The 92,214-nt window shown below is 71.1% G+C and carries 84 protein-coding genes, 1 tRNA gene and 1 pseudogene; 31 read left to right on the forward strand and 55 right to left on the reverse strand.

The annotated features are described in order from the left end of the window. Positions 1-837 (reverse strand): dihydropteroate synthase (gene folP / locus K3N28_RS21980; RefSeq protein WP_228094903.1); only part of this gene is annotated, 837 nt, incomplete at its 3' end. 176 nt (positions 838-1,013) lie between these two features. Between folP and K3N28_RS21985 the strand changes: the two genes are divergently transcribed. The 9 genes from K3N28_RS21985 (at position 1,014) to K3N28_RS22025 (ending at position 9,488) form a co-directional block, all read left to right on the forward strand. Next, positions 1,014-2,273 (forward strand): M18 family aminopeptidase, encoded by a 1,260-nt coding sequence (locus tag K3N28_RS21985; RefSeq protein ID WP_228094904.1) that lies wholly within the window; start codon positions 1,014-1,016, stop codon positions 2,271-2,273. 149 nt (positions 2,274-2,422) lie between these two features. Then, positions 2,423-4,954: an FtsK/SpoIIIE domain-containing protein gene (locus K3N28_RS21990; RefSeq protein ID WP_228094905.1), complete on the forward strand. Its 2,532-nt coding sequence runs from the start codon at positions 2,423-2,425 to the stop codon at positions 4,952-4,954. Continuing rightward, a complete protein-coding gene (locus K3N28_RS21995; RefSeq protein ID WP_228094906.1) occupies positions 4,951-5,595 on the forward strand; it encodes a hypothetical protein in 645 nt (214 codons plus the stop codon). Before K3N28_RS21990 ends, K3N28_RS21995 begins: the two co-directional genes overlap by 4 nt. Positions 5,596-5,617: 22 nt before the next feature. Continuing rightward, positions 5,618-6,112 (forward strand): DivIVA domain-containing protein, encoded by a 495-nt coding sequence (locus K3N28_RS22000; RefSeq protein WP_228094907.1) that lies wholly within the window; start codon positions 5,618-5,620, stop codon positions 6,110-6,112. Between the two features lie 12 nt (positions 6,113-6,124). Beyond that, entirely contained in the window at positions 6,125-6,652 is a 528-nt protein-coding gene (locus K3N28_RS22005; protein ID WP_228094908.1) for a hypothetical protein, read from the forward strand. A 184-nt stretch (positions 6,653-6,836) separates the two neighbouring features. Then, entirely contained in the window at positions 6,837-7,004 is a 168-nt protein-coding gene (locus K3N28_RS22010; protein ID WP_228094909.1) for a DUF3117 domain-containing protein, read from the forward strand. Between the two features lie 188 nt (positions 7,005-7,192). After that, complete coding sequence (locus tag K3N28_RS22015; RefSeq protein ID WP_228094910.1) at positions 7,193-8,527, forward strand: S1C family serine protease; 1,335 nt, start codon at positions 7,193-7,195, stop codon at positions 8,525-8,527. Between the two features lie 69 nt (positions 8,528-8,596). Continuing rightward, positions 8,597-9,091 carry a twin-arginine translocase TatA/TatE family subunit gene (locus tag K3N28_RS22020; protein WP_228094911.1) on the forward strand — a complete coding sequence of 165 codons (495 nt, stop codon included), beginning with the start codon at positions 8,597-8,599 and terminating at the stop codon, positions 9,089-9,091. A gap of 40 nt (positions 9,092-9,131) precedes the next feature. Beyond that, on the forward strand, positions 9,132-9,488 hold the full coding sequence (locus K3N28_RS22025; RefSeq protein ID WP_228094912.1) for a VOC family protein: 357 nt from the start codon (positions 9,132-9,134) through the stop codon (positions 9,486-9,488). Between the two features lie 57 nt (positions 9,489-9,545). On the opposite strand, the gene K3N28_RS22030 is transcribed toward K3N28_RS22025, so the two are convergent. The 4 genes from K3N28_RS22030 to K3N28_RS22045 all read right to left on the reverse strand — a co-directional run bounded on the left by K3N28_RS22030 (position 9,546) and on the right by K3N28_RS22045 (position 14,472). Then, complete coding sequence (locus K3N28_RS22030) at positions 9,546-10,076, reverse strand: DUF4190 domain-containing protein (protein WP_228094913.1); 531 nt, start codon at positions 10,074-10,076, stop codon at positions 9,546-9,548. A 107-nt stretch (positions 10,077-10,183) separates the two neighbouring features. After that, on the reverse strand, positions 10,184-11,284 hold the full coding sequence (locus K3N28_RS22035) for an amidohydrolase family protein (RefSeq protein WP_228094914.1): 1,101 nt from the start codon (positions 11,282-11,284) through the stop codon (positions 10,184-10,186). 118 nt (positions 11,285-11,402) lie between these two features. Next, on the reverse strand, positions 11,403-12,935 hold the full coding sequence (gene ffh / locus K3N28_RS22040; protein ID WP_228094915.1) for a signal recognition particle protein: 1,533 nt from the start codon (positions 12,933-12,935) through the stop codon (positions 11,403-11,405). 241 nt (positions 12,936-13,176) lie between these two features. Beyond that, entirely contained in the window at positions 13,177-14,472 is a 1,296-nt protein-coding gene (locus K3N28_RS22045; RefSeq protein ID WP_228094916.1) for an ammonium transporter, read from the reverse strand. 520 nt (positions 14,473-14,992) lie between these two features. Here K3N28_RS22045 and K3N28_RS22050 point away from each other — a divergent pair. Both K3N28_RS22050 and K3N28_RS22055 read left to right on the forward strand, forming a co-directional pair. Continuing rightward, on the forward strand, positions 14,993-16,039 hold the full coding sequence (locus K3N28_RS22050) for a LacI family DNA-binding transcriptional regulator (RefSeq protein WP_228094917.1): 1,047 nt from the start codon (positions 14,993-14,995) through the stop codon (positions 16,037-16,039). 18 nt (positions 16,040-16,057) lie between these two features. Beyond that, positions 16,058-18,430, forward strand: coding sequence for a hypothetical protein (locus tag K3N28_RS22055; protein ID WP_228094918.1), 2,373 nt, complete (start codon positions 16,058-16,060; stop codon positions 18,428-18,430). Positions 18,431-18,477: 47 nt separating this feature from the next. Here the strand turns inward: K3N28_RS22055 and K3N28_RS22060 are convergent, their stop codons facing one another. After that, positions 18,478-19,317 (reverse strand): aldo/keto reductase, encoded by an 840-nt coding sequence (locus K3N28_RS22060; RefSeq protein WP_228094919.1) that lies wholly within the window; start codon positions 19,315-19,317, stop codon positions 18,478-18,480. Positions 19,318-19,502: 185 nt separating this feature from the next. Here K3N28_RS22060 and mscL point away from each other — a divergent pair, with 185 nt between their 5' ends. The 3 genes from mscL to K3N28_RS22075 all read left to right on the forward strand — a co-directional run bounded on the left by mscL (position 19,503) and on the right by K3N28_RS22075 (position 21,860). Then, positions 19,503-19,901, forward strand: a complete 399-nt coding sequence (gene mscL / locus K3N28_RS22065) for a large conductance mechanosensitive channel protein MscL (protein ID WP_228094920.1) — start codon at positions 19,503-19,505, stop codon at positions 19,899-19,901. 206 nt (positions 19,902-20,107) lie between these two features. Beyond that, complete coding sequence (locus K3N28_RS22070) at positions 20,108-20,941, forward strand: VOC family protein (protein WP_228094921.1); 834 nt, start codon at positions 20,108-20,110, stop codon at positions 20,939-20,941. Between the two features lie 112 nt (positions 20,942-21,053). Then, positions 21,054-21,860, forward strand: coding sequence for a VOC family protein (locus tag K3N28_RS22075; protein WP_228094922.1), 807 nt, complete (start codon positions 21,054-21,056; stop codon positions 21,858-21,860). A 346-nt stretch (positions 21,861-22,206) separates the two neighbouring features. Here K3N28_RS22075 and K3N28_RS22080 read toward each other — a convergent pair whose 3' ends face one another. Then, a complete protein-coding gene (locus K3N28_RS22080) occupies positions 22,207-23,916 on the reverse strand; it encodes an ABC transporter permease subunit (RefSeq protein ID WP_228094923.1) in 1,710 nt (569 codons plus the stop codon). 3 nt (positions 23,917-23,919) lie between these two features. Further along, a complete protein-coding gene (locus K3N28_RS22085; protein ID WP_228094924.1) occupies positions 23,920-25,437 on the reverse strand; it encodes an ABC transporter substrate-binding protein in 1,518 nt (505 codons plus the stop codon). Between the two features lie 161 nt (positions 25,438-25,598). Between K3N28_RS22085 and K3N28_RS22090 the strand changes: the two genes are divergently transcribed. Next, complete coding sequence (locus K3N28_RS22090; RefSeq protein WP_228094925.1) at positions 25,599-26,093, forward strand: GNAT family N-acetyltransferase; 495 nt, start codon at positions 25,599-25,601, stop codon at positions 26,091-26,093. Between the two features lie 96 nt (positions 26,094-26,189). Here K3N28_RS22090 and K3N28_RS22095 read toward each other — a convergent pair whose 3' ends face one another. From K3N28_RS22095 to K3N28_RS22125, 7 genes are all read right to left on the reverse strand, one after another. Then, entirely contained in the window at positions 26,190-26,525 is a 336-nt protein-coding gene (locus K3N28_RS22095) for a glyoxalase superfamily protein (protein WP_228094926.1), read from the reverse strand. Between the two features lie 301 nt (positions 26,526-26,826). Beyond that, positions 26,827-27,879: a glycerophosphodiester phosphodiesterase family protein gene (locus K3N28_RS22100; protein WP_228094927.1), complete on the reverse strand. Its 1,053-nt coding sequence runs from the start codon at positions 27,877-27,879 to the stop codon at positions 26,827-26,829. Between the two features lie 303 nt (positions 27,880-28,182). Then, positions 28,183-29,955: an ABC transporter ATP-binding protein gene (locus K3N28_RS22105; protein ID WP_228094928.1), complete on the reverse strand. Its 1,773-nt coding sequence runs from the start codon at positions 29,953-29,955 to the stop codon at positions 28,183-28,185. A gap of 167 nt (positions 29,956-30,122) precedes the next feature. Further along, a complete protein-coding gene (locus K3N28_RS22110) occupies positions 30,123-31,997 on the reverse strand; it encodes an NAD-binding protein (RefSeq protein WP_228094929.1) in 1,875 nt (624 codons plus the stop codon). Between the two features lie 417 nt (positions 31,998-32,414). Further along, positions 32,415-33,638 (reverse strand): methyltransferase, FxLD system, encoded by a 1,224-nt coding sequence (fxlM, locus tag K3N28_RS22115; protein WP_228094930.1) that lies wholly within the window; start codon positions 33,636-33,638, stop codon positions 32,415-32,417. 571 nt (positions 33,639-34,209) lie between these two features. After that, positions 34,210-34,830, reverse strand: a complete 621-nt coding sequence (locus K3N28_RS22120) for a LysE family translocator (protein WP_228094931.1) — start codon at positions 34,828-34,830, stop codon at positions 34,210-34,212. 267 nt (positions 34,831-35,097) lie between these two features. Beyond that, complete coding sequence (locus tag K3N28_RS22125; protein ID WP_228094932.1) at positions 35,098-35,802, reverse strand: hypothetical protein; 705 nt, start codon at positions 35,800-35,802, stop codon at positions 35,098-35,100. Positions 35,803-36,181: 379 nt separating this feature from the next. Between K3N28_RS22125 and K3N28_RS22130 the strand changes: the two genes are divergently transcribed. After that, positions 36,182-36,724 (forward strand): hypothetical protein, encoded by a 543-nt coding sequence (locus K3N28_RS22130; RefSeq protein ID WP_228094933.1) that lies wholly within the window; start codon positions 36,182-36,184, stop codon positions 36,722-36,724. Positions 36,725-36,904: 180 nt separating this feature from the next. On the opposite strand, the gene K3N28_RS23295 is transcribed toward K3N28_RS22130, so the two are convergent. Further along, positions 36,905-37,039, reverse strand: a complete 135-nt coding sequence (locus K3N28_RS23295; protein ID WP_255640307.1) for a hypothetical protein — start codon at positions 37,037-37,039, stop codon at positions 36,905-36,907. Positions 37,040-37,406: 367 nt separating this feature from the next. On the opposite strand from K3N28_RS23295, the gene K3N28_RS22135 reads away from it, so the two are divergent. Then, complete coding sequence (locus K3N28_RS22135; protein WP_228094934.1) at positions 37,407-38,165, forward strand: VOC family protein; 759 nt, start codon at positions 37,407-37,409, stop codon at positions 38,163-38,165. Here K3N28_RS22135 and K3N28_RS22140 read toward each other — a convergent pair. After that, positions 38,162-38,602 (reverse strand): DUF6069 family protein, encoded by a 441-nt coding sequence (locus K3N28_RS22140; protein ID WP_228094935.1) that lies wholly within the window; start codon positions 38,600-38,602, stop codon positions 38,162-38,164. The genes K3N28_RS22135 and K3N28_RS22140 overlap by 4 nt on opposite strands. A gap of 134 nt (positions 38,603-38,736) precedes the next feature. Between K3N28_RS22140 and K3N28_RS22145 the strand changes: the two genes are divergently transcribed. Further along, positions 38,737-39,711: an AraC family transcriptional regulator gene (locus K3N28_RS22145; protein WP_228094936.1), complete on the forward strand. Its 975-nt coding sequence runs from the start codon at positions 38,737-38,739 to the stop codon at positions 39,709-39,711. Here the strand turns inward: K3N28_RS22145 and K3N28_RS22150 are convergent. Next, complete coding sequence (locus K3N28_RS22150) at positions 39,708-40,922, reverse strand: MFS transporter (protein ID WP_228094937.1); 1,215 nt, start codon at positions 40,920-40,922, stop codon at positions 39,708-39,710. The genes K3N28_RS22145 and K3N28_RS22150 overlap by 4 nt on opposite strands. Before the next feature lie 391 nt (positions 40,923-41,313). Here K3N28_RS22150 and K3N28_RS22155 point away from each other — a divergent pair, with 391 nt between their 5' ends. Continuing rightward, the gene (locus tag K3N28_RS22155; RefSeq protein ID WP_228094938.1) at positions 41,314-42,231 is read left to right on the forward strand and encodes a cation diffusion facilitator family transporter; all 918 of its coding nucleotides are present in this window, start codon (positions 41,314-41,316) and stop codon (positions 42,229-42,231) included. 9 nt (positions 42,232-42,240) lie between these two features. Then, positions 42,241-42,516 (forward strand): Smr/MutS family protein, encoded by a 276-nt coding sequence (locus tag K3N28_RS22160; protein ID WP_228094939.1) that lies wholly within the window; start codon positions 42,241-42,243, stop codon positions 42,514-42,516. Positions 42,517-42,567: 51 nt separating this feature from the next. Here the strand turns inward: K3N28_RS22160 and K3N28_RS22165 are convergent, their stop codons facing one another. Continuing rightward, a complete protein-coding gene (locus K3N28_RS22165; RefSeq protein WP_228094940.1) occupies positions 42,568-42,843 on the reverse strand; it encodes a helix-turn-helix domain-containing protein in 276 nt (91 codons plus the stop codon). A gap of 262 nt (positions 42,844-43,105) precedes the next feature. Between K3N28_RS22165 and K3N28_RS22170 the strand changes: the two genes are divergently transcribed. The 4 genes from K3N28_RS22170 to K3N28_RS22185 all read left to right on the forward strand — a co-directional run bounded on the left by K3N28_RS22170 (position 43,106) and on the right by K3N28_RS22185 (position 48,391). Further along, positions 43,106-43,930, forward strand: a complete 825-nt coding sequence (locus K3N28_RS22170; protein WP_304608754.1) for an ABC transporter ATP-binding protein — start codon at positions 43,106-43,108, stop codon at positions 43,928-43,930. Between the two features lie 13 nt (positions 43,931-43,943). After that, positions 43,944-44,936, forward strand: coding sequence for an iron-siderophore ABC transporter substrate-binding protein (locus K3N28_RS22175; protein WP_228094941.1), 993 nt, complete (start codon positions 43,944-43,946; stop codon positions 44,934-44,936). A gap of 5 nt (positions 44,937-44,941) precedes the next feature. Further along, on the forward strand, positions 44,942-47,026 hold the full coding sequence (locus K3N28_RS22180; RefSeq protein WP_374209859.1) for an iron ABC transporter permease: 2,085 nt from the start codon (positions 44,942-44,944) through the stop codon (positions 47,024-47,026). Between the two features lie 93 nt (positions 47,027-47,119). Then, positions 47,120-48,391 carry a phytase gene (locus K3N28_RS22185; RefSeq protein WP_228094943.1) on the forward strand — a complete coding sequence of 424 codons (1,272 nt, stop codon included), beginning with the start codon at positions 47,120-47,122 and terminating at the stop codon, positions 48,389-48,391. Between the two features lie 90 nt (positions 48,392-48,481). Here K3N28_RS22185 and K3N28_RS22190 read toward each other — a convergent pair whose 3' ends face one another. The 10 genes from K3N28_RS22190 to iolC all read right to left on the reverse strand — a co-directional run bounded on the left by K3N28_RS22190 (position 48,482) and on the right by iolC (position 60,959). Then, positions 48,482-49,519 (reverse strand): TRM11 family methyltransferase, encoded by a 1,038-nt coding sequence (locus K3N28_RS22190; protein WP_228094944.1) that lies wholly within the window; start codon positions 49,517-49,519, stop codon positions 48,482-48,484. Between the two features lie 116 nt (positions 49,520-49,635). After that, positions 49,636-51,084 carry a family 43 glycosylhydrolase gene (locus K3N28_RS22195; protein WP_228094945.1) on the reverse strand — a complete coding sequence of 483 codons (1,449 nt, stop codon included), beginning with the start codon at positions 51,082-51,084 and terminating at the stop codon, positions 49,636-49,638. 104 nt (positions 51,085-51,188) lie between these two features. Beyond that, positions 51,189-52,685, reverse strand: a complete 1,497-nt coding sequence (locus K3N28_RS22200) for a family 43 glycosylhydrolase (RefSeq protein ID WP_228094946.1) — start codon at positions 52,683-52,685, stop codon at positions 51,189-51,191. A 132-nt stretch (positions 52,686-52,817) separates the two neighbouring features. Continuing rightward, positions 52,818-53,825, reverse strand: a complete 1,008-nt coding sequence (locus K3N28_RS22205; protein ID WP_228094947.1) for a Gfo/Idh/MocA family protein — start codon at positions 53,823-53,825, stop codon at positions 52,818-52,820. A 39-nt stretch (positions 53,826-53,864) separates the two neighbouring features. Next, the gene (locus K3N28_RS22210) at positions 53,865-54,818 is read right to left on the reverse strand and encodes a TIM barrel protein (RefSeq protein WP_228094948.1); all 954 of its coding nucleotides are present in this window, start codon (positions 54,816-54,818) and stop codon (positions 53,865-53,867) included. 24 nt (positions 54,819-54,842) lie between these two features. Further along, positions 54,843-56,339 carry a CoA-acylating methylmalonate-semialdehyde dehydrogenase gene (locus K3N28_RS22215; protein ID WP_228094949.1) on the reverse strand — a complete coding sequence of 499 codons (1,497 nt, stop codon included), beginning with the start codon at positions 56,337-56,339 and terminating at the stop codon, positions 54,843-54,845. A gap of 11 nt (positions 56,340-56,350) precedes the next feature. Continuing rightward, entirely contained in the window at positions 56,351-58,243 is a 1,893-nt protein-coding gene (gene iolD / locus K3N28_RS22220) for a 3D-(3,5/4)-trihydroxycyclohexane-1,2-dione acylhydrolase (decyclizing) (RefSeq protein WP_228094950.1), read from the reverse strand. Then, positions 58,233-59,123 carry a 5-deoxy-glucuronate isomerase gene (gene iolB, locus K3N28_RS22225; RefSeq protein WP_228094951.1) on the reverse strand — a complete coding sequence of 297 codons (891 nt, stop codon included), beginning with the start codon at positions 59,121-59,123 and terminating at the stop codon, positions 58,233-58,235. The genes iolD and iolB overlap by 11 nt, the downstream gene beginning before the upstream one ends. Next, the gene (locus K3N28_RS22230; protein ID WP_228094952.1) at positions 59,120-59,992 is read right to left on the reverse strand and encodes an aldolase; all 873 of its coding nucleotides are present in this window, start codon (positions 59,990-59,992) and stop codon (positions 59,120-59,122) included. Before K3N28_RS22230 ends, iolB begins: the two co-directional genes overlap by 4 nt. After that, positions 59,982-60,959, reverse strand: coding sequence for a 5-dehydro-2-deoxygluconokinase (iolC, locus tag K3N28_RS22235; protein WP_228094953.1), 978 nt, complete (start codon positions 60,957-60,959; stop codon positions 59,982-59,984). The genes K3N28_RS22230 and iolC overlap by 11 nt, the downstream gene beginning before the upstream one ends. A gap of 236 nt (positions 60,960-61,195) precedes the next feature. On the opposite strand from iolC, the gene K3N28_RS22240 reads away from it, so the two are divergent. Next, the gene (locus K3N28_RS22240) at positions 61,196-62,173 is read left to right on the forward strand and encodes a LacI family DNA-binding transcriptional regulator (RefSeq protein WP_374209860.1); all 978 of its coding nucleotides are present in this window, start codon (positions 61,196-61,198) and stop codon (positions 62,171-62,173) included. 38 nt (positions 62,174-62,211) lie between these two features. Here K3N28_RS22240 and K3N28_RS22245 read toward each other — a convergent pair whose 3' ends face one another. From K3N28_RS22245 to K3N28_RS22315, 15 genes are all read right to left on the reverse strand, one after another. After that, a complete protein-coding gene (locus K3N28_RS22245) occupies positions 62,212-62,382 on the reverse strand; it encodes a hypothetical protein (RefSeq protein WP_228094955.1) in 171 nt (56 codons plus the stop codon). A 173-nt stretch (positions 62,383-62,555) separates the two neighbouring features. Beyond that, positions 62,556-62,632: transfer RNA gene (locus K3N28_RS22250), tRNA-Met, on the reverse strand. 169 nt (positions 62,633-62,801) lie between these two features. Next, entirely contained in the window at positions 62,802-63,701 is a 900-nt protein-coding gene (gene era, locus K3N28_RS22255; protein WP_228094956.1) for a GTPase Era, read from the reverse strand. Beyond that, complete coding sequence (locus K3N28_RS22260; protein ID WP_228094957.1) at positions 63,694-64,047, reverse strand: cytidine deaminase; 354 nt, start codon at positions 64,045-64,047, stop codon at positions 63,694-63,696. Before K3N28_RS22260 ends, era begins: the two co-directional genes overlap by 8 nt. Further along, positions 64,040-65,344, reverse strand: coding sequence for a hemolysin family protein (locus tag K3N28_RS22265; protein WP_228094958.1), 1,305 nt, complete (start codon positions 65,342-65,344; stop codon positions 64,040-64,042). The genes K3N28_RS22260 and K3N28_RS22265 overlap by 8 nt, the downstream gene beginning before the upstream one ends. A gap of 6 nt (positions 65,345-65,350) precedes the next feature. After that, the gene (gene ybeY, locus K3N28_RS22270; RefSeq protein ID WP_228094959.1) at positions 65,351-65,824 is read right to left on the reverse strand and encodes an rRNA maturation RNase YbeY; all 474 of its coding nucleotides are present in this window, start codon (positions 65,822-65,824) and stop codon (positions 65,351-65,353) included. Further along, on the reverse strand, positions 65,802-66,848 hold the full coding sequence (locus tag K3N28_RS22275) for a PhoH family protein (RefSeq protein WP_374209861.1): 1,047 nt from the start codon (positions 66,846-66,848) through the stop codon (positions 65,802-65,804). The genes ybeY and K3N28_RS22275 overlap by 23 nt, the downstream gene beginning before the upstream one ends. Positions 66,849-67,031: 183 nt before the next feature. Then, the gene (locus K3N28_RS22280; RefSeq protein ID WP_228094961.1) at positions 67,032-67,385 is read right to left on the reverse strand and encodes a histidine triad nucleotide-binding protein; all 354 of its coding nucleotides are present in this window, start codon (positions 67,383-67,385) and stop codon (positions 67,032-67,034) included. Positions 67,386-67,399: 14 nt separating this feature from the next. After that, a complete protein-coding gene (locus K3N28_RS22285; RefSeq protein ID WP_228094962.1) occupies positions 67,400-68,125 on the reverse strand; it encodes a 16S rRNA (uracil(1498)-N(3))-methyltransferase in 726 nt (241 codons plus the stop codon). Positions 68,126-68,174: 49 nt separating this feature from the next. Beyond that, the gene (locus K3N28_RS22290; RefSeq protein ID WP_228094963.1) at positions 68,175-68,657 is read right to left on the reverse strand and encodes a hypothetical protein; all 483 of its coding nucleotides are present in this window, start codon (positions 68,655-68,657) and stop codon (positions 68,175-68,177) included. 71 nt (positions 68,658-68,728) lie between these two features. Continuing rightward, positions 68,729-69,862, reverse strand: a complete 1,134-nt coding sequence (dnaJ, locus tag K3N28_RS22295) for a molecular chaperone DnaJ (RefSeq protein ID WP_228094964.1) — start codon at positions 69,860-69,862, stop codon at positions 68,729-68,731. Positions 69,863-69,877: 15 nt separating this feature from the next. Next, on the reverse strand, positions 69,878-70,891 hold the full coding sequence (gene hrcA / locus K3N28_RS22300; protein WP_228094965.1) for a heat-inducible transcriptional repressor HrcA: 1,014 nt from the start codon (positions 70,889-70,891) through the stop codon (positions 69,878-69,880). A 154-nt stretch (positions 70,892-71,045) separates the two neighbouring features. After that, the gene (locus tag K3N28_RS22305) at positions 71,046-72,194 is read right to left on the reverse strand and encodes a CapA family protein (RefSeq protein ID WP_228094966.1); all 1,149 of its coding nucleotides are present in this window, start codon (positions 72,192-72,194) and stop codon (positions 71,046-71,048) included. Positions 72,195-72,336: 142 nt separating this feature from the next. After that, positions 72,337-73,518: a radical SAM family heme chaperone HemW gene (gene hemW / locus K3N28_RS22310; protein ID WP_374209862.1), complete on the reverse strand. Its 1,182-nt coding sequence runs from the start codon at positions 73,516-73,518 to the stop codon at positions 72,337-72,339. A gap of 89 nt (positions 73,519-73,607) precedes the next feature. Then, positions 73,608-74,774: a transposase gene (locus K3N28_RS22315; protein WP_228094968.1), complete on the reverse strand. Its 1,167-nt coding sequence runs from the start codon at positions 74,772-74,774 to the stop codon at positions 73,608-73,610. A 138-nt stretch (positions 74,775-74,912) separates the two neighbouring features. Here K3N28_RS22315 and K3N28_RS22320 point away from each other — a divergent pair, with 138 nt between their 5' ends. The 4 genes from K3N28_RS22320 (at position 74,913) to K3N28_RS22335 (ending at position 79,281) form a co-directional block, all read left to right on the forward strand. Beyond that, positions 74,913-75,683, forward strand: coding sequence for an enoyl-CoA hydratase-related protein (locus K3N28_RS22320; RefSeq protein ID WP_228094969.1), 771 nt, complete (start codon positions 74,913-74,915; stop codon positions 75,681-75,683). A gap of 30 nt (positions 75,684-75,713) precedes the next feature. After that, positions 75,714-76,562 (forward strand): hypothetical protein, encoded by an 849-nt coding sequence (locus tag K3N28_RS22325; RefSeq protein ID WP_228094970.1) that lies wholly within the window; start codon positions 75,714-75,716, stop codon positions 76,560-76,562. A gap of 142 nt (positions 76,563-76,704) precedes the next feature. After that, a complete protein-coding gene (locus tag K3N28_RS22330; protein ID WP_228094971.1) occupies positions 76,705-78,363 on the forward strand; it encodes an alkaline phosphatase in 1,659 nt (552 codons plus the stop codon). Positions 78,364-78,579: 216 nt separating this feature from the next. After that, positions 78,580-79,281, forward strand: coding sequence for a hypothetical protein (locus K3N28_RS22335; RefSeq protein ID WP_228094972.1), 702 nt, complete (start codon positions 78,580-78,582; stop codon positions 79,279-79,281). A 61-nt stretch (positions 79,282-79,342) separates the two neighbouring features. On the opposite strand, the gene lepA is transcribed toward K3N28_RS22335, so the two are convergent. Both lepA and K3N28_RS22345 read right to left on the reverse strand, forming a co-directional pair. Further along, positions 79,343-81,205 (reverse strand): translation elongation factor 4, encoded by a 1,863-nt coding sequence (gene lepA / locus K3N28_RS22340; protein WP_374209857.1) that lies wholly within the window; start codon positions 81,203-81,205, stop codon positions 79,343-79,345. A 201-nt stretch (positions 81,206-81,406) separates the two neighbouring features. Then, positions 81,407-82,429, reverse strand: coding sequence for a hypothetical protein (locus tag K3N28_RS22345; RefSeq protein ID WP_228094974.1), 1,023 nt, complete (start codon positions 82,427-82,429; stop codon positions 81,407-81,409). Positions 82,430-82,519: 90 nt separating this feature from the next. Here K3N28_RS22345 and K3N28_RS22350 point away from each other — a divergent pair, with 90 nt between their 5' ends. Continuing rightward, positions 82,520-83,116, forward strand: coding sequence for a TetR/AcrR family transcriptional regulator (locus tag K3N28_RS22350; RefSeq protein WP_228094975.1), 597 nt, complete (start codon positions 82,520-82,522; stop codon positions 83,114-83,116). A gap of 202 nt (positions 83,117-83,318) precedes the next feature. Continuing rightward, positions 83,319-83,591 (forward strand): 30S ribosomal protein S20, encoded by a 273-nt coding sequence (rpsT, locus tag K3N28_RS22355; RefSeq protein WP_228094976.1) that lies wholly within the window; start codon positions 83,319-83,321, stop codon positions 83,589-83,591. A gap of 156 nt (positions 83,592-83,747) precedes the next feature. Here the strand turns inward: rpsT and K3N28_RS22360 are convergent. The 9 genes and pseudogenes from K3N28_RS22360 to nadD all read right to left on the reverse strand — a co-directional run. After that, positions 83,748-83,990, reverse strand: a pseudogene (locus tag K3N28_RS22360) (hypothetical protein); the annotation flags it as partial. Continuing rightward, complete coding sequence (holA, locus tag K3N28_RS22365) at positions 83,983-85,032, reverse strand: DNA polymerase III subunit delta (RefSeq protein ID WP_374209858.1); 1,050 nt, start codon at positions 85,030-85,032, stop codon at positions 83,983-83,985. The gene holA and the pseudogene K3N28_RS22360, both read right to left, overlap by 8 nt. A gap of 259 nt (positions 85,033-85,291) precedes the next feature. Next, a complete protein-coding gene (locus tag K3N28_RS22370; protein WP_228094981.1) occupies positions 85,292-87,607 on the reverse strand; it encodes a ComEC/Rec2 family competence protein in 2,316 nt (771 codons plus the stop codon). A gap of 222 nt (positions 87,608-87,829) precedes the next feature. Next, complete coding sequence (locus K3N28_RS22375) at positions 87,830-88,603, reverse strand: helix-hairpin-helix domain-containing protein (RefSeq protein WP_228094982.1); 774 nt, start codon at positions 88,601-88,603, stop codon at positions 87,830-87,832. A gap of 254 nt (positions 88,604-88,857) precedes the next feature. Continuing rightward, positions 88,858-89,706, reverse strand: a complete 849-nt coding sequence (locus K3N28_RS22380; RefSeq protein ID WP_228094983.1) for a DegV family protein — start codon at positions 89,704-89,706, stop codon at positions 88,858-88,860. 13 nt (positions 89,707-89,719) lie between these two features. Continuing rightward, positions 89,720-90,202, reverse strand: a complete 483-nt coding sequence (locus K3N28_RS22385; protein ID WP_228094985.1) for a hypothetical protein — start codon at positions 90,200-90,202, stop codon at positions 89,720-89,722. A 96-nt stretch (positions 90,203-90,298) separates the two neighbouring features. Further along, entirely contained in the window at positions 90,299-90,955 is a 657-nt protein-coding gene (locus K3N28_RS22390) for a histidine phosphatase family protein (RefSeq protein ID WP_228094986.1), read from the reverse strand. After that, the gene (rsfS, locus tag K3N28_RS22395; RefSeq protein ID WP_228094987.1) at positions 90,952-91,374 is read right to left on the reverse strand and encodes a ribosome silencing factor; all 423 of its coding nucleotides are present in this window, start codon (positions 91,372-91,374) and stop codon (positions 90,952-90,954) included. The genes K3N28_RS22390 and rsfS overlap by 4 nt, the downstream gene beginning before the upstream one ends. 119 nt (positions 91,375-91,493) lie before the next feature. Then, positions 91,494-92,087, reverse strand: a complete 594-nt coding sequence (gene nadD / locus K3N28_RS22400) for a nicotinate-nucleotide adenylyltransferase (protein WP_374209863.1) — start codon at positions 92,085-92,087, stop codon at positions 91,494-91,496. Between the last annotated feature and the right edge of the window lie 127 nt (positions 92,088-92,214).

Genomic DNA, 92,214 nt, shown 5'->3' on the forward strand with positions numbered 1-92,214 from the left:
GGGCCGGTCGCCTTTCACGGCGGCGACCATGTCCAGGACCTCCCGCGTGGCCGCCACGTCGTGGGCGCGGAAGACCCGCGCCCCGTTCCACGCCGAGATCGCGGTCGCGGCGAGGGTGCCGTTCAGGCGGCGGTCCACCGGCAGGTCGAGGGTCTCCCCCACGAAGTCCTTGCGGGACAGGGCGACCAGCACCGGCCAGCCGGTGCCCGTGAGTTCGTCGAGGCGGCGGGTCAGTTCGAGCGAATGGTAGGTGTTCTTGCCGAAGTCGTGGGTCGGGTCGATGAGGATCCCGTCGGCGCGCACGCCCGCGGCCACGGCGGCCTCGGCGCGTTCGAGCAGTTCCGCGCGGACCTCCGCGACGACGTCGCCGTAGACGGCCTTGGCCGCCACCGTGCGCGGTTCGAGCCCGCCGGTGTGGGAGACGACCAGGCCCGCGCCGGTGTCGGCGGCGACCTCGATCACCGCCGGGTCCCAGCCGGCCCACGTGTCGTTGATGAGCTCGGCGCCGGCCGCGACGGCCGCGCGGGCGACCTCGCCGCGCCACGTGTCCACCGAGATCACCAGGTCCGGGTGCTTGTCGTGGACGGCGGCGATGAACGGCGCCACCCGGTCGATCTCCTCCGCGACGGTCACCTCGGGGCCGTCGCCGGCCTTCACACCGCCGACGTCGACGATGTCCGCGCCGTGCGCGACCGCGTTGTCCACGGCCGCGACCGCCGCCTCGAACGCGAAGGTCGCCCCCGAGTCGAAGAAGGAGTCGGGCGTGCGGTTGACGATCGCCATCACCGCGTAGTCGCACCGCTCGAACACCCGTCGGCCCAGTTTCAACGCTCGCATCCGTCTATGGTCGGCCACTCGGCGCGGAATGTGCAAACCCGCTGCTCCGGCGGCAGGCGCATGCGGCGATGAGCACGGTGCGATCGACATGCGCCGCGTCACTCGGTCACCGGGAGCGCCGCCCTGTACCGGCCAGTAAGCTCGCTGCAGCCACCCGCCAGTGATAAGGAGCATCGATGCCTCGCTTCGACCGGTCGCACACCGACGACCTCGCCGCGTTCATCAAGGCCGCCCCCACGCCGTACCACGCGTGCGCGGAGGCGGGCCGGAGACTGGAGGCGGCCGGGTTCCGGCGGCTGGCGGAGACCGACGCGTGGCCGGTCGACCTCGGCGGGTACTACGTCGTGCGGGACGGCTCGATCGTCGCCTGGCGGGTCAACGGCGAGGACTGCGACGCCTTCCGGATCTTCGGCGCCCACACGGACACCCCGACGTTCAAGGTCAAGCCGCGGCCCGACACCGGTTCCGCGGGCTGGAAGCAGATCGCCGTCGAGGTCTACGGCGGCGTGCCGCACCAGACCTGGCTCGACCGGGACCTCTCCGTCGCCGGGCGCCTGGTCATGCGCGACGGCGGCGAAGTGCTCGTCCACGTCGACCGGCCGCTGCTGCGCATCCCGCGCCTGGCGATCCACCTCGACCGCGGCGCCAACGAGGGCCAGAAGCTCAACGCCCAGTCGCAGCTGACGCCGATCTGGGGCCTGGGGCAGGCCCGCGACGGCGAGTTCCTCGAGTTCATCGCCGCCGAAGCGGGCGTGGACGCCGGCGACGTGCTCGGACACGACCTGTTCACCGTCGCCCTCGACGAGCCCGCCTACCTCGGCAAGGACAACGAGCTGTTCGCGGCCTGGCGGCTCGACAACCTCACCAGCACCCACGCGGGCCTCCAAGCCCTCATCGCCGCCGAGGACACCGGCCCCCGCATCCCGATGCTCGCCTCGTTCAACTACGAGGAGGTCGGATCGATGACCTACTCCGGCGCGCAGAGCCCCTTCCTGGAGTCGGTGCTGCACCGGCTCGTGGGCGACGATTTCGAGACGTACGCGCGGGCGATCGCCGCCTCCGGGATGATGTCCGCCGACACCGGGAACGCGATCCACCCGAACTACGTCGAGAAGCACGAGCCCGGCCACCGGCCGATCCCCGGCGCGGGCCCGATGATCAAGGTCAGCGCGAACCAGCGGTACGCGAGCGGCGCCGAGGAGCAGGCGCTGTTCCGCCGCTCGGCCGACGCCGCGGGCATCCCGTGGCAGATGTACGTGAACCGCAACGACATCCCCGGCGGCACCACCATCGGGCCGATCTCGGGCACGCAGCTGGGCCTGCTCACCGTGGACGTGGGCCTGCCGATCCTCTCGATGCACTCCGCGCGCGAGCTGTGCGGATCCGACGACCCCGCGTACCTCGCCGACCTCGCACTCGGCCTCTTCACGCACTGACCCCGATACGGAAGCGCCGCACGGTTCCCGTGTGGCGCTTTCATATTCGCGTCCCGCTCGGGTCTCGTCGCACACCGTGCGCTGCCGGTATGGTGAACTCGTTCGAAGCCCGCGAGCCGGGCATCGGTTCAGACCCCTCGGAGGCGGCATTGACTTGGCGAACCGAACTGGAACGGGTTGCCGCGCGGCTGCGCGAGGCCGCCGGGGCCGCCGACCGCGCCGAACGCCTGCTCACCGACGACGCCTCCCGCCTGGCCGCCACGGGGATCGAGCAGCGCCGCAGCGATCTCGCCGAACGCCTCCGGGCCGCCGCGGCGGCGACCGCGACCGGCTGGCTCGGCGACGACCTCGCCGCCGTCGGCCCCGATACGCCCATGTGGACGGAGGGAGCCGCCGCGGCGGCCGTCCGGATCGGCACCGCCGAGATCGACGACGCCCCGGCGTTCCCCGCGCTCGTGGGGCTCCTCGGCAAGGGCCACCTGGTGTGCGACGGCGACGCGGCCGACCCGCGCGTGGCCGGGATGCTCCAGTCGCTCCTGCTGCGGATCACCGCCGCCCACCCGAACCTCGAACTGAGCCTCGTCGACGGCGTGACGCTCGGGCAGGTCTTCGCGCCCGCCACGGCCCTCGTGGACGCCGGCATCGCCGGTCCCGTCGCCACCGACCACCTCGCCCTCGGCCGAGTCCTCACCGCCGCCGAGAAGCGGCTCACCGAACTGCGCGACATCGCCGCCCGCGGCCAGTCCATCGCCGACCGGCCCCACCACCTCATCGTCATCGCCGGGCTCCCGCCCGAAGTCGGCAAGTCGACCCGCGAACGCCTCGCCGCCCTCGCCCACGCCGGGCCCTCCGCCCGCTGCCACCTGGTCCTGTGCGGGTGGCGCAACGCCCCGCACCGCGAACCGCTCCCCGCCGTCGAGCACGCGACGTACCTGACCTGCACCGCGAACGAGGTCCGCCTCGGCAGCCTGCCGCTGCCCGTCAGGCTCGACGCGGCCCCCTCGCCGAGCCTCACCCGCGCCGTCTTCGGCTCGCGCGCGCAGCAGCGCCGCGAAGCCGGGGAGCTGTCCGTCGCCGACCTCGTGCCCGAGACGCTGTGGACCGAGTCGAGCCGCAGCGGCCTCACCACCGTCATCGGCCGCGACCAGGCCGGCCGGTCCACCGGCGGCGACGTCGAGGTCTCCTTCGACGACGCCACCCCGCACTGGCTCATCGGCGGACGCACCGGCGGCGGCAAGACCGTGTTCCTCCTCGACGTCCTCTACGGACTCGCGACCCGCTACTCCCCCGACGAACTCGAGCTGTACCTCCTCGACTTCAAGGAGGGCGTCTCGTTCACCGAGTTCACGCCCTCCCCGCTCGACCCGTCCTGGATCCCGCACGTCAAAGCCGTCGGCGTCGAATCCGACCGCGAATACGGCGTGGCCGTCCTCGGGGCGCTCCGGGCCGAACTCTCCCGCCGCGCCGGGCTCATGAAACGGGCCGGGGCCACCCGGCTCGCCCGCCTGCGGGAACTGCGGCCCGACGTGCGCCTGCCGCGCATCGTCGCCGTCGTCGACGAGTTCCACGTGCTCTTCGCCGGGAACGACCGCCTCGCCGGGGAGGCCGTCGCCCACCTCGAGGAACTCGCCCGCAAGGGCCGCTCCTACGGCGTGCACCTCGTCCTGGCCAGCCAGACCATCTCCGGCATCGAGGCCCTCTACTCCAAGAAGGACTCGATCTTCGGGCAGTTCCCGCTGCGCGTCGCGCTGCCGGGCGCGAAGCACCTGCTCGACGAGGGCAACGACGCCGCCGACGGCATCAGCGTCGGCCAGGCCGTCGTCAACGACGCCGGCGGCATCAGGGGCCGCAACCGCACCTGCCGCTTCCCCGACGCCTCCAGCGCCGAGGAGCTCCTCGGCGAGCTGCGCCACCAGTTGTGGGAGCGGCGCGGCTCCGACGAGGAGCCCGTGGTCTTCCGCGGCTTCGACGAGCAGCACCTCGAAGACGACCCCACGTTCGCGGCGCTCGCCCCCACGCACGCGCCCCGGGCGCTCCTGGGCCGCGCCGTCGACGTCCACATGTCCACTGTGGGCTACCAGTTCGACCGCAGCCCCGGACGGCACCTCGCGGTCCTCGGGACCTCGGTGGTCGCCGCCGACGTCCTCGCCGGCGCGGCCGAATCCCTCGGACGCCAGCACGAGCCCGGCAGCGTCGAATTCCACGTCGCGGCCACCGCCGTCGGCGTCGAGGACACCGCGGCGGCCGTCCTCGAGAGCCTCAAGGCCCGCGGCCACGACTGCCGCGAACTCGCGCCCGGCTCGATCCTGGCCGAACCGCGCGAGAAGCCGACCTACCTGGTGTGGTTCGGCGCCGACGGGGCGGACGGCCAGCCCGCGACCCTGCGGGAACTGCTGCTGCACGGCCCCGCGTCGGGCGTGCACCTGCTCGGGTGGTGGCGCGGGGCGCGGCGCTTCCTCGACGACATCGGCGGCTCGGCCGGACGCGAGCACTGCGCCGGGATCGTGGCGCTCAACATCGCCGCGAACGACCTCGCCGCGATCACCGGCGGCTACGAACGGTCCTGGGAGGCCCGCTCCAACCGCTGCCTGATCGTCGACCGGCACGCGGGCACCGAGCGGCTCGCGGTCCCCTACGTGCGGCCCGGCCGCCTGGACGAGATGGTGGAGGCGACCCGATGACCCTGAGCGCGTACGAGGACCTCGTGCACGAGCTGACCCGGCTCGACGCCGACACGACGGCGAACACCGCGCAGGCCGCGAAGCGGCTCGAACGCCGCCGCACCGACCTGCGCGAGATCAGGGCGGGGATCGACGAGCAGACCATGCGGCTCGCGGAGCTGTGCGCCCGGTTGCGGGCCACCACGCCCGACCTCCATCCCGAACCGGACGACGAGGCCGCGGCGAACGAGGACGCCGACGCGGCGCTCGCGCGGGCGCGCACGGCGCTGCGCGAGGCCGAGGCCGCGCAGGTCGCGACCGTGCGCGTCGCCCAGCGGCCCACGCTGCTGCCCAAGGCCCACCACGTGCTGCGGGAACTGCTCGTCTACGGCTCGTGCATGATCGCCTGCCTCGGCGTCCAGCTGTCCTATCTGGCCGTCACCGGCGGCGGCGAGGCCACGTGGTGGGTCGCGTTCCTGCTCCCCGTCATGGCCGCACTGGTGGGATACGTGCTGGTCGGCGCCGCCAACAAGCCGCGTCTGCCCCTGCTCGACCGCGGCGGGAAACCCGTCAAGCCGGTCGTCCCCCACAACCCGCGTCTGGGAGTGACCCTCGCAGTCTGCACAATGGCGCTGTTCGCCTATTTCGCATTCTTCCGCTGAGAACCGCTTGGAGGAACCACCCGTGGGTTTCGTGCTGCCGCTCATCGTCGCCGTCATCGGCGTGTGGATCGCCTTCGCGATCGTCGTGTGGGCCACCGGCCGCGACACGCTCCTGGACCTCAGTCCGGCCGGGGCGCCGCCGGGTCTCGGCGACGGCGAGCCGGTCGACGAGGCGGCCGTCGCCTCCGTCAAGTTCGACACCGGCCTGCGCGGCTACCGCACCGAGCAGGTCGACGCCGCCCTGTACCGCCTGGCCTGGGAGATCGGCCGCAGGGACGAGCAGCTCGCCGTGCTGCGCGCGAAGCTCGACGGCGCCTATGCGGAGCCCCCGGCCGACGCGGAGGCGTTCCAGGAGCCCGCGCCCGACGAGGCGGTCGTGATCGAGGAGCCGGCCATGGACGAGGAGGCTCTGGACGAGGAGGCCTCCGTCGCGGACCGCGGCGCCGAGGGCGCGGCGCCCGAACGTGAGGCAGGGCGCGAGGATCCAGGTGAGGCGACGCCGCGCCGCGACGCGTGATGGGATAGGCCCATGCGTTATTGGCTCCTGGCGTTGGACGACGACGAATACACCGAGCAGCAGGCCTACGAGGTCGAAGCGGTCGAGCCGGCGCGGGCCCTCCCCGAGGGCGCCGCGGACGGCGACGAGGTCGCGCTGGCCGGCCCGGAGGGCGTGTTCGCGCTCGGCGAGGTCGACGGCCCCGCCGTCGCCTACCGCCGCCGCCTGGAGGAGCCGGTGAAGACGAGCGAGACGGCGCGCGTCTACGGGCCCGCGACCAACGGCGAGGCCGGCCCCGGGGCCTGGACCGAGCTCGACCCGGACGCGTGGGAGGCGCTCGTGCGGGCCCTTCCGAGCCCCGAGCGCCGCAGCGACTGGCTCGTGACCCTCTCGATGCCCATCGAAGCCGTCGACAAGGCCGAGGCCGTGCGCCGGTTCTGGTCGTACATCCGCTCGCTCGGACCGAAGGAACTGCCCACGTTCGTCGCCCCGTACGGAAGAGAACTTGAGGGCACTTCGTTCCTTTTGGGCGTCGAGCACGAGCAGGACCCCGAGGAGTGAGTGACCGGGGTCATGCTCCGTTCGGGGAAATCACGCAAGTCGCAAAAGCCGTTTTTCAGGCGATTGCTGCGTAACGTTGTCACATAGCCGGTGGGGCGAGTTGGCCTTCCGCCTGCTCATCAGGGAAACTTGATCTAGCAACGTCGAGTCGCAACCTGCGGCATTGGATCGAGGGGAGACCAAAATGGCGGCCATGAAGCCGCGGACCGGTGACGGCCCGCTTGAAGTCGCGCAAGAGGGCCGAGGCATCATCCTGCGGATGCCGCTCGAAGGCGGCGGTCGGCTGGTCGTGGAGATGAGCCCCGAGGAAGCTGAAACTCTGTACAAAGAGCTCCAGGGCGCCCTCGAGTAGGAACGACTTTCCGCACCACCACCCCACTCGGCGGTCACCCCGCTGCCGGACCGACCTGAGGACCCGCTCTGCGCGCGCGGAGCGGGTCCTTCATCGCGCCCGCGAACCGGCCGCGACCGGACCAGACGGCACCGTCCGGATTCGCAGGGCCCGTGAAGGACGGGCGAATGCGGCATAGACTTTCAGTCATGAACTCCGGCACCCAGCCACCCCAGGCAGATCCGGGCGCGCCGCACCACTCCGAGCCGACATGGCGAGCGCCGTCCGCCGAGGCGCCGCAGCCGCATGGGCCGGCCGGCCTCCACACGGGCAACCAGCCGCCCACGGCCGGGCCCGGCCAGTCGGCCTGGTGGCACCCGGCCGCCGCCACCGACCCGTGGCGGGACCCCGCGAGCCACGCCGTCATCGAGACCCGGCCCGTCCCCCACGCGCCCGCACCCGAACCGCTCCCCGCCCGCCCCGCCGAGCGCGCCAGGCCCGCGCTCGGACTCGTCATCGTCGTCTCGGCCGTCACCGCGCTCATCGCCGGGACCCTCGGCGCGGCCATCGGCATCTGGGCCACCCGCACGGGCGCCGGCGGCGGCTTCATCACCGGCGCGGAGCCGCGGACCGAGCGCGACGTCGACTCGGTCGCCGCCGTGGTCGAGGAGATCATGCCCTCGGTGGTCACCGTCCTCACCGCCGACGGCGGGAACGGCTCGGGCTTCATCGTCTCCGACGACGGCTACATCATGACCAACCACCACGTCGTCGTCGGCGGCGGCGCCGAAGTCGCCGAGAGCCTCCAGGTGCTGTTCAGCGACGGCAGCGTGACCAGCGCCGAAGTCGTCGGCTCCGACCCCGACTCCGACGTGGCCGTCCTCAAGATCGAGGGCGACGAGCATCCCCCGATGGTGCTGGCCGATTCCGACCTGGTGGCGGTCGGCGACCCCGTGCTCGCCGTCGGGGCGCCGCTGGGCCTGTCCTCCACGGTCACCGAGGGCATCGTCTCGGCCGTCGACCGGCCGGTCCTGACCCAGAACAACAACGGCGAGGTCGAATCGGTCATGGCCGCGATCCAGACCGACGCCGCCATCAACCCCGGCAACTCGGGCGGGCCGCTCACCGACATCGCCGGACAGGTCATCGGCATCAACACCGCGATCGCGTCCACCGCGGCCGAAGGCGAGGCCGGGAACATCGGCATCGGCTTCGCCATCCCCATCAACCAGGCCAAACGCATCGCCGACGAGATCGTCGCGACGGGATCGGCCACGCACACCGTGCTCGGAGCGGAGCTCGGCGCCTCCGAACTGGGCGTCGGAGTGACCCTCGAACGGATCGTCCCCGACTCCCCCGCCGACGACGCCGGGCTGCGGGACGGGGACGTCCTGACCGCCTTCGACGGCACCACCGTCACGGAGAACACGCAGCTCATCGCTCTCATCCGCAAACTCGCTCCGGGGACCGAGGTCACCGTGGTGTACGAGCGCGATGGCCGGGAGCACAGCGCGCAGGTCACGCTGGAAGCCGCCGCCGACTGAGGTGCGGGTAGGCTAGGCGGAGGTTTTTCAGGTATCGGCAGTCACTAGCGGGACTTTAGGAGGGTCAGCGTGTTCGGAGGCTTGGGTGGAACCGAGTTCCTGGTCATCATCCTGATCGCTATCTTCCTGTGGGGTCCGGACAAGCTGCCGAAGGCGCTCGCCAATCTCCGCCGGTTCATCTCGAAGGCCCGCACCATGGCCTCGAACGCCGCCGCGGACCTCAGCCGCGAGATCGGCACCGACATCCGCCCCGAGGACCTCAACCCCAAGACCTTCGTCCGCAAGCACATCCTGACCGAAGAGGACCAGGAGATGCTGACGAGCCCGCTCAAGTCGACGATGCGCGACCTCCAGGAGGGCACCAAGCCGCTCCAGGAGGGCCTGCGGGACACCACCCGCGAGGTGGAGAACACCCGCCGCAGTGTCAACCGCGGCAGCATCACGAAGAGCGCGAACGGTTCCAGCGCGGCCGGCGCCGGCGCGAACGGCGCGGAGGCCGCCGCGGCCGAGCCGGCCGCCGAGCGCACGCGCGGCCGCGCCGCGACTTTCGACGACGTGACCTGATCCCGGTTTAGCCGTCGCCCTCGGCTGGAACACTGGGCGCATGATCGGAACTTGGCACGGACTCATCATCGACTGCCCCGACCCCAAGGCGCTCGCGGGGTTCTACCGCGAGCTCCTCGGCATGGTCGAAGTGCAGGACGACGGCGACTGGGTGGTCATCGGCGACGCGCCCGACCGCCCCGGACTGGCCTTCCAGCGGGCCGACGTCTACACGGCCTCGACCTGGCCCGACCCGGCCGTCCCGCAGCAGATGCACCTCGACGTCAAGGTCGACGACCTCGACGAGGGCGAACGGCGGATCCTGGAGCTCGGCGCGCGCCGGCTCGACGGCGGCGGCGACAGCTTCCGCGTCTACGCCGACCCGGCAGGGCACCCGTTCTGCCTCGTCCTCATGTGAGCCGCGGAGGCACGCGAAAGCGGCGCGGGCCCGGCCCGCGCCGCTGCGGCCGTGCGCCTAGACGGTGGTGCCCGCGTTGAACGCGCTCATGCCCGCGACGCCCCACCAGACCCAGAGCAGGATGTCGAGGCCGAGGGCGATGCAGCCGAGCACCACGCCGGTGATCGCCATGCCCTTGTTGGTGGCCTCGCCACGGTTGGCCCGGGCGATGCCGAGGCCGCCGAAGATGATGCCGAGGATCGCCAGCACGATGCCGACGATGCCGCACCAGGCCAGCACGAGGCCGATGATGCCGGTGACCATGCCGGTCACGCCGAAGCCGTTCTTGGGCTGGGCGCCCACCGGCATGCCGTAAGGCGGCGGGTAGCCCGGCGCCGGGGGCGGCAGCTGCGGGGCCGCGCCGTATCCGGGGGCGACCGGGGGCACGGGCTGGCCGTAGCCGGGCTGCTGCGGCTGCGACGGCTGGCCGTAGCCCGGCTGCTGGGGGGCGGCGCCAGGGTGCGGGGGCTGGGAACCGGGCTGGCTGCCGTACGGGTCGTACTGGAAGCCGCCCTGTCCGGACTGGTCCGGAGTCGGAGGATAGGTCATCGCTGATTACTCTCTGCTCGGGCGGAAACGGCGCGGAGGTTCACGATAGCCGACCGCTGCAACGAGATCGTGACGAGGCCGGTTCGCAAATACGGCGAAAGGGCCGGTCAACGCCCGGATATGAGCCGTCCGCGGAGGATGATGAGCGCGGGTTCACGGGCCGCGTCCAGGTCCGCTCGCGGGTCGCGGTCGTAGACGACCACGTCGCCGAGGTCCGGGGGGATGCCGAGCCATGCGCGGGCGCGCCACGAGGCGGCCGCGACGACGTCGGCGGCGGGGATGCCGGCGCGCTCGTGGAGCAGGCGCATCTCCTCGGCGGCGAGACCGTGGTCGATGCCGCCGCCCGCGTCGGTGCCGAGGTAGACCGGCACGCCCGCTTCCCAGGCGGCGCGCACGACCTCGGGAAAGCCCTGCTTCAGGCGTCGCATGTGGTCGGCGTAGCGGGGGAACTTGGCGTCGGCGCCGGCGGCGATGTCGTCGAAGGTCTCGATGTTGATCATGGTCGGCACCAGGGCGATGCCGCGGGAGGCCATCCGGTCGAGCAGGTCGGGGGCGAGTCCGGTGCCGTGCTCGACCGAGTCGACTCCGGCTTCGACGACGCAGGCGACGGCCTCTTCGGAGAAGGTGTGCACGGCGACCTTCGCGCCCTCGGCCTGGGCGGCGTGGATCGCGGCGGTGAGGACCTCGGGCTCGAACGAGGGGGCGAGGTCGCCTTTGGAGCGGTCGATCCAGTCGCCGACGAGCTTGACCCAGCCGTCGCCGAGCTTCGCCTGGCGGGCCAGCGCGCCGACCACTTCGTCGGGCTCGCATTCGAGGCCGATGCCGCGCAGGTAGCGGCGGGAGGCGGCGACGTGGTGGCCGGCGCGGACGAGCCGCGGCATGCCGTCTTCGCCGACGAGTTCGGGGTAGGGGTAGGGCGATCCGGCGTCGCGGATGGCGAGGACGCCGGCGTCCCGGTCGGCGCGGGCGAGCGTGCGGGCCTCGTCGAGGCTCTCGATCGGGGAGGCGCCGCGGCGGATGCCGATGTGGCAGTGGGCGTCCACGAGCCCGGGGAGGGCGTATCCGGCGGTGGCGACGGTGCGCGCTCCAGGGACGGGGTCGAAGCCGATCCGGTCGCCGTCGACGTAGACGTCGCGGACGGTGTCGTCGGGAAGCCAGACGACACGGAGGTGGAGCGGCGGCGCGGGCGAGGCTTGGCGTTCAGTCATCGCCCAGCAGTATCGCCCGTGCGGGCCTCCGTGTCCAGGGCGGGCGCGCGGGCGACACGCCGACCCGCGAAACGGGCGACGGCCGCGACCGGCGACGGTCGCGGCCGTCTCGCTCCGGCTACTGGTCCTTCTTCTGGTCCTTGAAGAACTGCTCCAGGTCGATGTCCGGGAGGTCGGCGGCGTTGAGCTGCGACAGGTCGGGCATCTGGCCCTGCAGGCCCGGCGGGAGCTGGGGCATCCCCTTGGCGGCGGGGCCGCCGCGGCGCGCCACGGGCTTCTTCTTGCCCTTCTTGCCCTTGCGCTTGTTGTACGGCGACTTGGTCGCCTTGGTGCCCTTGGGCAGGCCCATCGCGCCGGTCATCTGGCGCATCATCTTCTGGGCGTCCTTGAACCGGGTCAGCAGCTGGTTCACCTCGGAGACGGTCACGCCCGAGCCGTTGGCGATGCGCAGGCGGCGCGAGCCGTTGATGAGGCTCGAGTCGCGGCGCTCGGCGGGCGTCATGGAGCGGATGATCGCGGAGGTCCGGTCGATCTGCTTGTCGTCGATGGCGTCGATCTGCTGCTTCATCTGGCCCATGCCCGGCATCATCTTGAGGACGTTGCCGATCGGGCCCATCTTGCGGATGGCCTGCATCTGCTCCAGGAAGTCCTCGAGCGTGAAGTCCTCGCCCTGGAGGAGCTTCTGGGTCATCTCCTCCTTCTGCTCGTCCTCGAACACGGCCTCGGCCTGCTCGATGAGGGTGAGCATGTCGCCCATGCCGAGGATGCGCGAGGCCATCCGGTCGGGGTGGAAGACGTCGAAGTCCTCGAGCTTCTCACCGGTGGAGGCGAAGAGAATCGGCTGGCCGGTCACGTGCCGCACCGAGAGCGCGGCGCCGCCGCGGGCGTCGCCGTCGAGCTTGGAGAGGACGACGCCGGAGATGCCGACGCCGTCGCGGAAGGCCTCGGCGGTGTTGACCGCGTCCTGGCCGATCATGGCGTCGATGACGAAGAGGACCTCGTCGGGGTTCACGGCGGCCCGGATGTCGCGGGCCTGCTGCATCATCTCCTCGTCGATGCCGAGGCGTCCGGCGGTGTCGACGATGACGACGTCGTGGCCCTTCTGGCGGGCCTCGGCGATGGAGTCGGTGGCGACGGCCACCGGGTCGCCGACGCCCGAGCCGGGCTGGGGCGCGTAGACGGCGACCCCGGCGCGCTCGGCGAGGACCTGGAGCTGGCCGACCGCGTTGGGGCGCTGGAGGTCGGCGGCGACCAGGAGCGGGGAGTGCCCGTCGCCCTTGAGCCACTTGGCGAGCTTGCCCGCGAGCGTGGTCTTGCCCGCGCCCTGGAGGCCGGCGAGCATGATGACGGTGGGGGGCTGCTTGGCGTAGTTGATGCGCCGGGTCTCGCCGCCGAGGATGCCGACGAGCTCCTCGTTGACGATCTTGATGATCTGCTGGGCGGGGTTGAGGGCCTTGGAGACCTCGGCGCCCTTGCATCGGTCCTTGATCTGGGCGATGAAGGTCTTGACCACCGGGAGGGCGACGTCGGCTTCGAGCAGGGCGAGGCGGATCTCGCGGGCGGTGGCGTCGATGTCGGCTTCGGTCAGGCGGCCTTTGCCGCGGATCGACTCGAAGATTCCCGACAGTCGATCTGACAGAGCGTCGAACACGGGTGAACCTCTCGATGGTGCGATGCGAATTTTCGGCTGCCAGGCGGGCGCCGTGGGGCGCGGTGGACTCATACGAGCTTAACGGGGCGACCGCGCGGCCGCCGCGCGGTGACGGCCGCTGGGCTCGCCGCCATAGGCCGGGAGCCGCCGGGGCGGGGTACCCGAGGATCCGGGGCGGGAACGCGGAACGGCCGCCCCGCGAGAGGGCGGCCGTTCCCGGTGGTGAGGTGCGGTGGGTCGGTCAGACGGTGACCTTCTCGGGCTCGCCGGCGGCCTCGGGCAGGCCGGTGCCGGTGTTGCCGTTGACGGGCAGGTCGTAGCCGGCCTCGCCGTGCTGGGCGGCGTCGATGCCGGCCAGTTCCTCTTCTTCGCTGATCCGGACGCCGACGGTGACCTTGAGGATCAGGGCGATGACGAGGGCCACGACGAAGGAGTAGGCGACCACGGCGAGGACCGCGAGGGTCTGCCAGCCGAGGAAGGCGAAGTCGCCGCCGTAGAAGACGCCGTTCGTGCCGCCGGTGACGTCGCCGAAGGCGAACAGGCCGACCGCGATGGAGCCCCAGATGCCGGCGACCATGTGCAGGCCGACCACGTCGAGCGAGTCGTCGTAGCCGAGCTTGTGCTTGAGGCCGATGGCGAAGGGGCAGAGGACGCCGGCGACCGCGCCGACGGCGATGGCGCCGAGCGGGGTGACCAGGCCGGCGGCCGGGGTGATGGCGACCAGGCCGGCGATGACGCCGGAGCAGGCCCCGAGCACCGAGGGCTTGATGCCCCGGATGCGGTCGACGAGCAGCCAGGCGAGGATCGCGGCGGCGGTGGCGACCTGTGTGTTGAGCAGGGCCAGGCCGGCGACCGCGTCGGAGACGAAGGCCGAGCCGGCGTTGAAGCCGAACCAGCCGAACCACAGCAGGCCGGTGCCGATCACGACGAGCGGCAGGTTGTGCGGGGCGAAGTTGCCGTCCTTCCAGCCGATGCGGCGGCCGACGACGAGGGCCAGGCCGAGCGCCGCGGCGCCGGCGTTGGCGTGGACCGCGGTGCCGCCGGCGAAGTCGAGGACGCCTTGCTCCTCGATCCAGCCGCCGCCCCAGACCCAGTAGGCGACGGGGGCGTAGACGAGGACGACCCACGCGGTGGAGAACACGACCCAGGCGGTGAACTTCATGCGGTCGGCGACGGCGCCGGCGATGAGGGCCACGGTGATGATCGCGAACATCATGCCGAAGGCGGACATCGCGCCGGCGGAGACGCCGCCGTCGACCATGCCGAGGTCGGTGACGTAGCGCAGGCCGAAGGCCGAGCTGACGTCCATGCTGAAGAACGGGTTGCCGTCGCCGTCGCCGACGGCGATGGACTCGCCCACCAGGACCCAGACGATCGAGACGAGGCCGATGGCGACCAGGCACTTCATCATCATGTTGATGACGCTGGAAGCTCGGCTGAGACCGCCGTAGAACAGGGCGAGGCCGGGCGTCATGAGCAGAACAAGGGCGGCTGAGATCAGGATCCACGCGTTGTTGCCGGTATCGAGCTCGGGCATGGCCGCCTCCTCTCTCCAGAGATGGGTACGTGCTGCGGGCGTTCAGTCGGGTCCGGCGTTGAGGGGAGCGACGGTGCTCGGGGCAGGTGTCACGCGCCGGCCGCCGGACCCGAGGGCCCGCCACCGTGACCGGTGGGATGCGACCGGCGCGTGATTCTCCTACCTACCGGAGTGATGCCAGCTTCACGAAGACGTGTTACGCGGCCCGGGCCTCCGTGTTAAGAAGCTGTCGCGAAAGATTTCGAGTGTGTGAACTCACTCTCACAACGGCCCTCCGGGGCGCGACCGTCGGCGCGCGCGGTGCGGATGCGCCGTTCGGGCTGTTTGAGCATGCGGTAGGAACCATTGCCTCGGCGTGACTCCCCCGTTACAGAACTGTGCTCTAATATTCTTGACCCATAACCAAAGTGATCGTTAACATCACTCGGCGTATCGTCGTATGGGACTGCGGCCGCAAGATGCCCCGGGACGGCCCGTTCCCCGGACGGCATGCGACGAACATAGAAAGAGACCTACAGCGATGGCGCAACCGAAGAAGGCAGCCAGTATCTGGGACGTGGCGCGGCTGGCCGGAGTCTCCCACCAGACCGTCTCCCGAGTCGTCAACGGCTCGCCGCGCGTCGCCGCGGCCACCCGGGACAAGGTCCTGGAGGCCATCGCCGAACTGGGCTACCGGCCCAACCGGCTGGCCCGGAGCCTCGCGGGCGGCGCGGTCGAGTCGGTCACCGTGCTCACCGCCGACACCTCCCTCTACGGGCCCGAGGCGGCCCTGCGCGGCATCGAGAAGGCCGCCCGGTCGCTCGACTGGAGCGTCCAGATCTCCGTGCTCGACCCGGCCGACACGCATTCGGACGCCGACATCATCGCCCGCCTGCCCCGCGCCGGCGAGCCGACGATCATCATGGCCCACGACGAACCCGGCATGCGCGCCAAGCAGGTCCTGCTCGACACCCAGCCGCAGGCGATGGTCGCCATAGGGCCCTACACCGCCGAGGAGCTCGCCGCCTCGCCGTGGCTGGTGGGCATGGACGACGGCAAGGCCGCGGCCGAGGCCACCCGGTACCTGCTGGAACTGGGCCACGACACCGTGCACCACCTGGCGATCCCGACCTCCACCGGCACGTTCGGCGGCGGCAAGGCCCACCGCGCCGACGGCTGGGCGCGCGTCCTGCGCGAAGCCGGACGCGAGGTACCGGACCCGGTGCCGTCCGGGTGGACCATCGCCGAGGCGTTCAAGGCGGTGCAGCCGCTCGTCTCCGACCCCGCGGTGACCGCGATCCTCTGCGGCAACGACCACCTCGCCCTCGCGACGCTGCGCGCCGCGCACCTGGCCGGACGGAAGGTCCCCGGGGACCTCTCGATCGTCGGCTTCGACAACACCCCGTTCTCGGCGTACACCACGCCCGCGCTGACCACGGTGAACCAGGACTTCGAGAGCGTGGGCCGCGGCGCGTTCGAGCTGCTGCGCCACCGCGTCGACGCCTCGATCCCGCGCCCGAAGCCCAGCTGGCCCGAGCCCGAACTCATCATCCGCGAGACCTCGGGCCCGCCCTTCGCCCGATCCTGACCCCGAAAGGCACCGGCCATGCCACCGATCCCCCTCCCACAGGGGCCGGCCCGCCTCACCGCGGACTTCGACGCGCCCACCGGCCCCCTCGTCCACGGCGCGACCGGGTCGCTCTACGGCGTCTCGGAGGACGGCGTGCCCGCCGACGAGCTGCTGGACGCCATCGACCTCACGTCGCTCGCGGCGAAGCCCGACGGCGGAGCGCAGCACCCGGGCGGCGACGCCTCGGAGGCCGTGGCCGTCATGCGGCGCAACGAACGGGTCCACAAAGGCCAGGGACTCGTGTTCGTCTACCTCCAGGACCTCTTCGCCGAGTGGCCCTACGAGGACGCGGGGATCGACGTCTACCACGAGCGGCTGTGCGCGGTCGTCCCGCCGATGCTCACGCAGGCGAACACCGGGCGGCTGGTGTGGGTGCCGTTCAACGAGCCCGACTGGATCTGGTACTCGCTCAAGGAGAACGACCAGGCGAAGTTCGACCGGTTCCTCGCCGACTGGATCACCACCGTGCAGCTGCTGCGCAGCCTCGCCCCCGGCGTGCCGATCGCCGGGCCGAACGAGGCGTACTACCACCCGGAGTTCCTCCCCCACTTCCTCAGGCGCGCCCGCGACACCGGGACGCTCCCGGAGTGGACGACCTGGCACGAGCTGTCGCCGCGGTCGCTGGCGGAGTTCCGCGGGCACTACGCGGCCTACCGCGGGCTCGAACGCCGACTCGGCATCGCCCCGCGGCGCGTCAACATCGACGAGTACGGCAACAACCGCGACCTCTCCGTGCCCGGCCAGCTCGTGCAGTGGACCGCGATGTTCGAGGAGACGAAGGTCCACGCCGACATGGCGTTCTGGACGGCCGCCGGAGGCTACTCGGGCGCGGCCCCGCAGCCGTGCGTCCCCAACGGCGCGTGGTGGTTCCTCAAGGCGTACTCGGGGATGACCGGCGAGACCGTGCGCGTCACCCCGCCGCATCCGAACACGGTGGACACCCTGCAGGGGGTGGCGAGCTTCGACCCCGACCGCGGCAGCGCCCAGATCCTCGCCGGCGGCACCGACGCGCCCTTCACGATCGTCGCCGAGGGCCTGGATCCGGCGTACTGGGGCGAGCGGGCGACCGCGACGGTCTACCGCATCGACTGGACCGGTTATGAGGGGGCCGCGGGCCCGCCGGTGGCCCTCGACCAGGTCACGAGCGCGCCCGGGGAGCTGGAAGTGCATGTGCCCGAGCCGGACCGGATGGCCGCGTACTGGGTGCGCATCGTCCCCGGCCAGGCCGCCCCGGTCGAGCCGCCGCCGTGGCGGGGTCGCTGGGAGGCCGAGCACGCGAAGGTGAGCTCGGGCCAGGTGAACCGCCTGGGCTGCGCCGAGGACGGCAACGGCTTCGCGGCCTCGGGCGCGCACGACGTGAGCGGCCTGCACTTGAACGACTCGGCCGTGTCCTTCAGCGTCGACGTCCCCGCCGACGGGGACTACGACCTCGCGATCTTCTACTCCCACATGTACGGGCGCGGAGCCGAGGCCACCGAGCCGCAGCCCGCGGAGCAGGTCCTCAGCGTCAACGGCGCGGAGCGGATCGTGGCGTACCCGACCACGATGAACTGGCAGCACCGCTCGATCGAGGTCGCCGCGGTGACGCTGCGGGCGGGCGGGAACGCGATCGAACTGTCGAAATCGGGGGCGATCGGCACCGCCCGCGGCGAGGTCGCGCTCGACAAGATCGAGCTCCACGAGCGCCGCCCCGAACGCCACGTGTACGAGGGCGCGTTCGCCCGGCGCGACGGCGACGGCCTCGTCTTCGACCTCTACGCGGGTGATGCCGGGTACCGCCGGATCGACGGCGCCGCGAGGGCGGTCCTGGCCGGTCCGCAGAACCAGTGGGTCCCGGTGGATCTCGCCCGGCCGGTGTTCCTGCACCAGGGGATCAACCGGCTCCTCGCGGATCAGGAGACCGAGCGCCTCACCGTCACGGCCGCGGCGGGCCCGGACGTGGTCGAGGTCCGCGCGCAGGACGTCGTGCGCGCCGGCGGGTCGCTGCTGGTGGTGAACGACTTCGCGGTCGGCGGGCACGTGGTCGGCTGGAACGGCAAGGGCGCCACCGCTTCGATCGAGGTCGAGACCGGGGCCGGGCCGCACGCGCTGCTGATCGGCTACGCGAACGACGAGCGCAGCGGGGGCCACGAGTACAATGTGGACATCGTCTCGCGGTACTGCGAGATCGCGGTGAACGGCGCGTCCATCGGCCGGTTTCCGATGCGCGGCACCTGGACCTGGAATGACTTCTGGACCTATCCGGTGATCGTCGAGCTGCGCGAGGGCCGCAACACGATCGCCTTCGGCAACCCGGACGGCCCCACCGCCGAGTTCGAACGCTTCCGCATCGCCCCGCTCAATCCCTGAACGCCGCAGCGCCCGCGCCGTCTCGGCGCGGGCGCTGCGGTCGTGCGCTAGGCGAGGTCGTCCAGGGCCTCGTAGTGGGCGTCGCTCAAGGCGATGTCGCGGGCGGCCCAGTTCTCTTCCAGGTGGGCGATCGAGCTGGTGCCCGGGATCGGGACGATGTTGTCGGACCGGCGCAGGAGCCAGGCCAGCGCGGTCTGGGCGGGGGTCGCGCCCGCCTCGGCGGCGATCTTGGCGACCGGTCCGTCGGGGCCGGCGTGCTTCCCGGCGGCGATGGGGAACCACGGGATGAACGCGATGCCCTGTTCGGCGGTGTAGTCGAGGACGTCCTCGCTCTGGCGGGTGACCAGGTTGTAGAGGTTCTGGACGCTCGCGATGGGGGCGACCTCCTGGGCCTGCTTCAGCTGCTCCACGGTGACCTCGGAGAGTCCGATGTGGCGGATCTTGCCCTCCTGCTGGAGCGCGGCGACCGTCTCGATCTGGTCGGCCACCGGCAGGTTCGGGTCGAGGCGGTGGATCTGGTAGAGGTCGATGCGGTCGGTCTTGAGGCGGCGCAGGCTCAGTTCGGCCTGCTGGCGGATGTAGGCGGGATGGCCGACGGCGACCCACTCGTCCGCGGACGGGCGCGTGTTGCCGCCCTTGGTGGCGATGACGAGGCCGTCGCGGTACGGGTGCAGGGCTTCGGCGATGAGCGTCTCGTTGTCGCCGAGCGCGTAGGCGTCGGCGGTGTCGATGAAGTTCACGCCGAGTTCGACGGCGCGGCGCAGCACCGCGACGGCGCTCGCGCGGTCCTTCGGCGGAGTGAAGATGCCCGGGTCGCCGGACAGGCGCATCGCGCCGTATCCGAGCCGGTCGACGCGGAGGTCGCCGCCGATGACGATGTCGCTCATGGGTTGGCCCTTCGTTCAATGCTCGATGGTGCTGCTCGGCGCGGTCCGGGGCGTCGGTCCGGCCGCTTCCGGTAGCAACCGCGTGCCCGGCCGGATTGTTCCCCGGAGGGTGATGTCGCCTCGGGCGCGGCGACACTCGGCTCTCTGCGGAGACGCCGCGACGGGTGAATGCGAGACTCTTCGTCATGATCAAAGGGTTCAAAGAGTTCGTGATGCGCGGCAACGTGGTCGAGCTGGCCGTCGCCGTGGTGATGGGCGCGGCGATGACCGCGCTGGTGGGGTCGTTCGGGGACGCGTTCCTCAATCCGCTGATCACGCTGGTCACCGGCGGCGCGGAGGTCGGCGGCAGCTTCACGGTGAACGGCGTCGAGTTCCCGTACGGGGTGTTCCTCAACGGGGTGCTGGTGTTCTTCCTGACCTCGGTGGCGGTGTACTTCGTGATCGTGCTGCCGATGAACAAGCTGCGCGAGCGGTTCACGCCGCCGGCACAGGTGGCCGCGGAGGCCGCGGAGGAGCACGCGGTGGCGGAGATCGAAGTGCTGCAGGAGATCCGGGATCTGCTGCGCGAGCAGAACCGGCGCTAGGGACTGGACGGCCCGCCGCCGCACTGGTGCGGGGCGGGCCGTCGCGCGTCCGGGTTTTCGGGCGGGAGCGGGAGGGTATTCGGCACGTCCCCGATGCCGCGGCCGACGCCGACGGCCCTGCCGGGGTCGGCGGGGGCCTTGCCCGTGTCGCACCCGCGTGGGACGGTGGGGTGGCGTTGCCGACCCGACCCGTGAAGGAATTGACCATGCCGACCTCCATTCCGCTCGGCGCCCCGATCTGGGCCGATGCGAACACCCCCGATATGGCCGTGGACCTGGCCTTCTACATGCGGCTGTTCAATTGGTCCAGTTTCGACACCGGAGAGCAGTTCGGGCATTACACCGAGCTGTGCCTGGGGACGACGATCTCGATGGCGCGGGCCGTGGGCGGGCTGGCCCCGAATCCGCCTGCGGACACGAGCCGGCTCTCGACGTGGGGGGTGGCGTTCCATGTGGACGACTGCGTGCAGGCGACGGCGAACGCCGAGAAGCTGGGCGCGACGATCGTGAGCCATCCGATCCGGGTGGGCGACGACCTGGTGTACGCGGCGATGAAGGACCCTGACGGGGGCTCGTTCGGCCTGTTCGAGCCGATGAGCGACCACGTCGGGTTCACCGCGTTCCGCGAGCCGGGCGCGATCGTGTGGTTCGAGTACGTGTACGACGGAGCACCGGTGGAGGCGATGCAGTTCTATGCGGAGCTGCTGAACTGGTCGCTGAAGGTGCCCGGGCATGACGAGCCGCCGCACGACGCGCCGTACGTGGGCCTGTGGACCCACGACGAGGGCGTGGTGCAGGAGGACTCGGCCGAGTTCGGCGGCGCGCGGATGGCGCTGGGCCCGGAGGTGGAGATGAAGCCGCATTGGCTGGTGTGCTTCGGGACCGATTCGGTGGACTTGACGGCGGCGAAGGCGGTCGACCTCGGCGGCCGGGTGGCGGTCGCGCCGGTGGACGACCCGGGCGGGCGCATGGCGGTGCTGGTGTCGCCGACGGGCGCGCACTTCACGATCATGTCGACGGCGGTCCCGGGCCGGGAGTGAGCGGCCGGGTCGCGATTGAACGGCCGGGTCGCGATGAAACCGGTGCGGGCGCCTGAGGCCCGTGCGACGGTGGTGGAGTCAGCGGTCATCACTCGCGAAGGAGCCGTGCGCCATGACCTCGATACCGGTGGGCGCTCCGATCTGGGCCGATTCCCTCACGACCGACCTCGAAGCCGACACGCGGTTCTATATGCGGCTGTTCGGCTGGACCTCGGTCGACACGGGCGAGGACTTCGGCCATTACACGACGTTCGGGCTCCCGGACGGGTCCTCGGGCCCGGGTCGGGCGGTCACGGGGATCATGCCGTGCCCGCCGGACATGCCGCCGTCGCAGATGTGGAACCTGCAGTTCCGGGTGGACGACTGCGACGCCGCGACCCGGCGGGCGCGCGAGCTCGGCGGCACGGTCGTGAGCGAGCCGGAGGACGTGGGCTCGTTGCTGCGGTTCTCGATGGTGGCCGACCCGTACGGCGCGTCGTTCGGCCTGGTCGAGCCGAAGGAGCCGGGCTCGGGCTTCGAGGCGTGGGGGGAGCCGAACAGCATCGGGTGGGTCGAGTACCGCTACGACGGCGTGCCGGCGGAGGGGATGCGGTTCTACACGGCGCTGCTCGGCTGGAACGTGACGACGCCGCCGTGGGAGAACCCGTCGAGCCCGAAGCCGTACGCGGCGCTGAGCGCGGCCGGCAGCGAGCGGGAGTTCGGCGGCTGCCATGCGTCGGACGCCTGGGAGCTGGAGCTGCCGCCGGCGTGGAACGTCATGGTGCAGGTGGACGACGCGGTCGCGATGTGCGAGCGCGCGGTGGAGCTGGGCGGGTCGGTCGCGGCGGAGCCGCTGGAGGTCCCGGGCCTGATGATCGCGGGCATCGCGGTCCCGAGCGGCACCGTCGTCGGCATCCAGTCCCCGCGCGGCTGGGAGTGAACATCGATTCGATCGGGCCGAGCGACCGCGAATCACCGAGGTGTCCGCGACGGTCACCGCGACTCCCGGTCCTCTCGGGTCATCTCGACGATGAGGTCCCTGTCGGTCTTCGGCCCGCCTCGACGCTCGCGAGTGCCTCCGAGACGGTCGGCTGCTCGCCTCCCGCGTGCGCTTTCGGTGCAGGTGCGCCTGAAGCGACATGCCCGCCGCAGCGGCCCGGCTCTTCCACACGCGGTAGGCCTCGTCGGAGGCGTTCTTCACCTGGATGTTCTTCACGGCTTCACCATTGCCTTCCGGCATTCGTCGAGCGTGCGAATCAGGCCTCAGGCAGGCTCGCCTCGCCTGTTCAGTGACGTGTCGCGCGCTGCGGCATGGCGACCGCGGCCATCACTGCGACGGTGAGGGCGATCATCGCCGCGGCCGGGGCGAGGGCCGCGAGCGGGGCGCGTTCGAGGTACGGCAGGGACCGTGCGAGGCTCGCGCCCCATTCCGGTGCGTCCGCGCCCGCGCCGAGGCCGAGGAACCCGAGCGAGGCGATGCCGAGGGCCATGCCCGGCAATCGTAGGCCCGCATGGGCGGCGAGCGGTCCGACCACGAGCGGGAGCGTGTGCCGCCGGAGCATCCACCAGCGTCCGGCCCCGAGCGCTCGGCGCGCTTCGAGGTGCCCGGCGGTGCGGGCCTGGGCCACGAGTTCGGCGGCGTGCGCGGCCAGCGGCGGCCACGATACGGCGACGACCGCGAGCACCGCCCCGAACTGGCCCCGCCCGAGGAGGACCACGACGAGCATCCCGGCGATCGCGACCGGGAACGAGTTGCACGCCTCGGCGAGCGGATGCGCCAGGCGCGGCGCGAAGCCGAGGGCCAGCGCGAGCGCGTAGGCGAGGCCGCACGCGAGGAACGCCGCACCGGCCGTCCACAGTGCTCCTTGTCCGAGGCGGGCGAGCACGTCGCGGCCGAGCTCGTCGGTGCCGAGCCAGTGGGCGGCCGACGGGCCGTCGAGCCGGGAGCCGGTGGCGATGTCACCGCTGCGTGCGAACCCGTACGCGAGGGCGGCCAGCAGCGGTCCGGCGCCGACGGCGATCCACGCGAGGTGCCCGCGCCGACCGCCCGACACCGTCGGGGCCGTGGGGATCGCGGTGGCGTCGCCCGTGAGGGCGCGGGCGGCGAGGCGGGCGACCAGGCCCGCGGCGAAGCCGAAGCCGATGAGGAGCGCCATGCAGGCCTGGAGGACCGGGAGGTCTTGGGCGTCGGCGGCGGCGAGCGCGGCACGCCCGAGCCCGGGGACGGCGAAGATCGTCTCGACGGCGACGGCCGCGCCGGTGATGCTGACGCTGATGATCGCGAACTGCGGTACGACGGGTGGCAGGGCGCGGCGGAGCAGGCCGCGCACGACGCGGCCGCGCCGGTAGCCGGCGGTGCGCCACTGGCGGACCCAGTCTTCGGCGGCGACGCGGCCGATGGCGTCGCGGCCGAGCCGGGCCAGGACGCCGCCGCCGGGCAGGCCCATCGCCAGGGCGGGCAGCAGGAGGTGCAGCGGACTGGTGAAGCCGTACGCGGGCAGGATCCCGGCCCAGGCGGCGAAGACGGCGACGCCGAGGGTGGCGATGAGGAAGTCGGGCAGGGCCGCGAAGGCGGCGACGGCGACGCCGCCGGCGCCCACGGGTCGGCCTTCGGCGGCGCGGCGCAGCGCGGGCGCGCATGCGAGGGCGGCGACGGCGAAGGTCACGGCGAGGGCCGCGCCCATCACGGTGAGGGAGACGCCGAGGGCGGACAGGACCGTCTCGGCGACCGGTTCGCCGCTCGTCCAGGAGGCGCCGAAGTCGCCGCGGAGGAGACCGGCGAGCCAGTCGCGGAGGATGGCGAGCGGTCCGGCGTCGAGGCCGAGTTCGGCGCGGACCGCGTCGAGGGCGGCGTCGGTGGCCTCGCGGCCGGGGTAGCGGGCGCGCAGGACGGAGAGGGCCGGGTCGCGGTCGGCGAGCCAGGGCAGCAGGCCGATGGCGACGAGGACCGCGAGGAGGATCGCGAGCCGTGTGAGGGACCCGCGCAGGAGCGCCACCGACTAGTCCATAGTGGTCTGTGCGGTGATGATCTCGCGTTCGCGCGGGTCGCTGACGACGTTCGCGACCCCTGCTGCGACACCCGTGACCAGGCGCTCGTGGGCGATCGGGATCACCGCGACGGTGGCGAGCACGACCGCTTCGGCGTCGAGGACGGCGTTCTGCCGCGCGAGGGCGGCGCTCTCGGTGTCCGGTCCGTCCCCTGCGGCGTCGGCGTCGGCGGCGCCGATGGCCGCGACGGCGGCGTCCACGGCGGGGTCGTCGAGCCGGGAGACGTTGAAGCCGCCGTCGCCGGTGAAGTCGGAGTCGAGGTAGGTGTAGGCGTCGCCGGAGTCCTGGACGACCGAGCGGGACATGAGGAACGCGTCGAAGTCGCCGGCGAGCATGTCGGGCTCGATGTCGTTGTACTCGCGGACCTCGGTCTCGACGGCGAACCCGGCGGCCTCCAGTTGGGAGGCGAGGACGGTGAGGGCTTCGGGGAGTTCGGCGCGGTTGGAGTAGGTGGCGAGTTTGAGGGTCTCGCCGGCGGGGGTCGCGGCCTCGGGGAGGGTGTAGGGCCGGTGGTCGGCGGCCCAGGCGAGGGCGGGCCCGAACAGGCCTTCGGGGGCGTCGGCGTGGCCTTCGTAGATGTCGCCCACGATCGGGTCGGGGTCGATGGCGGCGGCGACGGCGGCCCGCAGGGAGGCGTCGGCGAGCGGCCCGGTCGCGGTGTTGAGGTAGAGGCTGACGGTGCGGCCGGTGGGGGCGTCCTGGAGCTGGGAGTCCTGCAGGTTCGCGATCTGGGCGTACGGGACGGCTTCGATGACGTGGGCCTCGCCGGAGCGGAGTGCGGCGACGCGGGTGGCGGCGTCGGGCACGTAGTCGGCGCGGTAGCCGTCCATCGCGGCGGGCTCGCCCCAGTAGGCGTCGTTGCGTTCGAGGACGACGCCCGTGGAAGCGGACTCGGTGAGGACGAAGGGCCCGGTGGCGTGGCCGAGCGGGTCGACGGCGTCGCCCGCGTAGGCGGCCGGGGCGAGGATCGCGAGGTGGGGGCTGGAGAGCCGCTGCGGAAGGACGGGGTCGGGGGCGGCGGTGGTGACGCGGAGGGTGTGGTCGCCGGTGGCCTCGGCGGCGAGGCCGACGCCGTCGATGACGCGGGGCACCGCGGCGGCTGCGGCGGCGGCGTTGAGGGCGGCGGCCGCGGCGGCGGCGTCGAGGTCGGTGCCGTCGTGGAAGCGGACGCCTTCGCGGAGGGTGAGGTCCCAGGCGGTGTCCGCGGTCCGGGTCCAGTCGAGGGCGAGCTTCGCGAGCGGCCGGCCGTTGTCGTCGAGGCCGACGAGGGTCTCGGCGACGGCCCAGCGGGCGAGGAGGAACGCGTCGTCGGAATGGGGCGAGAGCCCTGCCGCGGGGGTGAGGGCGGTGGCGAAGACCAGGCGGGCGGAGTCGCTCGCCTCGGAGGCGAAGCAGCCGGTGGTGGCGAGGACGCCGCCGAGCCCGAGGGGGGCGGAGGCCGTGATCAACGTGCGCCGGGAGAGCGGCATGGCAGTGAGCCTCGTCTCTATCGCGAAGTCTTACCTATTGCAAATCAGATGCAATAATGGCACACATGTCGAGTACCGCAACCGCGCGAGCAACCAAAGGTGTAGAGGGTTACGTTCTGCGACAAGCGGAACCGGGCGACCTGCCGCAGGCGCGATCGGTGATGCTGGACACCGTGTACCGGGACTTCGGGCACGGGTACCTGCCGCAGTGGCACTCGGACATCATCGATCTCGAGTCGTACTACCTCGCGCCGGAGGACAACGCGCTCTTCGTCGCGATCCGCGACGGCGAGGTGGCCGGCACGGCGGGCGTGCGCGGACAGACGCCGGTCTCGCCGCCGCACCCGGAGGCGGTGGCGAGCCGCTTCGAGGAGGGTCGCACGGCGAGCCTGTACCGCGTGTACGTGCGGCCCGAGCACCGGCGGAAGGGCTTGGCGGGCGCGCTGGTGGACACGTGCCTGGACTTCATCGCGAGCCGCGAGCGCTACACCGGCGTGTACCTGCACACGGACGCGCGGACGCCGGGAGCGGTCGAGTTCTGGTCGAGGCGGGGCCGGATCCTCTTCGACGAGCGGAACGCCGTCAACGAGCGGCGCCCCGAGCCGCTGAGCGAGCCGTTTCAAACGGTCCACTTCGAACTGGACGTCCCCCGCTGAGCGATCCGTTCCCAAGAATCACGCAAGGCCCGGCCGCGGCGCGGCCGGGCCTTGCGTCGGACTCGCCGATCGGCACGCCCCACGGCGGTCGAGGCCTCAGGCCTTCGGGACGCCGATCCTCAGGCGGTTGCCGTCCGGATCCCGCAGTTCGAACTCCCGCGTGCCCCACGCGGTGTCGTCGGCCCGCACGCCGAACTCGGCCGCGATCGCCTCGATGCCCTTGAGGCGCAGATAGACCACGCCCTCGGGATGGGCGTCGCCCTCGTGCTCGGACAGGAACAGCCGCACCGGTCCCCGCGCGACCTCCGCGAACAGCGGGAAGCCCGGCTCGAACCGGTGCTCCCACTGCTTGATGAAACCGAGCCGCTCGTACCACGGCAGCACGGCCGCGGCGTCCTTGACTCGGAGGATCGGAATCGCCTGTTCGTCCATGCGCCCATGGTCGCATCGAGGTCCGACGAATCCGCTCCCGCAACCGAACCCACCGTTTCGTCGCACCCGTGGGGCATCGCTGACACCAGGGGCGACCGAGTGCCGACACACCCGGCCTCGTGGTCCGGGCCCGCCGAACTGTCGCACCCGCCGGCCATCGCCGGGCGCTCAGACCTCGACGCACCCGAGCTCGTGATCCGGGCCCGGCCCCACTCTCCCGCCCCCCGAGAACGCCGAAGGGGCCGCCCCGGCGGCAGGGCGGCCCCTCTTCTCGGTGCGAATCCTGGGTTCGCGTCCCGGACTAGCAGTCGTCGCGGGCTGCGACGGCCAAGTCCGGGAAGTCACTGAAGACCGCGTCGACCCCGAGGTCGTAGAACAGCTCGTACTCGGCCTCGTAGTCGCCCCACTCGGCCGGGTCGGCGCCCTCGCGGAGGTTCGCGGGCAGGAACTGGTTCTCGGCGCGGAACGTCCACACATGCACGTCCAGGCCCCGGTCGTGGGCCCGCTCGACGATGTCGGTCGGCTCCGAGACCGAGCCGTCCGCGCCGCGCGGGAAGATGCGGTTCTTGTTGAGGCTCACCGTGTCCAGCGTCTCGGCGTACTCGTCGAGCTGCGCGTCCGCGATCGCGCCCTGGCCGTCGATGTTCAGGCCGATGGGGTTGTCGACGCGCTCGGCGATGTTGAGCAGGCTCTGGTACTCGAACGACTGGATCCACACCGGCGACCGCTTGCGGTCGAGCTTGCGCTCCTCCAGCAGGTCGGCGAGCGCGTCCTCGATGCTCATCCCCTGGTCCTCGTAATAGGCCGGGTGCTTCATCTCCGGGTAGGTGACGACCTTCTTCTTGCCGAGGGTCGCCACGTAGTCGAGGATCTCGTCGTACGTGACCAGCTGGAATTCGCCGTCGTGCTCGGCGCTCTCGGGGCGCAGCTCCGGCAGGCGCTCCTCGGCGCGGAGGGTCTTGAGCTCGGCGAGCGTGAAGTCGTCGGCGAAGAAGCCGGTCACGGGCTTGCCGTCGATGAGCTTGGTGGTCTTGCGGTCGGCGAACTCGGGGTGCTCGGCGACGTCGGTGGTCTCGTCGAGGACGGGCTCGTGGCGGGCGAGCAGCTCGCCGTCGGCGGTGAGCACGAGGTCGGGTTCGATGACGTCCGCGCCGAGTTCGATGGCGAGCTGGTACGCCTCGAGCGTGTGCTCGGGCAGGTAGCCGCTGGCGCCGCGGTGCGCGATGACGATCGGTTCGTCGTCGTCGTGGTGATGGTGGGGCTTGGCGGCGGCGGGGGCGGCGGCGAGGCCGACGAGGACTCCGGCGGCGGCGATGGCGGCCGCGCCGCGCAGGAGCGCGCTCTTGCGGGACATTCGGTCCCCTTCCATTTGCTGTTCGATGGGGTCTGGGGACTCTCAGCGAACCCTGCGCAGCGGTCCCTCGGCCTGCTCGCGGTTGAACGGCACTTGAAGACTGGCTGAAGACGGCAGACGCCGATACGCGGCGCGCCGATATCGGGCCCGCCGATGTGGGAGCACGGAGGCCGCGGGGCACCGGCAGCGACCCACCAGTGCGGATGTCGACACGGGCCTTCAACGGCACCGACGCGAAGTGCCCCGCGGCGATACCGCGGGGCACTCGCTTCGCGTTCAGCGGCTCCTGTCGCTGTGCGGCCCTTAGGCGGCCGTGAGGAGTTGCGAGGCGGCCAGGTCGCGGTACAGCTCGTCGTTCTCGACCAGTTCCGCATGGGTGCCGACCGCGCGCACGAGCCCCGCGTCGAAGACGACGATCTGGTCGGCGCTGGTCACGGTGGAGAGCCGGTGGGCCACGACGAGCACGTTCGTCCGCTCGGCCGCGTCGAGCATCACCTGCTTGAGCGCGGCCTCGTTCGCGGCGTCGAGCTGCGAGGTGGCCTCGTCGAGCAGCAGCAGGCGCGGCTTGCGCAGCAGCGCCCGCGCGATCGCGACGCGCTGGCGCTCGCCGCCCGAGAGGGTCGTGCCCCGGTAGCCGATCCGGGAGTCGAGCCCCTCGGGCAGCTTGCCCACGAGCTCGGTCAGACGCGCGACCTTCACGACCTCGTCGAGGTCCTCGTCGCTCGCGTCGGGGGCGGCCATGACCAGGTTCTCGCGGAGCGTGCCGTCCAGGACCGGCGCGTCCTGCTCGACGTAGCCGATGACGCCGCGCAGCTCCTGCAGCGGCCACTCGGTGACGTCGACGCCGTCGACCTTCACCGACCCGGTGGTGGCCGGGTAGAACCGCTCGATGAGCGAGAACACCGTGGTCTTGCCGGCCCCGGAGGGGCCGACCAGCGCGGTCAGGCCGCGTCCGCTCGACGCGAAGGTCACTCCATGGTGGACGAACGGCAGATCGTCGGCGTATCGGAAGGTCACGTTCTCGAACGCGACCTGCGCGGGGCCTTCGCGGGTGGTCAGGCGCTCGGCGGCGACGGGCTCCTCGGAGTCGAGGTTCGCGACCTCTTCGACCCGGTGGATCGCGGCCAGGCCGGTCTGGAGCTGCGAGAGCGAGGCGACGAGGCCGTTGATCGGGCCCATCAGGTAGAAGAGGAGCAGCAGGAAGCCGATGAGGGTGCCGACGTCCATGGCCCCGGAGGCGACGCGCGCGCCGCCGACGCCGAGGACCATGAGGAACGCGATGTTGACCGGCAGGAACGCGACGACGCCGGCCAGCGCCTCCCAGAAGGAGGCCTTGACGCCCTTGTCGCGGGCGGTGGTCGCGGCGGCGTTGAGCCGGCCGATCTCGTGGTCTTCGGCCCCGGAGGCCTTGACGGTGCGGAAGGCGCTGAAGATGCGCTCCAGAAGCGATCCCATGTCGCCCAAGGCCTTCTGCGAGTCGACGGTGGCGCTCTGGATGCGCGGCATGATGAACAGCATCGTCACGGTGACGAAGGCGACCATGGCCATGGTGGTGCCGAACAGGGTCAGGTCGAGCCAGGCCATGAGGCCGATGCCGCCGAGGATCATGAAGCTGTCGGTGACGCCGCCGATGACGGTGGTGCTGGCGACCGTGCGCAGGAGGTTGGTGTCGGAGCTGAGCCGCGAGACGAGGTCACCGGGCTTGAGGCGGTCGACTTCGGCGACCTGGAGGCGCACGAGCCGGTCGATGAGCTGCTTGCGCACGGTGAGGACGACGTTCTGACCGGCGATCTGCATCAGGTAGGGGCCGACCGCGCCGAGGGCGCCGCCGATGACGACGACGGCGGTGAGGTAGAGCAGGGGTCGCGTGAGGGATTCGTCGTTGGCGAGGGTGTCGATGACGTCCATGGCGATGAGCGGCTGGACGAGGCCGACGAGGCCGCCGGCGAAGGAGAGCGCGCCGCCGATGAGGAGGAGGCGCAGGTGATGGCGGGCGTAACCCCACAATCGGGTGATCGGGGCACGGGCGGGAGGTGCTTCCACCGCCTCGGGCGCGGGTGCGTTGGTGTCGGTCATTGGTTTCCTCAAATGGTGATCGACTCCGCCGGGTGCTGCGGAGGAATTTCACGCTACCCGGCAGGTGCGACACCGGAGTCGGCCGAGGGTCGCAGTCGGTCCTCATCCGAAGGTCGTAGGACCCGTGAACGGGCCGCGCCGTTCGGCGAGCCCGACGAGCATCCCGCTCAGTCCTCGGCGAGGACGACGATCTTGTCGCCCGGTTGGAGCATGAACTGCGTGCCCTTGTCGGGGTTGAGGCGCACGCCGTAGTCCGGGGCCTGCTGCGCTTGGGCCGCCACGCGGTAGCCCATGGCCGCCTCGCCGCGGCGGCGCGCCGATTCCACGACCGTGTAGAAGTTGACCGGCACGCCCGTCCGCACGTAGTGCTCGGCGGGCTTGAGGTAGATCTCCGAGCCCTCGGGGCTGAACAGCTGCCCGAACACCTGCGAGAGGTGCGGGTTCTCGGCGGTCTGCGTGAGCAGCAGGCTGATGATCTTGTCGCTGACGATGAAGTCGTCGGCCTGCGTGACCTGTGCGAGCGAGCGGTTGCGGTCGTCGGCCATCTCCGAGACCACCTTGAACTTCTGGCCGGCCCGCTGGGCCATGTCGCGCAGGTGGAGCAGGGTCACGAGGGTCTTGGAGTCGGCCATCTGCGGCGCGACGTCGTCCGCGCACAGCGCGATGATGTGGTCGTACGAGCCGGGGTTGAGGGATTCGAGGAGCCGCCGGTCGGTGGGGTCGTCCTCCTTGAAGTTCAGGCCCTGGACGCGCATGGTGGGGCCGATCTTGCGGATCGCCTCGGCGGCGTCGGGGTGGTCGCTCACGACGTCGGTGATCGATCCGGGGGCGACGTACTGGTCGAGCTGTTCGAGGACCATGCGGGTCTTGGCGTTCCAGCCGAGGATGAGGGTGCGCTCGGGGCGGCTCCCGGCTTCGGCGCGGGCGACGATGGCGCTCTCGTCGATGACGGGACGGGAGCCGTCGAGCACGATGGCCGAGTCGTCGGCGGCGATGAGGATGAGCTTGTCGCCGGGCTGGAGCGCGGCCGAGGACGGCGGGTTGATGATGCACCGGCCGTCCTTGGTGAGCACGCCGATGAACGACGAGGTGCGGTACGAGTGCATGGCCTGGCTCAGCGGCCGCCCGAACAGGCCGGGCTCCTCGACCATGTAGATCTCGTCGCCGCCGAAGTCGAGCAGGTCGGTGTAGACGACCGAGAGGCCGGACTGGCGGCAGGTCTGCACCATCAGGCGCGCCATGAGGTCGTTCGCGTCGACCACGTGCGCCGCGCGGCCCCCGGCGAGGCGGGCGGCGGGCAGGTTCCGGCCGTCCTCGACCGCGCCGACCACGTGGCATTTCAGGCCGCCCCTGCCCTGGGTGACGGCGAGGAGACTGCGGACGAGCTGGGCGTCGGGGTCGTCCTCGGCGGAGGTGAGGAGGATGACGCTCTTGGCCTGGCCGGGGTTGACGATGCCGATGTCGTCGAGGTCGGCGGGGTCGCCGGTGCGGCAGACGATGTGCGTGGACTTGAGGTCGGGGATCTTCGCGCGGATCTCGTCCTCCATCTCGACCTTGTCGCGGTCGGCGAGGATCGCGATGCACGCCCGCTTCTCGCTCGCGTTGGCCTCCACCAGTTCCGAGATGACGATGAAGACCTGATCCGACCATCCGAGAATGACGGTGTGGTCCTTCTCGACGACGAGCGAGCGGCCTTTCCTGAGGTCTTCGAGTTTCGCGTCGAGGCCGGTCGTCAGGACGCCGACGAGCGACGAGAGGATCACCAGTCCGCCGATGGTCGTGGCGAACATGATGACCATGTAGCCGTATCCGACGCCGTCTTCGGCCCCGGTGATGGTTCCGGCGTCGAGGATGTGGATGAACGACGTCCACAAGGTACCGCCGACGCCGTCGCCCTTGCCCACGAACAGGAGGAACAGCGCGCCCATCGCGGTGAGCGCCAAGGTGATCACGGTCAGCCAACCGATGAGCGCTTTCGTGCCCTTCGACATGGTGTTGTCGAACCAATAGCGCGTCCGCTGCTTGAACGTCGGCTCGGACATCGGGGCGTCCTTTCTGGGGAACGGCTTCGACCGGCCGACTCGGGGCGGAGGCGAGTGAGGCCGGGAGGAGTGCTGGGGGTGTCGACCACTACTACTGCATTGCGTCCACTGCGACCGGTCGCGATGGAAGCGCTACACGGGGTCACGTCGTTTCGAGAGGCGCCGAAGGCATGCGCGGCGGGCGACGGCGATCCCTACCCTAGAACGGAACATGAACGGCCGCCGAACCGGATCCGGGCGCGATTACGACCACCACGGACGACCGCTCCTCGCAGCACCGTCCGACTAGGGCGTCCGAGCCCTTCGCGGCATCCCGAGATCACGGAGGACCGACAGCAGTCCCAGCCTGTTGACGCCGCATCCAGGGCGAGGTCATGAACCGGCCTGCACCGCGATGCCTCCGGAACGACCCGCCATTCAGTGCAGCTCGGCGTTCACCGGGACCACTTGGATCGCGAGCGCGGTGTGGCGCTTCGGGACCGTGAACCGAGCCGCCTCATCGAACGCGTGACCGCGACGGTAGGCCGTGAGCTGGAGGTTCACCCCGTCACGGCATTCGGTGTCCCATTCGCGCACCTCCGCGGCCACGCGCGCCGCGAGCGCCGCGCCGCTGGGGCCGTGGCCGCGCACGCCGATCTCGGTGCCGCTGCGGGTCCGGCGGCAGACCAGGTACGCGAAGTCCTCGCCCTCGACCACGGCCGGGTTCGCCCAGCGCATCAGCAGCCGCTGCAGGCCGTGGTCGCCGAACGGGGCGCTCATGCGCCCGTATCCGACGAACGCGCAGGCGAGCCAGAGCGACAACTGGGTGGCGTCCTCGTTCTGGTTGAGCTGCACGCCGGTCCACGCGGTCATCCCGCGGCCGTCGAGCGCGCCGCGCGCGCCGTCGGCCCCGACCTCGTGCTCGACGTGGAAGGTCATGATCCGGCCTTCGGAGAGCTCGACCGTCCGGCCTTCCTGGCTGCCGAGGCCGCGCATGGGCATGAAACCGCAGCTCACAATGGACCTGCTGCGCATCACGCCGTCGACGTGGTCGAACGCGACCGAGTGCTCGCAGCCGCGGATGCTCAGGGGCGCGACGAGTCGGCCGCCGTCCACCAGTTGGTCCCACCAGGCCGGAGGCAGGTCCCAGGTGCCGACGGTGGCGATGAGGCGGTCGTAGGGGGCGCCGTCGGCGCAGCCCAACTGGCCGTCGCCTTGGACGACCCGGACGCGTTCGCCGCCGACCTCGTCGAGGGCCTTACGGGCGCGCCGGACCGTGTCGGCGTCGATGTCGACAGTGGTCACCGAGCCTCGGGGGCCGACCATCGAGTCGAGCAGTGCGGCGTTGTAGCCGGTGCCCGCCCCGATTTCGAGCACGCGGTGGCCGGGGCGGACGTCGAGCTGTTCGAGCATCTCGGCGACGATCGAGGGCTGGGACGCGGAGCTGAGGGCTTCGCCGTCGCTGTCGCGCTTGGTGACGTACACGTCGTCGGCGTAGGCGATGTGCAGTGGGGCTTCGGGGACGAAGCGGTGGCGGGGCACGGCGAGCATCGCCGCCTCGACCGCCTCGGTTCGGATCACCCCGTTGGAGCGCAGGCTTCCCACGAGGCGGGTGCGCAGCAGACGCGCCTCGTCACCGGAAGTATCGGTGTGATCACCCACGCTTCCAAGCGTACGTCCGATGTGCCACGTGCGCCTCCTCCAATTCCAGCGAATGAATGAGTCGAGGATCTCGGAAATCGGTGAGCGGCTGCCGCCCTCGACCACCAGACAGGTGGTAGTGGTCGCCGTCCCTGATCCTCACTCCCGGGAAGCGGCCTCGGCGACCCTCGCAGGCCGTGAATGCGCTCAGCTGCCAGCATCCCGCGCAGGTACGACAAGAACCGCGACGCACCGCCGCATTGTCACCCGATCAGGCGTCTCAACGCGAGCCCGGCTCGGCACAGCGACGCCGGCGAGCCCGGACCGGCGCGGCGGGCACTGAGCGGGGCCGGGCCACTGCGAACGCACACGGCCATCGGTGGGAGCGGCCCGCCACCGTACCCGCTCCGGCCGTGCGGCATCCGGGGCGGCCGCCCGACCGCACGGAAACGGCGGCCGGGCTGCCGGCGCCGCGCACTCCCGCAAGTGCGATGGGCCGGTCGGCTGGCCGCCGTCGTGCTATCTCACCTCATCGCCCGCGAGCCCTGACGCGCGGCTCCCCCGCGAGTCGGACCCGCCATCGCCCCGGACGTCAACTCGACGCGACCCGCAATCCGAGCGCGACCATCACCCCGCCGGTGACGCCGTTGAGCCACGCGCGCACCCGCGGCCGCTCGAACACCCGCCGCACGAGACCGATCAACCCGGCCAGCAGGAAATAGCAGAGCGCGCTCACCGTCATCCCCACGGCCGCGAGCTCGCCGATCAACAGCCACTGCGAGCCGCCGTCGTCGATGAACTGCGGCATCAGGGCCGTGAAGAGCACGACCGCCTTGGGGTTGAGCAGGTTGCACAGCAGGCCGGACCGGAACGCCGCCCACGGGCTCATCTGCCGCCCGAGTCGGATCGCCGCCGCCGGCCGTCGGCGTTCCTTGATCGCCGTGCGGATCGAGCGCAACCCCACGTAGACGAGGTACGCGGCCCCCGCGACCTTCACGACCGTGAACGCCAGCGCCGAGGCCGCCAGCAGCGCCGCGAGACCGATCGAGGTCGCGACGACCCACACCGAGATGCCGAATCCGATTCCCGCCGCGGTCCACATGCCGCTCGCGCGGCCGGACATCACGGTGTTGCGCACGACCATCGCGAAATCGGGCCCCGGCACGATGGCGGCGACGAGGATCGCCAGCGCGAAGATCAGCAGCACGGTCATGAAGGCTCCCCGGTTCGGTGCGGACGCTCCGATGCTGCCACCGGATCAGGGGGAGCGCATCAGCACGATGACGGGGTTCGACGACGGGGTTCCGGCCTCGGTCGAGCGGGCTCGATGACCGGGTTCGACGAGCCGGGTCGGCGATCGGGTGCGGCGGTCACGCGCGACGGTCGACGGGGACCGCTGCGACGACCGGCTCGGGTCGGCTCAAGGCCGGATTCCCGCCGGGTTCGGCGGCCAGGCCCGGCCCGGCACCGGCACCGGGTCTCAGGCCGGATCCGCGAGGCGCCAGTACTGCTTCTTGTCCTTGTCGTGCACCACGACCCCGAGTTCGGACAGCTCCTCGGCCAGTTCACGCAGATCGCTCGCGTTCGACTTCTCGAGCGCCTGCTGGCGGGCCTTCAGCACCGGGTTCGCCCCCTTCGGCAGCCCCTCGGCCCCAGGCACCCAGCGGCGGAACTCCCCGGCGTACGGGTCGCCGTCCGGCAGCCACGTGTACCCGTACCTGCGCAGTGCGGCCGCGAGCCGCTCGCGGCTCAGGTCGAACTCGACCGAGGCGATCTCCTGGCGGCGGTGCCCCAGCACCACCATCCGCTTCTCCTCGACGAACACCGAGGCGACGTCGGCCCGGTCGATCTCGCGCTCGTAATCGCCGCGCTTGAGTCCGAGCCGGTCGCGTCCCACCGTGACCTTGAGCATCTCGTGGACCGCCCAGAGCGCCAGCAGGAACCCGACGAGCAGGCCGAGCCCGATCGCGACGATGAGCCGCACCGGCTCGGACAGCTCCGTGAACAGCTCGAACAGCCCCTGGAACGGGAACCACGAGAGCCCCACGATCCAGTCGACGATGAACGTCAGCCCCCATCCGATCGCGGCTCCCACGATCGGCAGGAGAAGGCACAGGGTCGGGCCGATCCATGCGGCATCGGCCACGACGACGCTGTCGGTGTCATGGGCGCGGTCGGTGGGCATCTGGCAGCCGCCTTTCCGTGGGAAGGTGAACGACCCTACTGTAATCACACCTCTTGAGCAGGCAAAACGCCGTACCTGAGTACTACTGCCAAAGGATGACCGCCACGGCCGCAAGCGATACGGAAGTCGGCTTCGACGAGCTCGGGTCATACCGAAGTCAGGCCATGAAGCGCCCGGCAGCGGCAACGAGCGGCCCCGTCAAGGCGTCACCGCCCGCGCGACGAGCCCGCGCTGCATGCGACCGAAACGCCTGCGAACCGCGTGCTTCCCGGCTACGATCCACACGATCCGATTCGGTCCCGCTGGATCCGATTCGATCTCATTCGAACCGGTACGCGGCCGATGACTCGCGCCGTGCGCGAGAAAGGTCGGACCCGACGTGAAGCACCGTCACTCCCGCCGCCTGATGGTCACCGCTGCGGTCACGGCCATCGCAGCGCTCACCATGGCCGTACCCACCGCGGCGGGCGCCGCACCGCTCACGCCTGCATCCGCCGCTACGGTCGCATCGTTCGCCGACGCCGAGGCGGGCGGCCACTATGTCGACATCGTCCTGACCCAGGGCAAAGGGAGCTGCAAGGCCGCCAACGTGCCCGTCACCGCGGCCCCGCCGGGCAGAGTCAAGATCGACGCCGACGACGTGGACCTGAACTGCTCGGGCAGCATCGACTTCTCCTTCACGCGGGACTCCACGTTCACCTTCGACGACGCGAAGGGCACCGCGACCGCCGACGTGGTCCGCATCGTCGGCCGCAAACACGGCGTCAGCTGCGGGTACGAGGCCACCCGAGTCGCGCTCGGCCGCGAAGGCGCCACCCGCCAGTACACCGGAGGGCCCTACACCGGCAAGAAGGCCCAAGGGTCCTTCCTGTGCCCGCGCACGGTCAAGCTCCACGCCGCGTCGTTCACGTTCCACCAGTGAGGGTCGGTCTCCGCCTGAACCGGCCGGCCCATCGGAAGTTCCGCTACCCGTCCGAGGTTCAAGCGTCGGGCCGCGGAGCGGCTTCGATCTGACCGAACCCGGCCGAACACCCGTCGACGGCGATCGCGACCGCGCCGATCATCTCGTCCATGTGCCCTGCTTCAGCGGGCGTTCGGCCCGTCACTTGACGACGCGGTAGTCGATGTGGGTGGCGTAGGGGGAACGGCGGACCGTGATCGGTTCCAGTTCCAGACGGGCGCCGAGCGCGCCGAACAACGGCACGCCGCCGTCGAGCGGCACCGGCGCCACATGCACCCGATCCCGTCGGCCAGACCGGCCTGCGCGACCTGCTGGACGACGTTCGCGCCGCCGCCGAGCCCGTGCTCGGGAGTGTCATCGGGGGCGGCGACGAGTCCGTCAAGCGACATCGAGATGTCGACCTTCACCGAGCCCGTGGGTCCTCCGTCGCATCGTGGAAGCGCGGTGCCTGCTGTGACGAGGCGAGGCCGAGGGATTCACCGGACCCGCCCCCTCACCGTCATCCTGCCTCTCTTCGGGCGGTGCGGGCGCGCGGCGATGTAGCCACTGGTGGCGCCGTTCGGAGTCCAAGGCGCGCAGTCGGTTCCCCGCTGGCTCCGGAAAAACCCGCGTGAGTGGCGCTCGCGGTCCTTAGACTGCGGTGATGGCGATTCGATGGACGACCGCGTTCTGGGACTTCCCCGCCGAGGGCTTCGAGGACGGCACGGCCTTCTGGCTCAAGGTGACCGACTCGACGCTCTCGCCCCGCAGGGGACCGGACCGCGAGTTCGCGACGCTGATGCCGAACGGCGGCGACCCCTGCCTGCGGGTGCAGCGCATCCAGGACGGCAAGGGCGGCAACCACGTCGATCTGCATGTGGACGACGTGGAGGCCGAGACCGAGCGGGCGCAGTCGCTCGGGGCGTCGCTGGTCCTCGCCGAGCCGGGCCTCACGGTCCTCACCTCCCCCGGCGGCTTCACGTTCTGCCTGGTCGACTACGACGGCGAGGCCGAGGTGCCGGCGCCGGTCCTGTGGCCGGGCGGCCAGCGCAGCAGGCCCGACCAGATCTGCATCGACGTCCCGCCGCAGGCCTTCGACTACGAGCTGGCGTTCTGGCGCTCGCTGACCGGCTGGCCGCAGTCGGGCTCGGACTGGCGAGAGTTCCGGCGGCTCCTGCCGCCGTCGGAACTCCCGTTGCACTTCCTCCTGCAGCGCTTGGACTCCACGGAGCGGGGCCAGAGCGCGAGGGCGCACGTCGACCTCTCGTGCTCGGATGTGGACGCCGAGGTCGAGCGGCACGTCGAGCTGGGTGCGGAGAAGGGCGGCCGCCACGCGCATTGGCAGGTCATGCGCGACCCGGCCGGACTGGTCTACTGCATCACCGACAAGGACCCGGACGGCCACTGGCGGAAGCTCGCCTAGGCGTCGGCCGCGGGGCGGCGCCGGGCGAACACGGGGAACATGGCCGCGGCGACGACCACGTGCATCATCAGGAGCGCGGCCTTCGTGCCGGGGGTGGCCTCGGCGAGCAGCGGCGGGAAGATCTCGAGCACGAACACGATGGTGGCGCCGGCAAGCCACATCACGGCGGCTTTCCGGGGTGCGAACCGGTCGAGCAGTGCCCTTGCGGCCCAACCGAGGCCGCTCGCGACGAGGGCCGCGATGACCGAGTTGGCCATGGTCACGGGCCCGATGCCCTGGCCGGGCATGGGGGCCTCCATCGCGGCGCCGGCCGCCGTCGCGACCGCGTGGACGATGGCGGTGCCCGCGGCCGCCGCGACGACCGCGATGAGCCGGGTCCGCCGGACCGGAGCGGCCTTCCGGGTCTGCGGTCGCGCCTTACTGTCGATATCGGACATTGCTTGCCTCCACTGCCTTGGGGTTCGTTTCGGGTGACTGCATCGACGGTAGGCCGGCGGGGGCGTTTCGCCCTTACGCGAGCGTCCCGGTTTCATACGCGATCGTGCTCGGCCGCTCCCGATACGCTCGGGGTGTGGATGTGCTCAGCGATGTGCTCGCCGTACTGCAGACCGGACGTCCTTTCGCGGGCCGGTTCAACCGGACGGGGCCCTGGTCGAACCACCACCGCAGCCACCCGGACGCCTTCGGCGTGCAGATCGTCCTGCGCGGCGGCGCGGTCGTGACGACCGAGGCCGGAACCACGTTCAAGCTCGACGAGGGCGACGTGCTGGTGCTGCCGCGCGGCAGCGCCCACACTGTCGCCGACTCGCCCGACGCGCCGCCCGGGCCGCCTTGCACTGCGGGCGATGAGCGCGCGGGAGTAGTCCTGCGTTCGGCCGAAGACCCTGACGCCACCCACGTCTCGCTGTGTCTCGCCTATGAGATGGCGCCGGGCCGCACCCATCCGATGCTCGCCGCGATCCCCGACTTCGTGCGCCTCCCCGCCGATGCGGCGGCCCGGCCCGAACTCGCCGGCGCGATCGCCATGCTCGACGGGGAGCTGCGCGCCGAGCGCAGCGGCGGCGACACGCTCGTGACCGCCCTGCTCGACGCCGTGCTGATGTACCTGCTGCGGGCGATGCTCGAAGGCCAGGCGCGGCACTGCGGGTTCGACGGTTGGGCGGCGGCGCTCGCGGACCGCTCCGTCGGGGCGGCACTGCAGGCCGTCCACGCCGAGCCGGAGCGGCAGTGGTCGGTGGCGTCGCTCGGCGAGGTCGCCGGACTCTCGCGTTCGGCGTTCTCGCGGCGGTTCACCGAGCTGGTGGGCCAGCCGCCGTTGGCGTACCTGACGTCGTGGCGGTTGACGCTGGCGGCGCGGCTGCTCGCGGACACGGACGCGCCGCTGGCGACGGTGGCGCGGCGGGTCGGGTACGCCTCGGAGTTCGCGTTCGCCGCCGCGTTCAAGCGCGACTTCGGCCAGCCGCCGGGCCGCTTCCGCAAGCGGACGCCCGCCTGCGAGGCCGCGCCCGAGGCCGTGTTCCGCCCCGAGCCGGCACGGGCCGCTTAGGCGTTCACGGCGCGCTTGCGGGCGGCGATCGCGATGACGAGCACCGGGATCAGCAGCAGGGCGCCGATCCAGAGGACGCCCGTGGGGGCGGTCGCGTCCACGACGTAGCCGCCCGCGAAGGAGCCCGCCGCGATCGACAGGTTGAACATGACCGTGTTCAGCGAGGTCGCGATCTCGACCTCGCCGGGCCGCACCGAGTTCATGTACCAGGTCTGCAGCGCCGGGGAGACCAGGCCGTAGCCGACGCCCCACAGCACGAGCACCGCGGTCGCCGAGAACAGGTCGCCGACCGCGAACGCCATGAGCGCCATGCCGAAGGCCATCGCCACGCCGAGCGCGGCGAGGGTCCCGCGCAGGCGCGTGCCGATGAGCGAGCCGGACGCGACCGTGGCGACGAGCGCGGCCGCGCCGAAGGCGAGCAGCAGGCCGCTGACCTGCCCGGCGGCGATGCCGTTCGCCTGGAGGATCGGGCTGATGAAGGTGTAGGCGATGAAGTGGCCGGTGACGATGAAGAACGTCAGGGCCAGGCCGATGCGCACGCCCTTGTTGTCGCGCACCATCCTCGGCAGCGACGCGAAGGAGACCGTCGTGTTCGACGGGAGCTTCGGCACGAGCACCGCGATCGCGGCCATCGCGACGACGGCGAGCCCGGCGAGGGCCCACATGGCGGCGCGCCAGCCGAAGTGGTCGCCGATGAGCGTCCCGGCCGGGACGCCGAGGACGGTGGCCGCGCCGATGCCGCCGTAGATCGCGGCGGTCGCGCGCGGCACGTCCCGCTCGGGGACCAGGCGCAGCGCGATGCCGCCCGCGACGGCCCAGAACGCGCCGATCGAGAGACCCACGAGCACGCGTGCGGCCAGGAGCAGTGCGAACCCGGGGGCGAGCGCGGCGCCGACGTTCGCACCGGCGACGAGCACCGCGAGGCCGATGAGCACGAGGCGGCGGTCGACCTTCCGGGTGAAGACCACGGCCAGCGGGGCGGAGAGGGCGGCCACGAGGCCGGGGACGGTCACCATGAGGCCGGCGGTGCCGGCGCTGACGCCCAGCTCGGAGCCGATCGGTGTGAGCAGGCCCACCGGGAGGACCTCGGAGGTCATGACGACGAAGACGCCGAGCGCGACGGCGGCGACGGCGAGCCACTGCTTGCGCGTGGCGCGCTCGGTCGCGGCGGGGGGGCGCGGGGAGGGGACGGGACGGTCGAGGGTGGTCACTGCGGCGGTGCTCCAAGCGGTCGGTTCTCGGCTAAGAGGCCCATCGGGCCTAATTCGCCGGAACCGGTCCACCACTCGGTCCGCGCGTCGGTGACACGGGCTCAGCGTGCACAGGGGCTCCATGCCTCGATGAGGCGCTCGGCCGAGGAGCGGGAAGCTCCCCTTGGCGGTGTACGCGCGTCTGCCCTGACCGGAAGCACGGGGCCTCCGGGGCGTCGCCTTGACGCCAACGATACCAGCGCCCGCGGCCTGTTCGAAACCTCGAACGCCTGTCGCCTCGACGACCATGCGGGACGGCCCCTGAGGCGTCGCCGCCCGGTTGCACGCCCATGACAGACTCGTGCTGCGTCGCACGCAACAAGCGTGCGTTCACGAAAGGATTGGCGAGCGGATGTCAGCAGAAGGCGGCACCAAGGCGATCGTCGCGGCCCTCTTGGCCAACACGGGTATCGCGATCAGCAAGTTCATCGCGGCGGGGATCACGGGTTCGGCCTCGATGCTGGCCGAGGGCGTCCACTCGGTCGCCGACGCGTCCAACCAGGTCCTGCTGCTCCTCGGCGGCAGGGCCTCCCGGAAGGCCGCGAGCCCGGCCCACCCGTTCGGCTACGGGCGCGAACGCTACATCTACGCGTTCATCGTCGCGATCGTGCTGTTCTCCATCGGCGGCGTGTACGCCCTCTACGAGGGCTACCACAAGCTGACCGATCACGGGCACGGGCTGGAGGCGCCGCTGGTGGCCGTCGTCGTGCTGGTCGTGGCCATCGTTCTCGAGATCTTCTCCCTGCGCACCGCGGTCAAGGAGTCGAACGCCGTCCGCGGCGAGCAGACCTGGGTGCAGTTCATCAAGGGCTCCCGCTCCCCCGAGCTGCCGGTGATCCTCCTGGAGGACATCGGCGCGCTCGTCGGCCTCATCCTCGCGCTCTTCGGCGTGGGCCTCTCGTGGATCACCGGGAACGTCGTCTTCGACGCCCTCGGCACCCTCAGCATCGGCGTGCTGCTCGTGCTCATCGCCATCGTGCTGGCCATCGAGATCCGCTCGATGCTCATCGGCGAGTCCGCGACCCTGAAGGACATCGAGAACATCAAGGACGCGATCAAGCAGGACGGCGCGAGCCAGCTCATCCACCTCAAGACCCTGCACGTGGGCCCCGAGGAGCTGCTCGTGGCCGCGAAGGTCGGCATCGCCCACTCCGTCACCGGTGAAGAGGTCGCCGCCCAGATCGACGCGGCCGAGGCGCGCATCCGCGCCGCCGTGCCGAAGGCGAAGATCATCTACATCGAGCCGGACATCCCGCGCGTCGACGCTTAAGGTCGACCCATGGCGAAACTGGTGCTGGACCTGCACGACATCTACAACAAGGGCGGCCTCATCGAGAAGGCCCTGCGGGACGTGATCGACGAGGCGGTCGCGAAGAAGATCGACCTCGTGGAGATCATCCCCGGCAAGGGCTCGGGCCAGCTCAAGAAGAAGGTGCTCAGGTTCCTCGACCAGAAGGAGGTCAAGGCCCTGTACCACCGGGTGGACAAGGACTCGAAGAACTTCGGGCGGCTGTTCGTGCATTTCCAGCACAAGGACAAGCGGAAGAAGCGGTAGACGGCGGGAACGGCGGCGCCTCCCCAGTGGGCGCCGCCGTTCCCGCGCCCCCTAATCGATCAGCATCCGCTCGCGCTCGCCCGCCTCCGGGGCGCCGAGCAGTTCGAGCAGCCGCAGCACCGGAACCCGGTAGCTGTGGCCGATCCGAAGGACCTGGACGGGGAACTGTCCGTCCTTCGCGAGCCGGTAGGCGACCGTCCGGCCGATCCCCAGGATCTGCGCGGCCGTCTCGACATTCGTCATCACCCCGAGCGACTTGACGCGCTCGACCGTCCAGATATCGTCGATGACGACACTCGAAGGCCCCACCTTCGCATTCGGTGTCATGTTCGTCCTCTCCGGCGTGCCGAGCCGACACGGGGTGCATCGGCCGGGTGACGCCTAGGACCAGTCGACCCCACCCGGCACCGCCAAGTCCAGAGCGCCGCGCCGAATTTCACTCTTACGCGTGGTATGCAAGCGCTCACCCGTCCATGATCATTTTGGGCGCGAAGGGGTTTCATCACTGGGGCCGTCTCATACCGGCCCCGCGCCGCTCCAGTGACCGGTCGGGGTGCGCCGCGGAAGAGCATAGGTTAGCCTTGCCTATATGCCAGATGACGCCGGCTTGAACGGCCGCGCCCTCCGATGCGCCTACTTCGGCGAAACCGTCGTCCACGACGCCGACATCGCCCTCCGCGGCGGCGAGGTCACCGCGCTCCTAGGACCCAACGGGTCCGGCAAGTCGACCCTCCTGCGCTCCCTCGCCCGCCTCCACAAGCCCGAGCAGGGCAGCATCGACTTCCCCGACGGCGCCGACGCGGCCGCTTTGAGCCCCAAGGACTTCGCCCGTCGCGTCTCGCTCCTGGCGCAGTCCCGGCCCACGCCGGGCGGCATCCGCGTCATCGACGTCGTCGGCTACGGCCGCCACCCCCACCGCGGGCGCTGGCGCCAAGGCGACGAGGAGGGCCCCGCCAAGATCGAACGCGCCATGGCCATCTGCGGCGTCGCCCACATGGCGAGCCGCGGCATCGAGGCCCTCTCCGGCGGCGAGCGCCAGCGCGTCTGGCTCGCCTCCTGCCTCGCCCAGGACACCGGCGTGCTCCTCCTCGACGAGCCCACCACCTACCTGGACCTGCGCTACCAGGTCGAGATCCTCGACCTCATCCGCGACCTCGCCGACGACCACGGCACCGCCGTCGGCGTCGTCCTCCACGACCTCGACCAGGCCGCCGCGGTCGCCGACCGCGCCGTCCTGCTCCAGGAAGGCCGCGTCAAGGCCTCCGGCACCCCGGGCGAGGTGCTCACCGCCGAGAACCTCACCGCCGCTTACGGCATCGACATCCGCGTCGACACCGACCCCGCCACCGGCCTGCTCACGGCCCGACCCATCGGCCGACACAGCCGCCGGTTCGCGAGCACCGCCACCGACTGAACGAAGGAACTCGATGCGCCTCCCCGATCTCAAGCGATCCGCCGTGCCCGCGGCCGTCGCCGCCGCCCTCCTCGCCGCCACCGCGTGCGGCACCACCGAGAACGGCGCGGACGACGCCGGGACGAACGCCGACGCCGGCCCGGTCTCGGTCACCGACTTCCTCGGCCGCACCGTCGAACTCGACGCGCCCGCCGAGAAGGTCGTCACGCTCGAATGGGCCGAGACCGAGATCGCCGCGAGCCTCGGCGTCATGCCCGTCGGCGTCGCCGACATCGAGGGCTACCGGACCTGGGTCGGCGGCACCGTCCCGCTCGACGACACCGTCACCGACGTCGGCACCCGCCAGGAGCCCTCCGTCGACACCATCGCCGGGCTCGACGCCGACCTCGTGATCATGGAGGCCGACGACCAGGAGCTCATCGCCAACATCGAGGAGTTCGTGCCGGTCCTGGTCGTCGAGGGCTCCAACGAGACCGACAACCTCGACCGCATGAAGCGCGACGTCGACATGATCGCCGAGCTCACCGGCGCCACCGCCGAAGCCGAGACCCTCTGGGCCGACTTCGAGGCCAAGGTCCAGGAGACCGCCGACGCGATCGAGGCCGCCGGCACCGGCGGCGTCCCCTACCTCTTCGCGGACGGCTGGATGGAAGGCGACGCGGTCGCCGTGCGGCCCTTCGGCGCCGGCTCCCTCGTCGGCTCCCTCGGCACCGCCGCGGGCCTGGAGAACGCCTGGACCGGCGAGACCGACGGCATGTGGGGCCTGGGCACCACCGACCTCGAAGGCCTGGCCCAGTACACCGACGCCGACATGAAGTTCATCCACAACAACGCCGACGGCGGCGACATCTTCACCGAAGGCGTGGCCGGCAACGCCATCTGGGAGAACCTCCAGTTCGTGAAGAACGGTGAGGTCCATGAACTACCCCACGGCGTCTGGACCTTCGGCGGCCCCAAGTCCTCCGAGGCGCTCCTCGACTACTTCGCCGAGGTCTACGCCAGTTGAGCACCCTGAGTTCGCCGGCGCGACCGGAGGCCCCCGCCCCGAAGGCCCCGCGCCTCCTTCCCGCGGCGGCGGTCTTCACCGTCACCGTCGGGGCCCTGGTCGCGCTGGCGGCGCTCCACCTCACCCAGGGCACCTCCGCGGTCGACGCCGGCGACCTGCTGCGGCTGGTCACCGGCAACGCCGACGCGGGCGTGTGGCACGTCCTCGAAGGCTCGCGGCTGCCGCGGCTCACCGGCGCGCTGCTCGTCGGCATCGCCCTCGGCGCCTCCGGCGTGCTCCTCCAGTCGATCGCGCGCAACCCGCTCGCCAGCCCCGACACGCTCGCCGTCAACGCCGGGGCGTACCTCGCGGTGACCGCCGTCGCGGCCTTCGGGATCACGCTGCCGTTCCTGTCGGGGATCGGCGTCGCGTTCACGGGCGCGCTCCTGACCGCGGGACTCGTGCTCGCCCTGTCGGCGGGCGGCGGCGAATCGGCCACGACCCGGCTCATCCTCGCCGGATCGGCGACCGCGATGGCCGCGAACGCCCTCGTGTCGCTGCTGCTCCTGCTCTTCCAGGAGGAGACGACGGGCCTGTTCGCGTGGGGCTCGGGCAGCCTCAACCTGGCCGGGTTCGACACCTCCGCGCAGGCCGCCCCGCTCGTCCTGCTCGCGCTCGCCGCGGCCATGCTCATCGGCTCGCGCCTCGACCTGCTGCGCCTGGGCGACGACACCGCCTCCAGCCTCGGCGTCCACGTCCGCCGCACCCGCCTCGTCGCCGTCCTCTGCTCGCTCCTGCTCGCCGCGTGCGCGGTCACGGTGGCCGGGCCGATCGGCTTCGTGGGCCTCGCGGCGCCCGTGATCGCCCGCCAGATCGCACGGCGGATCCCCGTCCTCCTCGCGCACCGGATCCTGATCCCGTTCGCCGCGCTGTGCGGCGCCCTCGTCATCGTCGGCGCCGACCTCGCCGTCCGCGCGATCCTCGGCGCCGACAAGAGCATCGAGATCCCCGTGGGCGTCACGACCACGCTCCTCGGCGCGGGCGTCATGGTCTGGCTCGCGCGCTCGATGACCAGCGCCGGATCGGAGGACCGCCCCGCGATCCTCCACGGCGCGGCAGGCCGCGGCCGGACCGCGTACCTCCTCATCGTCGGCGGCCTCACGGCCGCCTCGTTCGCGGCGCTGATCGCCGGGATGCTCTCCGGGGACACCATGCTCCTCGGCGGCGACCTCGTGAACTGGCTCGCGGGCAGGACCGGCGCCGGGTACACGTGGATCATCGACCAGCGCTACCCGCGCGTCCTCGCCGCGATCCTCGCCGGAGCCGCCCTCGCGTGCGCGGGCACGGTGACGCAGGGGATCCTCCGCAACCCGCTCGCCGAACCGGGCCTCCTCGGCGTCACCGCCGGGGCCGGCGTCGCCGCGGTCACCCTCATCACCTGGCTGCCGGACGCGGGCGCCTGGCCGATCACCGGCGCCGCCGCCGTCGGCGGCCTGGGCGCGTTCGCGCTCGTCTACGCCCTCGCCTGGCGCGGTGGCCTCGACACCTCGCGCCTCGTCCTCATCGGCATCGGCGTGTGGTCGATCGGGATGGCCGCGATCACCCTGATCATCCTCGCGTCGGACCCGTGGAACACGCCGAAGGCGATGACGTGGCTGTCCGGCACGACCTACGGCAGGACCGCCGAGCGCCTGATCCCGCTCGCGGCCGCCATGGCCGTCGTGCTGCCGCTGATCGTCGCCCACCGCAAGGAGATCGACCTCCTCTCGCTCGACGACGACACCCCGAGGGTCCTGGGCGTCCGCCTGGAGCGCACGCGCCTGCTCCTGCTGGGCGCGGCCGCCGTGCTCACCGCCGCCGCCGTGGCGGTCGTGGGCGTGATCGGCTTCGTCGGGCTCGTCGCCCCGCACCTCGCCAGGGGCCTCGTCGGCAGCCGCCACGCGCGCGTGCTGCCGGTGTCGATCCTCCTCGGCGTGCTCCTGGTGAGCCTCGCGGACACCGTGGGCCGCACCGTGATCGCGCCCGCGCAGATCCCCGCCGGCCTCGTGTGCGCGCTCATCGGCACGCCGTACTTCATCTGGCTGCTGTGGAGGACCCGCGTCAGAACGTGAGCATTTGAGGGACCGGTCGATCGGGATTCACCCACGATTCACCGCGAAGGCCGACCATCGAATCGACGACCACACCGATTCGAGGAGACCCCCTTGCTCAAGGAACTGGCCAGCGTGACCGCGCTGGGAGCGGCCGCCGTGCTCGCCGTGTCGACCGCCGCCCAGGCGGACCACCACGACGACGAACCGGTGACCGCGCAGCTGGAGACCCCGGCCCTGTGGGACGAGGACGACGCCGACGCCGACGACCCCGCCATCTGGATCCACCCCGAGGACCCCGACGAGAGCCTCGTCATCGCCACGGCGAAAGAGGCCGGGATCTACGTCTACGACCTCGACGGCGAAGAGGTGCAGCACATCGAACCGCGACCCGCGCCGTCCGAAGAGGATAAACCCGGTCGGTACAACAACGTCGACATCGTGCACGGCTTCGAACTCGACGGCGAGCGGGTCGACCTCGCGGTGGCCTCCGACCGCGGCATGGACACGCTGGGCGTCTTCGCGATCGAGGACGGCGAGCTGGAAGACGTCACCGATCCCGAAGGAACGCCGATCTTCTCCGAGTCCCAGGAGGCGATCAACGAGGCCCACACCGCGTACGGGCTGACGACCTGGACCGACCGGACCGGCGCGTACGCGCTCGTCAGCCGCAACGCCGAAACCGAAGTGGCGCTGCTGAAACTGGTGGCCGTCGGCGAGGACCACGTCGGCTGGGAGCTCGTGCGGACCCTCGCGCTGCCCGCCGAGTTCGCGATGCCGGACGGCTCGACGTGGGCCCCGTGCGACGACCCGGGCGAGTACGCGCAGGTCGAGGGCATGGTGGTCGACCGGACCCGCGGCGTGGCCTACCTCGGGCAGGAGCTCGTCGGGATCTGGAAGGTGAACGCGGACCTCACGGGCGAACCGCAGCTGGTGGACACCGCGATCGAGTTCGGTGTGCCGGGCGAGTACGACGCCGAGACCGACGAGTGCGAGTACGGCCCGAACCCCGGGTACGGCGGTTCGGTGCTGCGCACGGACATCGAGGGCCTGACGATCTACCGCACCGGCCGCGGCAAGGGCTACCTGCTGGCCTCGAGCCAGGGCGACGACACGTTCGCGGTCTATCGGATCGAAGGCGGCAACAAGTACCTCGGATCGTTCGCGATCGGGGACGGCGAGGTCGACTCGACCCAGCACAGCGACGGCGCCGATGTCGTGAACGTCGACCTCCCCGGCTTCGAGGGCGGCCTCCTGGTCGTGCAGGACGGCGACAACACCCCGGAGGGCGACGACGAGTCGAGCACGAACTTCAAGTTCGTGGCGTGGGAGGACGTCGTGGAGCACACCGACTTCGGCCTGAAGACGGCCCGCGGCCGCCACTGACCGCCGCTGACCGCGCCGCCGAGCACCCCAGGACTCGGCGGCGCTCGGCGGGGACGGGAGCCGGCGCCCCTCACGAGGCGCTCGTGCCGCTCACCGCGGCTTGCGGGCGACGATGAGGTCGCGGTTGATGGCCTGGTCGACCCGGTGCTCGAAGTCGTGGAACGGCTCGGAGTCGCAGACCGCGAGCCCCGCCGCCTCCAGCATCGCGGCCAGCGCCGCCCGCTCGGTCACGTGGGTGTTCCAGGAGACGCCGATCGCGCCGCCCGGGCGCAGCAGTTCCGTCCAGACCGGGATCGACGCCTCCAGCAGCTCGGTGGGCCGTCGCGTCAGGGCCCGGGAGTCCTTCACCGCCGCGTGCTGCACGCCGTACGGCGCGTCCGTCACGATCAGATCGAACGCGCGCTTCTTGAAGACCTCGCCGCTGCGCAGCGTGTCCGTGTTGACGATCTCGAGGACCTGCAGGTCCCCGTCGCGATACCGCTCCTTCGTCGCCGCGAACTCGACCCGCGTGCGCTGGCCCAGCGCTCGGCCGTCGCGCTTCACGCGGCTGGACACCGCCGAGTGCTTGAGGCGCTTGTCCTTCAGCCAGCGCGGCACGAAACCGCTGTAGGCCTCGAAGTCGCGCTTGTCGACCTCGACGCCGAAGCCGTCCCAGCCGTACATCGCGGCCTGGTTCAGCGTCGTCCCCCGTCCGCACATCGGGTCGAAGACCTTGACGCCGCCGCCGAGGATCCGGTCCGGTGGCAGGGCGACCGCGGCGGTGACGTTGAGCAGGAGTTTCGTGAACTGCTCGTTGGTCTTGCCGACGTACTTGAGGATCGAGACCAGGTCGTCGTCGTAGCGGTCGAGCCGCTCGACCGCGAGCGGCTCCAGCAGCCGGTCGCGCACCGCGAACAGCGCGTACAGCGAGGACAGGTTGGCGAGCAGCCGCAGGTCCCGGTCCGTGAGCGTGTCCGAGCGGAACACGAGGTAGGGGACGCCGCCGAGGGCGGTCTCCTCGACGTCCTCGATCACGCCGTCGAGGGCGTGCTCGCTGAAGACCCGGATCTCGTTCGCCGCCATCCTGGCGGCGGTGCGCGCGTACACGCGGTTGGCGGAGGGCGATATCAGCATCGCGTACTGCTGCATGAACTTGTGAACCTTGCACTGCTGGGCGGACACGGAGAAGGCCCCGGCCTGCAGGCCGGGGCCTTGATGAGCGCGACCTTAGCAAGGACGCGGGCGGACGCGGAACCGGGCGGCGGTCACTCCCCGGATGGAGCGGGGAAGGTCACGCCGTTGGCGATCGGCGAGCCGAAGTTCGGCGTGCCGTCCGCATTGAACGTGAACTTCTGCACCCGTGTCTGCCGTGTATCGCCGCAGCCCTGGCCGGCCGAGGTGTTGCCGTGGTAGACCAGCCAGTGCTCGGTGCCGTCCGGCGAGGTGAAGAACCCGTTGTGCGCCGGGCCGTAGACGCCGTTGGCCTGCTGGAACACCGGCGTGGACTTCTTGGTCCACGACGAGGCCGAGAGCGGGTTCGAGCCGGTCAGTTCGAGCAGCCCCAGCTTGTAGTCCGGGGTGTTGCACGAGGAGGCCGAGAAGGTCACGAACGTGCGCCCGTTGTGCTGGAGCACGGCCGGGGCCTCGTTCACCCGCGCGCCCACGGTCTCCCAGCTATGGCTGGGCCGCGAGATGGTGGCGTGCGAGCCGGTCACCGTCCACGGGTTCGACATGGCCGCGATCCGGATCGACTGGTCCGCGCCGACCCATTCGCTCCACATCAGATAGAGGCCGCCGTTGACCTCCAGGTAGGTGCCGTCGATGTTCCACTGGTTCGGCAGCGGCGTGCCCATGAACTCGTACGGCCCCATCGGGGTCCCGCTCGTCGAGCGCAGCACGTGGAGCTTCTGCCCGTCGAGGTTGGTCTGCGAGTTCCCGGAGGTGTACATCAGGTACCAGGTGCCGTTGATGCGGTGGAACTCCGGCGCCCAGTGCGAGCAGCAGCGGCTCGGGGTGTTCGCGTCGTTCCAGACCACCGTGTCGCTCGCGGTCTTCAGCCCCGCCAGGGTGGTGGCGCGGCGCATGATGACCGTGGAGCTCCAGGTGGTCGTGGACATGTAGTAGTAGCCGTCCCAGTATTCGATCCAGGGGTCGGCGCCGTTGTTGCGGATCGGGTTGGACAGGGTGTTCTGTGAGCCGCCGCCGACGGCGTTGAGCCGCCACTTCTGGGCGTCCGAGCCGCTGTAGGTGTACTGCGAGATGCGGCTGCCCGCGGTCGTCGACCATTCCCACAGGTCGAGGGCCTTGCCGGAGAAGCGGTTGACGAAGCTGTGGGTGCCGTCCGAGTGCTCCCGGACGGACCACTGCTGGTTGGTGCCGCCGACGTCGGTCCACTGCGCGATGGTGGCGCCGTCCTCGGCGTTCCATTCGTAGACGTCGAGGACCATGTCGGAGTGCCGGGCCTGGATGCGGTAGTAGCCGCCGCCGGAGTCGATGAACCGGAACTGCTGATTCGTCGCGTCGGTGCGGTTCCATTGGGTGAGTTCGGTTCCGGCGGCCGTCGACGCGTTCTTGACGTCGAGGGCGAGGCCGGAGTGGGCGCTGGTGATGACGTACCAGGTGCCCGGGGTGACGGCGGCCTGCGCCGGGGCCTGCGAGGCGGCGACGAGGCCGAAGGCGGTCAGTGCGGCGGTGAGGACGAGCACTATGAGCATTCGTGCGCGTCTGAAGACGGGTTGCAGCATGGTGTTGCTCCAAAGGGTTGCCGGGTGGAGGCGAGGGGGCGGGGCGTCCCGGCCGGGACGCCCCGCGGTCGGGGTCAGTTCCCGTCCAGGACGGGCCAGCCCGCCGAGTTCCATTGGATCTGTTCGATGTCGAGCGCGAAGCCGTCGTTCCTGTTGTACGCGTGGTAGGCGATGAATCCCCTGTGGATGTCCTGGCCGCCCGCGGCGACGTTGGTGCCGTAGGCGCTGAGGACGACGGTGCCGCCGCCGTTGCGCATGTCGACGCCGGAGGCGTCGACGAACGGACCGGTCGGCGAGGTGGAGCGGCCGACGGTGATCTTGTAGGTCGAGTCCGCCCCGGCGCAGCAGGTGCCGATCGAGGTGAACAGGTAGTAGTAGCCGTCGCGCTGCATCATCGTGGGGCCTTCGATGCCGCCGCCCTTGGTGGCGAGGCGGATCGGGGTGGCGCCGGCCTTGGGTTTGCCGGAGGGCCAGTCGAGTTCGACGATGTGGATGCCCTGCTGCCAGGAGCCGAAGACCATCCAGCGCTTGCCGGAGGCGTCGACGATGATGTCCGGGTCGATCGCGTTGTAGGCGTTGCCGTTGTAGGACTGGATGACGACGCCGCGGTCGGTCCAGCCGAAGCCGGGTGCGGACGGGTCGAGGGTCGGACTGGTGGCCACGCCGATCGCCGAGCGCTGGGCGCCGAAGGTCGAGGCCGAGTAGTACACGTAGTAGAGGCCCTGGGCGGCGTCGTAGTGGATCTCGGGCGCCCACAGGTTCTCCACGCCCGGGATCTGCTGCCGGGTCCATGCGGGCTTGGTGCTCCACATGTAGCCGACGTTCTGCCAGGTCCGGCCGCCGTTGGTGGAGCGGAGGATCGGGATGTTGCCGTCACTGAAGCGGATGTCTCCGGTGGCGTAGACGAACCACGGCTGGCCGGCGCATCCGGCCCACAGCGAGGGGTCGTGGGCGCCGAGGGAGCCGCCGAGACTCGGGGGCTGGGTGGGGCCGCCGGCGCAGTCGTTCGGCTGGGGCTGCTGGTTGCCGCCGCCGACGACGCTGAGGCTCCATTGCTGGTTGGCGGCGTTGGTGACGGTGTACTGGGAGATGCGCCCGCCGGCGGCGGTCGACCATTCCCAGACGTCGAGTCCCTTGCCGGAGAGGCGGTTCACGAAGGTGGCGTAGCCGCCGGATTCGGTGACGCGCCACTGCTGGTCGGTGGCGTTGGCGTCGGTCTCCTGGACGACGTTGGCGCCGTCGGCGGTGTTCTGGTTCTGCAGGCCGAGGACTTTGCCGCTGTGCCGGGATTGAATGCGGTAGTAGCCCCCTCCCGCGTCGATGAAGCGGAACTGCTGGTTGGTGGCGTCGGTCCGGTTCCACTGGACGAGGCCGGCGTTGTCGGCGGTGGAGGCGCCGTCGATGTCGAGGACGAGGCCGGAGTGGCGGCTGGTGAGGACGTAGTTCGCGGTGGTGTCGACGGCGGCGGAGGCGGACGGCGTCAGGAAGGCCAGGCCCGCGGCCGCGATGGCGGCGGCCGCGAGCCCGGCGAACCAGGATCGGCGTCGGCGCCGCACTGGGGGAGTGCTCATGTGGGTACCTATCTCTCAAAGTGAGGGATCGAGAAGTCTCGATGTTACCGGACACATGGATCGATACACAAGACACCGCGCAACAAAAGCGGGAGACGGCATCGCCGTCTCCCGCTCCCCCGCTGTCGCCCGCTAGGCGTAGAAGTCCGGCCGTTCGCCCAGGTCGATCGGTACGGGCGCGCCCGTGTGCAGCGACTGGACGGCCGCGTCGGTGACCACTGTGGCGGCGTAGCCGTCCCAGGAATTCGGGCCGGTCGGTTCCCGCCCGGCCGCCACGCGGTCGGCCCACTCCTGGAGCTCCACGTCGAAGGCCTCGGTGAAGCGGTCGCCGAACTCCTGCAGCACAGGGAAACTCGCCTGGCCCGCGTGCCGCACGAGCGGCGCGGCCGGATCGGGCAGGCGCACCGCGCCGTCCTCCCCTACGATCTCGCACTGGATGTCGTAGCCGTACTGGCAGTTCACGAACACCTCGACGTCCACGCGCGCGCCGGAAGCGGTCTCGAACAGGAAGATCTGCGGGTCCTGGAGGTGCTCGAACCGCTTCGGGGTCTTGCGCGGCAGCACCGTCTGCACCGACGTGAACTCCTCGCCGAGCAGCCAGCGCAGCGCGTCCACCTCGTGCACCGCGGTGTCCTTGGCGGCCATCTCGGTCGTGTAGGACTCGCGCACGGTCGGGTTGCGGTGCACGCAGTGGGCCATGAGCGGCTCGCCGATCGCATCGGAGTCGAGGACCCGCTTCATCTGCCGGTAGCCGGCGTCGTAGCGGCGCATGAAGCCGACCTGGACGAGGCGGCGCCCGAAGGCCTGCTCGGCCTCCATGATCCGCCGCCCGTCGGCGGCGTCGGTCGTGAGCGGCTTCTCGCAGAACACCGGCTTGCCCGCCTCGATGCAGGCGAGCACCTGCTCGGCGTGCACCGGTCCCCACGAGGTGATGACGACCGCCTCGACCTCCGGGTCCGCGACCAGCTTCTCGGCCGAGTCGACCACCCTCGCCCCGACCTGCGACGCGACCGAGGCGGCCAGCTCCGGGTCGATGTCGGAGACGGCGACCACGGTGGTCCCGGAGACCAGCTCGGTCAGTCGCCGGACGTGCTGCTCGCCGATCCAGCCGGTGCCGATCACGCCGATGCGGATGCTCATGGGCTGCTTCCCTTCTTGCGGTTCGGGACGGTTGCGGCGTCAGGCCCGCTGGTGGCGGGCGCCGAGGCCGCAGCCGTTCAGGTACTGCCGGGTGCGGACGGCGATCGGGTAGGGCGCGTCCGGTTCGCACGGGTAGAGGTCCTGCTCGACGATGACGAACAGTTCGGCGTCGAGCTTCGCGAGCTCGGTGACGATGTCGGCCGGGTTCGGCACCCCGGCGGGCGGCTCGACGCAGACGCCGCGCTTGACGGCCTCGCCGAAGCCGAGGCCCTCGTCGCGGACCTGCCGGAGGATCGCCGGGTCCATCTGCTTGATGTGGACGTAGCCGATGCGCTCGGCGTAGCGGCGGATCAGGTCGACGTTGTCGCCGCCGCCGTAGGCGACGTGCCCGGTGTCGAGGCACAGGGACACGTAGTCGCCGTCGGTGCCGTCGAGGAAGGTCTCGATCTGCGGCTGGGTCATGATCTGGCAGTCCGCGTGCGGGTGCAGCGCGATCGTGACGCCGTACTCCTCGGACATCTGCCTGCCGATGCGGTTCGCCGCGGCGTGGACGGTCCGCCACTGCTCGGCGTCCCATTCGGTGACGTCGTTGATCGCGTCGGTCTTCTCGTCGCGGAACAGCGGCGGGATGAACACGACGTGCTTCGCGCCCTGCGAGGCCGTCAACGCGGCCACTTTGGAGACGATGGCGATCGTCTCCTCGAACTTCGCGGGGGTGTGGAGGTCGCCGAAGACGGTGCCGCCGGAGACTCGCAGGCCGCGTGCGCCGACCTCGTCGGCGAGGACGTCGGGGTCGGTGGGCAGGTAGCCGTAGGGCCCGAGTTCGAGCCACTCGTAGCCCGCGCCGGCCAGCTCGTCCAGGAACCGGTCGTACGGGAGCTGGCGGTCGTCCTCGGGGAACCACACGCCCCACGAGTCGGGGGCCGAGCCGAGCCGGAGGTTCGGCGCCGGCGTCGTCGCTCTCGGCGAAGCCGGCGAGCCATGCATTGACATTGACGGTCTCCTTCGCGGTGGCGGTCAGCTGGAGGTCGGGAAGTTGAGCTGGGCGGCCTGCGACTCGGTGTGCCTGGGCCAGCGCGAGGTCACCACTTTCGCGCGGGTGTAGAAGCGGACGCCTTCGTGGCCGTGGATGTGGCTGGAGCCGAAGAGGGAGTCCTTCCAGCCGCCGAACGAGTAGTGGGCGGTGGGCACCGGGATCGGGACGTTGACGCCGATCATGCCGACGTGGACGCCGCGCTCGAAGGTGCGCACCGCGCCGCCGTCGAAGGTGAAGACGGCGGTGCCGTTGCCGTACGGGTTGGCGTTGATCAGGTCGAGGGCCGCTTCGAGGGTCGGGACGCGGACGACGGCGAGGACGGGCCCGAAGACCTCGTCTTTGTAGACGTCCATGTCGGGGGTGACGTGGTCGAGGACGGTGGGGCCGACGAAGAAGCCGCCGGGGCGGCCCTCGACGCGGAGGCCGCGGCCGTCGACGACGGGTTCGGCGCCTTGGGCGACGCCGGAGGCGACGGCGGCCTCGACGCGGTCGCAGGCGGCCCGGGTGACGACCGGGCCCATCTCGGCTTCGGGGTCGTCCCCGGGACCGACGACGACGGCCTCGGCCTTCGCCTTGAGGAGGTCCACGAGGCCGTCGGCGGCGTCCCCGACGGCGACGGCGACCGAGACGGCCATGCAGCGCTGCCCGGCGGAGCCGAACGCGGCGGCGGTGAGCTGGGCGGCGGCCCAGTCGAGGTTCGCGTCCGGCATGACGACGGCGTGGTTCTTCGCGCCGCCGAGGGCCTGGACCCGCTTGCCGCTCCGGAGGGCGCGTTCGTGGATGTACTTGGCGATCGGGGTGGAGCCGACGAAGGAGACGGCGGCGACGTCCTCGTGGTCGAGCAGGGCGTCGACGGCGGTCTTGTCGCCGTTGACGACGTTGAACACGCCGTCGGGCAGGCCGGCGTCGGCGTAGAGCCGCGCGATGAGCAGGCTCGCGGAGGGGTCGCGCTCGCTGGGTTTGAGGACGAAGGTGTTCCCGGTGGCGATCGCGATGGGGTGCATCCACATGGGGACCATGACCGGGAAGTTGAACGGGGTGATTCCGGCGCAGACGCCGAGCGGCTGGCGGAAGTCGTAGGAGTCGACGCCGCTGGAGACGTCGGTGGAGAAGCCGCCTTTGAGCGCGGCGGTGATGCCGCAGGCGAACTCGATGACCTCGCGGCCGCGCACGATCTCGCCTCGGGCGTCGTCGACGACCTTGCCGTGCTCGGCGGCGACGAGCTTCGCGAGTTCCAGTTCGTGGCGCTCCACGAGGTCCCGCAGGCGGAACATGATCCGGGAGCGGTTGGACAGGGACTGGAGGCTCCAGGAGGTGAAGGCGTCCTTCGCCGCCCGCACGGCGGCATCCACATCGGACTCGGTGGCGAGGCGGACGCGGGCCTGCTCCTCGCCGGTGGCCGGGTTCCAGACGGGCGCGAAGCGCTCGGACTCCCCGGCGGCGGGCTTGCCGCCGATCCAGTGCTCGATGGTGGTCACTGCTGGTCCCCTCAGAGGTAGTGGCGCTGGTGGCGCTTATGGGCGTCGTATTCGGCGCGGGCGGTGCGGGTGGAGTCCAGTTCGGACACTTCGCTCACCGGGACTTCCCACCAGGCCGAGCCGGGCGGGTTCGGGCCCCGCGGGTCGGTTTCGACGTGGACCACGGTGACCCGCGGGTTCGCCTTGGCCTTGCGGAGGGCCTCGCGGAACTCGGCGACGCCGTTCGCGCTGATCACGTCGGCGCCGAGGCTGGCGGCGTTGGCGGCCAGGTCGACGGGGAGCACGTCGCCGTCGAGGAGCCCGGACTCGTCGTCGCGATAGCGGTAGGCGGTGCCGAAGCGCTGCGAGCCGAGGGATTCGGAGAGGGCGCCGATGGAGGCGAAGCCGTGGTTCTGGACGATCACGATGATCGCCTTCAGGCCCTCGGCGACCATGGTCGCGATCTCGGAGGAGAGCATCAGGTACGAGCCGTCGCCGACCAGGACCACGACCTCGCGTTCGGGGGCGGCCAGCTTCGCGCCGACCCCGGCGGCGATCTCGTAGCCCATGCAGGAGTAGGCGTACTCGACGTGGTAGGCCTTCGGGTCCCTCGCGCGCCAGAGCATCTGGAGGTCGCCGGGCATGGACCCGGCCGCGTTGATCACGACGTCCGCGTCGTCGAGGACCTCGCCCAGCGCGCCGAGGATCTCGGTCTGCGCGGGCAGCGGCCCGTGGCCGAGGCGGAGGCACCGGTCGGCGGTCGCGCGCCACTCGTCGGCGAGTCGGAGGGCCTCGGCGCGGTAGTCGTCGCCGACGCTCCAGCCCTCCAGTGCCTCGGCGAGCGCCGCAAGCCCGGACTTGGCGTCGGCCAGGAGCATTTCGGCCGCGTGCTTGGCGGCGTCGAGCCGTGCGACGTTCAGGTTCGCGAACGTGACGTCCGGGGCGGCGAAGACCGTGTGCGAGGCGGTCGTGAAGTCCGAGTACCGCGTCCCGACGCCCAGCACCACGTCGGCTTCCGCGGCAAGCGCGTTCGCCGCCGACGTGCCGGTCGCACCGAGGCCGCCCACGGCCGAGGGGTGGTCCCAGGGGATCGCGCCCTTGCCCGCGTGGGTGTCGGCGACCGGGATGCCCGTGGCCTCGGCGAACGCCCGCAGCTCGGCCATGGCGCCGCTGTAGACCACGCCGCCGCCGGCGACGATCAGCGGGCGCTCGGCCGAGCGCAGCAGCGCCGCGACCCGTCGGACCGCCGCCGGTTCGGGGGCGGGCCGGCCGACGCGCCACACGCGTCGCCGGAAGAAGTCGACGGGCCAGTCGAAGGCCTCGGCCTGCACGTCCTGCGGCAGGCACAGCGTGACCGCGCCGGTCTCGACCGGGTCGGTGAGCACCCGCATCGCCGCCAGCGCGGCCGGGATCAGCTGCTCGGGGCGGCTCACGCGGTCGAAGTACTTCGAGACGGGCCGGAACGCGTCGTTCACCGACACATCACCGGCACGGGTGTCCTCGAGTTGCTGGAGCACCGGGTCGGGGACGCGTGAGGCGAACATGTCGGAGGGCAGCAGCAGGACCGGCAGCCGGTTGGCGGTGGCGAGCGCCGCACCGGTGATCATGTTGGTCGAGCCCGGTCCGGTCGAGGCCGTGCAGGCGAAGGTCTGGAGGCGGTCGCGCATCTTCGCGTACGCCGCCGCGGCGTGGACCATGGCCTGCTCGTTGCGCGCGAGGTGATACGGGAGATCGGCCTCGCCGGTGCGGGCGGCCTGGAGGAGCGCCTGGCCGAGTCCGGCGACGTTCCCGTGGCCGAAGATGCCCCACACGCCGGGGATGAGGCGCTGCTCGATCCCGTCGCGCTCGGCGTGCTGGGCGGCGAGGAAGCGGACGAGGGCCTGGGCGGTCGTCAGCCGGACGGTCGGCACGGTCTCAAGCGGCATCGTCGCGCTCCTTCTCGACGGCCGAGGACAGCGGCAGTCGCGGATCGAGGTCGTCAGGGGTCCACGTGGACCGGATCCAGCCGTGGGCGGGGTCGTCGCTGATGCGCCAGGCGCGCTCCTCGCCGGGGCCGGCCATCACGTTGAGGTAGTAGAGGTCGTAGCCGGGGACGGCGGCGCTGGGGCCGTGCCAGCCGTGCGGGATGACCACGACGTCGCCGGAGCGGACCTCCTCGCTGACCTCGATCGGCCGCTCGGGCGTGCCGTAGACGCGCTGCCAGGCGAAGCCGGGGCCGAGCGGTCCCGGGGCGACCTCGAAGTAGTAGATCTCCTCGAGTTCGGCCTCGTGGTCGCTCGCCTCGTCGTGCTTGTGCGGCGGGTAGGAGGACCAGTTGCCGCCGGGCGTGAGGACCTCGCAGGCGATGAGCTTGTCGGCGTCGAAGTGGCCGGGGGTGCAGAAGTTGTTGACCTGCCGCGAGGCCCGGCCGGCGCCGCGCAGCTCGACCGGGACGTCTTCGGCGGGGCCGTAGCGGAACGGGAGGCGCCGGTCGCATCGGGCGGAGGGGAGGGCGAAACGGCCGCCTCCGGCACTGGCGACCGTCGCTTCGGCGTCTCGGGGGACGTAGGCGAAATCGGTCACGCGGCTGAAGACGTTTCGGCGGCCTGCGAGGTCGAAGGACCGGCCGTCGCACGCGACAGTGCAGCTTCCGGACAACGGCAGGACCAAGGTCTCGGCGTCGCCCGTGGCGAACGTGTGGGTGCGCCCGGGCCCGAGTTCGAGCACTTTCAGGCCCGAGTAGGTCCAGCCGGCGGTCGCGGGAGTGACGACCGCGGCGTAGTCGCCCGCGGCGGTGGACTCGGCGGGGAGGTGATGGCGGTTCACAGCAGGCTCACCGCCGCATCGACCGCGGCGGCGACGTCGCCGTCCGCGGGGTACAGGAGCGACCGGCCGACGGTCAGACCGACCACATTGGGCAACGCCAGGGCCGCGGCCCAGGACTCGCGCTGGACGTCCAGGTCGGCGACCTCGCCGCCGAGGACGACCATCGGCAGCGTCGAGGCGGCGGCGACGCGTGCCATGTCGGGCGCGGTCGGCACCTTCAGCCACGTGCGGGCCGAGGTCGAGCCGAGGCCCGAGGCGATCGCGACCGACGTGACGACCCCCTCCGTCGTCACGTCGTTCACGATCCTGCCGTGCTCGCGGCGGGAGAGGAACGGCTCCACCATCGCGACCAGGCCGCGGTCGGCGAGCGCGTCGACGGCTTCGGCGGCGGCTTCCAGGGTGGGCGCGGTGCGGTCGTCCGCCAAGTCGATCCGGGTGAGCATCTTGCCGCCGTCGAAGCCCATGCGCTCGATGGCGTCCGCGCGCATCCCGGTGAAGCGGTCGTCGATCTCGAAGGCCGCTCCGGCGAGGCCGCCGCGGTTCATGGAACCGAAGACGACCTTGCCGTCCAGGGCCCCGAGCAGCAGCAGGTCCTCCAGGACGTCCGCGGTCGCCAGGACGCCGGTGCAGCCGGGGTGCTCGAGCGCGGTCCGCAGCCGGTCCAGGAGGTCGCCGCGGTCGGCCATGGCCATCGGGTCGCCGCCGGTGCCGAGCGCGCCGCGCGCGGGGTGGTCGGCGGCGATGACGAAGCACTTGCCGGACGGGCCCACCGGGCTCGACGCCCGTTTGCGGGCGTCGGCGGCCCTGCGGATCGCGGCCGGGTCGGTCAGCCGCGTCCGGGCCAGTTCGGCCAGCAGGTCAGCGCGCATTCGCCACCTCGGTCAACTTGAGCTCCACTTCGGATTCGGTGGGCATGGCGTCGGAACAGGCCAGCGCGCCGGCGACGTGCGCGCCGGCGGCGTTGGCGAAGCGCATGATCCGCTCGGCCTCCCAGCCGGCGAGCAGGCCGTGGACGAGCGCGCCGCCGAAGGCGTCGCCCGCGCCGAGGCCGTTGACGACGTCGACCGGGACCGGCGGCGCCTCCACCTGCCCGGTGTCGTCGAGCGCGAGCACGCCTTTCGGACCCTGCTTGACGACGGCGAGCGCGACGCCCGCCTCCCGCAGGGCGCGCGCGGCCTCGGCGGGGGTGTCGCGGGCGCCGACGGCGACCTCGCATTCCTCGCGGTTGCCCACGGCCACGGTGACGTGCGGGAGCGCCCGGCGCACCTGTTCGCGGGCGTCCTCGGCCGAGTCCCAGAACATCGGCCGGTAGTCCAGGTCGAGCACCGTGACGCCCGCCTTGCCGCGCGCTTCGAGCGCGGCGAGCGTCGCCGAGCGCGAGGGCTCCTGGCAGAGACCGGTGACCGTCGCCCAGAAGACCTTCGCGGCCCGGATGGCGTCGAAGTCCAGCTCGGCGGGATCGATGTCCAGGTCGGGGGCCTTGGGCAGCCGGTAGAAGTAGAGCGGGAAGTCGTCGGGCGGGAAGATCTCGCAGAACGTGACCGGGGTGGGCAGGGCCTCCGAGGTGCCGACGAAGGCGTCGTCGACGCCGTAGCCGCGCAGGGCCTTGCGGACGAAGCGGCCGAAGGGGTCGGCGCCGGTCTTGGTGATCACCGCGGTGCGGCGCCCGTAGCGGGCCGCCGCGACGGCGACGTTCGTGGGGCTGCCGCCCAGGAACTTCCCGAAGGACTCCACGTCCTCCAGGCCGACGCCGATCTGGTGGGGGTAGACGTCGACGCCCACCCGTCCCATGGTGACGAGGTCGTACGCCTCGCCGTCGGCCTGCGTCGCGGCCACGGGCACCCCCTCGTGTCGTCCCTGTTCAGCCCTGCTCTGGAGCGCTTCACTGTCGCGCGTTACTGTCGCGCGACAGTGAACTGGAATATACTCACTTCCAGGCCCGCGCGTCAAGCGGACGAGTGCGGCGGAAATAAACTCATGTCATCGCCGGCACATCGCATGAGGGAGGGACGTTGGACGAAGCGCTTGGCCCCCAGCACGATGCGGGTAAACCGGCCCGCCCGCGCGTGACCATGGCCGACGTCGCCGCGAAGGCCGGCGTCTCCCGCACCCTCGTCTCGCTGGTGCTCCGCGGCCGCCCCGGCGCGGGAGCCGCGACCCGCGAGCGGGTCCTGCGGGCCGCCGACGAACTCGGCTACCGGCCCGACAGCGCCGCCCAGATGCTCGCGCGCGGCCGCAGCGCCGCCATCGGCGTCATGATCGACCTCGACCAGCCCTTCCACGCCGAACTCGTCAAGGCCGTCTACCCCATCGCCGAGCAGCTCGGCTACGACGTCCTGCTCTCGGCCATCGCGCCCGGCCGCGACGGCCAGAAGGCCATCGAAGCGCTCCTCGGACACCGCTGCGAAGCCCTGATCCTCCTCGGCTCCGACTCCGACGCGCCGTACATCGAACGCATCGCCGGGACCAACCCCACCGTCGTCATCGGCCGCAAGTCCGGCACCCCGGGCGTCGACAGCGTCCACACGGCCGAGACCAAGGGCGTCCGCCAGGCCGTGGACCACCTCGTGGAACTCGGCCACCGCCGCATCGTCCACATCGACGGCGGCAAGGGCCCCGGCTCGTCCGACCGCCGCAGCGCCTACCGCGCCGCGATGCGCCGCCACCGTCTCGCCGACCAGATCCGCGTGATCCCCGGCGCGCACGACGAGAACGCCGGCATCAACGCCGGCATGCTCCTCCTCGGCGAGGACGCGCTCCCGACCGCGGTCCTCGCGAGCAACGACCGCTGCGCCATGGGCCTCATGCACGCCCTGCGCAGCGGCGGCGTCGACATCCCCGGCCAGGTCTCCATCGTCGGCTACGACGACAGCCACCTCTCGCACCTGTCGCACATCAACCTCACCACCGTCCGTCAGGACACCGCCAGCATCGCCGAACACGCCGTCCGCTGCGCCGTGGAACGCCTGGAGAACGCGGGCCTGCCCGGCCGCGAAGTGGTCCTCGAACCCAAACTCGTGATCCGCGCGACCACCGCCCCGCCGGGGTAGCCCGGCGGGGGACTGACGGGGTCGAGCGCTCGGCAGCGCTACTCGGGGTCGGAGGGCAGGCATCGGCGGCGGGCCAGCCGGGTCGCGGCCACGACCGTGGCGACGAAGGCGAGCACGCCGAAGACCAGCAGGTACTGCAGGGATTCGTTCGAGAAACCGACCCCCATGAGAAGGACGGCGAGGACGGCAGGGATGACCAGGGCACGCATCGGGCAACTCCACGGGCTCAGGAGCAGGGCGATAAGGATGCCCCGTGCGAGGCCCCCTCAACCCCGCGCAGCGCCGATGCACCCGGGCGCGGGCCCGCTGCCGCGCGTTCCGCACGCAGGCCGCTGGACACGAAAAAACCCGGCTCCCTCTCTCGAGGAAACCGGGTCTTCGTTGGTAGCGGGAGGCGGATTTGAACCACCGACCTCCAGGTTATGAGCCTGGCGAGCTACCGAGCTGCTCTATCCCGCGTCGGTAGTTAAAGAGTACATGACCCCGATCGCGGTCTGCCACAGCGGGGTCCGTGAGCGCAGTCACCGCTTGTTCACCTGGGGTTTCGCTCGAGGGCCGGGTGAACGGCGGCGGCCCGGGCCCCTTTCGGGATCCGGGCCGCCGCGGCGGTGCGCTGCAAATCGGTGCGCTAGAAGCCGAGGCGTTCGAGCATCTTCGGGTCCCGCTGCCAGTCCTTGGCGACCCGCACGTGCAGGTCGAGGTAGATGCGGCCGCCGATGAGCTGGGCGATGCCCTTGCGGGCCTTGGTGCCCACCCGCTTGAGGCGCTCGCCGCCCTTGCCGATGATGATGCCCTTCTGGCTGTCGCGCTCGACGTAGATCTCGGCCCAGATCTTCTTGCGCGGCCCGCCCTCGGACTCCTCGTCCTCGATGTCCTCGATGACGACGGCGAGGGAGTGCGGCAGCTCGTCGCGGACGCCTTCGAGGGCGGCCTCGCGGATGAGCTCGGCCATCATGACCCGCTCGGGCTCCTCGGTGATCATCCCGTCCGGGTACAGCTGCGGCGACTCGGGCAGGTGGCCCGAGAGCACGCCGACCAGTTCGTCGAGGTTCTCGCCGGTCTTGGCCGAGACGGGCACGATGTCGGCGAACTCGCCCAGCGCCGCCACGTTCGTCAGGTGGCGCACCAGGGCGTCCTTGCCGACGAGGTCGATCTTGGTGACGACCGCGACCACTTTCGCTCCGAGCTTGGCGATCTCACCGGAGATGAACTTGTCGCCGGGGCCGGGCTTCTCGTTGGCGGGCAGGCACAGGCCGATGACGTCGACCTCGGACCAGGTCTGGCGGACGAGGTCGTTCAGCCGCTCGCCCAAGAGGGTGCGCGGGCGGTGCAGACCGGGCGTGTCGACCAGGATGAGCTGGGAGTCGGGCTGGTGCAGGATCGCGCGGACCACGTGGCGGGTGGTCTGCGGGCGCTTGGAGGTGATCGCGATCTTCTGGCCCATGATCGCGTTGGTCAGTGTGGACTTGCCGGCGTTCGGGCGGCCCACGAAGCAGGCGAAGCCTGCATGGAAGTCGTTGCTAGGCAAGACGGGTCACCTCTTTGCGGACCACGGCGTACACGGTCAGGTCGGCGCTGATCTCCTTGGCGGCCCGCAGGCCGTCCTCGTCCGAGGTCGCGCCGAAGACCACGGCGGCCTCCAGTCCGTCGGCCCCCGCGGCGAACGCCTGGGCCACCGCCGCCTGGAGCGCGGTGAGCTTGAGGGACGGGAGGTCGACCGCCGCCGAGGCGTAGGTGCGGCCGATGCCGTCGCGCACGGCCGCGCCGGTGGTCTGCTGGACCCGGCCCGCGGCGCCGCGGGCGAGCGTGACGAGTTTCGCGTCCTCGGCGTCCAGGTCCTCGACGGACGTGCCGGCTGCGGTCAGGTCAGACATTGATCTCGTGCCTCTCATCGTTCGCGGCGGCCGGTTGCGCGCCGTCGGCGTCGGGCAGGCGCGTGACGCGCACCGTCTCGATCCGGTTGCGGCGGCCAACGGTACCTTCAGCGGTCAGCTCGAGCCCGCCCAGCCGCGCCCGGTCGCCCGCGAGCGGGACCTTCCCGAGTTCGGCGGCGAGCAGCCCGGCGACGGTGTCGACGTCGAGCTCGGGCAGGTCCACGCCGAACAGCTCGGCGAGGTCCTGGACGGACAGCCGGGCGGTGACGCGGGCGGTGCGGTCGTCGAGCCAGGCGACCGGGGGCAGCTCGTTGTCGTACTCGTCGGTGATCTCGCCGACGATCTCCTCGAGGATGTCCTCGATGGTGATGAGCCCGGCGGTGCCGCCGTACTCGTCCACGACCGTGGCGATGTGGATGCGGGCGGTCTGCATCTCCCGCAGGAGGTCGTCCACGGGCTTGGAGTCGGGGACGAACGAGACCGCGCGCATGACCTCGCTCACCGCCGGGTTCACGCGGTCGTCCAGGCGCACGAGGTCCTTGAGGTAGACCACGCCGCGCACGTCGTCGAGGTCCTCCCCCACGACCGGGATGCGCGAGAAGCCCGAGCGGAGCGCGACCTGCTCGGCCTCGGCCGCGGACATGTCGGCCGGGACCCACACCATCGCGGTGCGCGGGACCATGACCTCGCGGGCCACGGTGTCGCCCAGGGCGAACACGGAGGCGATCATGTCGCGCTCCTCGTGGTCGACGGTGCCCTGGGCCTCGGCGGCGTCGACCATCTCGCGGATCTCGATCTCGGAGGTCGCGAAGGGGCCCTCGCGGAAGCCCTTGCCGGGGGTGACGGCGTTGCCGACGAGGATGAGGAGCTTCGCGAACGGCCCGAGGGCGGTGCCGAGCAGGGCCACGGGCCCGGCCACGGCGAGCGCGATCGGGTAGGCGTGCTGGCGTCCGAGCGTGCGCGGCCCGACGCCGATGGCGACGAAGGACACGACGGTCATGATCGCGGCCGAGAGGCCGACGGCGAGCCACGAGTCGTTCCAGGAGTCGAAGGCCACGACGGCGACTATCGCGATCGCGGCGGCTTCGCAGGCCAGGCGCAGCAGGATGAGGAGGTTGACGTGCCGGGGCAGCTCGTCGATGATGCGGAGCAGGGATTCGGCGCCGCGCTGCCGCTGCTCGGCGAGCTCCGCGGTGCGGGCGGGCGAGACGGCGGCGAGCGCCGAGTCGATCATGGCCGCGGCCCCGGCTACGGCGGTCAGTGCGGCCGCCGCGGCCAGGAGCGAATACGGGATCATCGCGGCCTAACTCTCCGCTGCGGCGTCGCGTTTGGCGCGCCAGGCGTCGAGCAGCCGGTTCTGCAGGCCGAACATCTCCTTGGCCTGCTCGGGTTCGGCGTGGTCGTAGCCGAGGATGTGGAGCACCCCGTGGACGGTGAGCATGTGCATCTCGTCGGCCGTGGAGTGCCCGGCCTCCTTGGCCTGGGCCTCGGCCACTTCGGGCGAGAGGACGAGGTCGCCGAGGATGGGCGTGCCCGGCTCGGAGGAGTCGGGGCGGCCGGGCATGGCGTCGTCCATCGGGAACGAGAGGACGTCGGTGGGCCCGGTGCCGCCCATCCAGCGCTTGTTCAGCTCGGTCATGTGCTCGATGTCGACGACGAGGACCGAGAGCTCGGCGAGCGGGTTGACGCCCATCTCGTTGAGGGCGAAGTCGGAGACGGAGCGGATGCCCGACTCGTCGACCTCCCGCCCGGACTCATTGATGATCTCGATGCCCACGGTTTCCTCGCTGCTTCCCGGGATCGCCGAGCTTGGCGTCCCACTTCTCGTAGGCGTTCACGATATCGCTGACCAGCTGGTGCCTGACGACGTCTTCGGACCGGAGGACGGCGAAGTGGACGTCGTCGAGTCCTTCGAGGATGTCGCGCACGACCCGCAGGCCGGAGGTGGCGTTGTTCGGCAGGTCGACCTGGGTGACGTCGCCGGTGACGACGATCTTCGACCCGAAGCCGAGCCGGGTCAGGAACATCTTCATCTGCTCGGGCGTGGTGTTCTGCGCCTCATCGAGAATGATAAATGCATCATTAAGTGTTCTCCCCCTCATGAATGCGAGGGGCGCGACCTCGATCGTGCCCGCTTCCATGAGCTTCGGGATCGAGACGGGGTCGATCATGTCGTGCAGCGCGTCGTAGAGCGGGCGCAGGTACGGGTCGATCTTCTCGAAGAGCGTGCCGGGCAGGAAGCCGAGCCGCTCGCCGGCCTCGACGGCGGGTCGGGTGAGGATGATCCGGTTGATCTCCTTCGCCTGCAGCGCCTGCACGGCCTTGGCCATGGCGAGGTAGGTCTTGCCGGTGCCGGCGGGGCCGATGCCGAACACGATCGTGTTCGCGTCGATGGCCTCGACGTAGCGCTTCTGGCCGAGCGTCTTGGGTCGGATCGCCTTGCCCCGCTTGGAGACGATGTTCTGCGTGAGGACGTCCACGGGCCGCTCTTCGGGGGCGGACTTGAGCATGTCCTCAGTGCGCCTGATGATGTCGGGGTCGACGTTCTCGCCGTTCTCGACCAACGCGAGCAGCTCCTTCACGAGTCGTTCGGCGGCGTGCAGCGCGCCGTTGAGGCCGGTGAGGGTGATCGTGTCACCGCGCACGTGGAGGTCGACGCCGGGATTGCGGCGTTCGATGTAGCGCAGGTTCTCGTCGGCGCGGCCCAGCAGTGCCATGAGCGCGCTCTGGTCACCGACGGTGATCGTGGACGTGGCCGTCGAGGTGTCCTCGGCGAGTGCATCGGATCGGTCGGAATTCAGTGTCTACTCCTGTTCGAGTGGTGGCGGGCGGCGGGCGTGCCATGGGCTTCGCCCGTTAGCGCTGATCGCCACCTGCTTCCGCAATGAGCGTTCCAGCGGCCCTGGAGCCGCTGTCTGACATACCTCAATGGTAGTTGCTGCCTGCGACGACGGACAACGAGAAAACGATGCGGCGCTGTGATTTCAGGCCGAGAGCATGGGTCCGAGCGGTTTGCCGCCCGCCACGTGGAAATGCACGTGGAACACGTCTTGGCCGCCGTGCTCACCGGTGTTGGCGAACAGGCGCCAGCCGGTCTCCTGGATGCCGTCATCGGCCGCGACCCGCGCGGCGACCGCCAGGACCTCGCCGGCGAGGGCGGGGTCGGCCGCGGCGAGTTCGGCGACGTTCGCGTAGTGGTCCTTGGGGATGACCAGGACGTGCGTGGGCGCCTTGGGGTAGAGGTCGCGGAAGGCGAGGACCCGTTCGGTCTCGCGGACCTTGGTGGAGGGAATCGCTCCCTCGGCGATCTTGCAGAAGAGGCAGTCGGCGTCGATCATGCCGGGAATCTTAGTCACCAGCGGCCGAGCCGGGCCTGCAGCACCGCGAGCGCGGCGGGTCCCGCGGTGGAAGTGCGCAGCACGGTCTCGCCGAGGCGGATCGGCTCGCCGAACTCCGCGAGCGCGGCGAGTTCGTCGGGGCTGATGGAGCCTTCGGGGCCGATGACGAGGGCGATCTCGCCGGTGGTCGGGAGTTCGACCTGGGAGAGCGGTGCGTCGGCCGCTTCGTGGAGGACGAGCACTCGGGCGGCCTCGCGGAGGCGGGCGACGAGCTGCTTGGTGGTGTGGAGCTCGGCGACGTGCGCGAGGCGGGCGCGGCGGGCCTGCTTGGAGGCCTCCCGGGCGGTGCTGGTCCATTTGGCGCGGGCCTTGTCGCCGCGGGGGCCCTTCCATTGGACGATGGACCGGGACGCGGCCCACGGGATGACTTCGTCGACGCCGATCTCGGTGAGCATCTGGACGGCGCGTTCGCCGCGGTCGCCTTTGGGGAGGGCTTGGACGACGGTGAGCTTCGGGTCGGGGGCCGGGAGCGTGCGCCGGTTCAGAATCCGGAGGCGCAGCGAGCCGCGTTCGGCGGCGGCGACGCGGGCCGAGGCGAGGCCGCCCGCGCCGTCGGCGAGCAGCAGGGTCTCGCCGGGCTGGAGGCGCTGCACGTCGGCGGCGTGGTGCCCTTCGGGGCCGTCGAGGACGAAGTCGTCGCCGCCGGGGAGGGCGTCGACGAGGAAGACCGGATCGCTCACCTGATTCCTGTCCGTCGCGGGAGTCTGACCGGGAACAGCCTAGTCGGCGTCAGCCGATGAAGTCGGCGGCGCGCTCCCAGCGGAGACCGGTCGTGATCCGCCGGTAGGTCGACGCGCTCCCGAGCCGGCCGAGGCTCCGTTCGAAGCGCGCTCGCGGGAGGTGGAATGGCACGAGGTCGACGAAGCCGTCCTTGTCGGCCGGCGGGTTCCACCGGTCGGCGGGGACGGGGACGCGCCAGTGCGCTTCCCTGGGCGCCTGGGTGGTGCATTTGAGGACCCAGTAGCCCTTGCCGGAGTAGCCGATGACCATGCAGGGGCGGGCCTTGGAGGCGCGGGGGTCGTCCTGGTGCGGGACGTCGACCCACCAGCGTTCGCCGATCTGCGGGCCGCCGGACGGCGGCGGCACGTCGAGGCGGACGCCGGCCGGTCCGCCGCGCGGCCTGGTCCGGCGGTAGAGGACGTAGCCGAGCCCGCCCAGGAGGGCGAGCACGGCGAGGACCGGCAGGAGGCCGGCGAAGTCGATGGCGATCACGGCCCCGGAGTGTAACAGCGCTCGCGTTCGGTGCTGTTGCGCGCGAAGCGCCGCGATCACCGCATCGGGCGCTACGCGTGTCCGTTGAAGGCGTCGCGCATGCGGCTAAAAAAACCGGATCCGCCTTTGACCTCTTTGATCTCCTCGTCGCGCAGGCTGGCCAGCTTCTTCAGGAGTTCTTCCTGCTCGGCGTCGATCTTGGTGGGGGTGCGCACGTCGAGTTCGACGAACAGGTCGCCTCGGGTGCCGCCGCCGCGGAGCTTGGGGACGCCGTGGCCGCGGACCTTCTTGATCGTGCCCGGCTGCGTGCCCGGGACGACCTCGACTTCGACCTGGTCGTCCAGGGTGTGGATGTTGAGCTTGGTGCCCAGCGCGGCCTGCGTCATGGGGACGCGGACGCGGCAGCGCAGGTCGGCGCCCTCGCGGGTGAAGACCTCGTGGGGCTTCTCGTGGACTTCGACGTAGAGGTCGCCGGCGGGGCCGCCGCCGGGGCCGACCTCGCCTTCGCCGGAGAGGCGGATGCGCATGCCGTCCTCGACGCCCGCGGGCACCTTGACGGTGATGCGCCGGCGGGAGCGGACGCGGCCTTCGCCGCCGCACTTGCGGCACGGGTCGGCGATGATCGTCCCGTAGCCGGAGCAGGCCGAGCAGGGCCGCGCCGTGCGGACCTGGCCGAGGATGGTGCGCTGCACGACCTGGACTTCGCCGGAGCCGCCGCAGGTGGTGCACGCCTGGGGTTCGGCGTCCCCCTCGGTGCAGGAGCCGTCGCACGCGTCGCACAGGACGGCGGTGTCGACGGTCAGGGTCGATTCGGTGCCGAAGGCGACTTCCTCCAGGTCGAGGTCGAGCCGCAGCAGCGCGTCGTTGCCGGGACGGGTGCGCGAGCGGGGTCCGCGGCGGCCGAAGCCGCCCATGGAGCCGCCGAAGAAGGCGTCCATGATGTCCTCGAAGCCCATGAACGGCGCGCCTCCGGCGCCGCCCGCGGTGCGGGAGAACGGGTCGCCGCCGGCGTCCACGATCGCGCGCTTCTGGGGGTCCATGAGGACCTCGAAGGCGGCGTTGATCTCTTGGAGGCGCTCTTGCGCGTCCGGTTCGTCGCTGACGTCGGGGTGGTATTTGCGCGCCAGCTTGCGGTACGCCTTCTTGAGCTCGTCGTCGGTGGCGTTCCGGTCGACGCCGAGAATGCCGTAGTAGTCCTTAGCCACGTGCGCTCTGTCCTGTCAGCGGTTCTGTTCCAAAATCTCGGATACGTACCGGGCGACGGCGCGGACGGCCGCGATCGTGCCCGGGTAGTCCATGCGGGTCGGACCGAGGACGCCCATGTGGCCGACCACCGATCCCGGCCCGTATCCGGCGGTGACCACGGTGGTCTCGCGGAAGTCGTCGATCTCGTTCTCGTCGCCGATGCGCACCGTCAGGAGCGCGTTGGAGTCGGCGCGGCCCAGCAGCTGCATGAGCACGACCTCCTCTTCGAGCGCTTCGAGGATGGGGCGCATCGACCCGGCGAAGAAGTTGCCGCGGGTGAGGTTCGCCGCGCCGGCGACGGCGACGCGTTCCTCGGTGCGGGCCACCACGGTCTCCTTGAGCACGCGGGCCAGCTCCGCGGCGGCGTCGCGCAGTTCGGGGCGGACGAGCCCGGCGAGGTCCGCGATGAGGCTCGGGACGTCGGCCAGGGCCTTGCCCTGGAGCTGCTCGTTGACGAGCCGGCGCAGTTCGAGCACGTGTTCCTCGCCGAGTTCGGCGGGCACCTCGACGTAGCGCTGCTCGACCCGGCCGGTGTCGGTGATCATGACGAGCATGAGCCGGGTCGGGGTGAGCGAGACGAGCTCGAGGTGGCGGACCGAGGAGCGGTTGAGGCTCGGGTACTGGACGACGGCCACCTGGTGGGTGAGCTGGGCGAGCAGCCGCACGGTGCGGGTGACGACGTCGTCGAGGTCGATGGCCTCGGAGAGGAAGCGGTGCACGGCGCGCCGTTCGGCGGCCGAGAGCGGCTTGATCTTGCCGAGGCGGTCGACGAAGAGTCGGTAGCCCTTGGCGGTGGGGATGCGCCCGGCCGAGGTGTGGGGCTGCTGGATGTACCCGGCCTCTTCGAGGTAGGCCATGTCGTTGCGCACCGTCGCGGCCGACACGCCGAGGGCGTGTCGCTGCGCGACGGCTTTGGAGCCGACGGGCTCCTGCGTAGCGACGTAGTCCTCGACGATGGCGCGCAGCACTTCGAGTTTGCGATCGTCCATCGCGGCCACGTCCTCTCGTCTCGTCCTTGGCGAACCTCGCGGGCCGGGCGATCGCCCGGTCCGGGCGAGTGCCCGGCCGGTCGTCGGCGCAGGTTCACTCGACCGGACTCAAGTCTGGCACTCCCGGTCCGCGAGTGCCAGTCTACGTGGGGGGTCAGACTCCCGGGATGATGAGCGCGCCGTTGTCGTCGACCCGGACTCCGGCGTCGCCGAAGTCGGCGGCGAGTTCGTTCAGGTCCTCGAACGCGCCGTGGTCGTCGTCGAGCTGCGGGTAGCCGTCGCCGTCCATGCGGGTGGCGGTCGCCTGCGCGGCGAGGATCGTGCCGTCCTCGCGGACGGTGACGGTGAGGATCGCCGAGCGCCCGAGCGGGCCGTCGGTGGCGAACAGGTTCTGGCCGCCGCCGAAGTTCCCGAGGGAGTAGGCGATGAGCTTGCCGTTGTAGACCTCCATGCCGCGCAGCACGTGCGGGCCGTGGCCGAAGACGAGGTCGGCGCCGTTGTCGACGCAGGTGCGCGCGAAGGCGCGGGTGTCGCCGCGGTCCTCGCCGAGGTAGGTCTCGACGCCTTCGGGGACGTGCCGGTGGTCGGTGCCCTCGGCGCCGAGGTGGGCGGTGGCGACGACGATGTCGGCCTGCTCCTTGGCGGAGGCGACGAGCGCGGCGACGGCGTCGAGGTCGCGGTTGTCGGTGTAGAACGTGTAGGGCGCGAAGCCGACCAGGCCCACGGTGAGGCCGCTCTCGGTCTCGACCAGGCACACCTCGTCCTTGATGCCGCAGACGGCCATGCCGGCCTCGCGGATGGCCTCCTGGGTCTCGATCGCGCCGTCGGGGCCCGCGTCCCAGCCGTGGTTGTTGGCCTGGTTGAGGACGTCGAAGCCGGCGTCGGCGAAGACCTGGGCGTACTCGGCGGGCAGCCGGAAGTAGGTGCACTCCCCGCCGCCGCACTTGTCGAACTCGAGGGTCGAGAGGGCGCCTTCGAGGTTGGCGATGACGACGTCGCCGGGGAGGGCGTCGCGCACGCCCGCGAAGAAGCCGGCGCCGTCGTCGGAGGCCATCTGGTTCGGGTAGGAGCCGGGCATGGTGTCGCCCACGTGCGTGATGGTGATCTCGCGCGGCTCGGGCGAGGGCGACTCGGCGGGCGTCGTCTCGGCGGCGGCCTGGCCGCCGTCGTCCTGCGCCGGGGGCGGTTCCTCCTCGCCGCAGGCGGCGGCCGCGGCGAGGCCCGCGGCGGAGGCGACGAGGAGGCCGCGGCGACCGAGCCGGGTGCCGCGCGAGGGGCGCGCGGCGGACGGTGTCGTATGCATGGGTGGTGAACTCCGGGGTCGTATGGGGGTTCGGGGGCGGGCCCGCCTTCCTCTGCGGGAGGCGCGAGTCTACCTGCTGGGATGCACGGTTCGCGAGCGTTGTTCGCAAGGCCGAATCTACGGGCTCGCCTCGCGGACGCGATCAGGAGGTGAGGTCTCTCACGACCGCGTCGGCGAGGAGCCGGCCCCGCAGGGTGAGTGTGAGCCGTTCGTCCTCGATGACCGCGAGCCCGTCGGCCGCCGCCCGCTCGGCCGCGCGGACCCCGGAGGCCCGCAGCAGCGACAGCGGCAGCCCGGCCGCGAGCCGGGTCCGCAGCAGGATCCGCTCCAGGTACTCGTCGTCGTCGGTGAGGACCTCGTGCCCGGCCGCGGGCAGGCCCTCCGCGAGGACCGCGCCGTACGTGGAGGGGTGCTTGTGGTTCCACCAGCGCACGCCCGGCAGGTGCGAGTGCGCGCCCGGCCCGGCCCCCCACCAGTGGCCGCCCTCCCAGTACAGGCGGTTGTGACGGCATTGCGCCGCTTCGGAGGTCGCCCAGTTGGAGACCTCGTACCACTCGAATCCGGCCGCGGCCAGCGCGGATTCGGCGGCGAGGTAGCGGTCGGCGGCCACGTCGTCGGAGGGCTGGGGCACCTGACCGGAACGGATGCGGCGGGCCAGCGCGGTCCCGTCCTCGACGATGAGCGCGTACGCCGAGACGTGGTCGACCCCGGCGTCCACGGCGGCGGCGAGGCTGCCGGCGAAGTCGGCGGCGGTCTCGCCGGGCGTGCCGTAGATGAGGTCGAGGCTGACGTGCGCGAAGCCGGCCCGGTGGGCGTGGGCGACGGCGTCGAGGGCCTTCTGCGGCGAGTGCTCGCGGTCGAGGATCCGCAGCACGTGTGAGGCGGTGGACTGCATGCCGACCGAGAGGCGGGTGAAGCCGCCGTCGTGGAGCTCGGCGAGGTAGTCGGCGTCCACCGACTCGGGGTTGGCCTCGGTCGTGGCCTCGTAGCCGGCGGCGAGCCCGAACTCGCGGTCGATCTCGCCGAGGATCGAGGACAGGTCGGCGGCCGAGAGGAGCGTGGGGGTGCCGCCGCCGAAGAAGACGGTGTCGACCTTCGGGGGCGTGGCGAAGGCCGCTGCGGCGTCGCGGATCTCGGCGCGCACGAGCGCGGCGTACGCGTCCCGCGAGACGCCCCCTCCCAGTTCGGAGGCCGTGTAGGTGTTGAAATCGCAGTAGCCGCAGCGGGAGACGCAGAACGGCACGTGCACGTAGAAGCCGAAACCGGCCTTCCCGACCGAGGGGTCGGCGGCGGCTGCGGCGACGGCCGCGGTGGTCGAACCCACGACGCTCGTGGCGGGACTGGTGGACACGCTGACTACGGTACTGGCTTGACATCTTCCCCTCCGGCAGGAAGGGATACCTGCAGATCGCTCTACAGGGTTTCCTGGTTCAACGCTGACTGCCCGCCCGGAACTCTCCGTTGAGGTCTGACACCAGCTCCACAGGCCGAAACCGCCAGTCCGGCGGCCTTAAGGTTCTTCGCCGCGTTCACGTCCCTGTCATGGGTCACGCCACAGTCACAGGTCCATTCGCGCACGTTCAACGGCAGCCTCTCGCGAAGCGCACCGCACTCGGAACACAGCTTGGAGGAAGGGAAGAACCGGTCCACCGCGATTACTTCCCGCCCGTACCAGGCGGCTTTGTACTCCAGCATGCCTCGGAACTCCGACCACGACGCGTCGGAGATGGCGCGAGCCAATTTCCGGTTCTTAACCATGTTCCGCACCGTCAGATCCTCGATCACGAGCGTTTGGTTTTCACGCACGAGTCGGGTGGTGAGCTTGTGGAGATGGTCGCGCCGTCGATCGGTGATTCGGGCATGTACTTTGGCAAGCTTGAGCCGGGCCTTCGCCCTGTTGCTCGATCCGGGGGTCTTCTTCGCGAGAGCACGTTGCGCCTTCGCCAGGCGTTCGCGTTCCTTGCGCTCGTGCTTGAGGTTGGCGATCTTCTCTCCCGAAGAGAGAGTGAGCAAGTGGTCGATCCCGACATCGACGCCAACAACCCGATCCGAAGCGGGCAGCGGCTTCACATTCGGGTCATCACAAATGATGGACACGAACCAGCGTCCGGATTTATCGCGGGACACCGTCACCGTCGACGGCTCGCTCCCTTCGGGGAGAGGCCGCGACCACGCGATGTCAAGCGGTTCGTTCATCTTCGCGAGCGTGAGCCGACCGTCGCGAAACTTGAACGCCGACCGCGTGTACTCGGCCGACGACCGCGACCGCCGCTTCGACTTGAATTTGGGATAGGCGCCGCGCTTCGCAAAGAAGTGGGTGAACGCACCCTGCAAGTGCCGCAAAGCCTGCTGCAACGGAACGGAGGAGACCTCGGACAAGTACGACAGGTCGTCGGTCTTCTTCCAAGCGGTCAACATCGCGGAGGTCTGATTGTAGTTGACGCGCTCCTGGCGGGTCCACGCTTCAGTGCGGGCCGCTAGCGCCATGTTGTAGACCTTCCTTACGCATCCGAACGTGCGAGACAGCTCTGCTGCTTGCACGTCGGTCGGATAGAAGCGGTACTTGAACGCCCGCTTCACGCAAGGACCATCCACATCTCACAACATACCGTACTTGTTTGTAAGATGCCGTAGGCACGGCCCGAGGCGGTACTCGCCCATGAGGCGCGACCAGCAACAGCCTCATTCGAAAACAGTTGTATCCATGGAGGAGCACTGATGACAGGCAACGACGCACTGATCGGGTACGAGGCCGTGACCTCGGGAGTGGCGACCATGACCCTCGACGACCGGAGGCACCGCAACGCGCTGTCGACCCGGTTGATCGCCGAGTCCCGGGAGGCGCTGGCGAACGCGGTCGCCGACCCGGAGGTCCGGGTGATCGTGATCGACCACACCGGTCCGGTGTTCTGCGCCGGCGGCGATCTGAAGGAGTCGGCCGCGGCGGCGCGCCCCGAGGACCTGCCCGCGGTGCACCTGGCGGAGCTCCTCGCGGAGCTGTGCGAGGCGCCGAAGCCGGTGGTGGCGGTCGCGAGGGGCGGCGCGAAGGGCGGCGGCATGGGGCTGCTGGCCGCGGCCGACCTCGTGATCGCCGAGCACGACGCGCCTCTGGCGTTCAGCGAGGTCCGCCTCGGCGTGGTCCCGGCCGTGATCGGCCCGGTGGTAGCGCGGAAGCTGAGCCCGGGCCTGATGCGCCGCCTGTTCCTCACGGGCGAGTCCTTCGACGCGGCGCGCGCCGAGGGCTGGGGCCTGGTGACCACCGCCGCGGAGCCCGGCAGTGTCGACCATCACCTCGAGCAGGCGGTCAAGCAGCTGCTGGCGGGCGGCCCCTCGGCCCAGGCCGGGATCAAGAAGCTTACGGCCGCAACGGATCTGCGTGAGGAGCTGCGAGCGGCGGCTGCCCTTACGGCCGAGTACTTCCTCTCCGAAGAGGGGGGCGAAGGCATCCGTTCGTTCATTGAGAAGCGTCCCCCTTCTTGGGTAGGCTGATCTGCCCCGCCGACCAGATCGGAGTCACCGTTGCGCGCACTCCCCGTTCTGACCTCCTTGGTCCTCCTCGCGGGCCTGACCGCCTGCGGCGGTGAGGCCGAGGACCTGCTGCGTCCGCGGCCGACCGGCTGCTACTTCGCGGCCGAGGAGGGCCGCGTGCATCTGAGCGCCGAGCAGGCCGCGAACGCGGCCACGATCGCGGCGGTGGGCCACCGCGAGGGCATGGACGAGCATGCGGTCGCCGTGGCGATCACCACCGCGATGCAGGAGTCCGAGCTGGTGAACGTCGACTACGGCCACGACGACTCGCTGGGGCTGTTCCAGCAGCGCCCGAGCATGGGCTGGGGCACCGAGGACGAGCTCATGGACCCCGTGTACGCCGCGTTCAAGTTCTACGAGAAGCTGCAGCGCACCGACGGCTGGCGGGACATGACGCTCGCCGAGGCGTCCCAGGCGGTCCAGATCAGCGCCTACCCGGACCTGTACAAGCAGTGGGAGACCGACGCGACGGTGATCGCGGCGGTCCTGGCCGGGGGCGAGGAGTCGGGGCTCGCGTGCGTCAGCGGGAAGGCCGACGAGGTCGCGACCGATGCGGCGGCGCTCGCCGAGGCGCACGAGTACCACTGGGGCGCTGAGGTGTCGCAAGTCGACGGTGCGACAGTGGTGATCGCGGCCGAGGACGCCGCCCAGGGCTGGAACCGGGCGGCCTGGGCGGTCGCGAGGGCCTGGGACCACGGCATCGCCACCGTCGAATACGGCGGGAAGGTGTGGAGCCCGGGCGAAGACGCCTGGACCGAACCGGAACCCGAGTCCACCGACGGGGGCCGGGGGGCCGCCGATACTTCGGCCGTGGTCGTCACCTTCGCCGCCGGCGAGTAGTTAGTACGGAGGACCGCCACCGGGCACGGGAGTGTTCGGCGCCGGTTCATCGATACGACCACCGCAGGTTCCAGCACATCCACGATCGCTTGTTGGGCTGTGTGGGTCACAAACCCGCGCAACTTCCCCAAGCGAGGTCCATATGCGCCTGTCGCGCCGAATCCTGCTCGCCTCCTCCGCCGCCGGTGCCGCCGTCGCGGTCCCGTCCGCCGTCTGGGCGGAGACCCGCACCCGCCCGAACCTCCGCACCGACCCCTTCACCCTCGGCGTCGCCTCCGGCGACCCGGAGCCCGACGGCGTGGTCCTGTGGACCCGCCTGGCGGTGGACCCGCTCGCCGAGGACGGCCTGGGCGGCATCCCGAACGGGGTCTACGACGTCAAGTGGGAGGTCGCCAAGGACGAGCGCTTCCGGCACCGCGTCGCCCGCGGCGAGGTCGAGACCGCCGCCGAGGTCGGCTACAGCGTCCACGTCGAAGTCGAGGGCCTGTGGCCGGGCCGCGAGTACTACTACCGGTTCAGGACCGGCAGGTGGACCTCCCCGGTGGGCCGGACCGTGACGGCCCCGGCCCCGTGGACGACGCCCGACGAGCTGCGGATGGCGTTCGCCTCGTGCTCGCAGTACGAGCACGGGTACTTCACCGCCTACCGGCACATGGCCGAGTCGAACCCCGACCTGGTCCTGCACCTGGGCGACTACATGTACGAGTACAAGGCGAAGGTCTACAACTCCCCCAACGGGAACGTCCGCGACCACGAGGGGCCGGAGACGGTCACGCTCGCGAACTACCGCCAGCGCCACGCCCAGTACAAGGCGGACGCGGACCTCCAGGCCGCCCACCTGGCCGCGCCGTGGCTGGTGATCTGGGACGACCACGAGACCGAGAACAACTGGGCCGACGAGCACCCCGAGGCCGGTTCGGACACCCCGAACACCGAGGACTTCCTGGCCCGCCGGGCCGCGGCGTTCCAGGCGTACTGGGAGAACATGCCGCTGCGCCGCTCCTCGGTCCCCGAGGGCATCGACATGCAGCTGTACCGGCGCGTCCAGTGGGGGCGGCTGGCGAACTTCCACATGCTCGACACCCGCCAGTACCGCGACGACCAGGCCTGCGGCGACGGCTGGAAGAACGACTGCGCGGAGGCGTGGGACGAGGCGCGCACCATCACCGGTGAGGCGCAGGAGGAATGGCTCATCGACGGGTTCCACTCCTCGAAGGCCCGCTGGGACGTCATCGGCCAGCAGGTGTTCTTCACGCAGCGCGACGGCAACGCCGGGCCGGTGCTGAACACGAGCATGGACGGCTGGGACGGGTACGCGGCCTCCCGGCAGCGGATCATCGACGGCTGGATGGAGGCCGGGGTGCGCAACCCGGTGGTCCTCACCGGCGACGTCCACACGCACTGGGCCGGCGAGATCCTGAACGGCTTCCCCGACACCGACGGCGAGTCGGTCGGCGTCGAGCTGGTCGCGACCTCGATCACCTCGGGCGGGAACGGCGTGGACTCGGTGCCGGAGGACAACGCGTCGTTGAAGATCAACCCGCACATCAAGTTCCGCAACGCGCAGCGCGGCTACGTGGAGACGGTGATCACCCGGGACCAGATGGACGTGAACTTCCAGGTGGTGCCGGAGGTGACGACGCAGGACGCGCCGGTGTACACCCGCCGCTCCTACACGATCGCCGACCGGGAGCGGACGCTCCACCAGACCTACGACCGGCCGATCGACCCGTCGATGACGACCTTCAACGAGAACCCGTTCGCGGGCTCGGACGAGAACGCCGACGACGCCCTGAACTAGCCTCTCCCACAGTGGAAAGGGCGGTCCGCCCGCGCGGGCGGACCGCCCTTTCCTTTCACCGTTATCGATTCGGGTCCTTTCGAATGGCGTCCGAAATTGCGCCGTATTGCCATATCCCCCACTGCATTGCGGATTATCGCCGTCCCCCGGAACGGGCGCGGAAAGGCTACAGTGAGCGGTGCAAGCACGCCCTTCTCTTTGCCCGGAGCAGCGACCATGACGTATCCGCCGCAACCGCCCGAACCGAATCCGTACGGCGCCGCCCCAGGTGGGGGCCCCGCCGGGCCGCCGCCGAACCACGGCGGCCCGAACCCCGGACAAGGCGACTTCGCCGTCGAATGGGGCATCAAGGAAAATCCCGCCCGGCCCAAGAAGGTCAATCAGCTGACGCAATCGCTGTGGGCCTATTTCGCGGCGACGGTCCTCTTGGCGCTGTTCGCGATCATCGCGGTGGCGACGGTCCCGTGGCTCGGCGGCTTCATCATCGGCTCCGCCATCGTGGGCCTGATCTTCCACGGCCTGTCGATCGTGATCGTCTGGCTCATCACCCGGGACAGGCTCGGCGCCTTCGGCGCGGCCGATCCCCGTGTCCCCCTGTACATCGGCCTGGGGGTCCTCGGGCTCTTCTCGCTCGGCGGCTTCTTCGGCGGCTGGGGCCTGGGCTGGTACGCGGCCCTCGCGGTGCTGCTCGGCCTGGCGCGCATCGCCGCCGTCTGCGCGGCGTTCTACCTGCTCACCCAACCCGAGGTCGAGCAGTACCTGAAGTCGCGGCCGGGCAACCTGCCCAAGCCGCCCCAGCACCCCCCGCACGGCTACCAGCAGCAGCCGGCCCCCGGCCAGGCGCCGCCGCCGGGCTACCCGCAGCAGCCGCCCGCCCCGGGCCAGGCCGCGCCGCCGAGCTACCCGCCGCAGCAGTAAGCACCGCATACGGAAGGGGGCGGCGCCGATGTCGGCGCCGCCCCCTTGCGTGTGCTGCGGGCTAGTTCTCGTCGGTCCGCAGCGCGGCGATGAACGCCTCCTGCGGGACCTCCACGCGCCCGATGTTCTTCATCCGCTTCTTGCCTTCCTTCTGCTTCTCGAGCAGCTTGCGCTTGCGGGAGATGTCGCCGCCGTAGCACTTGGCGAGCACGTCCTTGCGCAGCGCGCGGATGGTCTCGCGGGCGATGATCCGGCTGCCGATCGCCGCCTGGATGGGCACCTCGAACTGCTGACGCGGGATGAGCTTCTTGAGCCGCTCCGAGAGCCGCACCCCGTAGGCGTAGGCCTGGTCCTTGTGGACGATCGCCGCGAAGGCGTCCACGCGCTCGCCCTGGAGCAGGATGTCGACCTTCACGAGGTCGGACTCCTGCTCGCCGTCGATGTCGTAGTCGAGCGAGGCGTAGCCCTTGGTGCGGGACTTGAGCTGGTCGAAGAAGTCGAAGACGATCTCGGCCAGCGGCAGCGTGTAGCGGATCTCGACCCGGTCGGTCGAGAGGTAGTCCATGCCGATCTGGACGCCGCGCTTGGTCTGGCACAGCTCCATGACCGTCCCGATGTACTCCTTCGGGGTCAGGATGGTGGCCTTGGCGATCGGCTCGGTGATCGAGTAGATCTTGCCCTCGGGGAACTCCGAGGGGTTGGTGACCTCGACGTGCTCGCCGTCCTCCTTGACCACCTGGTAGACCACGTTCGGCGCGGTCGAGATCAGGTCGAGGTTGAACTCGCGCTCGAGGCGCTCCTGGATGATCTCCAGGTGCAGCAGGCCGAGGAAGCCGACGCGGAAGCCGAAGCCGAGCGCCGCGGACGTCTCGGGCTCGTACTGCAGCGCGGCGTCGTTGAGCTGGAGCTTGTCGAGGGCCTCGCGGAGGTTCCCGTAGTCGGAGCCGTCGATCGGGTAGAGCCCGGAGTAGACCATGGGCTTGGCCTCGGTGTAGCCGGGCAGCGCCTCCGTGGCGGGGTTCTTGTTGAGCGTGACCGTGTCGCCCACTTTGGACTGCCGTACGTCCTTCACGCCGGTGATGAGGTACCCGACCTCGCCGACACCGAGTGCCTTGGAGACCACCGGCTCGGGGCTGATGACGCCGATCTCCAGGAGCTCGTGGTCGGCGCGGGTCGACATCATGCGGATGCGGTCGCGGGCGCTGAGCTTGCCGTCGATGACGCGGATATAGGTGATGACGCCGCGGTAGACGTCGTAGACCGAGTCGAAGATCATCGCGCGGGCGGGCGCGTCGGCGTCGCCCACGGGCGGCGGGATCTGGTCGACGACCGCGTCCAGCAGCTCGGCCACGCCCACGCCGGTCTTGCCGGAGACGCGGAAGACGTCCTCGGGCTCGCAGCCGATGAGGTTCGCGAGCTCATCGGCGTACCGGTCGGGGTCGGCCGAGGGCAGGTCGATCTTGTTGAGCACCGGGATGATCGTGAGGTCGTTGCTCATGGCGAGGTAGAGGTTCGCGAGGGTCTGGGCCTCGATGCCCTGCGCGGCGTCCACGAGGAGGATCGCGCCCTCGCAGGCGGCGAGCGAGCGCGAGACCTCGTAGGTGAAGTCGACGTGCCCGGGGGTGTCGATCATGTTGAGCACGAAGTCCCGTCCCTCGGACGCGCCGGAGCGCGCCGTCCAGGGCATGCGGACGGCCTGGGACTTCACGGTGATGCCGCGTTCCCGCTCGATGTCCATCCGGTCGAGGTACTGCGCGCGCATCTGGCGGGCGTCGACGACTTCGGTGATCTGCAGCATGCGGTCGGCCAGGGTGGATTTACCGTGGTCGATGTGCGCGATGATGCAGAAGTTCCGGATGATCTCCGGAGCGGTCGAGCCTGGCGCGTTGGTCACGGTGGCCTTCCTTGATCGTGCAGTGCTCATGTGCGGCTCGCGAGCCTCGCCGGCCGCGCTCGCGAGCGACGATCGGCGCGGCCGGATGGGCCGGGCTAGCCAATTCTGCCTTACGGGCCCGAGTACCCCCGCCCACCCAGCGACAAAAGGCAGACGGCTCACCGCCGGCGCGCGCGAACGGTCCCGGCCGCGGCGACGCGGCCGGGACCGCCGACTTCGGTCGTGCCTCGGCTACGCCGGAACGGCCTCGCGGTCATCGGCGCCCACGGCCCCGACCTTGGCGCGTACCGCGCCGATCGTGAACAGCACCACTCCGGCGACGGCCCAGGTGCTCAGGACCCCGATCGCGGTTGCGGCGCCGTGGCCGTCGAAGTACGCGGTCGAGCGCAGCAGCGTCGCCCCGGCGCCCGGGGTCAGGAACTGGCCGAACTCGCCCCAGGGCGCGGGGAGCAGCTCCGGCGCGCCCGACATGCCCGAGAGCGGGTTGCCGACGAGCATCACGGTGACCGCGCCGATCGCCAGGCCCGCTCGTCCGAGGAGCTTCAGCAGGCCCAGGATCGCCCACGCCGTGGCCCCCATCGTGAACGACAGGGCGCCGGCGATGGACAGGAAGTCGCCGTCGACCGATTCGAGCACGTACATCAGGATCGCGGCGACGGTGGCGCCGACGCCGAGCGGCGCGATGATCGCGGCGGCGACCTGGCGGCCGCTGCCGCGGACGGTCAGGCCGATGAGCGCGGCGATGACGATGCCGCCGACTGCCAGCGGGAACGCCGAGGCGGCCAGGCCGGCCCCGTTCGGGTCGTCCGCGGGCATCGGCACGAGGTCTTCGACGGTGAGCGCGGCCCCGGGCCCGCCCGACTGGGCGGCCATCTGCTCGGCGATGCCGGTGAGCAGGCGGGCGACCATGGGCGAGGCTGCCGAGGCGGTGTAGAGCGTGACCCCGTCAGGGGTCGTCGCGAGGGCGGCGTACACCTCGCGCTCCTTGATCATCGTCTCGGCCGCGTCGACGTCGGCCGCGGCGGTGACGTCGAATCCGTCGGGCTCGACCGCGTCCAGCCGCGTCTGGATCTGGTCGGCGGCCTCGGGCGGGCCGACGACCGCGATGGGGAGTTCGTTCGGCCCGATGTCCGAGGAGGGCCAGGCGAAGGCGAGGGTGATGGCGCCGACGAGCAGGGCGAGTCCCACGCAGACGCCGATCACGCGCCCCACGGGGGTGTTCGCCGGGGCAGCCGAGGGTGGCGAGTGCTCCATGATGGTTTCCAATCATCCGTAAGATACGGACCGTATCTTGTTGGAGTCAAGCTAACATAAGAAACGGTCAGTATCTAGAGGGGATCCGGGTTGGGACGCAGAACGGTGTCGCGGCGGCGCGGCGAGGAGCTCGAACAGGCGATCCTCGACGCCGTCTGGGACGAATTCCAGGAGGTCGGCTTCCTCAGGCTCACCTTCGAAGGCGTCGCGAAGCGGGCCGGCACGAGCAAGCCCGTGCTCTATAGGCGCTGGTCGAGCCGCGTGGAGATGATGATGGCCTGCGCCGTGAGCCGCATGCCCCGCCCCGATTCCATCCCCGACACCGGCTCGCTCCGCGGCGACATCGTCGCGTTGCTCACACTGATGCGCTCACGCCTGCGCATCATCGGCCAGACCGCGATGCTCGCCCTGCTCGCCGAAGCGAGCAACGACCCGGAGCTCCGGCAGAAGTTCTTCCGGGCAGTCGTGAACCACCTCCTCGACCTGCTGGACATGGCGGTCTGGGGACGGGCGATCGACCGCGGGGAGATCCGCGGGGAACAGCTCACCGAGCGGCTGCGACGGCTGCCGATCGACTTGGTGCGCAACGAGTTCCTCCTCTTCGGCGACTTGACGGACGAGGTCGTCGCGTCCATCGTCGACGAGGTGGTCCTGCCCGCGCTCCGCGACCGCGGCGCCTCGGTCTGAGCGCCCGCGGCGTAACGCGTGCGACAGCGGGGGACCGGGACGCGAGCGGTGCCTTCGACCTGGTGTAATCTGGCTCGCGGTCATGCTCCCAGGGCGTGTGCGATGCTCGGCTCCTGGTAACGTTGACAGGCGCTCGGAGTGCCGTCTGCCTCCGACGCGGTGAATTAAGGAACCAAGCAATCACGAAACTGAGGCTTCACGCGTGGCGAACATTAAGTCCAAGGAAAAGCGCATTCTGACGAACGAGAAGCGCCGGATGCGCAACAAGGCTGTGAAGTCGTCGCTGAAGACCGCCGTCCGGAAGTTCCGTGAGGCGTCGGCCACTGGCGACGTCGCCGCTGCCGAGACCCACCTGCGCGCCGCCAGCCGCGAGCTGGACAAGGCCGCCACCAAGGGTGTCATCCACAAGAACCAGGCCGCCCAGCGCAAGTCGAAGCTTGCCGCGGCCTACAACAAGCTCTCCGCCTCCGCCTAAACGCGAGCAGGGGACGAGCCACACACGCTTCAGAAGGCCCGAGGGTGCGAACCCTCGGGCCTTCGGCGTTCCCGGACGAGGCCGCACCCGCGGGCGCCATCGCCGACCGGGGGCCCGGCCCCCGAGACGAACCGTTCTGCCCGGCGCTCAGCCGTGGCGGTCGAGCGTCCCGGCGATGACGTCGTTGAGCTTCACCATGCAGGCCACCCCGAGCGGCAGCACGAGCACCACCCACCAGGACACCAGCTCGGTCAGCGCCATGAGCACCGCCAGCGCGATCGCCCCCTCGAAGAACACCACGCACCACACGTTCGACAGGTACAGGTGCTTCAGGCGCAGCGCCCGCGCGTACCAGGGCCGGCGGGGCCTGGCGACTCGTCCATGACGGTACTCAGACACGGCTGCCCTTCCCTGCTGCGCTCAGACGGGTGATCTGGAGGATCGCGTGTTCGAGGGCCCAGCCGCGGTCGTCGGCGCCGCCCTTGACCTCGCCGTTGAGCCTGGCGCACACCCGCATCGCCTCGGCGAGCGCGTCGGCGGTCCAGTTCCGGGCCTGCTTGCGGGCCTTCTCGACCTGCCAGGGCGCCATGCCGAGCTGCCCGGCGAGCTGGGCCGCGCCGCCGCGCTCGGCGGCCACGCGGGAGAGGTTGCGCACCGCCATCGCCAGCGCGTCGGCGATCGGCACGGGGTCGACGCCGACCTGCACGGCCCAGCGCAGCGCGCCGAGCGCTTCGGCGGTGTCCCCGGCGATCGTCGCGTCGGCGACGGTGAACCCGGAGACCTCGGCGCGGCCGGAGTAGTACTTGGCGACGCTCTCCTGGGTGATCTTCCCGTCGGTGTCGGCGACCAGCTGCGCGCACGCGGAGGCGAGCTCACGCAGGTCCGAACCGACGGCCTGGATGATCGTGTCGGCGATCTCGGCGGAGGCCGAACGCGGCGAGGCCCCCGCGTCGCGCAGCTCGCCGCGCACGAACGCGACGCGATCGGGCTGCCGCTTGATCTTGGGGACGCGCACGACCTCGACGTCGAGCTTCTTCAGCCCTTCGGAGAGGCCCTTGCCCTTGTTGCCGCCGTTGTGGCACACGGCGAGGTAGATGCCGGGCGCGGGCTGCTCGGCGTAGGCGAGCACGGCCGCGGCGAGGTCCTTGTCGACGTCCTGACCGGACTCGATGACGCCGACGACCGCGCCGCCGAACAGGGTCGGACTGGTCAGCTCGGCGAACGCGCCGGTGTTCAGGTCGTTGCCGCTGATGCGGTTGACGGCGGGCGCGGGCTCCCCTTCGGGCAGCGAGGCGCGCACCGCCCTGACGTAGTCGGCGGCGGCCCGCTCGGCGAGGAATTCGTCGTCGCCCAGGATCAGGCGGATGGGTTCGAGTGCAGCCACGGGACCATCCTCCCATGCCGCAGGGACCACTCCCGTCCTCGACAGGGCCGTCGCCATCCGCGCAACCCCCGTAGCCTGCTCGGCCGCAGTGGCAACGCCCGCAATGCCGGAACCACAATCACCCAATCGGCGTCCCCCACGCCCTAGCGGTCTCCCGCTGAAGAGGCCCGTCGCACCCCGCGCCGACGTTGGTCTCGGAGCGCGTGCACCGGACGCGGCCGGCTGCGGGGCCGGCCTCGCAGCGACTGCCTTGCGTCAGCCCGTCCCCCGGGACGGGACCGATCGCCCCCGCCTCCGTGCAGAGGCCACGCCGTGTTCACTCCTCCGTCCGCACCTCGAAGTCGCTCCCGTTCCGCGACACCGTGATCCGTCCCGCCTCGTCCGTCCGGAACACCAGCGCCCCGACCCCCTCGAGCACCGCCAGGGGCCCCGGGTCCGGATGTCCGTACTCGTTGCCCTTCCCGACGCCGACGAGCGCCACCGCCGGGTCGGCCGCCTCCAGGAACTCCCGAACCTGGAACGACGACCCGTGATGCGGCACCTTCAACACGTCCGCTTGCAGTGCCGACCCGCTCCCGAGCAGCGCGCGCTGGCCCTCCAACTCGACGTCCCCGGTCAGCAGCACACTGGTCCCGGCCACCTCCGCCCGGAGCGCCACCGAGTTGTTGTTCGGGTCCGAGCGCGTGCCGCTCAGCAACTCGGCCGGCGGCCCGAGCACCTCCAGCCGCGTCGCCCCGAACGCGAACACCGCACCCGGCTCGGCCTCCAGAACCGGCACCTCCCCGGCGCGCTCCTCCACCAGCTCGTACCCGTACCGGGCCTCACCCGGCGGCGGTGCCAGAATCGCGGCCACCTCCCGTCCCTCCATCGCCCCGCCGATCCCGGCCGTGTGGTCGATGTGGAAGTGCGACAACACGAGCAACGCGATCCGGTCGACCCCCAGCGCGTCGAGGCACGCGTCGACCGCCGCCGGATCGGGCCCCACGTCGACCACCACCACGTCCTCCCCCGCGGGCAGCACGAGGGCATCGCCTTGCCCCACATCGCACATGGTGACCACCCATCCCGAAGGCGGACCGCCCGTCATGACGCAGGCCGGGATCATGCCCAGTCCCGCCGCGGCGAGCACCGCGAGGAGCGGCAGCCGCAACCGGCGGAGGTGGAGCAGGACGATGAGCAGCGCCAGCGCCGCCGCCGAGCCGAGGCCCCACCACAGCCCACCGGGAACCGGCACCAGCGCCCCGGGAACCTCGGAACCCGTCCGCGCCAACCAGACCAGCCACCGCGCCGGCACCGCGGCCGCCTGCGCCGCCCAGGCCCCGGCCGGGACCCACACGGCCGCCGCCGCGGCCGCGCCGACCGACAGCACGACCACCGGCGCGGCCACCAGCGCCGCCAGCACGTTCACCGGGACCGACACCAGGCTCACCCCGCTGCCGAGGCCCACCAGCAGCGGGGTGACCGCCGCCTGGGTGGCGAGCGGCATCGTGACCGCCAACGCCACCGGCTGCGGCCAGCCCCGGTGCTCCAGTGGTCGCGCCCAGCGGAACGCCAGGAACACCAGCCCGACGCACGCGGCGACCGACAGGGCGAAACCCCCCTGCGCGGCCATGTCCGGATCCGCGAGGATCACCACGAGGACCGCGGTCGCCAAGGCCGGCGTCGCCGCCCGAGGCCGGCCGGCGGCCAGCGCGAGCAACGTCATCCCCGCCATCACCGCCGCCCGCAGCACACTCGGCTGGGGACCGGCCACCACCACGATCGCGGCGATGGCGACCGCCCCGGCCGGCACCCGCCCACGAGGACCGGCCCGGCACGCCACGGCCACCGCCAGCACCACACCGACCACGAGGCTCAAGTGGTATCCGGAGACCACCACGAGGTGGACCAGACCGGTCGACCGGAAGTCCGCGGCCAGTTCCGGTTCCATCATCGACGTGTCGCCGACCGCGAGCGCGGGGATCAGCCCCGCCTCGGGCTGCGGCACGGCCTCGACCGCGGTCGCGAGCCGCTCCCGGACGTGGGCCGCGATCTGATGCGGCGGCGACAGGTTCCCTGCGGGTTCGGGCGGCCCCCGGGCGCTGACGATCGCGGCCGTCAGCCGTCCCGGATCGGCTTCGCGCACCACGGCAGGGACGATCACCCGCTGCCCCGCCGCCGCCTCGCGCCACTCGCCACCGCTGGCGACCAGGAGGACCTGCCAATGCCCTTCGAGAGCGACGTCTTCGGCGGTGAACGACTGAAGTCGCGCCGTGGCGGTGACCAGGTCCGGTCGGCGGGTCGACGGCTTCGGCGCGGTGTGCAGCACCAGTTCGGCTTCCCCGCGCGCCTCCGCGGCGGTCAGCGCCGCGAGCCCGGAGTGGTCGCGGGCGGCGACGTGCGCCGTCGTCACTCCCGCGCCGAGGATCCCCCCGAACGCGACGGTGGTGAGCGCCGCGGCGAAGCCCCGGTCCCACCGGCGTCCCGCCACGACCAGTGCCGCGCACGAAGCGGCGGTGACCAGGCCACTGGCCACCGAGCCGTACAGGCCCGCCAGCGCCGACGCCCATATCCCGGCGGCGACGAGCGGGAGCCGCCAGTCCCGCCGGACCACTTCGGAAGGCGCCGGTCGCAGGGTGAACTCGTCACTCACCGGGCCGACCTCCGACCGGCGCCGGTGATCCGATCGGCGACACCGAGCCCTCGCTCCGAGGAGGGCCGGTCCTGGGCGGTGCTGTCGCAGCCGAGGACGGCCGAGGCGGGGTCTCCGCGCGCGTCGAGGGAGCGGCGGAGGGCGAAGCCGGGTGGCGGTGCGCGGTGCGGATGAGGCCCTCGATGGCGTCGTGGCCGATCGGCTTCCACGAGAGCGGGGGCCTCACAGGGTCACCTGCTCGCGCAGCTGCTCCAGCAGGGCGGACCCGATGCCGGAGACTTCGGACAGCTCGTCGAGCGACTGGAAGCTGCCGTTGGCTTCGCGGTACTCGATGATCCGCTCGGCGAGGACCGGGCCGATGCCGTTGAGCGCGTCGAGCTCCGCCGCACTGGCGACGTTGACGTTCACCAGGCCGCCGGACTCCAACCCGTCCGAGCCGCCGCCCGGTGCCGGGGCCGCGGCCGAGGCGTCGGGGACGGCGACGAGGTCGCCGTCGGCGACCACGCGGGCGAGATTGAGGAAGCCCGGATCGGCGCCTTCGGCCAACCCGCCCGCGGCCTCGATGGCGTCGGCCACCCGGGATCCGGCGTCGAGCTCCACGATGCCGGGGTCGTTGACCGCACCGGCGACCGAGACCACGATCGTCGCCGTCTCGGTCGCAGCCGCTTCGGGCACGGCAGCGGGAGCGGTGGCGGCGGGCTCCGCGTCGGGCCAGGACCAGAGGGTCACCGACAGCCCTACCGCGGCGACCAGGAGGGCGACGGCGACCAGGACCCGGCGGTTGAGGTGCGAGAGTCCGAAGCGGTTCTGGAGGCGCTCCAAGCGCTCGTCGAAGCGCCGCACGGGAGGCGGACTGAGCACCGGCTCGGGTCGGGGCTCGCCGGTGTCGGCGTCGACGGTCTCCCTGCAGACGCCGGGATCGTCAGCGGGCTGATCGAGTCGCAGTCGGAGCTTCGCGGCGAGCGCCGCTGCATCGGGTGGCAGTTCGCGTTCCATACCCGGCTCAACGAACGGAGGACACGGCCGTGACTGGGATCTTTTCGGCCTGTGGACAACCGAATCAGCCCTGTGGACAACCCCGGAACGTGTGGACGGAGCCCGAATGAGACGCCATAATGCGCCGGCCGCTGCAAACAGCCGCCGACGCAGACGCCTCGGGGTCAGCTGGACGTTCCCCTCGCCGGCATGCGCACCCTGATCGACGCCCGGTTCCCGCGACGGCGGCACCTGCCGGTCGAACCAGTGCGCGCTCAGGGGATTCGGCGCGTGACGACGCCGACCAGGCCCGGGCCGCAGTGAGCGCCCACGGCCGCGCCGACCTCAGTCACGTCCATGCGCCGCAGCCGGCCCTCGAAGCGCTCCGCCAGCCATCCGGCCAGCGCCTCAGCGCGTCGCTCCGCGCCCAGGTGGTGCACCGTCATCTCCACCTCGGTCTCGCCCGCATCCGCGACCGCGAGCGCCGCGAGGCGCTGCAGTCCGCGTGTCGGCGTGCGCACCTTCTCCACCACGTCGATGCGCCCGTCCTCGACGCCCAGAATCGGCTTCACCGACAACGCGGTGCCGACGATCGCCCGCGCCGCGCTGATCCGCCCGCCGCGCCGCAGGAACTCCAAGGTGTCCAAGTAGAAGTAGGTCGTGGTCCGGCCGATCGCCGCCTGCGCCGCGGCAGCGGCGGCGAGCACCTCCGCGCCCTTCTCTGCCGCCTCGACGGCCGCCATCACGGGATATCCGACGCCCATTCCGGCGCCGAGCGAGTCGACCACCGCGACCCGGCCGCCGAAGCCCGCCGCAGCGGCCTCCGCGGCCGCCACCGTCCCCGAGAGCCGCCCGGAGAGGTGCACGGAGACGACTCCGCTCGCGCCCTCGTCGAGCAGCCGCGTGTAGGTGGCCCGCAGCTCCTCCGGTGGCAGGCCCGAAGTCGTCACCTCGCGGCCCTCCCGGACAGCCCGCAGGATCGCCTCCCCGCCGACGTCCTCGCCCTCGCGGTGTTCGACCCCGCCGATCAGCACCGGGATTCCGAGCACCGTCAGGCAGCCGTGCCCGGCGCGCAGCGCCTCAGGCAGGGCCGAAGTGGAATCGGTAACGACGACGACGGTCACGCCGCCACAGTACCTAATCCGCGGTTTCGGCATCCTCCACCACGAAGGGGGTGCCCTGCTGGCAGGTCGACATCATGCCCTTGTCGATCTGCCCGTGCAGCGTGACCTTGGCTCCGGCGTAGACGATCGACGAATCGTAGTTTCCGAAGATCCCGTACACCGTCCCGTCGTGCTCGAGCACCAGGCAACCGGACTCGACGCCCGCTTCGACCGTCCCCGAGATGGTCGTCTGCGAGGCCGAACCGGGTTTCGACGAGTCGCCGAGGGACGGGTCCAGGTACGGGGTGGTCTCATCGGGCACGGTGGTCTCCTCGGTGACGGTCGCTTCAGGCGAAGGGCTCAGCGCGGTCGGCGCCGCCGATGTCGACGGCTCCGCAGTGTCGGCGGCGCCGCCGCCGCCCGAACCGCATGCGGCGAGCACGGTCACCAGGAGCGCCCCGATCAGCGAGTCGGTCAGGCCCGCCGATCGTCGGACGCGGGATGTCTGCATGTTCATGCCGGTTTGACGCCTCCGAACGCGGTGCGGTTGCACCTGTTCGAAGCCTACGACTCCGGGACGAGCCCGGTCCAGCGATCCGGCATCGGAGCGGAGCTAACCGCGCGCCTGCTGACCTCGCGCGAGGGCCGTCGACCCGATCGTGTGCGGCGCCGGGACGCCGAGGTTGTAGCCGAACATCCGCCACTTGCCCGAACGCATGCGCCGAAGCTCGGCCCAGTGCGCGTTGTCCATGCCCGAGAGGGTGCTGGTCGACGTCTCGTCCCATCCGAGGATCCCGCCGATGATCTGCCGGGCCGAACCCCCGTGGCACACCACGATCGCGGTCCCCTCGACCTCCGAGGAGACGATGTCGCGCACGGCATCGCCGGTGCGCCGGTGCAACTCCGCCCACGTCTCGATCTCGGGGTGCTGCAACGGCTCCTGCGAACGCCAACGCCGGTGGTCCTCGGGGAACTGCTCCGCGATCTCGAACTGCGTCAGACCCTCCCAGGGGCCGTACGCACGCTCCCGGAGCCGCTTGTCCAGCTCGATCTCGATGCCCGTGAGCTCGGCGACCGGCCGGGCCGTGTCCACCGCGCGCCGCAGATCCGAGGAGATGATCCGCGTCGGCTCGTACTCGGCGAGCTCCGGGGCGGCCTCGACCACCTGGGCCCGGCCGGTCTCGTCCAGGTCGATGTCCGACGAGCCTTGGATGCGACCCTCGATGTTCCACGCGGTCTGCCCGTGGCGGACCACAAGCAGCCGGTTCATTCCTCGTCCTCGCCGTCGGCCTCGGCGACCTCAGTGCCGCGGGCCCGCTCGGCGTCGTCCTGGTCGACGAACTCGATCTCAGGGCAGTCCTTCCAGAGACCGTCGAGACCGTAGTAGTCGCGCGCCTCCTTGTGGAAGACGTGGACCACGATGTCGTTGTAGTCCAGGAGCACCCACTGCTCGCCGCCCTTGCCTTCGCGGCGGAGCGGACGGGTGTCGTGCTCCTTGATGAGTTTCTCCTCGACCGCGTCGACGACCGCGTGGACCTGCCGCTCGTTCGATGCCGAGACGATCACGAAGACGTCGGTGAGTGCGATCTTCGAAGTGACGTCCCGAAGGTTGATGGCAAAGGCCTTCTTGTCAGCCGCCGCCTGGGCTGCGGAAAAAGCCAGGGTCTGGGCGGTTTCACTTGCGGTCACGAACGCTCCTGACGACGAGATCTCCACCGGCGCTCGCCGGTTCAGCTCTAGTCTTACACGCTGGGTACGACGACGCCCCGCCTGTTTCCTGCCAGTCGCTGTGCGAAGCGTCCCAACGCTCAATCGCGGTAAAGCGCGTGTCGGTGAATATATGCCGCGACCCGATCGGTGACGAGATACCGGATCGGCTCTCCGGCACGGACCCGTTCGCGGCATTCAGTCGAAGAGATGTCCACTGCGGGCATGTCGATGAACTCGACGTCGACGCCGAACGAGGTGTCGACCCCGCGGCGCGAGTGCCCGGGACGATTCAGCGCGATGAACTTCACCGCCTTGATCAACTCCTCGACCCGATGCCAGGTGTAGAGGTTCTCCAGGGAATCGGCGCCGATGACGAAGTACAGATCGACGTCCTCGTCGTATTCGGCCCGGACATCGGCGACCGTGTCCACCGCATACGTCGGGCCCTCGCGATCCACGTCGCAGGTACTGACCCGGAACAGGGGGTCGGAATCCACGGCCGCGCGCGTCATCTCCAGCCTCGCAGCGGCCTCGGTGACATTGCGATGCTGTTTCTGCCAGGGATCGCCGGTCGGGACGAAGACCACCTCGTCGAGCCGGCACCGATACGCGGCCTCGCCTGCGGCCACGAGATGCCCCAGGTGGGGAGGATCGAAAGTCCCCCCGAAGACCCCGATGCGACGCGCTGGCAAGTCAGGCACGCCCGAATCCTATCGCGCCGTTCCGCACTCGGAGCATGCGAAAGGGCCCCGCCGAATGGCGGAGCCCTTGAATACCGAAACGGGAAAGGCCCGACGCGTCAGCGTCGGGCCTTTCCGT

This window comes from Glycomyces sp. TRM65418, from assembly GCF_019710475.1.
GTDB lineage: Bacteria > Actinomycetota > Actinomycetes > Mycobacteriales > Micromonosporaceae > Glycomyces.

Bases quoted from the DNA above. Each gene is read 5' to 3' on its own strand.
- K3N28_RS21985 (WP_228094904.1), top strand. From the start codon at position 1,014: ATGCCTCGCTTCGACCGGTCGCACACCGACGACCTCGCCGCGTTCATC.
- K3N28_RS21995 (WP_228094906.1), top strand. From the start codon at position 4,951: ATGACCCTGAGCGCGTACGAGGACCTCGTGCACGAGCTGACCCGGCTC.
- K3N28_RS22005 (WP_228094908.1), top strand. From the start codon at position 6,125: ATGCGTTATTGGCTCCTGGCGTTGGACGACGACGAATACACCGAGCAG.
- K3N28_RS22010 (WP_228094909.1), top strand. From the start codon at position 6,837: ATGGCGGCCATGAAGCCGCGGACCGGTGACGGCCCGCTTGAAGTCGCG.
- K3N28_RS22015 (WP_228094910.1), top strand. From the start codon at position 7,193: ATGAACTCCGGCACCCAGCCACCCCAGGCAGATCCGGGCGCGCCGCAC.
- K3N28_RS22025 (WP_228094912.1), top strand. From the start codon at position 9,132: ATGATCGGAACTTGGCACGGACTCATCATCGACTGCCCCGACCCCAAG.
- K3N28_RS22030 (WP_228094913.1), bottom strand. From the start codon at position 10,076: ATGACCTATCCTCCGACTCCGGACCAGTCCGGACAGGGCGGCTTCCAG.
- K3N28_RS22035 (WP_228094914.1), bottom strand. From the start codon at position 11,284: ATGACTGAACGCCAAGCCTCGCCCGCGCCGCCGCTCCACCTCCGTGTC.
- K3N28_RS22045 (WP_228094916.1), bottom strand. From the start codon at position 14,472: ATGCCCGAGCTCGATACCGGCAACAACGCGTGGATCCTGATCTCAGCC.
- K3N28_RS22050 (WP_228094917.1), top strand. From the start codon at position 14,993: ATGGCGCAACCGAAGAAGGCAGCCAGTATCTGGGACGTGGCGCGGCTG.
- K3N28_RS22055 (WP_228094918.1), top strand. From the start codon at position 16,058: ATGCCACCGATCCCCCTCCCACAGGGGCCGGCCCGCCTCACCGCGGAC.
- K3N28_RS22060 (WP_228094919.1), bottom strand. From the start codon at position 19,317: ATGAGCGACATCGTCATCGGCGGCGACCTCCGCGTCGACCGGCTCGGA.
- mscL (WP_228094920.1), top strand. From the start codon at position 19,503: ATGATCAAAGGGTTCAAAGAGTTCGTGATGCGCGGCAACGTGGTCGAG.
- K3N28_RS22070 (WP_228094921.1), top strand. From the start codon at position 20,108: ATGCCGACCTCCATTCCGCTCGGCGCCCCGATCTGGGCCGATGCGAAC.
- K3N28_RS22075 (WP_228094922.1), top strand. From the start codon at position 21,054: ATGACCTCGATACCGGTGGGCGCTCCGATCTGGGCCGATTCCCTCACG.
- K3N28_RS22085 (WP_228094924.1), bottom strand. From the start codon at position 25,437: ATGCCGCTCTCCCGGCGCACGTTGATCACGGCCTCCGCCCCCCTCGGG.
- K3N28_RS22090 (WP_228094925.1), top strand. From the start codon at position 25,599: ATGCTGGACACCGTGTACCGGGACTTCGGGCACGGGTACCTGCCGCAG.
- K3N28_RS22095 (WP_228094926.1), bottom strand. From the start codon at position 26,525: ATGGACGAACAGGCGATTCCGATCCTCCGAGTCAAGGACGCCGCGGCC.
- K3N28_RS22100 (WP_228094927.1), bottom strand. From the start codon at position 27,879: ATGTCCCGCAAGAGCGCGCTCCTGCGCGGCGCGGCCGCCATCGCCGCC.
- K3N28_RS22105 (WP_228094928.1), bottom strand. From the start codon at position 29,955: ATGACCGACACCAACGCACCCGCGCCCGAGGCGGTGGAAGCACCTCCC.
- K3N28_RS22110 (WP_228094929.1), bottom strand. From the start codon at position 31,997: ATGTCCGAGCCGACGTTCAAGCAGCGGACGCGCTATTGGTTCGACAAC.
- K3N28_RS22120 (WP_228094931.1), bottom strand. From the start codon at position 34,830: ATGACCGTGCTGCTGATCTTCGCGCTGGCGATCCTCGTCGCCGCCATC.
- K3N28_RS22125 (WP_228094932.1), bottom strand. From the start codon at position 35,802: ATGCCCACCGACCGCGCCCATGACACCGACAGCGTCGTCGTGGCCGAT.
- K3N28_RS22135 (WP_228094934.1), top strand. From the start codon at position 37,407: ATGGCGATTCGATGGACGACCGCGTTCTGGGACTTCCCCGCCGAGGGC.
- K3N28_RS22140 (WP_228094935.1), bottom strand. From the start codon at position 38,602: ATGTCCGATATCGACAGTAAGGCGCGACCGCAGACCCGGAAGGCCGCT.
- K3N28_RS22155 (WP_228094938.1), top strand. From the start codon at position 41,314: ATGTCAGCAGAAGGCGGCACCAAGGCGATCGTCGCGGCCCTCTTGGCC.
- K3N28_RS22160 (WP_228094939.1), top strand. From the start codon at position 42,241: ATGGCGAAACTGGTGCTGGACCTGCACGACATCTACAACAAGGGCGGC.
- K3N28_RS22165 (WP_228094940.1), bottom strand. From the start codon at position 42,843: ATGACACCGAATGCGAAGGTGGGGCCTTCGAGTGTCGTCATCGACGAT.
- K3N28_RS22170 (WP_304608754.1), top strand. From the start codon at position 43,106: ATGCCAGATGACGCCGGCTTGAACGGCCGCGCCCTCCGATGCGCCTAC.
- K3N28_RS22175 (WP_228094941.1), top strand. From the start codon at position 43,944: ATGCGCCTCCCCGATCTCAAGCGATCCGCCGTGCCCGCGGCCGTCGCC.
- K3N28_RS22190 (WP_228094944.1), bottom strand. From the start codon at position 49,519: ATGCAGCAGTACGCGATGCTGATATCGCCCTCCGCCAACCGCGTGTAC.
- K3N28_RS22195 (WP_228094945.1), bottom strand. From the start codon at position 51,084: ATGCTCATAGTGCTCGTCCTCACCGCCGCACTGACCGCCTTCGGCCTC.
- K3N28_RS22200 (WP_228094946.1), bottom strand. From the start codon at position 52,685: ATGAGCACTCCCCCAGTGCGGCGCCGACGCCGATCCTGGTTCGCCGGG.
- K3N28_RS22205 (WP_228094947.1), bottom strand. From the start codon at position 53,825: ATGAGCATCCGCATCGGCGTGATCGGCACCGGCTGGATCGGCGAGCAG.
- K3N28_RS22210 (WP_228094948.1), bottom strand. From the start codon at position 54,818: ATGTCAATGCATGGCTCGCCGGCTTCGCCGAGAGCGACGACGCCGGCG.
- iolD (WP_228094950.1), bottom strand. From the start codon at position 58,243: ATGCCGCTTGAGACCGTGCCGACCGTCCGGCTGACGACCGCCCAGGCC.
- K3N28_RS22230 (WP_228094952.1), bottom strand. From the start codon at position 59,992: ATGCGCGCTGACCTGCTGGCCGAACTGGCCCGGACGCGGCTGACCGAC.
- K3N28_RS22240 (WP_374209860.1), top strand. From the start codon at position 61,196: ATGGCCGACGTCGCCGCGAAGGCCGGCGTCTCCCGCACCCTCGTCTCG.
- K3N28_RS22245 (WP_228094955.1), bottom strand. From the start codon at position 62,382: ATGCGTGCCCTGGTCATCCCTGCCGTCCTCGCCGTCCTTCTCATGGGG.
- K3N28_RS22260 (WP_228094957.1), bottom strand. From the start codon at position 64,047: ATGTCTGACCTGACCGCAGCCGGCACGTCCGTCGAGGACCTGGACGCC.
- K3N28_RS22265 (WP_228094958.1), bottom strand. From the start codon at position 65,344: ATGATCCCGTATTCGCTCCTGGCCGCGGCGGCCGCACTGACCGCCGTA.
- K3N28_RS22280 (WP_228094961.1), bottom strand. From the start codon at position 67,385: ATGATCGACGCCGACTGCCTCTTCTGCAAGATCGCCGAGGGAGCGATT.
- hrcA (WP_228094965.1), bottom strand. From the start codon at position 70,891: ATGGACGATCGCAAACTCGAAGTGCTGCGCGCCATCGTCGAGGACTAC.
- K3N28_RS22305 (WP_228094966.1), bottom strand. From the start codon at position 72,194: ATGCATACGACACCGTCCGCCGCGCGCCCCTCGCGCGGCACCCGGCTC.
- K3N28_RS22320 (WP_228094969.1), top strand. From the start codon at position 74,913: ATGACAGGCAACGACGCACTGATCGGGTACGAGGCCGTGACCTCGGGA.
- K3N28_RS22330 (WP_228094971.1), top strand. From the start codon at position 76,705: ATGCGCCTGTCGCGCCGAATCCTGCTCGCCTCCTCCGCCGCCGGTGCC.
- K3N28_RS22335 (WP_228094972.1), top strand. From the start codon at position 78,580: ATGACGTATCCGCCGCAACCGCCCGAACCGAATCCGTACGGCGCCGCC.
- lepA (WP_374209857.1), bottom strand. From the start codon at position 81,205: ATGAGCACTGCACGATCAAGGAAGGCCACCGTGACCAACGCGCCAGGC.
- K3N28_RS22345 (WP_228094974.1), bottom strand. From the start codon at position 82,429: ATGGAGCACTCGCCACCCTCGGCTGCCCCGGCGAACACCCCCGTGGGG.
- holA (WP_374209858.1), bottom strand. From the start codon at position 85,032: ATGGCGACGGCCCTGTCGAGGACGGGAGTGGTCCCTGCGGCATGGGAG.
- K3N28_RS22375 (WP_228094982.1), bottom strand. From the start codon at position 88,603: ATGGAACGCGAACTGCCACCCGATGCAGCGGCGCTCGCCGCGAAGCTC.
- K3N28_RS22385 (WP_228094985.1), bottom strand. From the start codon at position 90,202: ATGAACATGCAGACATCCCGCGTCCGACGATCGGCGGGCCTGACCGAC.
- K3N28_RS22390 (WP_228094986.1), bottom strand. From the start codon at position 90,955: ATGAACCGGCTGCTTGTGGTCCGCCACGGGCAGACCGCGTGGAACATC.